The following is a 112,759-nucleotide window of genomic DNA, read 5'->3' as shown; positions in this document are numbered from 1 at the left end:
ACGCAGGCGATAACCGATGCCCTGCGCCTTTCCCGCGGGATGAGTTTCAAGAACGCCATGGCCGGCCTGCCGATGGGTGGCGGCAAAGCCGTAATCCTCGCCGATGAAGCGCGCACGAAAACACCGGAGATGCTGCGCGCCTTCGGGCGGATTATCGATAGCCTCGGCGGACGGTATGTGACGGCCGAAGATGTCGGCATGACGGACGACGATATGGTCGTCATCCGCGGTGAAACCGATCATGTTTCCGGCCTTCCGGTCGAGAGTGGCGCTGCGGGCGGGGATCCCGGTCCCTATACCGCGCTCGGTGTTTTCCTCGGTGTGAGGGCTGCGGCGAAACGTGCGCTTGGGACGGACAGCGTCAAGGATGTTCATATCGCCGTCCAGGGCATTGGCAGCGTTGGCGGCGGGCTTGCAAAACTGCTTGCCGGAGAAGGCGCGCGGCTCACGCTGGCCGATGTGAATGTCGATCGCGCAACCGCGCTTGCCACCGAATATGGCGGCGAGGCCGTGGCAGCCGATCAGATTCTTGCAGTAGAAGCCGATATTGTGAGCCCTTGCGCGCTGGGCGCCATTCTCGACGAAAAGAGCATTGCCGCGCTTCGATGCAAGGCTGTTGCCGGTGGCGCCAACAACCAGCTGGCCACGCCGGCCGACGGCAAGCGTATCCATGACCGCGGTATCCTGTTTGCGCCAGACTATGTCATCAACGCGGGCGGCATCATCAATGTCGGCCTCGAATATCTGGGGCAGGGCGACCAGGAGGAAGTCGAGACGCGGATCGCGAAAATTCCCGAACGCCTTGAGCAGGTTTGGCAGGAAAGCGAAGAAACCGGCGATCCCGCTGCCGATGTGTCCGATCGCATCGCGCGCCGGTTGATCGGCAGAATCTAGACGATAACCGGCCGGACGGGCTGTTTGCTACGTCTGCGTTCCCGGAAAAGAGTGTAGAGTCCGCTGGCGATAATGATCGCGGCGCCGCACCCGGTCATGATCGTGGGGACATCGGACCAGATCAGCCAGCCGAGCCCGACCGCCCAGAGCAGCTGGATATAGTCAAAGGGCGCCACGACCACGACCGGTGCCACTCGCAGCGACGCCGTTAGAAGCAGTTGCGCCGTACCGCCCAGAACCGCGATCGCGAACATGATCGCCCAGCCCAGCCAGTCATGATTGGTTCCATAAAAAGGCACGATGAACCCCGTGACCAGCGCGGCGATCAGGGTGAACCAGAACACCGTGGTCATGGCGCGTTCTGTCTTGCTGATCTGGCGGATTGTTACGATGACGCAGGCGACGCCGAAAGCGGCAACAAGCGCCACTATCAGTCCATTGAGTGGCAAGGTGGCGTTCTGCGGCTGCATCACCACCAGCACACCGACAAAGCCGGCCACGACGGCTCCCCAGCGGTGCCAACCAACAGTTTCCATGAGGAAAACGGCGGAAAGCAGCGTCGCGAACACAGGTGCAGCGAAGCTGATCGTCGTGGCTTCCGCAAGCGGCAGCAGCGTTATGGAATAGTAGCTGCACCCCATGGCGACCAGACCGATCAGCGCGCGCCAGAGGTGGGCGCGAGGCCTTTTGGTCTTGATGATCGAAAACCCGGGGCGTAGCGCGATCCACACAAGGATTGGCGGAAGGGCAAAGGCGAACCGCCAGAAGATCATCTCGATCGTATGCAGGCCGTAGTCCGATCCGATCTTGACCATGGCCGCCATAAGGGAAAAAACCGTGGCCGCCGCTATACGCAACATAATGCCCGTAACGGGGCGTTGTTCAGGCGGGGCAAGCTCGGTCAAGAGTGTCTGGAACCTTGGGCGGCAAAGAAAGGGGACAATAAACGGATGACAGGCCGTCTTATGCTTTTCCCCGGGGAGATGCTACGCTAAGAGGCCGCTTCCATGCATGTTTTTGCCAACCCGACCCGTTTTCTCACCATCGCCCGGCCGCTGACGCCATGGCTGTTCTGGGGTGGGCTTTTGTTGACCGCAGCAGGGATGCTGACCGGTCTCTTCCGGTCGCCTGAAGACTATCTGCAGGGCGATTTGGTGCGGATCATGTATGTCCATGTGCCTACAGCCTGGCTCGGCATGGGGGGCTGGACGGGTATCCTCATCGCGAGTGTGATGCAGCTGGTATGGCGCCATCCGCTGGCTGGCATCGCGGCGCGCGCCATCGCTGCCCCCGGCGCTTTGTTCACCGCGCTTTGTCTGGTGACGGGGTCTATCTGGGGGCGCCCGGCATGGGGCACCTGGTGGATATGGGACGGGCGACTGACCTCGATGCTGGTCCTGCTGTTTCTCTATCTCGGCTTCATGGCGCTGGCCGCAGCAAGCGATGAACGCGCCAGCATTGGCAGGATCGCAGCGGTTTTCGGCGTTGTCGGTGCGGTCAACCTGCCAATCATCCACTATTCTGTCACCTGGTGGAATTCGCTCCACCAGCCGCAAAGCATCACTCTGAGCGGTTCGGCTATCGATAGCGCGATGCTGTGGCCTCTGGGCCTTTCGACGCTTGGTTTCACCCTGCTGTTCGGCGGGATCGTCCTGCTGAGGATGCGCGCTATAATCGCGGACATCCGGATCGAGGCGCGGCTACGCCGGATGGCCCAAGGATAGCATCATGGCGCAATGGCCTTTCATTATCGCAGCCTATGCCTGCACGATTACGGGAACGCTGGTTTTGGCCGGTTGGAGTTATATGCGGATGCGCGCGTCAGAAGCGCGCGTTGCCACGCTGCGAGAGGATAAGGGATCATGAAGGCCAAGCATCAGCGGCTGACCCTCGCGATCATTGCCGTCGTGGCAGTGTTCGGTGCCGGCATTCTTGCCGTTTACGGACTGAGAGACAATGCCGCGCTCTTTCGCACACCGGCGGATATCGCGGCGGAACCGGTTCCCGTTGGGCAGGCTTTTCGCCTTGGTGGAATGGTTGCCGAGGGCTCCATCGAAGAACAGGCTGACGGCATCACCATCCGCTTTATGGTCCAGGATGCGGAGGCGCAGGTCCCCGTTCTCTATGCCGGCATAACGCCAGACCTTTTCGCCGAAAATTCGGGCGTCGTTGCCGAAGGATCTCTGGACACTGACGGCGTGTTCGTGGCCGAGACCATTCTCGCAAAGCATGACGAGAATTACATGCCGCCAGAACTCGCGGACGTCGATATGGGCAGGGATATCAGCCAATGATCGCAGAAACCGGACTGGCAGCCCTATGGCTGGCAGCGGCCCTGTGCGGCCTGCAATTGGTCTTCGGCGTGATGGCGCTGCGATCCGACGATAGCGGCGTGGCAACGGCTATCCGGCCCGTGGCCGTCGTGCAGGGTATCCTGACGGCTTTGGCCTTTGCAATGCTGATCTGGCTTTTCCTGCGTACCGATTTGTCGGTCGAGCTGGTCGCCGCGAACAGCCATTCGGCCAAGCCTTGGCTGTACAAATTTGCTGGAACCTGGGGAAATCACGAGGGGTCGATGCTGCTCTGGGTGGCAATCCTTGCGGCTTCCGGTTCTCTCGTAGCGATTTTCGAGCGGCGGCTGAAAGAGAAGACGCTGATCGCGACGTTGGCGGCGCAGTCGGCGATCGGCCTCGGATTTTATGCTTTTCTGCTGTTCGCTTCGAATCCCTTTGCCCGGCTGTCTCCGGCCGCAACGGAGGGTAGGGGGCTAAATCCTCTGCTTCAGGATCCTGGTTTGGCGTTTCACCCGCCGACACTTTATTTTGGCTATGTCGGAATTTCGATCGCCTTTTCTTTTGCAGTTGGTGCATTGATCACGCGCGATGTTGGGCCGGTATTCGCGCGCGCAATGCGGCCCTGGATACTTGCATCCTGGATATTCCTCACACTGGGTATCGCGGCTGGCAGCTACTGGGCCTACTATGAACTTGGCTGGGGTGGCTGGTGGTTCTGGGACCCGGTGGAAAATGCGTCGCTGATGCCCTGGCTCGCCGCAACAGCGCTGCTTCACTCCGTGACCGTTCTGGCAACGCGCGATGCCTTGCGCGCCTGGACGATCATGCTCGCCGTTGTCGCTTTCTCGATGTCTATGGTCGGCACCTTCCTTGTCCGTTCTGGTGTGCTGACAAGCGTTCACGCCTTTGCCGTCGATCCAAGGCGCGGGACGTTTATCCTTGCACTGTTGATCCTCTATATTGGCGGCGCGCTTGCGCTTTATGCCTTGCGTGTCGGCACTGTTCGCGAAGGATCCCGGTTCGAATTCATGAGCAGGGAAGGCGCGCTGGTCGTTAACAATGTCCTGTTGTCGGCGATTCTCGGCATCGTCCTGATCGGTACACTCTATCCGCTTGGGGTTGAGGCCGTGACGGGTGAGCAGCTGTCGGTTGGACCTCCCTATTTCAACGCAACAGCCGGGCCGCTGGCCCTGTTGCTGGTTGCAGCCATGGCGGTTGGCCCATTGCTGCGCTGGCGACGGGACGAGTGGCGCAACGTTTTGGGACGCATCTCGTTGCCCGCGCTGATTTCATCGCTGGCCCTGTTTGCCCTGGTGATGTTTGCCTCGCCGATTGGCATATTGCCGATGCTTGGCCTTATTCTGGCTGCGGGCGTTGGTGCTGCCAGCCTCGCCCCGCTTTGGAAGCGTAATCTGCGCCGCACGCCGCTCTTCACCTATGGCATGGTGATCGCGCATCTGGGCATTGCCGTCAGTATGGCGGGCATGGCGTTCGAAAGCGCGTTTAGCGAAGAAGTGCTGGTAGCTGTCAGGCCTGGAGACACCCATCAGGTCGGCCCGTATACCGTTACTTTTGACAGTACGAGGCCCGTTGCGGGGCCGAACTGGACAGCCGTGGAAGCCGGGTTGACGGTCCGCCGCGGCGAGGGGGAGCCTTCCAGCCTCGCTCCGCAAGCGCGCATGTTCTCTTCACCGCAGACCGAGACGAGCGAGGCCGCCATCCGAACGGCATGGAATGGGCAGCTTTATACGGTGCTCGGCAATGGTGACGGATCGGGGCGCTGGCAGCTCAGGCTCTGGTGGAAGCCCTTTGTTACACTTATCTGGTTTGGCGGCATTCTTATCGCCTTTGGCGGCTTGCTCTCGCTGGTCGGCCGGGTGCGCCGCGAACGCAAAAGCATGGAACGGGAAAGCTGGGCATGAGCGACAAGCCGGATATGGATGCGCAGACCTTGGCTATGAAGCGATTCGTGCTGTGGGTTCCGCTCGTTATCGCAGCGGTCTTTTTCGGCTTTTTCTCCTATGCGCTGTTCTTTGGAAACACGTCACCTCAACAACGCGCAATCGAGTCCCAGCTTGTCGGCCAGCCGATGCCGGAATTTTCGCTCCAGCCCTCTCTGCCCGGTCGTCCCGGCTTGAGCAGCGCCGATCTGGCAACAGGCGAACCGCGTCTCGTGAACTTCTTCGCCAGCTGGTGTGTGCCCTGCATAGCCGAGGCGCCCCAGCTGATGCAGTTGCGCGAGGCCGGCGTCGCCATTGATGCTATTGCTGTGCGTGACCGGCCCGAGGATGTTTTCGCCTTTCTCCAGCGCTGGGGAGATCCTTATGAACGGATCGGCGCGGACACCCAGAGTGAAGCGCAGCTTGCCCTCGGGTCGTCGGGCGTCCCGGAGACATTCGTTGTCGACGGCGATGGCGTGATCGTTCGCCAGCATATCGGCGATATCCGGCCCGAACATGTGCCGGAGCTGCTCGCCGCACTGGAGGGAGCACGATGATCCGCGGATTGGTGCTACTGTTCCTTGCTGCGTTCCTCACCGGCCCGGTCCATGGGCAATCGCGTATGGCGGAGGCGGAATGGGCCAATCAACAATTGCCCGATCCCGCGGACGAGGCCGAGGCTAAGGCCCTGATGGAATCCCTTCGCTGCCTGGTGTGCCAGGGCCAGTCGATCGCCGACAGCGATGCGGATATGGCTTCCGACATGCGTGCGCTCGTGCGCCGCCGGATTGCCGCTGGGGAAGAACCCGAAGATATTCGCGCATGGCTCGTGGAGCGATATGGTCGCTGGATTACCTATGATCCGCCCATGGACGCCGTGACTTGGCCATTATGGTTGTTGCCGCTTCTGTTTGTTGGATTCGGGGTCTGGCTTGCGCGCGGTCGTTTCCGCAGCCGGAAGAGAGAAAGCTGATGGCCTGGTTCGCGGCGATATTCCTGATCGCGCTCATTCTGTTCTGGCTCTGGCGATTGGCGGAATTTCGTGGTCGCCGGTTGGAATGGCTCGGTGCAGCACTGCTCGTCGGGTTGGCCGGCTATGCCTGGCAAGGCAGCCCTGCGCTGGAGGGACAGCCGACCGAAAGCCGGCGTGATCGTCCGGCCGAAGGCAGCACGGACATCAATGACGAACTGCTCGACAATCGCGATGCGACATCAGAACGCTGGATCATGTTCGCGGAGGCCCGCAATCGCGTTGGCGATCATATGAATGCCGCGCATGCTATCCAGAATGCGATCGATGCAGATCCCGAGAATGCCGACCTCTGGGTCGCGCTTGGCAATGCGCTGTTGCTGCACGGCGAAGGGCAGATGAACCCCGCCGCCCAGCTGGCTTTCGAACGCGCCGCGCAATTGGATCCCGACCATCCCGGGCCGCCTTTCTTCCTTGGCCTTGCGTTGGCGCAGGCCGGACAGTTGGACGATGCGGAGGCGACCTGGACTGCATTGCTCGCCCGCACGCCGGAAGACGCGCCTTATCGCGCGGATCTGGAAAGCCGGCTGTCCAGCGTGATGCGGGCGCAGGGCCGTCCCGTCGAGCTGCCGGGCGCATCCCAATCGGATTCAGATTCGTCCGAAACAGCCCGGGGGGAATAAGGCCCGGCCGGAGACTCCCCCACCGGGCCCGGTTGTTAGTTGAACGGCAAATCGAGCGCTTCGGCCACCGCTTCGTAACGGATTTTTCCATCAGACACATTCAACCCGGCGGCAAGATGGGGATTGTCCGCCATCGCCTTTTCCGGGCCTTTGTTGGCAAGTTGGATGACATAGGGCAAAGTCGCATTATTGAGCGCAAAAGTCGAAGTCCGGGCCACGGCACCGGGCATGTTCGCAACGCAATAATGGATGATGCCTTCTTCCTCATAGACCGGATTGTCATGAGTCGTGGCGCGCGACGTTTCGAAACAGCCACCCTGATCAATGGCGATATCGACGATCACCGAACCGCGCTTCATGGTTTTCAGCATTTCGCGGGTGATCAGTTTAGGTGCGGCACCTCCGGGAACCAGCACCGCGCCCACGACAAGATGCGCATCCTGCACAGCGGCAGCGATTGCGGCTTTCGACGCATAGCCGGTCTTTATGGTCGCGCCGAAATTGGTGGAAAGTTCGGCCAGCCGATCATTGCTGATGTCGTAAATGGTGACATCGGCCCGCAGACCGACTGCCATCTGTGCTGCATTCAGGCCTGCGACACCGCCGCCGATAATGACGACGTTCGCCGGAGCAACGCCGGGAACGCCACCAAGCAATATCCCGCGTCCGCCTTGCTCCTTCTCCAGATAATGGGCGCCAGCCTGGATTGACATGCGGCCAGCAACTTCGCTCATCGGTTTGAGGAGAGGAAGCGATCGATTGGGCGAAGTTACCGTTTCATAGGCAATGCAGGTCGCGCCCGATGCCATCAGACCCTCCGTTTGCGGCTTGTCCGCGGCAAGGTGGAGATAGGTGAACAGGATATGCCGGGCTTCGAGCATCGCGACCTCCTGCGCCTGGGGTTCCTTCACCTTCACGATCATGTCGGCCCCGGCAAACACATCGGCAGCCGTGTCGACTATGGATGCGCCGACGGCCCGATAGTCGTCATCGTCGAAATCGATGCCGCAACCAGCCTGTGTTTCGACGATCACTTCATGGCCTGCCTGGACGACGTCGAAGACAGATGCCGGTGTGAGCCCGACGCGATATTCGTGGTTCTTTATTTCCTTGGGGATTCCGACGCGCATTGACGCCTCCTGAGATTGATGATGGCCGGGCTATAACGACCTGCGCTAAGCTTGTCCTCCATTGCGGACCGTCATTTCTCGTGATAGTCCGCGCGCTTTGCCGCCCCCCAAGCGAAAATGCGGGGTCTGTAGCGGCCTGCACGGCGTTCGCATTACGCGGCATCAGGGAGCCGAACCGTCCAAAATGAGTGACACCAAGCCCGTCCAGTCCCCAGTCGGCCCGCCTTCGCGGGATCAGGCAATCGTCAAGCTCGCCGCCGGTGCTATCGGTATCGTGTTCGGCGATATCGGTACGAGTCCCTTATATGCCTTTCGCGAGGCTTTTGCCGGGCATCATCCGCTCGCCCTGAACACCCTGCATCTCTACGGTGTGCTCAGCCTGATATTCTGGGCGATGATGCTCGTCGTCACGATCAAATATGTATCGATCATCATGCGTGCCGATAACCGCGGAGAAGGGGGAAGTCTTGCGCTGCTCGCGCTGATGGGCGGTCGCAACAGCGGCAAGAAATGGAGCATGGGCATTGTGATGCTGGGCATCATGGCCACCGCGCTCTTTTACGGCGACGCAATGATTACGCCTGCCGTCTCCGTGCTTGGCGCGGTCGAGGGGCTGGCAGTCGTCAATCCGTCGCTACGGGGGTGGATCATCCCCATTGCCGTGTTCATTCTGATTTTCCTGTTCCTGATCCAGCGATCGGGAACAGCCCGGGTTGGCGCCTTTTTCGGCCCGATAATGCTGTTCTATTTCCTGACGATTTCGATCCTCGGAATCATCAGCATTAGCCAGAATCCCGAGATTCTGTGGGCGTTCAGTCCGCATTATGCAGCACAGTTCTTTATGGCGGAGCCCCTCAAGGCATTCCTCGCGCTGGGCGCGGTTGTCCTGGCGGTCACCGGCGCCGAAGCGCTTTATGCCGATATGGGGCATTTCGGGCGCAAGCCCATCGGCCTGTCATGGCTTGTCTTCGTCCTGCCGGCACTGATCCTCAACTATATGGGGCAGGGGGCTCTGGCCCTGCGCGACGGCGAGGCGATTTTCAACAATCCCTTTTTCAACCTTGCGCCGGAATGGTTCCAGCTTCCACTCCTCATCATCGCGACGCTGGCGGCGGTTATCGCCTGTCAGGCTGTCATCACCGGTGCCTTCTCGGTTACCCAGCAGGCGATCCAGCTCGGCTTCATGCCGCGCCTGCGGATCAATCACACCAATGCGCATACGATCGGGCAAATCTACATCCCGCTGGTCAACTGGGCGCTCATGATCATGGTCATCCTGCTGGTCCTGACATTCCAAAACGTCTCCAACCTGACGGCCGCCTATGGCGTCTCGGTCACCGGGGCGATGCTTCTCGATACCTGCCTGCTCAGCGTATTGCTGTTCAGCTTCTGGAGGTGGAACAAGTTCTGGGCCGGACTTCTGGTGGCATTGTTCTTCGTCGTGGACGGCTTGTTCTTCGCGGCCAACCTTACAAAAATTCCCGATGGCGGATGGGTGCCGCTCGCGATCAGCGGCGTTGCCTTCCTCCTGCTAACCAGTTGGGCCAAAGGGCGCTCGCTGATCATTGCGCAAATGCGTGAAACGGCCATGCCCGTTCAGGTGTTCGTCAAATCCGCCGCCGGATCGGCGACCCGCGTTCCCGGAACGGCGGTGTTCATGACGACCTCGCCCGAAGGTGTGCCGCACGCGCTTCTGCACAATCTGAAGCATAACAAGGTGTTGCATGAACGGATCGTCCTGCTCACCGTTTCCATTCTCGACCGGCCGCATGTCAGCCCCGAAGATCGCGTCCATTGCGAAGCGCTGGGATCGGGGTTCTACCGCATTATCCTGCGCTACGGATTCATGCAGGACACCAATGTCCCCGAAGCGCTCGAGAAAATCACGACCTGCGGCCCCGCCTTCAGGATGATCGAGACAAGCTTCTTCCTCGCTCGCCAGACTTTGCTCAGTTCGGACAAGCCGAAAATGGCACCATGGCGTGAAAAGCTCTTCGCCTGGATGTTGCGCAACGCGGAAACGGCAATGCAATTCTTCCGGCTGCCACCAAATCGCGTGGTGGAACTGGGCAGCCAGATAGAGATCTAGGGCTCCGGATTGCGTGCGGCCATCATCCTTGCTGCCGGGCGCTCAAGGCGCTTTGGGATCGCGAACAAGCTGCTTGTCCGCCGCCATGGTAAAACGCTTCTGCAATCAGCCGTACAAATCGCTTTGAGCGCGCCGGTTTGCCGGGTGATTGTGGTGACGAGCGTGGACGATGCCAGATTGCGCGGCGCGGTTCTCACTACAAGCAATAGCCGCGTATCAGTTTTGTTCGCGCGGGACCATCGGGACGGACATCATGCCAGCCTGCTCCATGGCCTCAACGCGCTTCGTCGCAGGGAGCGTGAAGCACTTGTCTTCCTGGGCGACATGCCGGATTTGACACCGGCGACCGCGCGCAGGCTTACGCGGCTTACAGCTGCGGGATACAAGGCAGTCAGGCCGTCTTATCAGGATACCCCCGGCCATCCTGTCCTCATTCGGGATGTCGATTGGGTTTGCAAGAGGCTGGAAACGGGAATGCCGCCATTTGGCCGCGATGAAGTCCTCCATGTCAACGAGGGGCGACATACGGTATTGGATATCGACCGTCCGGGAGACCTCCAGCGGATCGGTTCGCGACGATGACGACAAGCCCGGCGCCCATCATTGTCACGGCTGTGTTCGGGAAAGACGATTTCGCCCATCTTGATGCGTTGCGAAAGCGATATTATCCGGCCGATCGCAATAGGGTTCAGGCTCATCTAACGCTGTTCCACCATCTTCCACCAAGCGTTGGCGACGAGCTGAAATTCCGATTGAATGCAGAGACGCGTGGCGCGAAAGCGCCTCGGGCAAGGTTGAGCAGGGTGATGTCACTGGGGCAGGGCGTGGCCTTGGGTGTTGAAAGTCCAGACCTGATGGAGATTAGGGATCAGCTGGCCGACGCTTTTGCCGGCCTGTTAATGCCGCAAGACAGGCAGCCATGGCGTCCCCATATCACCATCCAGAATAAGGTTGCATCGTCCGAAGCCAAAGCGTTGTTGGAAGCCCTGTCCGTCGATTTCGAACCGCGGCCGTTGAGAATCGCGGGGCTTTCCAGCTGGTATTATCGCGGCGGGCAGTGGGAGCTCCTTGCTAAGTACAGTTTTGTCATGCCTTGATAAAAGATGCGTCAAATGTATGTTCTCTCCCTTACTGAAATAGCCAATGTACGAAAGTTCATAATAACAATTGGGAGGATACAAAATGGGCGCGACAGCAAGTAATCCTGACATCGAACCTTTTACGGATTATGCCACGGGCAAATCATATCTTCGGCTGCATCTCGATGTTGAAATTCCACGCGATAAATTCCGAGATCTGATAGATTTGATGGATTCTGACAACTTTGAGTCGGCTAAAGATTTCGTGACCCGTATTTCGCCGGAATCGTCTGAATATCTTGATCTGTTTTTCGGTAAATCGCTTCTTCGCAAAGGCGACTAGACACACCGGATATCAGTCGATCTGGCCGATGTCATCACAACTGAGATCGAACGCTTCAAGGCCCGCTTCGAGATAGGCTGCAAGCATCGGCATATCCATCAGCTGGTCGGCGACAGAATCGCCTTCCGGATCGGAGGCTTCGGATATCGCTTCGTCCCAGTCGCCCGCGTCGAACGTTCCGTTACCGATCCACGCCAGGGCCAGCAATTCGGCCCGCTGGTCCTCGGCATGATCGTCCAACGCTGCGGCAATCTCTTTTTCCACCGAATCATTCTTTTCGTCGATCAGCACGTTATAATCGTCATCCGTCGATACCGGACCGTCTTCGTCGACTTCATCCGGTTCGTTGGATGGCACCTGCGCATCCCATTCCCGGGCGCGGACGATGATCCGGCAAATCATGTCCAGTGGTGTTTCGAGCTCCATGTACATTCCCTTTCACTGGCGAGCGTGTCCGCTGCAGGCCTGATAGCTTATCCCGGTCTTGCGGAAGAACCAAACCAGTTGACCCTATTCCGCGCCATGCCTATAGGCCCCGAGCGCCCGTTTGCGGCGCTCGCCTAGTAGCATCGGGGCGGAGTAGCTCAGTTGGTTAGAGCAGTGGAATCATAATCCATGTGTCGGGGGTTCAAATCCCTCCTCCGCTACCAAATTTCTCTTTTCCCCATTCAAGCAATGCCTTCTTATTGCGCGGTTGCGCGAGGGGAGGCAGGGCACCTATCTCGTGCCTTCAAACGGAACAGGAAAAGTCATGGCCGAAACCCATCGCACGAAAATGCTCATCCTCGGATCGGGACCTGCCGGGCTCTCAGCTGCCATCTATGCTGCGCGCGCCGGCATGGAGCCGATTGTCGTGCAGGGGATGGAGCCGGGCGGCCAGCTCACCACCACGACCGAAGTCGAAAATTATCCGGGATTCGCCGAACTGATCCAGGGCCCGTGGCTGATGGAACAGATGCAGAAGCAGGCCGAAAATTGCGGCGCGAAGATGATCTGGGACCATATTTCCGAAGTGGACCTCTCCCAGCGCCCGTTCCGCATGAAAGGCGATAGCGGCGATGAATATGTCGGCGATGTGCTGGTCATCGCGACAGGCGCCCAGGCCCGCTGGCTGGGAATCGAAAGCGAAACCGCGCTGCGCGGCAAAGGCCTTTCGGCCTGTGCGACCTGCGACGGCTTTTTCTTCCGCGGCAAGAAAGTCGCGGTGATCGGCGGCGGCAATACGGCGGTCGAAGAGGCGCTATACCTGACCAACCATAGCGACGACGTTACCCTCATTCACCGGCGGGATGAGCTGCGCGCGGAGAAAATCCTGCAGGAACGGCTGTTCGCCCACCCCAACATCACGGTTCTATGGGACAAGACTGTGGACAAGTTTGTGGGTGAAGGGGATCCGGAAGGGCTGGTCGCGATCGACTTGAAGGACACGAAAACCGGAGAAATCACCCAAATCCCGGCGGAAGGCGGCTTTGTCGCCATCGGTCATGATCCGGCTACGGCCCTGTTCAAAGGCCATCTCGAGCTCGACAGCGACAATTATATCAAGGTGGAACCCGGCAGCACGCGTACCAGCGTTCCCGGCGTGTTCGCGTGCGGCGATGTGATGGATAAAATCTACCGCCAGGCGGTCACGGCTGCCGGCACCGGCTGCATGGCTGCGCTCGACGCCGAGAAATTCTTCGCCGAAACCGAATTCGAACAGGGCTAAAGCCCAGCTTCAAAGCGCTTCAGGGCGCGCAGGCAACTGTTCGAATAGCGCTCGAAATCGCCGTCGCGCGCAAAGCTGTGGGCGTCCGTCTCGATCATATCGCAGCTGAACCGGGATTCGCCTGAAAGTGCCGCCAAAGCGCCGTTGCGCCATTCGTCATCAAAACCGATCGCCGTGGCGTCATCCTTTGCCAGGACGATATGCGCAGGCGCGTCGGACGCGCCCAAGGCGGTTGCCACGCGCTGACCCAAACTGCCTTCCACCTTGCGCGGTTTGGCCAGTTTCAGGATGCCGGAAATCGCCTTGCGATAGTTGATCCCGCCGGTGAGCAAGCGCTTCCATCCGGCAAAACTCAGCAGCTGATCGCGATAATGGCTTTTAATCGCTGCGGGCGGCGGCTCGTTCGCCGCCGCTTCCACAACCCAGGGGTTGGCGAGCAGCATGGCATCGATGTCGCACTCCCGATGATGGAGGCATAAAGTTGTGGCGCCGTCGCAAAGCCCGAAGCCAACGATATGGGTCAGGCCGGGAACTTCCTTGCGAAAGGCAGTGACCGCAGCTGACAAATCGGGTGCACTTGCTTCGAATCCGGGATCTTCGCCGGAACTGTCGCCAACGCCGCGGCGGTCGTAGCGCAATACCGGATAGCCGGCCTCGGCCAGGAACGTCGCAAGCTGCGCAAAACCGCGATGCGCGCCAAAACGGGTCTGGCCGCCGCCAGTGACGACGAGCACACCAACCGCGCCATCTGCGGCATCCAGCGCGCCTGCAAGGATATCCCCTTTGCAGTCAAAGGCGAATTGCGTCCGCATCAGACCATCCACTCCGCGATGGCATCGACCAGCGCCTCTGTAAGTTCAGGTGATCCACTGGGTTCGGCCCGGCGCCAGAGAGGTGGGCCCGGCAGTTTGGCGTCGGCTTCGCCATGTTCGGTATCAAGACGGAGGATTTTTGCATTGTCCACGTCCGCAATATCGGCATCACGGACCGCGCGGGCGAGAGTAGAGGTGATCGCATAGCCGCCCAGCATGGACGGTCCGTTGGTAAACACCGCCTTTTGGGCGTCGCTGTCGAAATCGGGATCGTTGAGACTGCGTGAGCGAACCAGATCGCGGATCAAGCGTTTTCCTTCAAAAGGCGAAAAGCGCATCAGCGGAACGGCAACAGCTGCGTCATCGAGCAGGCATCCGCCCCGGATTGCCAATTTGGCTGACGGTTTGCATGAACTGGCGGCGTCAGTAACTGCTTGACGCCATGCGGGCCATTCGGCCTCAACCAGATCGGTTTCGCTCTCCCCGGTACCCGGAAGATCGGGCAGGTGCGAACTTATCCCCTTTGCGGACAAAGCGCGCATCGTATCCGAGATCAGCTTTCGCGTTCTGTTCAGCTCCTCGAACAGGGGCGGAACGATAAGCAGTTGCGGGCCGCTATCCGGGCCAAAACTCATAATCGGTTGAGCAACGCCCAGCGATTCATAGTGCCAAAATCGCGGGGCAGGAACGGTCACTGAAGCGCCTTGGTCCTGGCGAAGGCAAGGAGATTGCCAAAGGTTTCAAGCATTTCGGTTTCGAACTCGTCATCCTCGATCCAGATGCCGAGCCGGTCCTCGATCTCGGTCAGCAAGCCCGCCACCGCCATGGAATCGAGTTCGGGGATCGCGCCGAATAATTCGGTGCTGTCATCAAAATCGGCCACCTGCGCTTCCGCAAGGCCCAAAATATCGACCAGCACTGCCCGCAGCGTCGTCTCGACCATTTCGGCGCTATCAGATGCCATATGTACATTCCCCTGCATTGCGATTGCGCCCGCCTAATGGCTTGTTGAGCGACCGACAAGGCCAGAAAGTTTGTGCCGGAGCAAGGACAGCCAGGCTGCGGGCCGACGCGGGTTATAGAGCTGCAATCGGTAAAGCGGTCTCGGTGCGTCCATCCAGTCCGCTTTATAGGGTTCGCTACCCGTCCCATAATCAATGACCGCGGGAGCATCCCGTTCGATCACATGCCGGAACATGGCCTCGCTCAGGATCGAGCCTGGCGAATAGGATTTGGAGTTTTCCGTATAGGCAAGCTTGTGGATGGTCGCATGGCCGTTTTCGACATGCCAGAGTTGCGCCGCAACGGGTTCTCCCTCTTTGTACGCAACCCCCAGTCTGAGCGTTCCGGCTTCGCCTTCATGCTCGGCAAATTCTCGCATGAAATCCCACGATCCTTCATCCGGCTTCCAGCTTTGGGCATAGATGGCCTTATAGTCTTCCCAGGCCTGCTCATTGAAATTGTTGTGAATCGCTATCTCGAGATTGGCTTTCTTGCCTTTGCGTTTCACCGTGCTGCGCAATTTACCAGGGCGCGCGCTCCAGAAGGTTTCGAAATCCTCGGGCGGGCGCAGCTTCCAATTCTCCGTTGCAACGGTTCGGATCACTTTCCAGCCAGCATCGCCGAACGCCTGTTCCACCGGCCCGGGATCGGCGAGCGGTGCTATCGTGATCGATGCGAACTGCTTCAGTTTCCCGGCAATCGAGGCGAGCAATGCGCTATTATCACCGGTGCGGACTATATCGAAGTCCAGCGTGTACCAGCTTGCCAGCGCTTCGGCGTGGCGCTGGCTCGTCCGGTAAAGGAACAGCCAGGCTGCGTCGTTGCCACATCGAGCGCGGGCAATTAACGGTGTCTTGCCTGCCGCTCCGCAATGCCGTGCGGTCCTCTCAAACCATTCGATTCTGTTATACAGGCTGGGCTGCTGAGCGCGGCCCAGAGCGTTGCCTGCATCACTGGCAACATCGGCGAGGCTATCGAATAGCTTTACGTTAACTGTCATGACGCTATCCCGGTGATCGCCGCGACGCGGCTCGTGACGCCATCATCTACTCGGAAGCCATGACGAAAGCCTTAAATCCCGACCCAAAACCGCTCGATCACCTTACATTATGTGGGGCGGCGGACAGTGTCGCCCTGATAGACAGGCAGGGCGAACTCGATTTTGCCGGGCTGGAAGCGGCTGTAGGCGCGCTTGCGGCTTGGCTTATGGATCAGGGCCTGCATCGGGGCGATCGTGTGGCCAGCTGGCTCAACAAGACCCGTTTAGCCTGTTTGATGCCTCTGGCGACTGCGCGGGCCGGATTGGTTCATGTACCGGTCAATCCGCTGCTCAAACGCGCGCAGGTCGGCCATATCCTCGCCGACAGCGGCGCGAGCCTGCTGATCGCCGGGAAGGCACGTCTTGGATCGCTCGCGGAAGGCGACCTGCCTTCCGGGTGCCCGGCGGTCGACGAGAACCAGGCTTCGCTCGAGGGAAGCGGCTTGCCGCCATCCAATGGCGATCCGGACGATCTTGCCGCCATCCTTTACACGTCCGGGTCGACTGGCAGCCCCAAAGGGGTGATGCTCAGCCATGCCAATATGTGGCTCGGTGCGGTCAGTGTCGCGCATTATCTGGATATCCGGCCGTCGGACCGGACCTTGTGCCTGCTGCCATTCAGCTTTGACTATGGCCAGAATCAGCTGCTTTCCAGCTGGTTTGCGGGCGCATCCGCCATCCCGTTAGACTATCTGTTGGCGCGTGACGTCACAAAGGCGGTCGGGCGTCATGACGTCACAATATTGGCAGGTGTTCCACCCCTCTGGGTGCAATTGACAGAGATCGAATGGCCTGCGGAAATCGCTGGAAATTTGAGGGTTTTGACCAATAGCGGTGGCAAGATGCCGGTACCACTGGTGTCTGCCTTGCGCACGGCTTTTCCCAAAGCGGGCCTGCATTCCATGTACGGGCTTACCGAGGCCTTTCGTTCCACAACGCTCGATCCGGCGCTTATCGATACGATGCCGGAAAGCATTGGCCAGGCGATTCCGTTCGCCGAAATCATGGTCGTGACGCCCGAAGGAACGGATGCCGCGCCTGAACAAGCGGGCGAACTCGTCCATGCAGGCCCCCTTGTAGCCCTTGGATACTGGCAGGATCCCGAAAGAACGGCATTGCGGTTCAAACCGGCGCCGGATTTTTCGCACTATGGCGGTATGGCGGTTTGGTCGGGCGATACGGTGATGCGCGATACGGAAGGATATTTGCGCTTTGTTGGTCGCGATGACGCCATGATAAAGAGCGCCGGCAATCGCATATCGCCCAGCGAGCTGGAAGATGCGGCGATAGGAAGCGGTTTAACCGCAGAAGCATGCGCTTTTGGCGTTCCCGACGATCGGCTCGGACAGGCTATAATGCTGGTAGTCCGCGGTGAGGGCGGGGAGGCGGATCAGGCCTTGAAACGTTTTCTCAAGGCCGAGCTGCCAAACTTCATGCAGCCACGCGAAATTATCTGGCAGAATGAGCTACCACGAAACCCGAACGAAAAACTCGATCGCACTGAAATAGAACGGAAATGGGGACAATGAAACCAATCGGACCGATACCCGCGGCCTTTGCGACCCAGCAAGGGGAACTGATGATCGGCGGCTGTGGCGTTTCCGATCTGGCGGTCAGGACCGGGCAAACCCCGTTCTTCGTTTATGATCTTGATCTCGCAACGGCCCAGGTCGAGCGATTTCGCGCAGCAATGCCGAACGAAATACACTTGCATTATGCTGTAAAAGCAAACCCTCACCCCGCTGTAATTAAACATTTAATGAGCCTGACAGATGGCCTCGATATGGCTTCTGGCGGAGAGTTGGAACGGGTGCGCGATTGCGGTGCGGCCATGGAACATGTCAGCTTTGCCGGGCCAGGCAAGCGCGATCCGGAACTCGAATTGGCGATCTCGCTAGGCGCGACGCTCAACCTTGAGTCGGAGAACGAGGCGGTGCGCGCGCTTGCTATCGCCGAACGGCTTGGCGTCACACCCCGTCTGGCGGTACGCGTAAATCCCGATTTCGAGCTGAAAGGCTCGGGAATGAGCATGGGCGGCGGCGCAAAACCCTTCGGTATCGATCAGGAGCGGGTACCGGCACTCGTCAGAAAACTGATAGCGGCCGGCGCGGACTGGCGCGGTTTTCACATCTATTCGGGATCGCAATCGCTGGATGTCGATGCGATTGCCGAATGTCAGCGTGCCAGCATCGCCCTGGCTGCGGACCTTGCCCATGCTATCGGAGAAACCCCGAAAAGCGTAAATCTGGGCGGCGGATTCGGTATTCCCTATACTGCCAACGATGTGCCGCTCGACGTTGAGAGCGTTGGTAGCCGCCTGTCGCAGGCCTTGTCGGCCAGAGATGCCATTCTCCAAGATACGCAATTCATGATCGAGCTCGGCCGCTGGCTGATCGGTGAGGCAGGCGTGTATGTCGCGAAGATCCTCGATCGCAAGGAAAGCAAGGGCGAACTGTTTTTCGTAACCGACGGTGGAATGCACCATCATCTTGCCGCTTCCGGCAATTTCGGAATGGTCATGAAGCGCAACTATCCTGTCGCCATAGCGTCCCATATGGGTGCCGAAACGGTCGGGAGCGCGACAATTGTAGGCCCGCTGTGCACACCGCTCGACAAGCTTGCGGCCGATATGGCTGTGCCAGAGGCGCAGATTGGCGACTATGTAGCCGTATTCGCATCTGGCGCTTATGGTTTAAGCGCCAGCCCCGTGCACTTTCTGAGCCATCCCATGGCATCGGAAATTGTGGTTAAAGGCGGAAAAATAACCATTTAGCTCAACGCGAATTTAACCCTTTCCAGTGCATGTAGCGCTTGAGAAAGGGCCGGATTTCGTGTGCGTACTGCACGGATGACGTCATCGGCCCTGAAAAAGAAGGGCTCGATGATGCGCATCAATTCCATGAAAACCGCCTTCTGCATGGGCGTTTGTGCTTTCGCACTTGCCGGTTGTGCCGGCGGCTCAGGACAAGAACTGCCGCGGGCGTCCTTTGTCAGCACCAACCAGGGCCCGGGTGAACAATATGTAATCGGACCGCTTGATCAGCTGACGGTTTTTGTCTGGCGCAATCCGGAGCTTGGCGCCGAAGTGCAGGTCCGCCCCGACGGCCGGATCACGACCCCGCTGATCCAGGATATGGTAGCCGTGGGCAAAACGCCTGCGATGCTCGCCGATGATATTTCTGTCATGCTGGCCGAATATATTACCGAGCCGCGCGTATCCGTAATCGTGAACGAATTTTCCGGTACTTATGCCCAGAGGATCCGGGTGATCGGTGCCACCGAAGAACCCGCCTCGATCCCGTATCGCGCCAATATGACTTTGCTGGACGCGATGATCGCGGTCGGCGGTCTTTCAGAGTTCGCCGCAGGCAATCGCGCACGCCTGATCCGCCATGACCGTGGGACGGGCGAGCAGCGCGAATATGGCCTGCGCATTTCCAGCCTCCTGCGGCGCGGTGACACCAGCGCCAATGTCGATCTGCAGCCCGGCGATGTGATCATCATCCCGGAAAGCATGTTCTGATCGCAGATTCAGAAGCGACATATTCCCGAAAGGCAGCGACCACGACATGAACGGCATTTACGAAGAAATCAGGATTGCACTGCATGCGATCTGGCAGCGCCGCTGGCTGGCTCTTGCCGTTGCCTGGGGCGTGGCCGTTCTTGGCTGGCTCGTTATCGCGCTGATTCCCGCGAGCTACACCTCGCAGGCACGAATTTACATCCAGCAGGAAACCGTGCTTTCCAATCAGGTCGGCGTTACCGATCGCGAACAGCGGGCGATGATGGAACGTATCCGTCAGACGCTGGCCTCGACCGGTAATCTCGAACAGGTTGTTCGCGAGACCGATCTGGCACAGCAGGCCACGACCGATGCGCAGGTTCGGTCGCTTGCATCGCAATTGCGCCAAAATATCACGGTGGCCGCGCAGCAGGACCCGAACAATATCGGCCGGCCCAGCAATGTGTTCGAAATCAGTGCAAGCTGGAGCGGGCCCAGCCTGGCCCAGCAGATCAACCAGAAGCTGATCGATGTATTCATCGAGGAAAGCCTGGCGGGTACGCGCCAGGAGGCGACCCAATCGGTCGCATTCCTGGATCGGCAGATCGCGGAACGGGAAACGCGCCTCCAGCAAATTGAAGAACGCCGGGCGAATTTCGAAAATGAATTCAGCGGATCGCTGCCTGGTGTCGGTACGATTTCCCAGCGCATGGACCAGGCCCGTTCCGAGATGCAGAATATCGAGAACGACCTTGCTGCCGCGCAAAGCTCACTCAATATTGTTCAGGCCCAATTGGCCGGAACGCCGGCAACGACCAGCGTGCCCGGAACTTTCGTACCCGGTGGCGGCAATGCGCGCCTCAATGCGCTTCAGTCGCAACTGGCGGATGCGCAGGCCCGGGGCTGGACGGACCAGCATCCCGACGTAGTTGCCCTGCGCTCGCAGATTGCCCGTGCCCGTGCTCAGGGCGGCGGTGGCGGCGGTGGACGCCAGGTCGGTGGTTCAACTTCAGCAAACCCGCTGTATACGTCACTGCGCTCAATGCTCGCAGATCGTCAGGCAACGGTTGCTGCCCTTACGGCGCGCCGCGACCAGCTTCGCGCCGGCCTCGATCAGATCGAGCGCCAGCGCCGGACCAACCCGGGCGCGCTTGCCGAACAGCAGCAGCTTGATCGCGATTATCTGGCCCTGCAAACGCAATATAACCAGCTCGTCGCCGATCGCGAACGCCTGCGTCTGCGCGGTGAAGTCGTAACCGAAACGGACAGCAACACGTTCCGCGTTATCAATCCGCCGAGCATGCCGAGCGCCCCAACGGCTCCGAACCGGCCGTTGTTGCTGATCCTCGTGCTGATGGCGGCCATCGCCGCTGGAATCGGGGCTGCTTTTGCCCAGAGCCAGCTCAAAACGAGCTATCCGACGGCACGGCGTCTCGGAAATGGTACCGGCTTGCCGGTTCTGGGAGCGATCAGCGAGATCATAAGCCCGACCCAAAAGGAAGTTCGCCACCAGAATTTCCGTCGGTTTGCCGCCGGTACAGCGGCCCTGTTTGGGGTGTTTGTCCTGCTGATGGTGGTTGAATTCGTTCAACGCGGCCTGGCGGCCTGAGGGAGCAGAGAGAATGAACAAATATAGCTCTATCGGATCGTCCGGATCGCTCCTCGAACGTGCTGCGGAAAAATTCGACTTTGCTGCGGCCTTGCGCGGTGCGGCAACCGAATTTCCCGAAGCAGAGGCGGTTCCGGCTCCTGATAACTCCCAACCCGTTCGGGATACGGACACACCAAAGGCGCCAATTGTACGGGGCGAAACGGTTGCAGTCGATCGGGTCGCACTCGCCGAGGCTGGCTTCATTTTACCGGATCAGCGTCCGGGACCGCTCGCCGAGGAATTCCGGATTGTAAAACGCCAGCTCCTGCTGCGTGCAGCGGGCGAGGGCGGAACGCCGCTCAAGAATGGCAGGATGATCCTCGTTTGCTCGGCCAATCCCGATGAAGGCAAGACATTCTGCTCGGTCAATCTCGCGCTTTCCATGTCGCGGGAAACCGATCTCGATATCGTTCTTGTAGATAGCGACCTGAACAACCCGGAAATTGCAAAATTGATGGGTATCGGAGACGGCCCGGGGCTGATCGATGCGCTTTCCGATCCGGCAATCGACATCGAGTCCTGCGTGACGCCGACCGATATCCCCAACCTGTCTATCCTTCGTTCCGGCCGACGCACCGATGACGCCACCGAATTGCTTGCGTCACAGCGAACAAGCGCAAAGATTGAGGGGCTGCTCAGCCACAGCCCCACTCGGATCGTTATCTTCGATTCCCCGCCGGCCCTGTCGGCATCGCCGGCATCCGTGCTTGCGATGCTTGCTGGCCAGACGGTGATGGTCGTGAAGGCCGACACCACAAGCGAGGCAGAACTGCGCGAAGCGCTGGGCCTGCTCGACGGCTGCGACGATATTCAGCTGCTTTTGAACGGTGTGACTTTCACGCCGAACGGCAAGCGGTTCAGCACCTACTACGGATATGGGGAATAGAAATGGGTAGTTTCTCAACGCGATACAGGATGATCGCCGCTACCGGGCTAAGCGCCGCCGCGCTTGCCTGTCTGGCGTCTCCCGCTCAGGCGCGCAGCCAGATTTCGCCCTATATCGAGGTTCAGCAAATTCTGGATTTCGATCTTAGCAATAATGACGCACTGGGTGACGACGTCGTTACCTATACCAGCGTCGCCGCCGGCGTTGATGCGTCGATCGCGACGCGGCGGATCGAAGTCGGTGCCAGTTACCGCTATGAACGCCGCATCGACTGGAACGACGATATTGCCGATGATGACGTGCATAGTGGCCTTGTCCGGGCCCGCGCGAACGTTGCTCGCGGCCTCAGTCTGGAAGCTGGCGCTCTCGCGGCCCGTTCGCGGACGGAAATCGGCGGTGCCGGGCTCGGTTCGCTGACCGGAGACAATGACAACAGCACACAGGTCTATTCGGTCTATGCCGGGCCGACCTTTGCAACACGCGCCGGCCCGCTTGAAATCGGCGCCGCCTATCAGCTCGGCTACACCCATGTTGAAGACAATTTCGCGGCCAACAGCGATCCGAACCAGGCTCCGGTCGATTATGTCGATCACTCGACCTATCATCAGGCGACGGCCAGCGTCGGCATGTCGCCCGGCGATATGCTGCCTTTTGGCTGGGTTGCCTCGGGCAGTTATGAGCGTGAGGACGCCAGCCAGCTCGATCAGCGTTACGAGGCCTATTACGGCCGGGTCGACGTCACTATTCCGGTAACGCCGACTCTCGCGCTGCTGGGTGGCGTTGGTTATGAAAATGTCGAAATCAGCCAGCGCGACGTTCTTGTCGATGCAAACGGCAATCCGGTGCTCGACAATAATGGCCGCTTCCAGTCGGATACGAGCGCGCCGCGGCTTCTTGCCTATTCAGTCGAAGAACTGATCTACGATGCGGGTATCCTGTGGCGCCCCAACGCGCGGCTCGAACTCGCAGCGCGTGTCGGCCATCGCTACGACACGACAATCTACAACGGCTATCTGACCTATCAGGCAAGCCAGTCTAGCACTCTCCAGGCCGCAGTATATAACGAAATCAGCAGCTTTGGCCGGGGAACGACCAATACGCTTGCCGGACTACCGACCAGTTTCACGGTTAGCCGCAACGGGTTCGGCCAGTTCAGCGGCTGCGCCTTTGGCGAGGGCAGCAATGCTGGTGGCTGTTTCGACAACGATTTCCAGTCACTCAACGCTTCGAATTTCCGCAGCCGTGGCGGCAGCCTTGTTTGGACCGGGGGCAGGGGCCCCTGGAGCTATGGCGTCGGTGCCGGGTATCAGAACCGCCGCTATCTCGCCCCGACGACGAGCGCCAATTTCTCGCTCGATCGGGTAACCGACGAAGCCTATTCGCTGCAGGCCAATCTCGGCCATCAGATGACGCCGAATTCCAGCCTCGACGGGAACCTGTATGCGACATGGTTCCAGAGCGGCATTCCGGGCGAGGCCGATGTGTTCAGCAGCGGCGGTTCGGCAACCTACAGTATCGCTTTGTATAGCGGGCTCAGTGCGCAGGCTTCGGCCGGGCTCTTCGCCAACGATGTCGATGGCGAGGAAACCGACTGGCTGGGCACTTTGCTCTTCGGTGTTCGCTACGGATTTTAGAGAGAATGCGCGTAAGCGCGTGAAGGAAAGAAACATGTACAGTGAACATTATGGCCTGACGGGCAATCCGTTTCAGCTAACGCCGGATCACCGTTTCTGGTTTGAAAGCGAAACGCACAAAAAGGCGATGGCCTATCTGGGCTATGGCCTGGCCCAGGGTGAAGGCTTTATCGTCATCACCGGCGATATCGGGGCCGGCAAGACGACGCTGGTCGGCCATCTGATGGCAAGTATCGATACGTCGCGCCTCACTGCCGTACAGGTCGTTTCGACCCAAGTGGAAGGAGACGACATGCTGCGGCTCGTTTCGCAGCAGCTTGGCCTTGAGGTTCATGGTTTCCAGAAAGCCGAACTGATCGACCGGGTCGAACGGTTCCTCCACGGCCAGGCGCGCGAGGGCAAGCGGACGCTGCTGATTGTCGACGAAGCCCAAAATCTCTCGGTTTCGGCGCTCGAAGAGCTACGGATGCTTTCCAATTTCCAGTCTGCCGGGCGGGCTCTTTTGCAGATATTCCTGCTTGGTCAGCCAGAATTCAGGGATCGGGTCAAAAAAGCGCCCAATCTCGAACAGCTTCGCCAACGGGTCATCGCGACCCATCATCTCGATGCAATGCAGGCGAATGAGATCGAACCTTATATCGTTCACCGGCTCTCGATCGCCGGTTGGCAGGGAGCCCCGCAATTTGCGGCGGATGCCTATGCGGCGCTCTACGAGGCGACGGATGGCGTTCCACGCCGCCTCAACACGCTCATGGGGCGGGTCATGCTGTTCGGCGCTGTCGAAGATCTCGAGACAATCGATGCGGCAGCCATCAATGCCGTGTTGACCGACCTTGCTGGCGACGAAACCGAAGGTGACGCCATGACGGTCGAATTTGATGAGACCGTGGAACCGGAGACCATCGAAGAGCTGCCCGTGGACGAAGGTGTCGAGGCCGAAGTCACTCAGGACATCGCCGATGCCGACATCTATGCGGCGCTTGCGGCGGCTGAGCTCCAGGAGACACCAGCGCTCGACGAAGAAACCGAAGACCCGATGCCATTTTCCGGGCATGCGGAGCCGGCCGATCCGGCAATCGCCGAGGAAAACGGGCCGGATATCGAGATCGATAGCCGCATTGCCGCCCTCGAAACCCGTCTTGAAGAACAGGAAGCCGCTCTGCGCCGTGTCTTGACCTTGCTGGTTCAATGGGTCGAGGAAGAAGAAACACAGCCCAGCTTTGGCGTCGTTCGCGGCGATGCTGCCTAACCCCAAGTAGGAAGGATATGGCGCGCGATGCTCAATGCGCTTTCAGTCGATATCGAAGACTGGTTTCAGGTCGGCGCGTTTGAGACGGTTATCGCGCGGGATGACTGGGACGGACTCGCACAGCGCGTAGAGCGCAACAGCGATGCCGTGCTGGCTTTGTTTGAACGCGCAGGTGTCAAGGGAACTTTCTTTACGCTGGGCTGGGTAGCGGCGCGCTATCCCGCGCTGATACGCCGTATAGTCGAGGCGGGTCACGAAATCGCCAGTCACGGCTGGGATCACCAGCGGGTGTTCACGATGCAGCCCGAAGAATTTCGCGCCGATTTGAAAAAGGCACGAACTGCAATCGAGGATGCCGCCGGCGGGCGGGTTTCCGGTTACCGGGCGCCCAGCTTTTCGATTGATGCGCGTACGCCCTGGGCGCATGGGGTATTGGCGGAAGAAGGTTATGCCTATTCGTCCAGCGTCGCGCCGGTTGTGCACGATCATTACGGTTGGCCAGAAGCGCCCCGTTTTGCCTTTGCGCCATTGTCAGGTGCGGAGATTATCGAGCTTCCGGTCACAACGGCCCGGCTTGGCGGCCGGACTATAGCTGCCGGCGGTGGCGGGTTTTTCCGGTTGCTCCCCTATCGATTTTCCCATTGGGCCATTGGCCAGGTCAATGGCAGGGAAGGGCGACCAGCGATATTCTATTTTCATCCCTGGGAAATCGACCCCGGGCAGCCTCGCGTCGAACACGCGCCGCTGCGCTCGAAGGTTCGCCATTACAGCCGACTTTCGGCGATGGAAGGCAAGCTTGAAAAGCTGCTGGGTGCTTTTGAATGGGGCCGGGTCGATCAAGTGGCCGCAGAGCAAAAGGCGACGATCCAATGAATGCACCGATGCCGATGAGCAAAATTATTGTCAGGCACGCCGATTTGCGAGATCCGCACGAAAATGCGCGAATTGATGCTTTTGTCCATGATGCAGACGGCGGCACACCCTTTCACCTCCCACGCTGGCTAACCGCGATCGAGCGTGGCTGCGGACAGCGCGCCCATATGCTTCTCGCTGAGCGCGGCGGTGTAATCGCTGGAATTCTGCCATTAACGGAGATGCACTCGCCGATTGTCGGCCGTGCGCTGACGTCGAGCGGTTTTGCCGTTGCCGGTGGCATTCTCAGCGAAACGGCTGCTGCAACCGAAGCGTTGGCCGATGCAGGCTGGGCTCTGGCCGAACGCTTAAGCTGCCCGGAAGTGGAATTGCGGGGCGGATCGCTACCACAAAACTGGCAAGTGCACGAAGGCCTCTACGCCAATTTTTCCAAGGCACTGGAAAAAGATGCTGAGACCCAATTGGAATCCATCAAGCGCAGGCATCGCGCCGAAGTACGCAAAAGCCTGAAAAACGGCCTTTCCTTTGAGACAGGAACTTCCGACCATGACCGCGATCGCCATTATCGCATATATGCGACCAGCGTCCGGAACCTCGGCACGCCGGTATTCCCCAGGGCTTTGTTTGAAGAGGTTCTCGATGGCTTTGGCGACGATGCGGATATTGCCGTGGTAAGCCATGAAGGCGAAGCGATCAGTTCGGTCCTGACCCTCTATTTCAACGGTCGCGCCATGGTCTATTGGGGCGGCGGAACCTTTGCGGCACGTGCGCTGCGGTCCAATGAGTTTCTCTACTATTCAATGATGAACCATGCCCGGGATAGGGGTTGCCACACATTTGATTTTGGCCGCTCCAAAATTGGAACGGGGCCGTATCATTGGAAGAAAAATTGGGGTTTTTCCCCTGAACCGCTGACCTATGCCGGAAGAACGGCGGATGGCGCAGAGGCCAGAGATATGAATCCCAATAGCCCGAAATACCGTTTGCAGGTAGCCCTGTGGCGCAAATTGCCGCTGCCGATCGCCAATCGCCTTGGCCCCTGGATTGCACGGGGCCTGGGATAATGGGCGATATCCTCTTTCTGGCTCACCGGATTCCCTATCCGCCAAATCGCGGTGACAAAATCCGCTCATTCAATATCCTGAAACGGTTGTGCCAACTGGGCACGGTCCATGTCGCGACTTTCGCCGATGATGACGAAGATCTTGGGCATGCAGACATGCTTCGACCGATGCTCGGCTCGGTGCATATCGAGAAGCGGGCCGTGTCCAAACCGGTTGGTGCGGCAAAAGCCATCCTGTCCGGCAAACCGATATCGCTAACCCTGTTCGACAGTGCGGGCATCCGAAAGTTCGTCGCGAATATCACGACGCAGAAACCGATAGATGCCGTTTTCGTATTTTCCGGCCAGATGGCGCAATTTGTGCCCGAAGATCTGACGGGCTCACGGTTCATCATGGACTTTGGCGATGTCGATTCAGCAAAATTCGCCTCCTATGCGCGGTCGAGCTCCTGGCCGATGCGACATGTCCACGCACGTGAGGCGGTCAAACTGGCGGCCTTTGAAAAGGCAGTCGCGCACCGTGCCGACTGTTCCACCTTCGTCACCGAGGCGGAAGCCGCGCTATTCCGGGCCGAAACGGGGCTCGATGCGGAGCGCGTCCGGGCGCTCGAAAACGGGATAGACTGTCGCTTCTTCGATCCTCGCGCCGACTTCGCTCGTATCGAGAAACCGGAAGGATCGCTCGTTATCTTCACCGGGCAGATGGATTACCGCCCGAATATCGAGGCCGTGGTCAGCTTTGCAGACGATGTGCTGCCGGTTGTCCGGCAACAGAATCCCCATGTCAATTTCGCGATTGTCGGCAGAAACCCGACCGGCGAAGTTCAGCGGCTCGCCAGTCGCGAAGGCGTGATCGTGACCGGCGGTGTCGACGATATCCGAAGCTGGCTGGCCGCTGCCGATATTGTCGCGGCGCCGCTGCGCATGGCGCGCGGGATTCAGAACAAGGTACTCGAGGCCATGGCGATGGCCCGGCCCGTCGTCGCCTCCGTCCCTGCCTATGAGGGAATAGACGCAGAACGGGGACGGCATTTGATGGTTGCCGATACCATTGCCGACGAAGCGCATCTGATACTCGAGCTCCTGGCGAACCCGGCAAAGGCCGACATGATGGGCTGCGCCGCTCGCGACCGGATGCTGGAACGCTATGTCTGGGACCAGACGCTGGCGCCGCTCGGCCGGTTGATAGGCCGCGAACCGGTCGAATTGCGGCAAAAAGCCCTGACCGAGGCAAGCTGATGTCAGCCGCCGAAGCGCTTTATCGTCCAGAAACGACCGCTGCGGCCGGACCGTGGCGAAGGCATCTCAGTTTTCTGGCATTCGCGGCTTTGGCGATGCTCCTGATATTTCATCGCGATGTCTTGGACATGGTCTCGATCTGGTGGACCAGTTCGACCTTCAACCACTGCCTGGTGATCCTTCCTATCATTGGCTGGCTGGTCTGGAATCGCAGGAACGAACTGGCGCAGCTTACGCCGTCGGTTTCACCCCTCGGATATTTGATCGTCGCTGGCGGTGCTGTTGGCTGGCTGCTCGGTGAAGCGGCGGGAGTATCGCTTGCCAGGCATTTCGGGGTCGTTCTCATGCTGCAGGGCAGCGTGGTGACGATCCTGGGAATTGCTGTAACGCGCGGTCTTCTTTTCCCGCTGGCCTTTGCCCTGTTCCTGGTGCCGTTTGGTGAGGAATTCGTGCCTTTTCTCCAATCGATAACGGCTGAACTGAGCATGCTGTTGCTGGGATTGTTCGGGTTGCCGGCCCATATCGAGGGCGTCTTCATCACAACGCCATCGGGATATTTCGAGGTTGCGGAGGCCTGTTCCGGTGTGAAGTTTCTTATCGCGATGGTGGCGCTCGGGGCGCTGGCCGCAAATCTGTGTTTCAAAAGTTGGTGGAAACGCGCCGCCTTCCTCGGCATCTGCGTGGCCGTGCCGATCATGGCCAACGGCATACGCGCCTTCGGCACGATCTATATCGCCGACAGGAACGGCATCGAATTTGCCGAAGGGTTCGATCATGTCGTTTATGGCTGGTTTTTCTTCGCTTTCGTCATCATCGCGGTCCTTGCCCTGGGGTGGAAATTCTTCGATCGCGAGATCGACGACCCTGCTTTCGATCCCGGCGCTATCGCCGATAGCGGAGCAGCGGCCAGCCCGGTCCGCCTCGGCGCATTTGCGCTTGCCCTGTTGACGCTGGCCGCCGCGCCGATGCTCTGGCTGTCGACCAGCGCAATTACCGGAAGCGGATCCGTGCCTGCGTCTTTCACGATACCGCGGGTTGAAGGCTGGACCCGGACCGATGCGCAGATGGGCTATCCCTGGCAAGCGACATATGCCGGTGCCGACAGGATCGTCGAAGGCCGATACAGCGACGCCAACGGGCGCGTTGTCGATATCGCGATCGCCTATTTCGCTAACCAGACCGAAGGCCGCGAACTCGTGAGCTTCGGCCAGGGCGGCCTCCCTGTGGACACCGAATGGTCACGGGTGGAAGATACCGATGCGCCGCCGTCCGGCCATGCCTACCGCATTACAGCGCCGGGCCCCGAATTCCGGGAAGTTTTCGAATATATGCGGATCGGAACGCTGACGACGGGCAGCGAGAGCCGTGCGAAAATCGAAACCATGCGGGCCCGCCTTTTGGGCGGCGACCAGAGCGCCATTGGCATCGTTCTGTCAGCAGAGGGCCGGGATGCGCGCGACATCATTGAGTCCTTTCTCGCCGATAGCGGCGGGATCGAAACATTGGTTGACCGCGTGACCGGCTTGGCCGACTGATCCGCCATGTGCGGAATAGCGGGCATCTTTCATCTGGAAACGGCGAAACCGGTCGACCCCGACCGCATACGACTGATGACCGACACACTGGCTCATCGCGGACCAGACGGGTCCGGCGTTTGGACGGCGCAGGGCGTAGGGCTCGGGCACCGGCGGCTGTCGATCATCGATCTAGAGACCGGCGCGCAGCCCATGGCAACGCCCGATGGCAAGCTCGTTACCGTCTTCAACGGCGAAATATACAATTACAGGGCGTTGCGACTGGAATTGCAGGCGCAAGGCCATGTGTTCCAGACCGACAGCGATACAGAGGTTATTCTCCATGGCTGGCGGCAATGGGGGCCGCTCTGCATTGAGCATTTTGACGGCATGTTTGCCTTCGCTCTCTACGATGATGACGCGAAGACGCTCTACCTCGGACGTGATCGTCTGGGCGTGAAGCCTCTTTATTATGCCGAAGTCTCCGACGGGAGCCTGATTTTCGCTTCGGAATTGAAAGGGCTGCTCGCGCATCCGCTGCTGCGCCGACGCCCGAGTGAGCAGGCGGTCGAGGATTTTCTCGCGTTCGGTTATGTTCCGGACGATGCCTGTTTTGTCGCAGGCATCAAAAAACTTCCGGCCGGCCATTATCTGATGACGCGCCGCGGGCTACCGTTGGCCGAGCCGCGCAGTTACTGGGACGTCGCTTTCGCACCCAAACGCCGCAAGGCGGAGGCGGCCGAAGAGGAACTTGCGTCGCTTATGGGCGATGCCGTGCGCAGCCGGATGATTGCCGATGTGCCGCTCGGCGCTTTCCTGTCCGGGGGTGTCGACAGCTCGTCCGTCGTTGCGTTCATGGCGGAAGCCAGTCGCGGCGCCGTGGAAACCTGTTCCATCGGCTTCGACCAGGCCGATCTCGACGAGACGGCCTATGCGGACCAGATCGCCGAACGCTTCGCCACCAACCATCGCAAGCGGATTGTCGCTGCCGATGATTTTGCCTTGATCGATACCCTGGTTAGCGGGTTCGACGAACCTTTCGCCGATGCCAGCGCCTTGCCAACCTACCGGGTATGCGAACTGGCCCGGGAGAAGGTAACAGTGTCCCTGTCGGGAGACGGCGCGGACGAGATTTTCGCCGGCTATCGCCGTCATGTGTTCCATGCCGGAGAAGAACGCGCGCGGACCTTGCTGCCGGCGGCCGTCCGTCAACCGGTATTCGGCACGCTGGGTTCGCTTTATCCCAAACTGGACTGGGCACCGCAATTTCTGCGCGCCAAATCGACTTTTCAGAGCCTTGGGCGGACTGGCGCGGAAGCCTATGCGGATTCCGTTGGCGTAACCGGATCGGCATTGCGGCAATCGCTCTACAGCGACACGATGCGGGCGGCGCTGCAGGGGCACCGCGCAGAGGATCGCTATATCCGTATGATGGAAAGCGCGCCGGCGGAGGATGGCCTTGCGGCGGCTCAATATGCCGATCTGAAGATCTGGCTCCCCGGCGACATCCTGACCAAGGTCGATCGGATGAGCATGGCGGTCAGCCTGGAAGCCCGCGAACCGCTACTGGATCACCGGCTTGTCGAATTTGCCGCGACCTTGCCGCTCAAGCAGCGCGTACGCGGCGGGACAGGAAAATGGCTGATGAAGCAGGCGATGCGCCGCTACCTTCCCGAAGATATTCTCTTTCGCCGCAAGATGGGTTTCGTAACGCCGATCAGTGCCTGGTTTCGCGGGCCGCTCGCCGGGGAAGCGGACCGGCTTGTCAGCAGCACCGCCTTGGCCGAGACCGAGTGGTTCGACAGGCAGGCGATCAAGCGCATTGTCGATGCCCATAAAAGCGGCCGCGAGGAACATGGCCGCCTGATCTGGCAGCTCATGATGCTGGACCGGTCTTTACAGCATGTGTTCGGCGCCGGGCGTTAGCCCGCATAATCCGCACCCACAAAATAGAGTCCGTCGGGCGGCGCATTCAACCCGAGCCGCTGGCGATCAGCCGCTTCCAGTGCATCGCGCAAATCACCTTCCGACCAGCGCCCGATACCCACCAGCGCTAGACAACCCACCATCGACCGGACCTGGTGATGGAGGAAAGAGCGCGCGGCGGCCTGCACGACTATGGCGTCGTCTTCGCGGCTTACGGCGAGCGACCCAAGCGTTTTGAGCGGACTTTCCGACTGGCAATGCGCGGAACGGAAGGTTGTGAAATCATGTTTTCCAACGAGCAGTTGAGCGCCCCTGTGCATCGCCTGCTCGTCCAGCGGCTGCGGGATACGCCAGGCACGGCCAGCTTCCAGGGCGAGCGGGGAGCGCCGATTGACGATCCGGTAGAGATAGCGGCGGCCCAGGCAATCGAAACGCGCATGCCAATCGCTGTCGACCTCTTCACAATCGAGTATCGCGATCGGCTCGCTGCGGAGTTTTGCATTCAGGCCTTCGCCCAGGCGAAACGCGTCGATATCCTTTTCCACATCGACATGGGCCGTCATCGCGAGGGCATGGACGCCGGAATCGGTGCGCCCGGCTCCGTAAACGAGAACCTCTTCCCCTGTTATCCCCTGGCAGGCGTCCTCGATCGCCTGCTGTACGCTGGGGCCATGGGGCTGGCGTTGCCAGCCCATATAGGGCCTGCCGTCATATTCGATGGTCAGGCGAAAGCGGGTCATGCGAGCGATGAGCCTGCCGGGATCGAGAAGCCCCGCAAAAGATCGCTGATCGCCATCGCGCCTTTGCCGGCGCGCTGAGCGAGGGTCGGGCGAATTGCGCCACTTTGGCAGGCGATTGTCAGCTTGCCGTCCAGCACCATTCCGGGTGTACCGACGCCCTCGACGATGTCTGCCGCCAAAATCTTGATCCGTTCGCCCTCATACTCAACGAACGCGCCGGGGATCGGGTTGAAGGCGCGAACAGCCCGTTCAACGGCCTCGGCCGATTGCCCAAAATCGAGTCGCGCTTCGGCCTTCCTGATCTTTTCCGCATAGATCGCCAGCGCATCGTCCTGTGGTTTCGCCTCAAGCGTATCGAGCGCTGACAAAGTTTCGCAGATCAGAGTAGCTCCGATTCGTGCCAGCTCATCCGTCAGATCGCCTGCGGTTTTACCATCGACCGGCGTTGTCGCTTTCGCCAGCATTGGACCTGTATCCAGACCGCGCTCCATCTGCATGATCGTGATGCCGGTGGTGGCGTCCCCGGCCAGTATCGCCCGCTGGACAGGGGCAGCACCGCGCCAGCGCGGAAGGAGCGAACCATGGATGTTGATGCAGCCCATTTCCGGGGCATCGAGAATCGCCTGGTTGAGAATCAGTCCGTAGGCCGCGACCACCGCAACATCTGCATCGAGATCGGAAAATGCCGCTTTCTCCTCGTCCGATTTGAGGCTGGCGGGCGTTCGAACCTCAAGCCCCAAACGTTCGGCTTCCTCATGCACTGCTGAGGCGCGCGGTTTCTTGCCCCGGCCCGCAGGGCGTGGCGGCTGACTGTAAACCGCGACGATATCGTGCCCGAAATCGCTGAGCGCTTTCAGCGCCGGCACCGCAAAATCGGGCGTTCCCATGAAAATGATCCGCATGGCAATGCTTGAACCGCTTGGCAAAGGGGAGTGCAACCCCATAATGAAGTTTCATGGCATCCGTAGAGATCGATCAGTTGACCAATGCGCTGGCCCGGTTGCCCGGGCTGGGGCCGCGTTCCGCCCGCCGCGCCGTGCTTCACCTGCTCAAAAAGCGGGAAGGGACGCTCGTCCCGCTGCTCCGCGCGCTGGAAACCGTGGACGCCAAGCTCGCCACCTGCAGCATCTGCGGCAATGTCGACACCAGCGATCCCTGCGGCGTCTGTACGGACGTGAAGCGCGATGCGCGTTCCTTATGCGTGGTCGAAGAAGTGTCCGACCTCTGGGCGCTGGACCGTTCCCGACTGTTTCCCGGACGCTTTCATGTGCTGGGCGGCAGGCTTTCCGCGCTGGACGGGGTTCGGCCGGAGGATCTGGGCATCGACACGCTGATCGGCAGGGTTGCCGGCGGCGAAGTCGACGAAGTGGTTCTGGCGATGAACGCCACGCTTGAGGGGCAGACGACCGCGCACTATCTGTCCGAACGGCTCGAATCCTTCCCGGTGCGCATTACCCAGCTCGCGCACGGTCTGCCGGTCGGCGGGGAGCTCGACTATCTGGACGAGGGAACGCTGGCTCAGGCGCTGCGCGCAAGGCGGCCGGTAGCTTGACCTCAATCGAGGCAATTCCTACCTAATCGCCATGGCTATTCTTCCCATTGTCGAGGTTCCGGACCCCCGTCTGAAAACCGTTTCCACCCCTGTCGAAGAGGTGACGGACGAAACGCGCACGCTGATCGCCGACATGTTCGATACGATGTACGATGCGCCGGGCATCGGCCTTGCCGCAATCCAGGTGGGCGTGCCGAAGCGTATCCTCGTGATCGACCTGCAGGAGCCGGCGGAGCATGACCATGAACATGGCGAAGATTGCGACCATGAACATGAAGTGATCCGCGATCCGCGCGTCTTCATCAATCCGGAAATTCTCGATCCGTCGGACAGCATGCGCTTGTACGAAGAGGGCTGCCTTTCGGTGCCCGATCAGTTCGCCGATGTCGAACGGCCGGACAGCGTGACCGCGCGCTGGCTCGACGAAAATGGCAAGCAGCATGAAGAGCGGATCGAAGGCATGCTCGCGACCTGTCTCCAGCACGAGATGGATCATCTGGAAGGCATCCTTTTCATCGACCATCTCTCCCGCCTCAAACGCCAGATGGTGCTCAAAAAGCTCGAAAAATCCCGCAAGCTGAAGGCTGCGTAATCCGATCTATCCCCGCAATGGCGGTTAGCATCTTGTATGCGTGACGTGCGGGGCGTAGGTTCCTGCTTCGTTCTCATCGGTAGGAAGCTATGGACCCGGTCCTCATCATTGTCTTTGTTATCTCCGCACTGGTTGTCGGCGCGGTGTTGGGATGGTTCGCGAGCGGACGGACGGTGGCTCCATTGCGCGAAGAAAATGCGCGGTTGCGCAGTGACAGTGAAAATACGGCAAGAGATTTGCGCGCTGCACTGGACGGTGTGCGCGACGAGCGGGACGCTGCCCAGCAAGAGCTTGCCGGCCTCAAGGCGTCAGCCGAGGAACGCGACCGGGCCTTTGAGGTTCGGATGACCGAATTGCGCGAAGCCAAGGAGGCGCTGACGGCACAGTTCAGCGAAGTTGGCGCGAAAATGCTAGGAGAAGCCCAGAAACAGTTTCTCGAGCGGGCCGATGCGCGGTTCAACCAGGCGGGCGAGAAAAGCGAAGAACGGCTGAAACAGCTGCTCAATCCGGTCGGCGAACGGCTCAAGGCATACGAAGACCAAGTCGGCAAGGTCGAGAAGGATCGCACCGAAGCCTATGGCGACCTGAAAGGCATGATGGAGCAGATGCGCGCCGGGCAGGAGAGGGTGCAGACCGAAGCCGCCCGCCTTGTCAATTCTCTGCGCAACGCGCCCAAGGCGCGCGGGCGCTGGGGCGAGCAGCAGCTGCGCAATGTGCTCGAAAGCTGCGGGCTTGCCGAACATACCGATTTCCAGACCGAGGTCAGTATCGACAGCGAAGAAGGGCGGCTGCGGCCCGATGCGATCATCACCGTTCCCGGCGGTCGGTCGCTGGTGATTGACGCCAAGGTGTCGCTCAACGCCTATCAGGACGCCTTCGGGGCCGAGGATGACGGGGAGCGCGAAACGGCGCTGGCGCGGCATAGCCTGTCTATGAAAACCCATATCGATGGCCTGTCACGAAAGGCCTATTGGGATCAGTTTGAGGATGCCCCCGATTATGTGATCATGTTTGTTCCCGGCGAGCATTTCCTCACGGCAGCGCTGGAGCATGATGCCAGCCTCTGGGATCACGCCTTCGAAAAGCGCGTGCTCCTCGCTACGCCAACCAATCTGATCGCCATTGCCCGTACGGTATCGGCGGTATGGCGTCAGGAAGGATTGGCGCGAGAAGCCAAGCAGATCGGACAACTCGGCAAGGATATGTATGACAGACTCGCGGTTGCCGCCGGTCACCTCAAGACCGTGGGCAGCGGCCTCAGCACGGCAGTCAACAATTATAACAAGTTCGTCGGCAGCTTCGATCGCAATGTGATGTCCACCGCGCGCCGCTTTCAGGAACTCAATATCGAGACGGGCAAACGGGAGCTGGAAGATGTGCCGCCGATAGAGGCGCTGCCCCGGCAATCGGCCACCGATGCATCGCCCGCACTGGAAGCCGGCAATGACAGCGAAGAGGCCGCCGAATAGCTGTCAGGGCGTTCCGCCGCATCCCTGAACCGGCGAGAGGCCGGTTTCGGTTATGGTGACCTTCGCGGGATAGGCGGCGCCGCTCATCGTATCGGTGCAGGGCTGATCGAGAATCTCGACGATTATCGAATCGTTTTCATAGCGGCGGCCGCCGTCAAACTCCTCGACCTCGGGCGTACGCGCGGTTACCCGCCGTTCGCCATAGTCGGCATCATACATGATAACATCGTCATAGATGCGGACCAGCCAGCCCGGCTCCTGTCCGACACCCCGGAATATCGGCGTTTCCTCCGCCCCTGCGCTTTCCTCTTCCGCAACGATGCTGGGCGATTCCTGAACCCCGAGGTCGATTTCTTCATCGCATCCCGCAAGCGCGAGGAGCCCGGCCGGGAACAGCGCGGCTAAAACTGGTTTGCGCATCAATATACCTCGTCGTCATAAAGGGGTTCGCCGCCCGCATAGGTGGTCGCACAGGAAGCCAGTGCAAGAAGCAGTGCAAAGCCAAGAAGGCGCATCAGTCGTCTCTCCTGCGTCGTTCCAGATTGAGCCTGATACCATTTTCCGAGCGCAAGGTCAGCCTCGCAACTGGTTGGGGCACATGGCCCTCGACGGGAGAGACCGTCCAGTCGCGCATCATCGTTGCCAATATGATCACCGCTTCCTGCAAGGCGAAGGCCGCCCCAAGGCATACGCGCGGGCCCTTGGAGAAAGGCAGATAGGCTTTTTGCTCGGACGCCTTCGTCTCCGCCCTGCTGAATCGGTCGGGATCGAAAACATCGGGATCGTCCCAATGTTCGGTATGGCGATGTTCGAGGAGGGGCGACACGAAGAGGATGGCGCCCGGCAATATCTGTTTGCCGCGCATTTTCTCGGCCTCAGTGGCGTTGCGCGGGATGAAGGCGACCGGCGGATAGAGGCGCAATGTCTCGCGAAACACATCGCGGGTGAAGGGGAGGCGGCGCATCTTCTCGAACGCCAGCGGCCCATCGGCGAATACCGTATCGGCTTCCGCCTGCATCCGGGCCTGAACGTCGGGACATTGCGCGATCAGGTAAAGGGCCCAGGCCAGTGCGGAGGCGGATGTCTCGTGACCGGCAAGAAACATGATACCGATCTGGTCGACAAGCTCGCGTTCGTTGAAGCGTTTGCCTGTTTCCGGATCTTCCGCGCGGATGAAGCTGGTGAGCATATCGCGTTCGGGAATCTCTTCGCCTCGATCGATTGCGGTGAGCCGTTCACGCACGGGCCGGTGGAGCAGTTCGCGGATGGTTGCCGCGGAACGGCGGGCCCGGATCCGGCCGATCGACAGCCATTGCGGCACGCCGGCAAGCGTCCAGACGCCATGCTGCCAGGCGAGATGCTGGAAACGCTCGAAATTCTCAAAGATGATCTCGGCTTCTTCGCGCGTGAAGGGTCGCGAATAAATGGTGCGGAATATCACGTCGGCCGTCACATGCGTCATTTCGAGATCGATCTGCGTATCGGGGCCGACTGCGCCTTCCGCAAAACGGGCCGCCATGGCGTCGGCCGCTTCGCGCATCAACGGGAAGATCGCCTTGATCCGGGTCCCTTCGAAGGCCGGGTCCATCATCCGGCGCTGTTGCCTCCAGAGATCGCCGTTCGACACGAAGATGCTTTCGCCGAGCAACAGTTCCAGCATAGTCGCCATCAGGTCCGACTTGGGATAGCGGTCGACATCGCCAAGCAGTATCTTCTGCACCAGATCGGGCTGATTGACGAAATACATTGTTCTGCGCGGAAGACGCACTTCGCCAAGCTTCATCGAATAGCTTTTGGCGTAGAGCGGGGCTGTGGAGGAATGAAAGCTTTTGACGAGGCGTGCGACAGGCCCCAGCTTTTTGGGATTGCCCGCGGGCTTGGGAGGGACGAGACCGGTCATCGCACCGCTTTCATGCGCCCGCGCCGCAGCCGTGTGAAGTCCCGCACCGAAGGCCGGTGCGCAAAGCGCTGTGCCAGGGTTTCGGGACCGGCGGTAATCGCGAAAAAGTCGTAATCCGCGGGGCGCGCGGTGGCCATGATGTACTGGAAATGAAGCCGCATCCAGTTGCGCGACTGCCGGTCGAACTCCGCCTTGGGCATGATTTCGTGGAATTTCGCATTGAGCAGTTTGGGATTGCTTCGCTCCGCATTGCGGTCGCCGATCGCGGTATAAGGGTCGACAAGCGCGAAACAGGCGCCGTCCGGCGGCGCGGAAATGTCCAGCCAATCCACCGCATCGCTTTCGGCCACCGCAGCAATCTCATCGCGCATGGCCTGCGCTTCGGGCAACCAGGCGAGCCACATGACCGTCTGACCGAGCGTGAGCAGGGATAGTTTTGGGCCATCCGGGCAAGTCGAGCCCAGCGCTCGCGCGACAACCGCGATCGCAAGCGCCGCGCCATAGCTGTGGCCGACAACAAGGATCTCTTCATATTCCGTGTCGCTGAGCTTGGCAGCCAGATAGGCCCCAAAGGCATCGCGGCGCCGGTCCAGCACATGGGTCCGGCTCTGCTCTTCGCGCTCGTGAAAGCTGAGGATACGCCCCACCCAGGTCAGGTTGAACTTCTGCTCCAGCTGATAGGCACCCCACAAAAGGCCTGCTCCGGCACCCAGGCCCAGGGCAGCGCCGGACCATCGCCAGAACCAGAATCCGATGCCGCCGAATCCGATGCTGATCAATAGCAGGGCGAGAATCAATATTGCGGGCATCGTCGCGGTGACGCCCGCCGGCCAACTCCATTGAAACGTCTTGCCGAAAACACCCGAACGCAAAGCGCGCCAGGACGCGGTCAGGGTAACCCAGGCCAGCCTTGCCGGCTGCTTGACCCAGAACTGACGAACAACATCGTCCCATTCGCAATAGATATATTCGCTTTCAACCTTCTGGTCTGCCTGCTCCTGCCGTACTTTCCAGCGATACAGGTGGTCGCCGAGGCGTTCGCGCCGGCCGACTTCCACTTCATAACCGGACACTTCAGCCTGTTTCGTCGCTTCGGCCCGGTACAGCTGGTGGTAATAGCGGACGCCCCGCGGGTCGAACCCGCTCAGATACAGGACAAGGCGGCGGCGGACCTCGCTCATCGTCGGAACTGGTTGAGTACTTCATAGGCCATCACCGCGGTCGCGACGGCGGCGTTGAGACTGTCCGCCTTGCCACGCATCGGCATTTTGACGAGCAGATCGCAGGCGGTTGCATAGTCAGTCGGAAGCCCGGCCGATTCATTGCCGGTCAGGATGAAGGTGGGGGCTGTATAGTCGGGCTGCTGATAATCTAGATCGGCATCGAGACTGGTGCCGACCAGCATGCCGTCACCCCCGCGAAGCCAGTCGAGGAAATCGGGCCAGCGCGCCGTTGCGATGGTCTGGGTGAAGATTGCGCCCATGGACGCGCGCACCGCCTCGACTGAAAACGGATCCGCGCAGTCGTCGATCAGGATCAACCCGCCCGCGCCGACCGCATCGCCCGTGCGCAGCATCGTGCCTAGATTGCCCGGATCGCGCAGGGCCTGGGCGACAAGCCAGATATCCGCCTGCGACCGGTCGACTTTGGCCAGATCCGTCTCCAGTTCCGGGTAGATTCCCACAATAGCCTGCGGATTGTCTTTGCCCGACAGTTTCGAGAGAATAGCCCGCGTCGTCCGGACTGCTTCGCCGCCCGCGGCTTCGGTCGCCGCAATCAGCGTTCTGGCGCGCGGATGATCTTCGGAATTTTCGGTAAAAAGGATCTCGGCCGGCAGTGTACCGCTTTCCTCGGCCTCACTCAGGATACGCAGTCCCTCTGCCAGGAACAGGCGTTCCATCCGTCGATGCTTCTTGTCGCGCAAGGAACGGGCCCGCTTGATAAGCGGGTTGGAAGAAGCCGTAATTTCGCGGGGCAGGGGTCAATCCTCCCCGAACTTGGACTCGACCAGTTCCGCCAGTTTGCTGACGGCATCTTCGGCGCCGTCGCCGTCCGCGCGAATGGTTATGTCATCGCCCATCGCCGCACCCAGCATCATCAGGTCCAGTATCGAAGATCCGGCGACCCACTGGTCATCCCGTGACACTTTAATCTCAACGCCGAGCTCGCTCACCAGCGTAACGAATTTGCTGCTGGCGCGAGCATGCAGTCCACGTTGATTTGCAATTGTGACGGTGCGTTCCACCCCGCTCAAGCCGCTTGTCCCAGTATTTCCGAGGCCACTGAAATGTACTTTTTGCCCGCATCGCGCGCAGCGGCAACGGCCTCAGTCACGCTCATCGACTGGCGTGCGCTGGCAAGCCGGATCAGCATCGGCAGGTTCATACCTGCGATCACTTCCACTTTTTCCGGGCGCATCAGCGATATAGAAAGGTTGGAAGGCGTCCCGCCGAACAGGTCGGTCAGCACGATCACTCCCTTGCCATTGTCCACTTTCTTGACGGCAGCATCAATCTCCGTACGCCGTTCTTCCATATCGTCATCCGGGCCGATGCAAACCGCCTCGATAAGCTCCTGCGCTCCCACGACATGCTCCATTGCGACAACAAACTCGCGTGCGAGATTGCCATGCGTCACCAGAACCAGTCCGATCATTCACTCACCTGCATTGCCATTTTCACCTGCGGCCACCCGCTCGACAGAATCGAGGGACGGGAAGGCCAAATCGCGGTGCGCGACCGTGGGGGAAAAACCCGCCTTACGCAACCGTTCGCCGACGCGTTCGGCCACATGTACCGACCTGTGCCGCCCGCCCGTGCACCCGAAAGCAATTGTCACATAGGATTTTCCCTCGGCCTGGTAGCGAGGGAGCAATAGTATCGCGAGATCCTCTATGCGGCGCAGAACGTCATCATAGGCAGGATCATCGGCAATATAGGCACCAACTGCAGCATCAAGGCCGGTTTGTGGCCGTAAATCCCGGTTCCAATGGGGATTGCGCAGGAACCGCATATCGAAAACCAGGTCGGCATTTCGTAATATGCCCCGGGCAAAACCGAAAGACGTGACGGTAATTGTCAGCTCGTCCGTCCGTTTCGAGCCGAAACGTGCCCTCAATTCTTTTTGCAGGTCGTTGGTCGAACCGTCCGTCGTATCGATTACATGGACGGCCCAGCGTCGCAGGGGCATCATGACTTCTCGTTCGAGCCCGATACCGCTTGCCGCTGGCCGGTCCAGAGCAAGCGGATGGCGCCTGCGGGTCTCGGAAAAACGCCTCTCCAGCTCCGCACCCCCACAATCAAGGAACAGGGTGTCGATATCGAGTGCTTGGCTTTCCGCCAAAATCTTGATTCGTTCGACTATGGCATTCGCGTCGAACCCGCGGGTCCGGCTATCGATTCCGATGGCAATCGACCTCTCGGCATTCGCCGGATCCAGTGACATCGGTGCCTCGAACAGTTTTTCGAACAGGCTCAGCGGAAGATTGTCGACCGTTTCCCAGCCCATATCCTCAAACGTCCGGAGCGCAGTTGATTTGCCCGCGCCGGACATGCCGGTCACAAGCAATATGCGCCGATGGGCTGGGCCGTTTTCAGACATTGGTGGCCATGGGTAAGCTTATAGTGAAGCGCGCGCCGCTTGCCGAATCGTCACGATTTTGCGCCCGGATTGTTCCGCCATGGCCGTCGACGATAGCCTTGGCGATGGCGAGGCCGAGCCCCGAATGCTTCCCGAAATCCTCACTGGCAGGCCGAATGCTGTGAAAGCGGTGAAATATGGCCTCGTGCTGGTCCTCCGGAATACCAGGGCCTTCGTCCTCTACATTGATATAAACGCGCTCCCCGTCGCCGGTTGCCGCGATCCGGACCGTTCCATTTTCGGGTGAAAAAGAAACGGCATTGTCGAGCAAGTTTGCCAGCGCGCGGGCCAATTGCGAAGCGTCTCCCATTACAACGGCGCTGCCGGTGCGGGGCCTCCCAAACGCAATACGTATCCTGTTGTTCAGATTCCGGGCGTCGCGGGAGGCGACAATCGAACCGACAAGATCGCCGATATCGACCTTCTCGAAACTGGCGCGAGACAATTCCGCGTCGATCCTCGAAGCGGTAGAGATTTCGGTAATCAGGCGATCAAGCCGCCGGACATCGTCCTGCACGACATCGAGCAGCTGCGCCTGATATTCCGGCTCCTTCACTTTGCGAAGCGTGTCCACCGCCGAACTGAGCGAGGCGAGGGGGTTTTTGAGTTCGTGGGCCACATCGGCAGCGAATGCTTCCGTGGCATCGATTCTCTGTCGGAGCGCCTGGCTCATATCCGAGAGCGAGCGAGCCAGAAGGCCAATCTCGTCCCGACGCGAGGGCAGACGCGGGAGGACGACCTCGCGCGCGCGCCCCAGCCTGACGCGGCGGGCCGCAAGTGACAGTCGGCGCAGTGGCAGAACAATCGTTCGCGCCAGAAAGAGCGAGAGCAGAACGGAAACCAGGGACGCGGCAAGAATGATGATCCCCAGTGTCAGGCGCGCGCTGCGGACGTCGCCGCGGATGTCACGCGCATTGGCGGTCACCAGTACGGTTTCACCGGGCCGGTTACGGAGCGGTACGGCAACGGAAACCATCGGCGTGCGGTCCGGTGCCAGAGCCAGTTGGGTGATCGTCTCATTGATGCCCGGCTGCTCGTCGGAAAAATTCCAGGCGGAGAATCGGTCGCTCTCGGGTTCTTCAAAGCTTGGAAGCATATCCGCGTTGACCACAGCCTCAATGCTGCGGTCCATCCAGCGGGCTACGCTGCGCCGCCACGGCTCCGTTGCGGGATCGCGGTTCACATAGGTGGGTGCGGCCAACTCCCAGCTGTCCATCTGCGCGATGCCTTGCGGATCGTATATGCGGATTCGATGGCCGGTCCGGGTGCCGACAGCCGCAACGACGGAATCCAGGTCTTCAGGGCTGGTCTGTTCGATGACATTGGCGATCAGCTCTGCCTGGGTTTCCGTTTGCCTGGTTCTCTCGTCCAGCAATCGGACGCGGTAGTTGTCGAGCCAGAAAAAGCTGCCGGCCAACAAGGCTATGGCGAAGATATTGACCGCCAGAATCCGGTTGGTCAGCGACCAGCGCGCAGACCATTTCAAATCGAGATCTTCGCCTTGGGTCACTTATTCTTCGGCGAAACGATAGCCGACCCCATAGAGCGTTTCGATTGCGTCGAACTCGCCATCGGCCTGCCGGAATTTCCGCCTCAGCCGCTTGATATGGCTATCGATTGTCCGGTCGTCGACATAGACATCGTCAGTATAGGCCGCATCCATAAGCTGATCGCGCGATTTCACGATACCGGGGCGCTGAGCCAGCGATTCCAGGATCATGAACTCCGTCACCGTCAGGGTTACATTTTCGCCGGCCCAACTGACCCGGTGGCGAGCCGGATCCATCTCCAGGCGCCCGCGAACGATGCGCTCGGGTAATGTCTCGTTCGAATGATCGTTGTCATCGCTCTGCACGGCAAGCTCGGTACGCCGGAGGATTGCGCGGATACGGGCTATCAGCAATCGCTGCGAAAAGGGTTTGGAGATATAATCGTCCGCCCCCATCGCAAGGCCGAGTGCCTCATCGAGTTCGTCATCTTTGGAGGTCAGGAAAATGACCGGTATCGCGCTTTTTTCCCGAAGGCGCCGGAGCAACTCCATGCCGTCCATGCTCGGCATCTTGATGTCGAGTACAGCCAGGTCAGGCGGGTTTTCGATCAGCGATTTTAGCGCCGTTTCTCCGTCGGTATAGATGCGCGTTGCAAAGCCTTCAGACTGCAAAGCAATCGAAACCGAAGTCAAAATATTCTTGTCGTCATCGACTAACGCGATCGTTGCAGTCATTCAGCTACCATTTTCCAAGGCCTTCCAGGTCTGAGTAGCGGCCTCCGCACGCTCCGGCAATGGTCGGAACTATCCCGATATTTGAGTCCCGTCCGTTGATTTTTCTCACGCCAACTGCTTAGGCCGTAAGCAAATGACGATGGCGCTTTAGTGGCCGCCGCGTTCTTCCCAGTTTTGATTAGGAGACCAGAATTGTCCTCTCGCATCCCCGCTTTCGATTTGGCCAAACAGGGAATCGATACCGGTGCCGCTAACCTGCACTGGAATATGACAACATCGCCCCTGGTTGAAACATCCGTCCAGCGCGGCGAAGGACGTCTAGCGAAACACGGCCCGCTTGTTGTGGAAACCGGCAAGCATACGGGCCGCTCGGCCAACGACAAATTCATCGTTCGCGACGGCGAAACCGAAGATACGGTTTGGTGGGGCAAGGTGAATGTTCCGATGACGCCGGAGCATTTTGCCGCACTCAAGGAAGATTTCCTCGCTGAAGTGGCGAAGAAGGATACGCTTTTCGTACAGGATCTTTTCGGGGGCTCGCAGCCGGACCACCGGGTGCGCGTTCGTGTTATCAACGAGCTGGCCTGGCACAATCTTTTCATTCGCACTTTGCTGTGCCGACCGGAAGATGAGGAACTGGCCGGTTTCGAGCCCGAATATACGATCATCGACCTTCCGAGCTTCCAGGCGGACCCGGAACGCCATGGAACGCGCTCGGGAACGGTTGTGGCCGTCAATCTCTCTGAAAAGCTGATCCTGATTGGCGGCACGAAATATGCAGGCGAGATGAAAAAATCGGTTTTCGGAATTCTCAACTACAAGCTTCCCGCCGACGGCATCATGCCGATGCATTGCTCGGCCAATATCAGCCCGGAAGGCGACACGGCCATTTTCTTCGGCCTGTCGGGCACCGGCAAGACGACGCTGTCGGCTGACGCAAGCCGAACGCTGATCGGTGATGACGAGCATGGCTGGTCCGACACGGCTGTCTTCAATTTCGAGGGTGGTTGTTACGCTAAGATGATCCGCCTTTCCGAAGAAGCCGAACCGGAAATCTTCGCGACGACCCGGCGCTTCGGCACGGTCCTCGAAAATGTCGTGATGGACGAGGAAAGCCGGGAACTCGATTTCGACGATTCGAGCCTTGCGGAGAACAGTCGCGGCGCATATCCGATCGATTTCATTCCCAACAGCTCGGAAGAAAATCTCGGGCCCGTTCCGAAAAATGTCATCATGCTGACCGCCGATGCATTCGGTGTGCTGCCGCCGATATCGCGGTTGACGCCCGACCAGGCCATGTATCACTTTCTCTCGGGCTACACCGCCAAAGTCGCTGGAACGGAAATTGGCGTGACCGAACCGCAGGCGACCTTTTCAACCTGTTTTGGCGCGCCCTTCATGCCGCGCCATCCCAGCGTTTACGGCAACCTGCTGAAATCGCGAATAGCCAAGGGCGGCGTCAAATGCTGGCTCGTCAACACTGGCTGGACCGGCGGCAAATATGGCGAAGGCAACCGTATGCCGATCAAGGAAACGCGCGCGCTGCTCAATGCGGCGCTCGACGGCAGCCTGAACAATGCTGAGTTCCGCATCGATCCCAACTTCGGCTTCGAAGTACCTGTCTCGGTCGACGGTGTAGACGACGCCATACTCGATCCACGCAGCACTTGGGCAGATCCGGAAGCCTATGACGAGATGGCGGCCAAACTGGTCAGCCTGTTTATCGAGAATTTCACCGAATTCGAACAGCATGTCGATCAGGGCGTGATCGAGGCGGCGCCTACGCCAGCCTGACCCCGTCAACCGAAGAGGGAGAATGACGATGAATATCAATTCGATCCTGCAGGGCCTTGGCGGCGCACCCGATGATGTCGCTAATCTAGCGGAGAGGGTCGGCATCGACCCGGCCATGGCGGAACGCGCGATTGCCGCATTGGGTATGACGCATCAGGAAGAGGGCGACACGGTTGAACTCGCGGCGGAACGCACGGGTCTCGATACGGGTGTGCTGAGCCAGATCGTCAGCCAGATTGGCGGTGAGGGCTCCCTCTCGAACTTTGCGGGCATGCTGGACCGGGACGGCGACGGCAATCCGCTCGACGATATCGCCGATATGGCCAAGGGCCTGTTTAACCGGAGTTAGGCTCCGATTCCGATCCGCCTGGCAAGGCCTCGAGCGGCACTACCGCGAGCTGGTTTCCCTCCGCGCTGACGATCCTCACGCGCGTACCCACGCCGGCATCCGGCCCTGACGCCGCCCAGACGCTGTCACCGACTTTGACGCGGCCCACGCCGCCTTCGATAGGTACGACAACTTCTACTGTCTGTCCGATCATCTGGGCGATCCGGGCGTTGAGAAGCGGGGCGCTGGACAGGATCGGATAGACGTCGAACCAGCGCTTCGCGATATAGACAGACGCGATAGAACTCAGTGCGAAGATGAGCAGTTGGAGCGGCAGGGAGAGAGGCAGGGCGAACCCCAGCAATCCTGTAAATACAGCCGCTGCGCCAAGGAACATGAGATAAGCTCCCGGTGCGATCATTTCTGTTATCAACAGGATAATCCCCAAGGTAATCCACAGCATTTCGCTGCTAATTTCCATGCCGCCGATATTCATCGCCCGACCTCCTGATTCTATTGGCTGCTGCGCGGGGGCCGGCCCGGCACGACCGTTGTGCCGGACTTGCCTTCGCCAAAGGCATCCTTTGTGAGTTCCGCGATGCCGCCCAATGTGCCGATCAGCTGGGTCGCCTCGACCGGGAACAGGATCGTTTTGGCATTGGGCGATTCCGCAAAGGCGGCGACAGTCTTCACATAATCCTGCGCGATGAAATAGTTGATGGCCTGCGAATTGCCCCCGGCGATGGCATCCGAGACCATCTGGGTTGCCTTCGCTTCGGCTTCGGCCTCCCGTTCACGCGCTTCTGCGTCGCGGAATGCTGCTTCGCGGCGGCCCTCTGCCTCAAGGATATTGGCCTGTTTTTCGCCTTCGGATCGCAGGATTTCCGAAGCGCGCGCGCCTTCCGCTTCAAGGATGGTCGCGCGTTTTTCGCGCTCAGCCTTCATCTGTCGCGCCATGGCGTCAACGATATCGATTGGCGGCCGGATATCCTTAACCTCGACACGCGTGATCTTCACGCCCCATGGTGTCGTGGCGCCGTCCACTACCATGAGAAGGCGGGCATTGATCTCATCGCGTTTCGACAATGTCTCGTCGAGGTCCATCGATCCCATCACGGTACGCAGATTGGTCGTCACGAGGTTGAGGATGGCATTGTAGAGATCGGAAACTTCATAAGCGGCTTTGGAAGCATCCAGGACCTGGAAAAAAACAACGCCATCGGTCGAAATCATCGCATTATCCTTGGTGATGATTTCCTGACCAGGAATGTCGAGCACCTGTTCCATCATGTTCACCTTGCGGCCGACGCGATAGAAAAAAGGCATGAAAAAGTTGAAGCCGGGCTTCGCCGTCGTCGTAAACCGGCCGAAATATTCGATAGTGTAATTATATCCCTGACGAACGATCTTGATGCCCATCACAACGAAAATGATCGCCAGCAGCGCCAGAAACATGACGACTCCGAAAAACCCTTCCATCAATCCGCTCCCTCCAAATATCTGTCTGTAAAGGCCATATTGAGCGCAAACGCGCGGGCTGCCAAGGCTTAATGATAAATGCGAAACGCCTTTGACAGATCGATCCGGCAGTTCGTCGAACACGGCCAGTTCGCGGCTTGCTCGACTCAAACCTAAATGCGATGCATCAGTCATGATAGTTCGCGTAATCGCCGCGCTTGCGGCCCTTTTTTCCGTATCGGCGTCTTTCGCCCAATCCCTGCCCGCCGAGGCCGATTTGCGCCGTCATATAGAGATATTGGCGAGCGACGAATTTGAAGGCCGTGAACCGGGAACCGCAGGCGAAGCGCTGGCCGTCAGCTATATCGCGACCCAATTTTCCCAAGCCGGGCTCCTGCCCGGTTTTCGGGGCAACTATTTCCAGCCCGTAGCCCTTGTAAGCCGGGCGGACGACCATGCGACATTCCGCGTTGAGGGCGCCAATGGCAGTCAGCAGTTCAGCGGAGAGATCCTTGCACTGGGCGATCGGGAAGAGGTGGTGCTGAACGACTTGCCTCTCATATTCGTCGGCCATGCGCTGGACGTTCGCAACAGCGACGACGGAACGGGCGATGATCGGCGCTATGACGGACAGGCCGTACTCATGTTCCGCGATCAGCCGGAAGGACGGGAGGACGGACCGACTTTCGATATGCTGATCGCGCATTTCCGGGAGCGCGGCGCCAGTGCGATTATCGGGATCGCCGATCCCGACATTCCCTGGGAAGCCGCGATGATGGGGATGCGGTTTCGGCAGACTTTTCTCGCTTCCCATCCCCTTGCGAACGTCGAGGGTGTCATGTCCTGGCATGCGGCGGCGGCCCTTCTGGATTCTGCCGGACTTTCCCTGCCGGATATGGCCGCAGCCGCCGCAGCGGAGGACTTCGCGCCGGTGTCACTGGGCCTCGGCCTGAATGCGCGGGTGTCGACGGCGTTCGACCGCTATGACGGCATCAATGTTGTTGCGCGGCTGCCTGGCCTGGACGGAAGCGGCGAGACGGTCCTCTTTTCCGCCCATCACGACCATTTCGGCATCTGTCGCCCGGACAGCACCGAAGACCGTATCTGTAACGGCGCGGTCGACAATGCGAGCGGAACGGCCGCCCTGATAGAGACTGCCAGAGCTTTGGCCGCCGGCCCCCGCCCCCCGCGCGACATGCTGTTTGTGACGACCACGGCGGAAGAAGACGGACTGCTCGGCGCGCAGGCCTTCGTGCAGTCCGTGCCGGTGCCGCTCGACAGGATCGTTGCCGCGTTCAACCTCGACACTATTGCTATCGCGCCAGCAGGTGCACCCGTCGGCATAATCGGACGGGGTATGACGCCCCTGGATAGCCTGATCGACCGCGTCGCTGGAGAGCAATCGCGCGCGACCTATCGGGGCCTTGATGTCAACGCGTTCGTGCAGCGGCACGATGGCTGGGCCTTCTACCAATATGGCGTACCAGCGGTCATGGTCGGCGGCTCCTTTACCGATTCAGAACTGCTGACCGGGTTCCTGCGCAGCCGATATCATCGCTATGACGACGACATGACGGGCATCGAACTAGGCGGTGCGCTGGAAGATACCCTGCTTCATATTGCTCTCGGGCGAGCTTTTGGCGATCCTTCACGCTATCCGGGACCTCGGCGCTAGCAACCTGCGCGCTTCCCTCCTATAGACGCGCGACAGCGAATCTGGAGCGAGGTGAACGCCGTCATGAAAATCAACGAAGGACTGACGTTTGACGATGTCCTTTTACGCCCGGCAGAATCCGACATCCTGCCCAGCGCGGCTGATACGCGAACACGCCTGACCCGCGGAATCGACCTCAACATTCCGATCCTCTCCTCTGCCATGGATACTGTGACAGAGGCCGATATGGCGATCGTCATGGCACAGCTTGGCGGAATCGGGGTACTCCACCGCAACCTCTCCGTTGAAGAACAGGCTGGCGCTGTGCGCGCAGTCAAACGCTTCGAATCGGGCATGGTAGTCAATCCGATCACCATGGCCCCGCACCAGACGCTTGCTGATGCTCTCGACCTGATGGCGCGCAACAAGATATCGGGGATTCCCGTTACCGAGAAGAATAGCAAGCTGGTCGGCATTCTCACCCACCGCGATGTCCGTTTTGCCGAAAATCCCGATCAGCCCGTTTCAGAGCTGATGACCCGGGAGAATTTGGCAACGGTGGGGCAGGGCGTAACGACGGAGGAAGCCCGCCGTACGCTGCACCAGCGCCGGATCGAGAAACTGATCGTGGTCGATGAAAATTATCGCTGCGTCGGGCTCATAACGGTGAAGGATATCGAAAAAGCCGTCACCTATCCGCATGCGACGAAGGACGATTCCGCGCGGTTGCGCGTTGCTGGCGCAACAACCGTAGGCGACAAGGGTTTCGAACGCACCGAAGCGCTGATTGACGCCGAGTGCGACCTGATCGTGATCGACACCGCCCATGGCCATAACGCCATGGTCGGCGAAGCTGTCGAGCGGGTGAAAAAGCTCTCCAACTCGGTCCAGGTCGTCGCTGGCAATGTGGCGACGGCGGAAGGTGCGCGATCCCTGATCGGATCGGGTGCGGATGGTGTTAAGATCGGGATAGGACCGGGGTCGATCTGCACCACGCGGGTCGTCGCGGGCGTAGGTGTGCCCCAGCTCACCGCCGTTATGGAGTCGGCTGAAGAGGCATCGAAATCCGGAGTCCCGGTGATTGCCGATGGCGGTCTTCGAACATCAGGCGATGTCGCCAAGGCACTGGCCGCCGGTGCATCCACCGTGATGATAGGTTCGCTGCTTGCGGGGACGACGGAAGCACCGGGCGAGACATTTCTCTATCAGGGGCGCTCGTACAAGAGCTATCGCGGCATGGGCTCGGTTGGCGCCATGGCGCGCGGTTCCGCTGATCGCTATTTCCAGCAGGATGTCACCGAGCAGCTGAAACTGGTGCCGGAAGGCATAGAGGGGCAGGTGCCGTTCAAAGGGCCTGCCAAAGACGTTATCCACCAACTTGTCGGCGGCGTTAAGGCGGCAATGGGCTATACCGGTTCAGCCACCATAGAGGAGCTGCAGATACGCGCTTCGTTCCTTCGGATAACCAATGCCGGCCTTCGCGAAAGCCATGTCCATGATGTGTCGATCACCCGCGAAGCGCCCAACTATCCGACCCGTTAAACGATGAGGCCGGCCGCCCGTCTGCAAGCGGCAATAGAGTTGCTGGACGAGATTATCGAGGCTACGCGTGGCAACGGAGCGGCGGCAGACACGGTCATCAAACGCTATTTCAAGACCCGGCGCTATGCGGGTTCGAAAGACCGGCGCGCGGTTCGCGAACTGGTTTATGCCGCAATTCGCCGATATGGAACCGCCCCGCTTGATGGCCGCGCGGCGATGGTCGGCCTGGCGCAGGATCAACAAGATCTGCAGTCGCTGTTCGATGGCTCCGAACATGGCCCGGCTACACTGGCTGCCAATGAAACTGGCGCAATACCGGGCGGGCTGCCGGAATGGCTGCGGCAGGAGTTTGCGGAAGCCATCGACGAACAGGACATAGAAAGCCTGACCGGGCGTGCGCCTCTGGATATCCGTGTCAATCTCGGCCGCACGTCTCGCGAGGATGTACTGGGTGCCATCGATGGGGCGGAACCAGGTGCGCTGAGCACTTCTTCGATACGGCTGCCACGAGGCTATCCTATCGAACAGCATGAGCTGTGGAGAGACGGTCTTGTCGATATCCAGGATGAAGGCAGCCAGTACATAGTTGATCGGTGTGCAGCCGAACCGGGCATGACGATTGTCGACCTGTGCGCGGGCGCCGGTGGCAAAACGCTCGCCCTGCATGACCGTATCGGCGGTGAGGGCCGCCTGATCGCCTGCGACATTGATCGCAGGCGGCTGTCCAACCTTGCGCCCCGCGCTGCTCGGTCCGGAATGTCGGGTATAGAGGCGCGCTTGCTCAACCCGCGGCAGGAAAGCACCATGCTCGCCGATATCGAGGACGCGGCGGATATCGTGCTCATTGACGCCCCATGCAGCGGAACGGGCACGTGGCGGCGCAATCCGGAGGCCCGGTGGCGGCTCAACCAGTCTGCAATCGCGCGCTATGCAGAATCCCAGGCACGGCTGCTAGATATCGCCGCGCCCCTTATTAAACCGGGCGGATATCTGGTTTATATCGTTTGCTCTCTGCTGGCGCGGGAAGGGGAAGGGCAGATCGCCGATTTTTTGAAAACCCGTTCGGACTTCAGCAAGGTAAAGGCTGCTAATGAGCAAGCCTTGGCGTCCGGCGAGGGCTTCGTTCTCACCCCGGCGCGCCATGGAACCGACGGGTTTTTCTTCGCAAGGCTCCAGCGGTCATGCTAGAAGCCCGCGAAGAAACTGTAACGGAGCTCATTATGCGCCTTTCGCCGCTTGCCATTGCCCTTTCGCTGACCCTCGCCACCGTATCGAGCAGCGTTCATGGACAGCGGGTCGATGACGATATCGATGCCCGGTCGACAGCCCTTGTTGAAGCTGGCCGCGCGGCCCTGGCGGAAGGCGACAATGATCGTGCCGCCGATCTGGTAGAAAGCGCGCTCGCCGTGGACCCCCGCAACCGGGATGGATTTATCGCGCTGGCTGAAATCGCCGAGGAGCGCGAGCTTCCGGGAAAGGCGATCCGTTACTACCGGGAAGCCCTGACGATCGATCCCAACGACCTGGCCGCGCTTGAAGGGCAGGGCAGGGTGCTTGTCAGCCGCGGCGCCATCGAGCGCGCACGGCGTAACCTCGTGCGGATCGAAGCGTTGTGCGAAGGGGATTGCCCGGAAGCGGTATCGCTTGCCGCGGTGATAGAAGCGGCCCCGCCTGCAGCGCAGCTGGCCGCGCGTGATGTTCTTGCCCCCGCTACAGAAGCCGAGGAACCGGTTACCGCGCAGTAGCGCCTATAGCGCGGGCCAGATCGACATATTCGTCGACGGATAGTGTTTCCGCACGCCGCGTTTCATCGATTCCCAGAGTATCAAGACTTTCAAGGGCTCCGGGAAGGTTTTTTAGACTTTGTCGCAACATTTTGCGGCGCTGGCCAAAGGCCGCCTGAGTGAGATTTCCTATCGTTTGGACATCAACGCCATCAGGTGCCTGTTTTGGCGTAACATGCACTATGGCCGACATCACTTTGGGCGGTGGCACAAAGGCCGAGCGGTGCACTTTGAGCGCGATAGCGGCCGCGGACCGCCATTGGGCAAGAACCGATAACCGGCCATAAGCTGGGCTTCCGGGCCGGGCGACGATCCTGCGCGCCACTTCTTCCTGAAACATCAAGGTCAGCGAGCGCCACCAGGGTTGCCATTTTTCTTCGGTCAGCCAGCGCACGAGCAGCGCGGTACCGATATTATAGGGCAAGTTGGCAACGATATGCGTGCCATCGGCAGCGATTTCGGTTTCATCGATTGCCAGAGCATCGCCCGGAACTATCGTCAGCTTACCGGGAAAAAGAGCCGAAAGTTCTTCCAGCGCAGCGATGCAGCGATCGTCGCGTTCCACCGCAACCACGTATGCGCCTGCGCCCAGCAGGGCCCGTGTCAGCCCGCCCGGGCCGGGACCGACTTCATAAACATTTTGCCCGTCCAAATCGCCGGGAATGGCCGCGATCCGGGCCAGCAACTGCCCGTCGAGTAGAAAATTCTGGCCAAGAGCCTTGTTAGCGCGAAGCCCGTGCCGGGCAATAACATCGCGAAGCGGGGGCAAGGAGCTCACGCAGCGATGCTACCTTCATGCAAAATACGTTGTTCAGCGCAGTAAGCGGCAAGGCTGATCGCGGCGATGGTTGCCCCCGGATTGGCAGTATTGCTTCCGGCAATCTCGAAAGCCGTGCCATGATCGGGGGATGTGCGTACGATCGGCAGCCCCAAAGTGAGGTTCACACCCTCGTCGAAATGCAGTGTTTTGAGCGGAATAAGCGCCTGGTCGTGATACAGGCAGAGCGCCACATCATATTTCTCGCGCGCTGCTGGATGAAACATCGTGTCAGCGGCGAATGGCCCTTGCGCGTCTATGCCTTCTTCCCGAAGCTGGGCGATCGCCGGTTCAAGGATATCGATCTCTTCGCGCCCCAGTGCCCCGAATTCGCCAGCATGAGGATTGAGCCCGGCAAATGCCAGGCGCGGACTGGCAATGCCGAAGTTGCGTATCAGGCCGCGCGCTGCCGCCCGCGCCTTGTTGGCGATCATCTCGATCGAAATGATATCCGGCACGTCGCGTAACGGAATATGCGTCGTGATCGGAATAGTGCGCAGGCTGGGCCCGGCAAGCATCATGGCGATATTGTCCCGCGATACGCCACAGCGTTCCGCGACAAATTCAGTCTGTCCGGGATGCGAAAAGCCGATGTCGTAAAGCCTGCTCTTGGAAACAGGGCCGGTGACGACTGCCAGCGCCGCGCCGGATCGCGCGAGGCCAACGGCGAGTTCAAGAGAATCCAGAGCGCAGCGCGCGCCTTCGGGCGTTGGCTGGCCCGGCGTTACTGCTTCGCCGCTTTCGACCGGCAACAACGGCAGGGCGCGGGAAAATACGGATTCGGCTTCGTCAGGCGACTCGATTTTTTCGACCGGCCCGTCCCATATAGCGCGAATAGAGCCGGGATCGCCTACGGCGAAGAATGGATTGAGTCCGTAGTCATACCGCCCAGCCCAGGTCTTTCCCGTTATTTCGGGGCCGATGCCCGCCGGATCTCCCAGAGAAACTGCTATCGGCGCCATCTTGCCTCCGTATCAACGATATTCGATGACAGCATCGCGGCGTAAATCGCGCAAATAGCGGCGCGCACGGCGATCGGCGCGCTCCTGCTCAAGCCGGTTCAAGATTACCTCGGCATCGGGTTCGGCCGAAGCAGGCGGATCGTCCCGACCGCACAGGATCAGCACCCGAACCCCATCGTCAAGCGAACCGAAAGGCGCCGTGGCCTGGCCGACCTGCAGGTTCGAGATGTTCTGCTGCAACACTTCCGGCAGGTCGCCAAGACGAATGCCGTCATTCTGCACAACTTCACCGCCAAATTCGCTGGCAATCGCTGACGATGCGCCGCAACCGCCTCCGGCCTGCGTCGCCGCAGCAAAGGCTTCTATCCGAGGTTCGGCAACCTCACGCGCTGTGCCCGGCTCGAAACTCAGCGTAATCTGGGTGAGGCTCAAAACGGCATCGCGCGGGTTTCCAACCAGAACCTGACGCTGGTCGATCAGCGCAATAATCGAAAAACCGCCGGGAATGGGAATGGGCTGGCTCACGCCGCCGACCGGCATCTGCGTAACCACAGCCGCAAGTTCTGCCGGCAATTGGCCGGGCCGCAACCAGCCAAGGTCACCGCCTACAGCCGCCGTAGATGCCTGCGAAAACTGACGGGCATAGGCCTGGAAAGATCCGCCAGACTGAATTTGCTGCAGGAGCCGCATCGCGCCTTGCCGCATCTCTTCCTGATTGTCGGGCCGGGCAGGCAGGTAAATTTCTGCAACGCGGTATTCGGTCTGGCCGCGCGAGGCTTCGAGGCGGTCGACAATCGCCTGAACCTCGGCATCGCTAACGCCAACAGTCGGATTTACATAGCGGCGCAAAAGCCTGCGCCACGCAAGTTCGCCTTCAATCTGCTTTCGCATGGTTCGCGCGGAACTTCCCTGCGCTTCGAGAAATTCGTCAAAATCCTCCATCGTCGAACCATTGCGTTCGGCTACCTGCGTGAAGGTCTGATTGATCTCGGCTGGCGTAATAACAATATCGTTGGCACGGGCTTCCTGAATTTGCAGCATTTCATCGATCAGGTTGCGGACTATCTGCATCCGCAGTCGTGTCCGTTCTTCCTCGCTGATTCGGGCGTTGGCGTTCGCCGCAAGGAAGAGATTAAGCCGCTGGTCGACATCGGTTCGCGTGATAATCTCACCATTAACGATTGCGGTCGGCGTCCGGATATTGGGATCGCGGTTGCCGAAAACCGTAAATGTCGACGGCAGGCCCAGCTGAGCCGCGGTGTTGGCGATAATATCTTCCTGCGTCTGCTGAGCCGCACCATGCGTGGTCACGAGGGCGGCAAGCCCGGCCACAGCGAATATCTTGAAGGTTCGGCGCATTGTGCACTTCCGATTTTTTTCACGCATTACGTTTAAGAATCCCATTTTTGCAGAGGCACATGGCCAGCATCATTTTGTGCCTAATAGAACGAATGTTCCTGAATGACAGCTTAGCGGCCCAAATTGGTTAAGGCAAAGCGCAGCAGAAATGTGTTCCCGCGTCGCGCATCGCCGGTGTCGTCATAATCTCGCCGCCAGGTGAAGCCGAATTCTAGCCCTTCATCTTCATAGCCGAAACCAAGCCGCGTCCGTACCGGTTCAAAGCCGTCGGCCATGGAAAGCGGATCCTCCCTCTGACTCGTGAGATCGATCACGGCCGATCCGAACACCGACCAATAGTTGCCGACGGCGACGCGGGCGGAGCTGCGCAGTTCCTCTCTGTCCCTGAGGTCTTCCACGTTGAAGGTGATGTCACGGTTGAGCCGCAAATAGCCGATTTGGGCATAGGTAGTGCGGGACCCTACCGTGAAATCTACCTCGTTACGCCGAAGCTCCAAATTGTCCTTGTCGACCCGGAACCTGTGGGTGAGCGCCAAAAAGCGACCGTAGCGAATCTCGGTTCTACCGACGAAGTCGGAGAATCGCGAAGCTAACCCCGTACCGGCCGGAAACAGGGCAGGTTCCCGGCTCAATCGATAGCTTTGCGCAAGGCTGCTCCGCAAAGAAAAGCGCGGCAGATCGAGGGCGTATTCGGCACCATAGGTCATCCGGGCGCCGTCTTCGAACCGGTCATATCCGGGAAATCGGTTGAGCGAGAAAACATTTGCCGTTTCCAGTTCGATCGAGCGTGAATCCTCGTTCGGAACTTCAAGATTTGAAAGTGGCGGCGTGGCAACAAACTGGACGCGCGGCGTGAAACGTTGAACGCCGCCCATAAATTCCCCGACAAAGGGCCATGCGATGTCCGCAGAGATCGCCCCGATACCACGGAATTGCCATCCATCTTCGCCGCGGTAGAAATCTGTTGCCGTGTCGGCGTTTTCGTCCGAATGATAGGCATCGCCCCGCAGTAGTGCTGTCAGTGTTACCTGCTGCCCCAACGACGTTATCCGACTCAAATTCCATTCTGCGCTGGCAAAGGCGCGCTGCGTATCTTGCCCGGCGGTGCGAACGACACCCAATGTATTGGCCTGCAGCTTGATCGTCCCGCCAATCAGGTTTTCGCGCATCCGCATCCGATAGTCGAGAACGGGAATAGCAAGGGGCTGTTGGCCGGAATCGGAAGTCAGGCGAAGATCCTGCACGGCCCATCCGGCCAACGAAAAATAGCTCTCGATCCCGACCCGCTCGACGGCGACGGTCGAGCGCAGCCTGTCGTCGCGGGATATGTCGTAGCGACGTAGAAATGTGTCATCGGTCGTCAATCGCCCCGAACCGCTGACGCTCCAATAGGGGGTGAACTGAAACCGGCCATTCGCCTCGATATATCCGCGAACATCCTTATTTCCGCTCGATGTGAAGCCTAGCACGGGATCCAGGTCGCGCCGTGTTCCGTAAGTTATCATGCCACCGATCTGGAACGCGCCCTCGGCGGCGAGATTTCTGTAGGTCGCGGAAATCGAAGGCAGCACCTCCGTGTAAAAGCGCGGCGTGATGGTCAGGTCCCGATTGGGCGCTATCTGCACATAATAGGGAATTCCCACCTCGAGACCGTTGGTGCGGCTTAACCGCAGATCCGGGACGAGGAAACCGCTTGCCCCTCCGGCAGTGCCGTCGGGGTGCGAAAAAGCGGGCAGCGCCATGACGGTGACGCCGAAAAGTTCGAACCGTGCGTTGCTATACCGAATCCGGTTGGTTGCCGGGTCGTGCACGATCCGCGCAGCTGTTATCCGCCAGCTCGGTTCGCGCGGCTCGCCGTCATATCCGCGAGCCCGATAGGGCGTATATGCCGCATTCTCGAGCGTTGAAACGGTGTCGACCCGCGCGCCTTGGCGCGCAGCGAGCCGCCCGCCATTCTCCAGCACGATAAGCAGATTTTCGACCATGCCGTCGCGCAACGTGTCCGTCAGCGTGGCTGTATCCGCATAGGCCGTCTCTCCCTGCGGCGTACGGATCGCGACATTGCCAGTCGCCTCCACGGCACCGGTTCTGCGATCCCATGACACACGATCAGCGTGCAGCCGCGCACCTTCGCGCACCATCTGGACATCGCCGAACGCGATCACGATATCGCCGGAGCCGTCATATTCGACCATTTGGGCGCTGAAGGCGATCTCATCCGGGTTTAAGGGTGAGGTCAAAGGCGGAATTTCGACGTCCGAAAGCTCCACCGGCGAGATCATATCAGGAATGCCATGGGACGCGTCGCCCTGCGCATTTGCCGGTGCGGCGGTCGCAAGCATCACCATCGGCAGCGCAGTCAGGCGGAGGATAGGGTTACGCGTCACATTTTTCACCGGTTGTAATATTCGGCCTTTCCGCCGCGCCTATCGCACCCTGCGCGCAATGCTGCAATCGCCTTTGCCAGAGCCGGGTCGCTCGTCTATCGAAAGAAAAAATCACCAAACACCGTTCCTAACGGCAGGAGAATAAAAATTTCCATTACCGTCACCTTTACCGCGTCCAGCCCCGAAGACAGTTCCGCCCTTATCCTGCCGCTCGGCAAGAGCCAGTCGATCGACCTCGTCACCAGCGATCTTTCCACCGAAACCGGAGCGGCGCTCAAACGCGCAGCAAAAGCGAGCCGATTCGATGGCGCGTTGGCATCGATCGTCGAAATTTTCGCCGAAACGGACAAGGGCGCACGCCGGATACTCGTCGTTGGCACCGGGAATGGCGATGACGGGGAATCGCTTGAAAAGGCCGGTGGCGCGGCAATGGCCAAACTTCTCACGTCAGGTGAAACCGCACTTACGTTCGATGCACGGTCGCATAGCGCAGACAGTGCGGGATCGCGCATGGCATTTGGAGCCCTGCAACGCAGCTGGCGGCTCGACAGCTATCGCACGAAAGCGCCCGCCAAAACCAAGCCGAGCGTGAAAGAGGTAACCGTTGTCGCGCCTGAAGATGAAGCGGCCGGGTGGGATCGTTATCAGTCCGTCTATGCTGGCATTGCCCTGGCGCGCGAGCTGGTGACGGAACCGCCCAATGTGATCCATCCGGCCGGGTTTGTGGGACGCTGCAAACCACTGGCAGACCTTGGCGTAACTATTGAAACACTCGACAAGGCCCAGATGACCGCGCTCGGCATGGGTGCGCTCCTTGGCGTCGCTCAGGGCTCCGCCCAGGATCCGCATATGCTGATCATGCGGTGGGACGGAACCGACGGCGCTCAGAAAAAACCGGTCGCCTTTGTCGGCAAGGGCGTGACCTTCGACACCGGTGGCATTTCGCTGAAGCCGGGACCGGGCATGGAAGACATGAAATTCGACATGGGCGGCGCAGCGGCCGTGGCCGGAGCGATGCGGGCCCTGGCCGGGCGCAAGGCCAAGGCCCATGTCGTTGGCGTGTGCGGGCTGGTTGAAAATATGCCATCGAGCAATGCCCAGCGGCCTAGCGATATCGTGACCACCATGTCGGGACAGACCGTAGAAGTGCTGAACACCGACGCCGAAGGCAGGCTGGTTCTCTGCGATGCGATGCACTGGGTGCAGGAAGAATATTCGCCGGACGTGATGGTCGACCTTGCAACGCTGACCGGAGCCATGCTGATCGCGCTCGGTTTCGAACAGGCCGGTTGTTTTTCCAATGATGACGGGCTCGCCGATCAGTTGCTCAACGCCGGAACCGCGTCCGGCGACAAGCTTTGGCGCCTGCCGCTTGGCAAGGCCTATGACAAGCTCATCGATTCGCCGATTGCCGACATCAAGAATACCGGCCCGCGCGAAGCCGGATCGATCACCGCCGCCCAGTTCCTGCAGCGGTTCGTCAAGGATGGTGTAAAATGGGCGCATCTGGACATTGCGGGCACGGCCTGGAGGAAAACCACCTCCAATCTCGCTGACAAGGGGGCGACCGGCTATGGTGTGCGTTTGCTCGATCGCTTCATCGCCGACAATTACGAGGGGTAGCGGCAGGCGTGCAGGTCGATTTCTATCAGTTGGCCGGCACGCCGATCGAAGCCGTGGTGCCGCAACTCGCTGCGAAAACACTGGAGAGCGGCGAAAGGCTGTTGATAGTGGCAAGCGATGCGAAGTTGCGCGCTTTGCTGGATGAAGCGCTGTGGACCTATGATCCGGCATCATTCCTGCCCCATGGGCAGTCCGGCGACGAAACGGGGGCAGACCAACCGGCCCTGCTGTCCGCCGAGACCGATTCGGCGAACGCCGCGAAGTTCATCATGCTGGCGGATGGCGAATGGCGGGATGCCGCGCTGAATTTCGACCGGGCTTTCTATCTGTTCGACGCCGACAGGCTGGACGAAGCCAGAAATGCATGGCGAAGCTTGGCGGTTATGGACGCAGTCGAGCCGCGCTACTGGAAACAGGATAATGGTCGCTGGCGCCAGGGACCGTGAAGCAGCCGCCCGTTTCCCACACTAAGCTTGCGCCTTTGACCGCTTCGCACTAAGCGAGCCGGAAATTCCCCAACTTTCATCGGAGCTCAGCCCATCATGGCCGTGACACGCACATTCTCGATTATCAAACCCGACGCCACCCGCCGCAATCTGACCGGCGCGGTCACAAAAATGCTGGAAGAAGCCGACCTTCGCGTCATCGCTTCCAAGCGCATCCAGATGACCAAGGAACAGGCCGAGGGTTTTTATGCCGTTCATGCAGAGCGCCCTTTCTTCAACGATCTCGTCGCTTTCATGACGTCCGGCCCGGTCGTGGTTCAGGTTCTCGAAGGCGAAGATGCCGTGCTCCGCAATCGCAAGATCATGGGCGCGACCAACCCCAAGGAAGCCGATGAAGGTACGATCCGCCGCACTTATGCCGAATCCATTGAGGCAAATAGCGCCCATGGCTCGGACAGCGACGAAAACGCCGCCATCGAAATCGCCTACTTCTTTAATGAAGACGAGATTGTCGGCTAGGCACTCAGCTTAGAAATTCGACGAGAGGCTGGAGCTTTTTCGGCGCGACGAAGCTCCAGCTCTTTCTCAGCCAGCTTGCGATATGATCCCAGTCGACATTGCCGGTATCGAGCCTGATCGCGATCCAGCCTGATGCGCCATAATAGGCCGGCCGGTAGTAGAGACCGGGTTCCGCGCCGATCAACGCCGCCTGTTCGTCGGCACCGCTGGTTTTAACCAGCAGTGCCACGGCCTCCTCGCCATGGTGATGGATCGAAACATAGGCGAAAAATTTGCCGGTTTTCTCCGTCCCGACCCGCCAGCCGGGCGCGCCATGCGACGTTTTGGCATGGGTCTCAGGCAGCGCAAGCGCCAGTTCGCCAACCTTCGCAACCAGCCAGTCCGGGTCGAGTTCCTGTGCAACAAACGTTTCCAGCACTTGCGGATAAAGCTGGTGCTCGGCCAGGCGAACCCGCGCCGCCAGTCGCTCAGCTGTGTCATCGGGGAGGATCGCCACTTCGGTCTGGCCGAGGATCGGACCAGCGTCCAATGCTGCCGTGACCAGATGGACGGTACAGCCCGAAACAGCATCTCCGGCGTCCAGCGCCCGCTGATGGGTGTCGAGCCCCTTATATTTGGGTAGCAGCGAAGGATGGATATTGAGCATCCGGCCTTCCCATTTTCCTACAAATTCCGGCGATAGAATGCGCATATAGCCCGCAAGGACGACATAGTCGGCGCGCGCTTCGGCAATTTTGCCATTGATGATCGCATCGAAAGCGGCGCGTTCCATACCCCTGTGGGTCTGTGCGAATGTCGGGATGCCTTCGGCTTCGGCCAGTTCCAGGCCGCGCGCTTCGGGATCGTTCGACGCGACCAGCACGATTTCATAAGGACAGTCTTCGCGTTTGGCGGCATAGAGCAGCGCGGCCATATTGGTCCCGCGACCGGAGATCAGGACGGCGATACGCGCCCGCCTAGCCATTATGTGTGGCGCTCCAGTCAGCGATTGCCGACCAGTCGCTGGAGTGTCCAGTCACCGTACACCCGCGTTCACCGGACTCGAGATGGCCGATCCGGTGGACGGTTTCGCCCGCATCGCGAAGAGCGGCCGTTACATCGTCCTCTCTGTCTTCCGCAACGATCAACGCCATGCCGATCCCGCAATTGAAGGTGCGCGCCATTTCAACCGGCTCGATATTGCCCTGGGCCTGGAGGAACGCCATCAGCTGCGGCTGCTCCCAGGCGGATGCATCTACATGGGCGTGATGCGTTTTTCCGAGCACGCGCGGGATATTCTCCAGCAAGCCGCCGCCGGTAATGTGCGCCATCGCTTTAATGTTGCCGGACCGGACAAGCGGGAGGAGGGATTTCACATAGATTTTCGTCGGCTCGATCAATGCATCGATGAGGAGGCGATCCTGATCGAAAGGGGCAGGGCGATCCAGCTTCCAGCCTTTGTCTTCCGCGAGCTTGCGGACCAGCGAATAGCCGTTGGAATGGACGCCGGACGAAGCAAGACCCAGAATGATATTGCCCGCGGTGACATCGGCTCCCGTAAGAGCTTCGCCGCGTTCGACTGCGCCGACGCAAAAACCCGCCAGATCATAATCTCCTGCCGCGTACATACCTGGCATTTCGGCAGTCTCGCCACCGATCAGCGCGCAGCCTGCCAGCTTGCAGCCTTCCGCAATTCCCGCGACGACCCGTTCGGCAACACCATTGTCGAGTTTGCCCGTTGCGAAATAATCGAGGAAGAAAAGCGGTTCTGCACCCTGAACGATCAGGTCATTGACGCACATTGCGACAAGATCGATGCCGATTCTGTCATGCCGATCGTGATCGATAGCCAATTTAACCTTGGTGCCGACACCGTCATTCGCGGCAACGAGCAAGGGATCGGAATAGCCGGCTGCCTTAAGGTCGAAAAAGCCTCCAAAGCCGCCAAGATCTGCGTCTGCGCCCGGTCGGGCAGTCGCCCGTGCGAGGGGCGCTATCGCTTTGACAAGGGCGTTACCGGCGGCAATTGAGACCCCCGCCTTTTCATAGCTGTACGGTTCTGTCGAATTGTGCTTGGCGTTCATATTTATAGCGACTAGCCACATCGCTCTTGGATTTCCACGGCCAAGTCGCCAAAAGGCCCACAATGCAGTTAGTAATCCGTAATCTGAAAACGTTTATCGCGCTCGCGCTGCTGGCTGTCGGCGCCGCAGGCGTCGTGCTTGCGCAGCAGGAGCGGCCGCAGAATCCGCGCGACTTCGGATTCGATGCAACGGCCAGTTATGAAGTCACGGGAATTTTTGTCGATGCGTCGGGCGAGGATGCAGAGGATGCCCGGCGCGTCGCCTGGGAACGAGCCCAGCGCGAAGGCTGGAGAATGCTCTATGCCCGGGTCAATGGCGGATCCGCCGCTCGCGCGCCCAATCTCAGCGATTCGTCGCTGAGCGCAGTCGTCACTGGAATCATCGTCGAAGAGGAGCAGATAGGCCCGACCCGCTATGTCGCGCGGCTGGGCGTAATGTTCGATCGGGCCCGGGTCAGCCGTTATCTGGGCGTATCCGGCGTAATCCGGCGTTCTCCGCCCATGCTGATCCTGCCGATCCAATGGATTGGCAGCACACCGATGAGCTTTGAAGACCGCACGCCCTGGGCACGGGCATGGCTGCGTTTTCGTTCCAGCGAGAGCCCGATTGATTATGTTCGGGCGAGTGGAACAGGGCCCACTTCGATGCTGCTAACGGTAGGCCAGACGGGGCGGCCCGGGCGCGGCTGGTGGCGCTTCCTGCTCGATTCCTATGGTGCAGCCGATGTCGTGATCCCGGTGGTGCACCTTCAGTATTCCTATCCGGGTGGCCCGGTCTACGGGCGCTTTGTCGCCTATCATGGGCCGGATCGGCGGAAGATCACTCAATTCTCGCTGCGCGTCCGCAACTCTGCGAGTCTCGATCAACTGCTCGATGAGGGTGCGCGACGAATCGACGCCGCTTATGCGCAGGCGCTTGAAGATGGCCGGTTGCGTCCCGACCCCTCGTTGAATTTCGAGTTCGGTATCGACGAACAGGCACTCGAGGAGGCTTTGGACGAATTGCAGGAAAGCGTGGCCGTTGATCGGCGCCCCGCCGAAGTGTCGGTCAATACCGAGGAGGCAACCTCTACCGGCCGTTACACCATTCGGGTTGTGACGCCTGATGCCAATTCCGTCCGGTCCAGCGAAGCTGCTGTTCGGGGTACGCCGGGCGTTCGCGGAGCAACAACGTCCAGTCTCGCCATTGGCGGCGTGTCCCTGATGGAAGTCAGCTATATCGGCGATCTGGACACCCTTGCATCTGCGCTCGCGGCCCGCGGTTTCCAGGTCCAGCGTGGCACGGGGACGTTGCAGATCAGTCGAGTTGCTCCTCAGGGGTCTGACACGCCAGAAGGCCAATGAGTCAGATTACCCTTCCGCTCGATTGGCCGAACCCCGCCGATGACGGCACATTCATCGTCGACGCGTCCAACAGCGAAGCCGTCAGGCACCTCGAACACTGGTCGCTATGGCCGGTTCGCACCAGCCTCCTTACCGGCCCTCGCAAATCCGGACGCTCCACCCTTGGCCGATTGTTCGTCGGCAAGAGCGGGGGGGATGTCATCGACGACGCGGATCTTTCCGAAGAGGAAGCCCTGTTTCATGCGTGGAATGCGGCGCAAGCCGGCCAGAGGCCTCTGTTGATCATTGCCGACGAACCGCCGCCTCGATGGGAAATCGCGTTGCCCGACTTACGATCGAGGATAGCGGCGACACCGAAAGTGCGCATCGACGAACCGAGCGACCAACTGATCGAGGCGCGGCTGCATCATCATTTCGCAGCGCGGAGCCTGGCCGTTCCGCAAAATGCCGTGAATTATCTGCTCAAACGCATGGACCGCAGCCATTATGCGCTTCATCATCTTATTGAAACGCTCGACCGGCTCGCCTTCGAACGCAGAAGCCGCCTGACGCTTGGCCTGGTTCGCGACGCAATGGCGGAGCGTGGCTTCATCGACCTGTAACATAAGAAGGTCTAAAAGAGCGTCATGGACGAGTATAACCCTGACCATATAACCGAAGACTTTTCGCATGAAGTCGAAGTCGAGCCCGGAACGGAGCACCGCTATTTCAACCGGGAGCTAAGCTGGCTCGGATTCAACGAACGCGTGCTGGAAGAAGCGAGAAACGAAGCCCACCCACTGCTCGAGCGCCTCCGCTTCCTCTCGATTTCGGGCAACAACCTGGACGAATTCTTCATGGTTCGCGTCGCCGGGCTGAAAGGGCAGCAGCTTTTGGGCGTCGAAATGCGATCGGCCGACGGTATGACGCCAAGCCAGCAACTGGCCGCCGTTTCAGAGCGCGCCAACGCGCTGATGGTGGAACAGCAGGAAGTCTGGACGGAATTGCGGACGGCCCTGGCGGACGCCGAAATTTACGTGCTGTCGGACGATGAAATCACCGGAGAAACTGAAACCTGGCTCTCGGAGCATTTTCACAGCCATATCTTCCCGGTGCTGACACCGCAGGCGCTTGATCCGGCGCACCCGTTTCCCTTCATCCCGAACAAGGGCTTCAGTCTCGTGTTCGATCTTGAACGGGAAAGCGATGGCGCGCCGATCCGCGAACTGCTGATGGTCCCGACCACGCTGCCGCGTTTCGTGCGTCTGCCAGGCGAAGTGGCCCGCTTTGTTTCGATGGAAACGATTGTCCGGCGTTTCACCAATATCATGTTCCCCGGATATAGCGTGAAAGGGCGGGGCGCGTTCCGCATTATCCGGGACAGCGATATCGAGGTTGAAGAAGAAGCCGAAGATCTGGTTCGCTATTTCCGCAGCGCGATCAAACGCCGCCGCAGGGGGCGGGTTATCCGGTTGAAGCTTGAGGCGGACATACCCGACGATATGGAAGAGGTGATCCGCCGCGAAATGGGTGGCGATGACGGCCTTGTGGTCGAAAGCAGCGGTTTTCTAGGTGTTTCCGATCTGGAGCAACTGGTGGACGAAGACCGTCCAGATCTGAAATTCCCGCCGTTCAGCCCGCGCTTTCCCGAACGTATCCGCGAACATGGTGGCGATTGCTTCGCCGCGATCAAGACCAAGGATATCGTCGTCCATCACCCTTATGAATCGTTCGATGTCGTCGTCGCCCTGCTGAAACAGGCGGCCGATGATCCCGATGTCGTGGCGATCAAGCAGACTCTTTACCGCGCCGGCAAGCAATCGGCCGTTATCCGCGCCCTTATCGATGCGGCGGAAGCAGGTAAGTCGGTCACTGCCGTTGTCGAGCTCAAGGCGCGGTTTGACGAGGAACAGAATCTGCTCTGGGCGAACGCGCTGGAGCGCGCTGGCGTTCAGGTCGTCTATGGCTTCATCGAATGGAAAACCCACGCTAAAGTGACGATGGTCGTTCGGAAGGAAGAGGATGGCTATCGCAGCTACTGCCACTTCGGAACAGGCAATTATCATCCCGTCACTGCAAAGATATACACCGACCTGAGCTTTTTCACCGCTGACCCGCGGGCAGGCCGCGATGCCGCCCAGCTTTTCAATTACATCACGGGCTATGTTCAGCCCAAAAACCTGGAACTGATTTCCATGTCGCCGCGCGATATGCGCAATGATCTGGTCGCACTGGTCGATGCCGAAATCGCCAATGTGAGAGCCGGCAAGGACGGAGCCATCTGGACGAAGATGAATTCGTTGGTCGATCCTGCGATTATCGAAAAACTCTATGAAGCGAGCAATGCCGGGGTCGAGATCGACATGGTTATTCGCGGGATTTGCTGCCTCAAACCGGGCATTCCGGGAATGTCGGAGAATATCCGCGTACGCTCCGTCATCGGCCGTTTTCTCGAGCATAGCCGCATTGCCTGTTTCGGAAACGGGGCAGCGCTCCCCAACAAGAAAGCCCATGTTCTCATCAGTTCGGCCGACTGGATGCCGCGCAACTTCGATCGCCGCGTCGAATATATGATGCCGATCCAGAATCCGACCGTCCACGCCCAGATCCTCGACCAGGTCATGGTCGCCAATCTGATCGACAATGAGCAGAGCTGGGTTCTCAATCCCGATGGCAGCTATGACAGGGTTAAACCCGAAGGCCGCCCGTTCAACCTGCATCGCTATTTCATGACCAACCCGTCTCTGTCAGGACGTGGAGCCGCGCTGAGCGAGCAGGGATCCATGCCCAAGAAACTGCATGTCAAACGGCGTGGATAAGCAGCTTTCCCGGCCCCGGCGAAGGGGCTAGGAGTTTGAGTCGATGGCTGTGCTTTCACTTTTCCGCTCGGAAGAGGATGCCCCCGATCCGCAGGACGGGCGCACGGCCGTTATCGATATCGGTTCCAATTCTGTGCGCCTTGTCGTTTTCGACGGACATGGCAGGCTTCCAGCGTTTCTCTTCAATGAAAAGGTGATGGTCGGGCTAGGCGGGCGCCGCGATGAAGATGGCGCGCTGCACGAAGATGCGATTGCCGATGCCGTTGAAATTCTGTGCCGCTTTCGCTCCCTGTGCAGCGCGATGGACGTAACCGATCTTCGCACCGTCGCGACCGCCGCAGTGCGCGAAGCGCGCAACGGGGCAGAGCTGATCGCCCAACTGCAAGAGATCGGCCTCCCTGTCCGCCTTCTGTCGGGCGAGGACGAAGCCAAACTTGCTGCGATGGGCGTTCTTTCCGCCATCCCAGAAGCCGAAGGCCTGGTCGGCGACCTGGGGGGCGGCAGCCTGGAACTGGCGCGGATAGCGGATGGGCAGGTCAAGGAATGCGTATCGTTTCCGCTTGGCGTGCTGCGAATTGCCGAATTGCGCAAGTCGGGAAAGAAGGGCGCTGTAAAAAGGGCCATCGCGAAAGCCCTGAAATCTGCAGACTGGATCCGGCAATGCGAAGGCCAGCCTTTCTATCTTGTGGGTGGGTCCTGGCGCGCCCTTGCGCGGGTCGATATGCACCGCACCAAGTTTCCGCTGCCGATCGTCCATCATTATGTGATGAAGCCGGACCGTCCCGCAGCTTTGGTCCGGCTGCTCGCTCGCATCGACATGTCGAAACTGTCGGTCGTTCCGTCAATCGCCTCGCAGCGTATTCCAAACCTGCCGGACGGCGCGGCAATCCTGTCTCAGCTGGTGAAACAGGCCAATCTCGGTGATCTGGTGGTATCTGCCTACGGGCTGAGGGAAGGGTTGCTTTACGAACGCCTGGACACGGAAACCCGCAAGCTTGATCCCTTGATCGCCGCGACACGGGAAGAGGGTGAACGACAAGGCCGGTTTCCCGAGCATGGCGATTTGCTCAACCGCTGGATCGCGCCGCTATTTGCAGAAGAGTCTAAGACGGACAAACGGATCCGGCTCGCTGCCTGCCTGCTGGCCGATACCGGTTGGCGGGCTCATCCCGAATTTCGCGCCGAACGCGGTCTCGAAATGGCGCTGCATGGAAATTGGGTCGGTATCGAAAGCAACGGCCGCGGCAAGATGGCTCAGGCGCTGTTCACCAATTTCGGCGGCGGCGTTGGCGTGGTCGACGAGCTGGTCAACCTGTGCAGCGAGGAAGAGCTCAGACAGGCATCCCGATGGGGCCTGGCCATGCGTTTTGGACAGCGTTTGAGCGGCGGGGTGGCTGGACCGCTCGAACTGAGCAAGGTTGCGGTCGAAGACGATAAACTCATCCTCTCGCTCGATAAGGGCGATGCCGAACTTTACAGCCAGCCGGTTGCGAAACGGCACAGGCAACTTGCCGATGCCTTTGCCAAAGATGCCGAGATGCGGCTGCTGTGAGCGATCCTAGCCGCAGCGAATAGCGGTAACGACCCTGTTGGCATCGAATTCGATATTGAGCCGTGTAGTGCGATAGTCCATGGTTACAGCGCTGTTTTCCGGTATCCAGCGAAGCTCCCGCGCACCCGTCAATTGTACGGCGCTGGCTGCAAGGCTTTGCGTAGCGGTTTCACCCACAAGGTGCTGGGCGGCAGTCGCATCGCACGCGCCAGCTTCAGCCATTGGGGGTTCGCCTGGCGATGTCGCGCACCCTGTAACGGCAACAGCAAAGCCAATGGTGCCTATGAGAAAGTATCTATTCATCGCTGTCCTCCGTTACGGTAACTTCGGTATGGGTGACTTTCAGCCTGCCATCCCGAACGGCAAAGGCAACGCGCCCTTCGACAAGATTCAGCGCATCCTGGCCAAATTCTTCGAAACGCCAGCCCGCCAATATACCCAGTTCTTCCCGTTCGCCTGCAGCCAATCTCTCAAGCTCGTCAGCTTTGGCAACCAGGCGAGACGCCACACCGATTTCTCGTGCGCGTATTTTGAGCAGAAGCTTGAGCAGATCGGCGACAAGCGCGCCTTCTTTGCCAAGTCCCGGCTTGCGACTCTTGCGCGCAGGCAGTTCATTCTCGGGCAACGCTTCCGCCTCGTCGATCACATCCATGAGGCGCGCTCCGATATCGTTTCCAGCCCAGCTTGAGGGAAGCCCGCGAATTTTTCCGAGGGATTGCTGGTTTTTTGGAGGATGGGAAGCGATATCGGCCAGGGTTTCATCGCGCAGCAAACGGCCGCGCGGCAGGTTCTTGTCCTGCGCTTCGCGCTCCCGCCAGGCCGCAATCGCTTTCAGACGCCCCAGGACATCCGCTTTTCGGCTCTGGATGCGAATACGTTTCCAGGAGAGTTCCGGAACATTTTCGTAGTTCGCCGGATCGGCCAGCCGTTCCATCTCGGCATTGATCCATGCACCGCGGCCGGTATCGCGGAGGCGCTCGAGCATTTTCGGGAACAGTTCCGCCAGATGGGTGACGTCTCCAACTGCATAGTCGAGCTGGCGCTTATCGAGCGGACGCCGGGCCCAGTCGGTAAACCGTGCGCCCTTGTCCAGCGAATGACCGAGCAGGGCGTCGACAAGATTGGAATAGCCGATTTGCTCTCCCAGCCCGAGCGCCATCGCAGCGATCTGGGTATCGAAAATCGGGTGCGGTGTCTTACCCGTCATATTGTAGACGATTTCGACATCCTGACCGCCGGCATGAAAGACTTTCAGCACATCTTCATTATCGACCAGGAGGTCGAGCAGGGGCGACATGTCGATGCCGTCTGCTTTGGGATCGACAGCGGCGGCTTCCTCGGTGTTACCGATCTGGATCAGGCACAGGTCGGGCCAATAAGTGCTTTCTCGCATGAATTCGGTATCGACGGCGACGAAACTCGATTGCGCAAGGCGTGCGCACAGATCGGCAAGCGCCGCGCTATCTTCGATCAGCGGATGAATTCTCATGCGGAAACCATAGGCTCACCGGCGAACCACGCCACAGGGAAGAACTGCAATCTTGTGGAAAGCTGCGTGTTTTTGCCTATCCTGCGGGATTTTGAATTGTGTCACATTGATCCGACTCGCGGGCCAGCTCCGTTGCGAAAGCCATGAAATCGTCGGCATTCCGCCCCCGCTCACGGATCACTCGATCTATCCCGTCGATATCGGCCATGACTTCGTCTCGTGTTTTTCCGATTTGTGGATCCCTTGCGATCTGCTCGGCCTGCTGAGCGAAAGCACGGGCCTCCGTCATATTCTGTTCCGCATTGCCGCGCGCTTGGGCGGCCTGCTCCGGATTACTGTCTTCATCGGTAGAGGCAATAACGTTGAAAACATTGGCGACATTCACCGCGGTAGCCGCGCATCCCACAGCAGCATCATACTGAGATTGCACAGAAGGCGTATCTTCAGCAGCTTGTGCGGCTTCCCGACCGGCCTCGATCTGCGCGACCTCTTCTTCCGCCGTCGGATCGTCGGAACAGCCGACAAGCAGGAGCGCCCCGATCGCACAAGCGGATAAACCAAGCATCTTCATGATATTCTCCTGAAAGTTGCCAAAAACGCGACCGAGACTGCCAATTCTCGCCGTGCATCGTGGCGGAGTCAAATGTCACGGCGGTATTTCGCCGCTTGCCCGTCCAAACCAATCCGCTATGGAGCCGCGCATGACCATGCACATATATCGCACCCATAATTGTTCCGAACTCCGCAGCCATCATGTCGGCGAGGAAGTCCGCCTTTCCGGCTGGGTCCACCGCAAGCGGGATCATGGCGATCTCGTTTTCGTCGATTTGCGCGACAATTTCGGAATTACCCAGATCGTCACGGAAGTTGACGGCCCCGCCTTCGCTACGCTGGAAAAGCTGCGCACCGAATCCGTGATCACCGTGACCGGCAAGGTCGTGGCGCGGTCCACCGATCTGATAAATACGAAGCTCGACACCGGCGAGATCGAAATCCGGGCAACTTCTGTCGACGTGCAGTCGGCGTCGGAAGAACTGCCGATGCCGGTTGCCGGTGAAGCCGACTATCCCGAGGATATCCGCCTCAAATATCGCTATCTCGATCTGCGACGTGAGAGCATGCACAAGAATATCCTGCTACGATCAGAGGTCATCGCCTCGATCCGCAAGCGCATGATCGAACAGAATTTCACCGAGTTTCAAACCCCCATTCTGACCGCCTCTTCTCCTGAGGGGGCCCGCGACTATCTGGTGCCCAGCCGCGTGCATCCGGGCAAATTCTACGCGCTGCCGCAGGCGCCCCAGATGTTCAAACAGCTGATCATGGTTGCCGGTTTCGACCGCTATTTCCAGATTGCACCCTGTTTCCGGGACGAGGATGCCCGCGCAGACCGGTCGCCCGGTGAATTCTACCAGCTCGATTTCGAAATGAGTTTCGTCACCCAGGAAGACGTTTTCCAGGCCATCGAGCCCGTGCTGTGCGGCGTGTTCCAGGAATTTGCCGACTGGGACGGGAAGGGCCGCGAGGTCGATCCCAATTTCGTGCGCATTCCCTATGCCGATGCCATGCTCAAATATGGTTCGGACAAGCCCGATCTGCGCAACCCGATCGAAATTGTCGACGTTTCCGATCACTTCAAGGATTCCGGCTTCGGGCTGTTTGCCAATATCGTGGGCTCCGGCGGCGTGGTGCGCGCCATTCCGGCACCCAAAACGGGCGATCGCGGCCGACGCTGGTTCGATGGGATGAATGACTGGGCGCGGGGCGAAGGCTTTGCCGGCCTCGGCTATATCAACCGCAAGGAAGGCGCGCCTTCCGGCCCGATCGCCAAGAACCATGGCGAGGAGGGGACGGCGAAGCTGCTTGAAGAACTCGGCCTTGGCGAAGAGGACAGCGTGTTCTTTGCGGCCGGCAAGGAAGGGGAGGCCGTCCGCCTTGCAGGCGGTGCACGGACCCGGCTTGGCGAAGAGCTGGGCCTGATCGACGAAAACGCCTTCAAATTCTGCTGGATCGTCGATTTCCCGATGTACGAATATGACGAAGAGCAGAAGAAGATCGATTTCAGCCATAACCCTTTCTCTATGCCGCAGGGCGAGATGGAAGCGCTGGAAACTATGGACCCGCTCGACATTCTTGCCTGGCAGTATGATATTGTCTGCAATGGCGTAGAGCTCTCTTCCGGCGCCATCAGGAACCACCGGCCTGACATCATGTACAAGGCGTTCGAAATCGCCGGCTATAGCAAGGCCGATGTCGACGAGAATTTCTCTGGCATGATCAACGCCTTCAAATTCGGCGCGCCGCCGCATGGTGGCTCAGCTCCGGGCATTGATCGTATCGTGATGCTGCTCGCGGGCGAGCCCAATATCCGCGAAGTCGTGCTCTTCCCGATGAATCAGCGTGCCGAGGATCTCATGATGAGCGCGCCGAGCGAAGTGAGCATGAAGCAGCTTCGCGAGCTGAACCTGCGCGTGGTAGAGCCTCCAAAAGAGGGATGAGGGAGCCTTCCGAGAACTATTTCGGAGAAGGCGAATCCCGGCTCTGCTATTTCGAATGGGGAGAGCCGGACGGGCAGGTAATCCTGTTGCTTCACGCAACCGGTTTCCATGCGCGATGCTGGGACAGGGTCGTCGACGCCATACCCGCCGAATTCCGGGTTATCGCCGTCGATCATCTCGGCCATGGACGAAGCGCCAAGCCTGACTCTCTTGGCGACTGGAGCAAAACTGCCGCACCCCTGGTCGAACTTGTGGAAGGTCTCGATCTCGAAAAAGTCATCGGTGTCGGGCATTCTATGGGCGGGCATTGTCTGCTCCAGATGGCGGCGGAGATCGGCGACCGCTTCGAGCGGCTTGTCCTGATCGACCCGGTTATCATGGATCCTGCCTATTATCGCAATTCGGACGGCTCCGGACCTATCGATCCGGCCGAGCATCCGGTGGCACGGCGGCGTGCAAACTGGGATTCTCCGGAACAGATGGCCGACCGCCTCAGAGGGCATCCCTCCTATGCAATCTGGCATCCCGACATCCTGATGGACTATTGCCGCCACGGATTGTTGCCCATGCCCGATGGGAAAGGGCTCGAACTGGCCTGTCCGCCCGCGCTGGAGGCATCGGTATATCTCGGCTCGCTGCGTTCAGACCCGTATCCGATGGTGTCGGGCATCGGAGTACCGGTAACGATTCTCCGAGCTCCCTCGGGATCGCGGGAGGGCGCGCTGGATTTCACGCTGTCTCCGACCTGGCCGGGGCTGGTCGATGCTCTCCCCAATGCCCGTGAAGAATATATCCCGGATCTCACCCATTTCATGCCGATGCAGGATCCCGGCCGTATCGCGAAACATATCCTGGACCAGGACATAGTCTCCTAACAGGATAGAGGGTTAACCGACTGGATGTGCGGACTGCCGCAGCTTAGAGTTGCTGCATGACGATAAATCTCTCTGACTTCGAAGATGGCGCAAAGCTCGACGGCGATTATGACGAAGCGCTTGTCGACCTGCAGGAGCGGCTCGGGCGCATTCAGGCGGCGTATATCGCCAACGCCAAACGCGCGGTGATAGCGATCGAAGGCTGGGATGCATCCGGAAAGGGCGGAACGATCCGCAGGATGACAAGCCGCTGGGATCCGCGGTACTTCGAGGTCTGGCCCATTGGTGCACCGACCGCCGAGGCAAAAGCCCGCCATTTCCTATGGCGCTTCTGGAACAAACTACCCGGCAATCGCGAAATCAACATATTCGACCGCACCTGGTATGGCCGCGTGCTTGTCGAGCGGGTCGAGGGCTATTGTTCCGAAACCGACTGGCGGCGCGGATATGACGAAATCAACGAATTCGAGGCGCAGCAGCGAGACAGCGGCACCCCGATCATCAAACTCTTCATGCATGTCACCCAGGAGGAACAGGACGAGCGCTTCCGTAAGCGCCTCGACAATCCGTGGAAGCAGTGGAAACTGACCACCGACGATTTCCGCAATCGCGAACGACGCGGGGACTATCTGGAGGCGATCAACGACATGTTTGCCCGGACCGACACGCGCTGGGCCCCCTGGCAAGTCATCGATGGCAATAACAAGCGCGCCGCACGCATTGCCGCTCTAGCCTATGTTGCCGATCAACTTGAAAGCCAGGTGTCGATGGAGGCCCCTAAACCCGACCAGGAAATTGTCGATCTGGCGGCGTCCCATTTGGGGACAGCATCGGACGACTGACCCGTCCCAATTGCGATATTCGGTCGAAATATGCGATGTTCGCCCAAACGGGAGTCGAACATGTCGAGCGCAAAATATGCAATTGCTGCACTGATCGGGACGGGGATACTTGCCTCAGGCTGCGCCCATCAAGGCTATGGCCACGGGGGATATAACCGCGGAGCCGATTATCACGGTTCCTACGGACGCGATTATCGCGACGGCAACGGCTATCGTGGCAATCATGGATATGCAGATCGCTACGCGAGCAATTTTACCGGCCCCGGTGCGGACAAACTAGACCCCTGGCTTGCGGAAACCCGCGAAGGCCAGCAATTCGTACGAGACAATTATGAAATCGGCCGTTCAGGCGAGATCAGCAATGGGGTCGCCGCGAGCGTCAACCAGTTCTTCCGGCGCTGGGCCGACACTAATCGCGATTATCAGCTGACCGATGCCGAGATCAGGACTGCGCTCGTCCATACGCGCAACCGCTATCGCTATGGCAGCTAACGAGCTGCCGTCTCGGGATAGCTGATCCCGACAATGTCATAGTCCTTTGGCCCGACCGGCAGGCGAACCGTGCGACAATCGCCGACAACCGCTTACTTCAACGCATTCGCCATCGGCGATTTCCAGCTTATCCTGCCCGATGAGGCATCCGCCTCATCCTCGCCTACAAGCGTGACTATCCGCTCGCTATCGTCTTCGTCGACCAGCGTTACCGTGGCACCAAAATAGACGCGGTTCCGGTCTTTCTGACTGGCAGGATCGACAATTTTCGCGGCCTTCATCCTGCGCGAGAGAAATGTAAGCCGCCGATCAATCTCACGCAGCTTTTTCCGGCCGTAGATGTAATCGCCATTTTCACTGCGATCGCCATTGCCCGCCGCCCAGCTTATGACCTCGACCAGCGCCGGGCGTTCCTTGGCGAACAGAGTCTCATACTCGGCCTTGAGAGCATCGTAACCGGCCGGTGTAATGTAATTGACTTTGCCGGCCATTATCCCGGTGTGGCTTTTCCGAGATAGCGGGAAAGCGGGGCGTTATTGGGCGGCATATAGGCGCGGTCCGGATGAAGAAGGTCGTACATCACCGCATTCTCCATCACGCGCTGGATGTAATTTTTGGTTTCATAGATCGGGATTTCCTCGATCCAGCGGACAATATCGACACCCGGCGTCCGCGGGTCGCCATTGGCCCTGATCCAGCGATTCACATTGCCTGGCCCCGCATTGTAGGATCCCGCAGAAAGTGCGTGATTGTTCCATCGGTTGTAGAGCGACTCATAATAGGCCGTAGCCAGCGATATGCTGTATTGGGGATCGGCGGTGAGCGCCGATCGGTTGTAGGAGCGGCCAATCCAACGCGACACTTCCCGCGCCGTTGCCGGCATGAACTGCATCAGGCCGCGCGCGCCGGCATGGCTCACCGCTCGGGTATCGAACTGACTTTCCTGGCGGGCAATCGCGTGAACCAGTGTGAAATAGCGCCGCGAACTGGAAGGCATGGGAACTGTCGGATAGCCATAAGCAGTTGCATCAAAACCGTTCACACGCGCGCTGCGATGGGTCATCACCGCGAGATCCTGACGCCCGATTTGTGATGACAGCATGGCCGTCAGACGGTGATCTTCGTCGCTGCGCGCCTGTGATGAAAGGGCACGCAGAAAGGTCGATTGCGTATCCCAGGCGCCCAGCTCGCCCAAAAGGCGCGTTGCCTGCACAATTTCGCGAGCCATAAAGCTGCGCTGGCTGGCCTGGTCGGGAGCGGATTGAGCGACCTGTGGAATGCTAAGCCTCCGCCCGAGCCTTTCGGTCGCCAGCTGCCCGTAGAAATAGTCGTAGAACACAGCAGCTTCTTCGTAAAAGCGATTGGCTTCATCCCTGCGCCCCGCGGCTTCCGCAGCGCGCCCGGCCCAGTAGAATCCCTTGGAGCGCGTTTGCGGCGTCCGGGCGGCACGGCCATAGCGCTCAAACATGCCTATGGCATCGGCCGGCCGGTTTTGATGCCAGAGTGCCGTCGTCCCGGCGAGCCATGTCAGGCTGGTATAATCATCACGCACGCCAAGCGCTTCGCCGGACACATCTGTTCCCGGTTCGAACGCATCATCCACTTTACTGGCAATCGAAAAAGCGGTTGACCACTGGCGGTCATTGGCAGCGGCGCGGGCATTGGTGAGCAGGACTTCGAACCATTCTTCCGCGTCTGTGGGACGAAATCGCAGGGCGGGGCGATTGGCGAGCAATCTGCGGGCTTCGACCGAGCGGCCATTGTTGCGAAGCCACATTGCCCGTTCCGCGACATAGCCGGGATCGCCCAGGGCAGACTGGCCCGCTTCCGCGCCGGCACCGGTTGCCAGGCGCAATCGTGCCGAATGGGCATCGCGGCGCGAGCTGGAGGTCAGCGACAATACGCGGGCGGCGGCGGATGTATCGTCCTGCCAGAGCAGGTAATCGAAACGCGCATCATGATCTTCAGGCCGCAGCGCCCCGGCAAAGCGCGTGAGAATCACTGCTTCGTCGGACGTTGCGGACAGCCGGTTAAACGCGCCGAGCCGCCAAGCCTGGCGGGCAAAGCGACTGGCTTCGTCATTACGGCCCATGGCTGCCAGCGCTTCGGCATAGCGCAATGCGCCCGATGCAGTGACCGGCTCGAACCGTTCGAAATACGCAATCAGCGAACGCGGCGATGTCCCGGTTGCCGGAATTTGCTGTTCGGCAACGCGCTGCATTCGCGCTTCGCCAGGCCAGCCGGGATGTGAAACGAGAAAACTCGCATAGTCGTTGAAGGGCAGGGCGTCGCTCTGTTGCAGGCGGTTCCACTGCAACACGGCTTCGCCAAGCGGATTGGCTCGCGGTACGGACCCTACGGATCCTGCGCCGGAAACGCCCAGTCGGCTTGCATACCAGGCGCGCTGTTCGGAGTTCAGCGATTGGGCGGAAGCGGCGACCGATCCGATCAAAGCGGTAGCGCCAAGCGCAAGGAAGGTAGCTGTGTGTTTTATCATGCTGGACATAGTGCTCGCACAATCCTTATCTGGCGGTGAACAGGCCCCGTTGATTTGACGTTGATATGCAGCGCAAACACGCTGAGGTGAAGGAGAAATATATGTTCAGCGGGTCGATTCCGGCTCTGGTGACGCCCTTTCGCGACGGATCGTTCGATGAAGCTGCATATCGGAGCTTTATCGATTGGCAAATCGAGGAAGGCAGCAGTGCTCTCGTGCCATGCGGGACGACGGGCGAAGCGGCGACTCAGTCGTTCGAGGAACATTTCGAGGTTGTCGGGGTTTGTGTGGACCAGGCTGCCGGACGGGTGCCGGTGATTGCGGGCTGCGGCTCCAACGACACGCAATCGGCTATCAAGAACCTAAAAACAGCAAAGGAAATGGGTGCCACTGCAGGCCTTGTCGTGCCGCCTTATTACAACAAGCCCAGTCAGGAAGGGATTTACCGTCATTTCGAAGCAATGATCGGCGAATGTGATCTACCCATTGTATTGTACAATGTTCCCTCCCGGACGGCCTCTGACATTTCGGTCGAGACGATGCAGCGCCTGCGCAAATTTCCGTCCGTCATAGGGATCAAGGATGCAACCGCCGATATGGACCGCGTGAGTGCCCAGCGAGCGGCCTGCGGCGAGGATTTCTGCCAGCTTTCGGGTAATGACTATCTCACTTTGGGCTATCTGGCGATGGGCGGTACGGGGTGCATTTCCGTGACGGCCAATGTGGCGCCCCGGCTTTGCGCTGAATTTCAGGCCGCATGGGCGAGGGGCGATACCGCTGAAGCCCTTGCGATCAACGATCGGCTTTATCCCCTGCACGGAGCGATGTTTGCAGACGCATCGCCGGGCCCGGCAAAATATGCGCTGACCAAGGTGTTCCCTGGATTTCCCGGAGAAATCCGCCTGCCGATGACATGGCCCTGCGAAGCGGCCCAGGCACAAGTTGATTCAGCCTTGAGTCATGCGTCGTTGCTCAGGGACTGATCGATGGCTCGCCCGCACCCCGTAGAATTCGACAAGGTGAAGACAGTCGCCGAGAACCGGCGTGCGCGCTACGACTTTTCAATAGATGAAAAATTCGAAGCCGGGATCGCATTGACCGGAACCGAGGTGAAATCCCTGCGGTTCGGCGAAGGGGCGATCGCGGAAAGCTATGCCGAAGCGCAAGATGGCGAAGTCTGGCTGATCAACGCCAATATTCCCGAATTCAGCCACGGAAACAGGTATAACCACGAAGCCAAGCGCCCACGCAAACTGCTTCTGAACGCCCGCGAAATCAACAAGATACGCGGTGCAGTGGAGCGCAAGGGCATGACACTTGTGCCGCTTTCCATCTATTTCAATTCACGCGGCAAGGCGAAGGTCGAACTGGCGCTCGCCAAGGGCAAGAAACAACATGACAAGCGCGCCACCGAGAAGGCGCGGGACTGGAAAAGGGAACAGGGCCGCCTGATGCGCGAACGTGGCTAGATCGAAGCGCGAATCCGGGCCTTTTATGCGCTGGGTCCGCCGGCATTCGCCAAGCCGCGAGGAACTGGCCCAAAACCGATTTATAAAGCCCTTTGCCGGGCGGGTGATGCACAGCTATCTGTGGCGGTTCAACCGGCGATCAGTGCCCCGCGGCGCGGCGCTGGGAATGATCGTCGGCATCTTCGTCATGATCCCGGGGCTCCAGATTATCGTTTCGGCGCTGCTGGCTTTGCCTTTTCGCGCGAACATTCCGGTCGCCGCGGCAGCGACTTTCACAAGCAATCCCATCACCACGCCGTTCATCCTGGGCGGGGCACTGATCGCAGGAAACCAGATATTCCGGCTCGACGCGGATGCCAGCCATGCCCTGATGCTGTATGAGCAGAAGGCCGGGCCGTCGGAATGGCTGGCATGGCTGGCCACGGATGCGGCCCCGGCGCTTCTTGGCGGCCTGCTTGTCATCGCTATCGTATCGGCTGTGATCGCCTATCTGGCCGCCGACTGGTTCTGGCGATACAGGGTCGGCCGCAGATGGCGGCGGCGCAATCTGAACAATGAAGAAGGGCGGTTAAACTGATGGCAACCGTCGCTCCGGAAAACCGGGACAGACATCCCAAGGCGAGCCAGTTTGCCGACCGCTCCCTGATCGGACTGGTTGTTCTTGCCGGCATAGGTTCGGCGGTGTTGATGATGTTCCTTCTGGAAAGCCCGCTATTCGCCGCGGGTTTCATGGCGCTGTTCCTGTCCGCATTCGGCGTCGCCATGGTCGCCACCCGGCGACGGCCCTTGGCGGCGGAGGCGACAGCGGGCCCCGATCGGGCGCTGATCAGGGCTGCTATCGAAGGCGCGGGAATGCCAGTGGTCGTGACCGACAGACAGGGAATATTGGTTGCCGCAAACAGCGGTTTTGAGAGGGATTTCAGAGGCCCGCCCACGCCACCGGCGTTGCCTTTTGCCGATGACGGAGTCGAACGGCTGACTCATGCTGGCCGCACGGCCTGGCGCGACGGACGGGGCAACGCTCCCGCCCTCAGGACACCGCATGGCAGCTATGACGCGATCGTCGAACGCGGCGGCGAAAAAGGCGATTTCCTGATCTGGCGATTTGCACCGGCAATCGAAACCGATCTGATCGCCGAAGCGCGCCGCCTGATTGAAAGCTCCGCCGGCACAGCGCTCGGCATGGCTGGCGTGATGGCCGCGCTCGTCGACGGCAAGGGAGCGCTATTGGCGGCGAACCAGGTTTTCCGGAGGCGCGCACTGGGATCGACGCAGGAACGGCTGCGTGGCCGCGAATTCACTGATATTCTAGAGACCGGCGAAGACCAGCTGTTGCGGCTCGCCCGGGAAGGAGACGGCGGCGCGCCGTTGAGGCTCGTGCAAGTGCCACTGTCGAGCGGATCGCAAGGTAACGCTCCCCTGTTGTTTTTCCTGCTCGATGAGGTTCCGGGCTCGGGCGCGCCTGCCGAACGCGAAAATATCCACGCCCTTCTGGGCATGTTGCCTCTCGGCCTTGCTCTTGCCGAGCGTGATGGCCGCTTCCTCTACATGAACGAGGCATTCCGCCGTGCCGCGGGCCTGGACGACGAATCACGCCCCGTTTACCCGGGTGATCTGGTGGTCGATGAAGACAAGACGGCCGTCGCCAATGCCGTCCGGCGTTTCTCGAACAGCACGTCGATATCGGCCGATATCGCCTTGCGCCTGAAAAGCCAGCCAGACGAAACTGTTGCAATGACGGTCGCCAGTGCTTCCGGGCTCGGGGACGCCGCCGTCTTGCTGAGCCTCAAGGACAATAGCGAGGATGAAAAGCTGAAGCGCCAGGTCGCGCAGGCAACCAAGATGCAAGCGGTCGGTCAGCTTGCGGGCGGCGTGGCTCATGACTTCAACAATATCCTGACAGCCATTATCGGCCATTGCGATCTCATGTTGCTGCGCCACACGCCCGGCGACAGCGACTATGACGATATTCAGCAGGTCAAATCCAATTCCAACCGTGCAGCGGGTTTGACGCGGCAGTTGCTAGCCTTTTCCCGGCAGCAGACATTGCGGCCCCAGATCCTGCAACTGCCCGATGTCGTCTCGGAAGTGTCGAATCTTCTCAAGCGATTGCTGGGTGAAACGGTCACACTGGAAATCCATCATGGCCGCAACCTCGGCCCCATCCGCGCCGACCCCGGTCAGCTTGAGCAGGTGATCGTCAATCTTGCCGTGAATGCGCGGGATGCAATCCAGTCGTCCGAAAAAGACGACGGACGCGGCACCCTGACTCTGGAAACTTTCTCTGTGTCCGGTGCCGAAGTGGATTTGATGGGGCATGAAATCATGCCCTCGACCGAATATACCGCGTTCCGGTTGACGGACACCGGCACCGGCATCGAACCGGATTCGCTGACCAAGATCTTCGAACCCTTCTACACGACCAAGGAAGTCGGGAAGGGGACAGGCCTCGGGCTTTCCACCGTTTATGGCATCGTCAAACAGTCCGGCGGATATATTTTCGCGGATTCCGAAGTGGGAAAGGGAACCACGTTCACCATTTACCTGCCCGTTCATCGCGGCGATGTCGACGAGAAGGCGGAGTTGGCCAGCGGCCAGATGGCGAGCCGAGAGAAACCCGAGGCGCCGCTTCAGCCTTCACCACCGCCGCCTGCCGCCGAACCCTGGGGTAGCGGAACAATCCTGGTCGTCGAGGACGAGGACATGGTCAGGACGGTCGCCGAACGCGCACTGACCCGTCAGGGATACAGCGTCGTCACCGCCGAGGATGGCGAGATAGCGCTGGACATCGTGGCAGAATGCAAGGATTTCGATCTGATCCTGTCCGATGTCGTCATGCCGGGGATGGATGGCCCGGCCATGGCCCGCGAATTGCGCGAAACCCTGCCTCATATCCCGATCCTCTTCATGTCCGGTTATGCTGAGGAACAATTGCGCAAGTCGATCAATATCGAGCAAGTGCATTTCCTTCCCAAACCCTTTTCGGTGCAGCAGCTCGCCGAGGCGGTGGGCGCTATCCTTAACAAGGCGAAATAGTGCGGAATGCTGACAGGCGATCTTCAACCAATCTTTATCCCGCCATCATAAGTCGATAAGCAGACGAAATGGCCCGGGCACGAATTTTGATCGTCGAAGACGAAGCGCTCATATCGATGATGCTTGAAGATTTTATCGAAACTCTCGATTACGAAATTGCCGATATCGTAGAATCGCTGGAATCCGGCCTGTCGGCAGTCGAGGAAGGCGGGTTCGACGTAGCTGTTCTGGATGTCAATCTGCGCGACCGGAAAGCCAGCTGGCCGATCGCCGACGCCTTGGACGATCAGGGAATTCCCTTTTTCTTCACCAGCGGTGCCGATCTCGAAAAACCGCCGGAGCGCCACCAGAGCCGTGTTCTGCTCGCCAAACCCTTTACCCTGCATGGCATTGACGATGCCCTGAAGAAGATACTGGCCGGCTGACTCAATGTTCCCCCCTTGTTCTTTTGGAACAAACCATATACAAAGAACTCAGCGTTGAACGATCGACGCAGAGCTTCTAGGAGGGAAAAAGGCAATGGCAGCCCATCTCAAAGTCATCGATTCCGACGGAAAAAAGAACAATATGGACAGAGAAAAGGCGCTGGACGCCGCACTTGCGCAGATTGACCGGGCCTTTGGCAAAGGGTCCGCCATGAAATTGGGGTCGCGCGAAGCGATCGAGATCGACGCCGTTTCCACGGGATCGCTCGGCCTCGACATCGCACTCGGTATTGGCGGTCTTCCCCGCGGCAGGATCATCGAAATTTACGGCCCGGAAAGCTCGGGCAAGACAACCCTGGCGCTGCACACGATTGCAGAAGCCCAGAAGGCCGGCGGAACCGCGGCCTTTATCGACGCCGAACATGCGCTTGACCCCGGTTACGCGAAAAAACTCGGCGTCGATATTGACGAGCTGATCGTTTCTCAGCCCGATACGGGCGAACAGGCGCTTGAAATCGCCGATACGCTGGTGCGCTCCAATGCCATCGACATTCTTGTCGTCGACTCGGTCGCCGCTCTGGTGCCGCGTGCCGAGATCGAGGGCGAAATGGGCGATAGCCATGTCGGGCTCCAGGCCCGTCTCATGAGCCAGGCGCTCCGCAAGCTGACCGGTTCGATCAACCGTTCGAAGTGCATGGTCGTTTTCATCAACCAGATCCGCATGAAGATCGGTGTGATGTACGGCAGCCCCGAAACGACATCGGGCGGCAATGCCCTGAAATTCTACGCCAGTGTCCGGCTCGACATTCGCCGGATCGGGCAAATCAAGGATCGTGACGAGATTGTCGGCAACACGACGCGGGTGAAGGTCGTCAAAAACAAGGTCGCGCCACCGTTCAAGCAGGTCGAGTTCGACATCATGTACGGCAAGGGCATCTCGAAAATGGGCGAGATACTCGATCTTGGTGTCAAGGCTGGAATTGTCGAGAAATCGGGCTCCTGGTTCTCCTATGATTCGACACGCATCGGCCAGGGCCGGGAGAATTCGAAGAGCTTCCTCCTCGAAAACCCGGAAATCAGCCAGCAACTTGAAAATGCCATTCGCGGCAAGGAAGAGGCCGTTGCCGAGGAAATGATGACCGGCCCGGATGGTGACGAGGCGACCGACGAATAGGCGCGCGCCTTCAATCCTGGATCGAACTCTCGTTGCGAGAAATAGTGAAAGGCTTGTCCCTCGCGGGGCGGGCCTTTTGCTTTTGACCGCCCGATTGCCTAGCCACGCATCCACCGCGATTGAAAAGGGGCCATCGCAGCATGACTATAATCGTCCATCACCTTGAGAATTCCCGCTCGCAGAGAATTTTATGGCTGCTTGAGGAACTTGAGCTCGAATATGAGGTCGTTCGCTATGCACGCGATGCCAAGACGATGCTCGCACCGCCTACGCTCAAGCGCATCCATCCGCTCGGCAAATCGCCGGTCATTTCCGTCGATGACAGGGTTGTGATCGAAACCGGCGCAATTGTTGAGTATCTTGTCGCGACAGCCGGAGAGATTCTTGGCGCCCCTGCGCATATCGAAGAATCGCTGCGCTATCGGCAATTCCTCCATTACGCCGAAGGATCGATGATGCCGCCGCTGCTGACGATCCTGGTCATCAATCGTCTCGGTATTCTTGGCCGACCTGCGCGCAAGCCCATCCTCGCCATGTTCGAGAGCCATCTGCGCTGGCTCGAAAGCGAGTTGCAGGATCGCAACTGGTTTGCCGGGAACAGCTTTACAGCCGCCGATGTCATGATGAGCTTTCCACTCGAGGCCGCCCGGCAACGTGCCGGACTGGACGAACGCTATCCGAACCTGCTGACATGGCTCGACAGTATCCACGAACGGCCTGCCTACCAAAGGGCGCTTCAGCGTGGCGGCGACTATGCCTATGCATAGCCGTTAGCCGCACAAAGGCTGCTTGCCCGGACCGTTCCGCTTGCTTACATGCCGCGCATGACTTCAACCAACGATATCCGCCGTTCTTTCCTCGATTTTTTCGAAGGGGAGGGACATGCTCCAGTGCCGTCGTCGCCGCTGGTTCCGCATAACGATCCCACCCTCATGTTCGTCAATGCAGGCATGGTGCCGTTCAAGAATGTGTTCACCGGCCTCGAGACGCGGGACTATTCCACGGCGACCAGCTCGCAGAAATGCGTCCGGGCGGGCGGCAAGCATAACGATCTCGACAATGTCGGTTATACCGCGCGTCACCACACTTTTTTCGAGATGCTCGGCAATTTCTCGTTCGGCGACTATTTCAAGGAGCGCGCGATCGAACTTGCCTGGCAGTTGATCACGAGGGAATGGGGCATCAATCCTGACCGCCTGACGGCAACCGTTTATCATGACGACGATCAGGCTTTCGATCTCTGGCGGAAGATTTCCGGCCTCCCGGAAAACCGGATCATCCGCATCCCGACGGCCGACAATTTCTGGTCGATGGGAGATACGGGCCCATGCGGACCGTGCAGTGAGATTTTCTACGACCATGGCGATCATATTCCGGGCGGACCCCCGGGATCTCCGGACGAGGATGGCGATCGCTTCGTTGAAATCTGGAATCTGGTTTTCATGCAGTTCGACCAGCGTGATGGCGAGAAAACCGAGCTGCCGCGCCCTTCGATTGATACGGGTATGGGGCTGGAGCGGATCGCCGCCGTCCTGCAGGGGACGCATGACAATTATGAAATCGATCTGTTCAAGGCCCTGATCGCCGAAAGCGCAGAGCTTACCGGCACCGCTCCCGACGGCGAAGCGGCGGCCTCGCACCGCGTGATATCGGACCATCTCCGCAGCGCCAGTTTCCTGATTGCCGACGGCGTTCTGCCGGCCAATGAAGGGCGCGGCTATGTGCTCAGACGGATCATGCGGCGGGCCATGCGCCACGCCCATATATTGGGTGCGAAAGACCCTTTGATGCACCGGCTGGTGCCGGAACTGGTCGCCGAAATGGGCGGAGCGTTTCCGGAGCTCGTGCGCGCCCAGCCACTGGTCGAAGAAACGCTGCATCATGAGGAAATCCGTTTTCGTCGTACATTGTCCAACGGCCTCAAACTGCTCGACGGCGCAGTATCGGGCATGACGGAAGGCGAAACGCTGGCCGGCGAAACGGCCTTCAAGCTCTATGACACCTATGGCTTTCCCTATGATCTTACCGAAGATGCGCTGCGCGCCCGCGGCCTCGGCATAGACCGGGAGGGATTCGACGTGGCCATGGCCGAGCAGAAAGCCGCCGCACGCGCAGCCTGGAAAGGGTCGGGGGATGCTGCGTCGGAAACGGTCTGGTTCGATATTGCCGAGCAACATGGTGGCACGGAATTTGTGGGCTATTCTACGGACGAAGCCGACGGGCAGGTCGTTGCCATTGTGAAAGACGGCGCGCGGGTCGAGCGTGCCAGCAAGGGAGACGACGTATTGCTCGTCACCAACCAGACGCCTTTCTACGCCGAAAGCGGTGGCCAGGCAGGCGATACCGGCACCCTTTGCGATGCGGCTGGTCTGTCGGCGACCGTCACCGACACATCGAAACCGCTGGGCCGACTGCACGCCCATCATTTGACCATCGAGGCCGGCGAGATCGTCATCGGGCAGGTGGTTACGCTCGCCATCGATGCAGAGCGGCGCGCCCGGCTGCGTGCCAACCACAGCGCTACACATCTGATGCACGCCGCCCTGCGCAATCGCCTGGGTGACCATGTCACGCAAAAGGGCAGCCTTGTCGCGGAAGACCGGCTGCGTTTCGATTTTTCGCATCCCAAGGCGCTGGAGCCAGAGGAAATCGCGGCCATCGACGCCGATGTAAATGCCCAGATCCGCGGCAATGCCAATGTCGTCACACGGCTCATGACACCGGACGAGGCTGTAGAAGCCGGCGCGCTCGCGCTGTTCGGCGAAAAATATGGCGACGAGGTTCGCGTCCTCTCCATGGGACTCAATGGACCAGCGGACTATTCCGTTGAACTTTGCGGCGGAACCCATGTCTCCGCGCTGGGCGATATCGGCCTGTTCGCCATCATTTCGGAAAGCGCGGTTTCCGCGGGCGTCCGCAGGATCGAAGCGCTGACGGGCGAGGCCGCCCGGCTTTGGTATAGGGATCGGGAAGCCAAGCTGCTCAGTGCCGCCGAAACGCTGAAAACCAGCGCCGACGAGCTCCCCGTCCGGGTTGCGGCCCTGCTCGACGAGCGCAAGCGTCTTGAAAAAGAACTGGGCGAAGCGAAGAAAACGCTGGCGATGGGCGGTGGGGGCGCGAATGGCGCCAAGGCCGAAACCATCGGCAATGTGAAATTCCAGGGACAGGTTGTCGAAGGCCTCGACCCCAAATCCCTGCGCGGTCTGATTGACGAGGCGAAAGCCGGCATGGGATCCGGTATCGCCGCAATCGTCGCCGTCAATGAGGGCAGGGCGAGCGTTGCCGTCGGCATGACCGATGATCTTACGTCCGATCATGATGCGGTTACTTTGGTTCGCGCTGCGGTCGAGGCGCTGGGCGGCAAGGGCGGCGGCGGGCGGCCCGATATGGCGCAGGGCGGCGGGCCGGATGGCGCCCAGGCCGAAGCGGCGCTTGAGGCAATCAGGGACGCGCTGGCGGCGGCCTGATACTGATCAGGATTTGCGCAATTTCTCGCGCGGCAATTCGGGAAGACGGTCGAGTTCGCCAAGCTGCATGATCGCCTCTCGCAGGTCCGCGCGCTTTTCATGGACAGAAGCGATGACCGGCCCCATCGGGACGCCGATATCGACAAGCACTGCTTCGGACAGTTGGAGGGAGGACTCCACCGTTTCCGGCACGGCGTCCGTGGCGCCGGCCCGGTATAGCGCGGCAGCATGCTCGGGATCGCGGGCTCGCGCGACGATAGTGAGATCCGGGTGCGCTTCCCGAACACGCGCGGTAAGCTGCACGACGCTGACCGGATCGTCCATGGTCAGGATCAGCGCGCTAACCCGCTCAAGGTCCAGGTTTTCCAAGAGTTGTGGGCGCGAAACGTCACCAAATATGGTGGGAAAACCGTCGCGCCGCCCCCGGGCGACCGTGTCGATATTTGAGTCGACAGCAACAAACGCCTGATCATGCTCAAGCAGCATCTCTGCGATCAACCGCCCAACCCGGCCGAAACCCACAATGATGGCGCGCTCGTCCGCTTCTCCATTCTCGCCAGACAAATCGACATGGGTTTCACGCATTTCAACCCTGCGCGCCGCGATGCGGCCAGCGCGCGCCAACAGGGGAGTGATGGTCAGGCCGATCGCCGTAACGGTTTGCCAGAAAGCGGCGGTTGAAGGCTGGATCAACGCTGCCTGGAGAGCTGCGGTAAGAACGATCAACGTGGTTTCAGACGGCGAGGACATCAGCAAGCCGGCCTCCGCCGACGTCGCACGCCGGGCGCCGGCAAAGCGGAGCAGCAGGCTGATCACTACCGTCTTCACGAGCACTACGCCGACAACAGCCAGCAACAGCGAGGTCCAGTTATCCATCACCACCGGAAGATCGAGGCTCATGCCTACGGTAATCAGGAAAACGCCAAGCGCGAGACCTTTGAACGGTTCCGTAATCACTTCGACTTCACGGTGATATTCGGTTTCGGCGATCACCAGACCGGCAACCAGCGCGCCAACGATGGGCGACAGGCCGACGGCGCTGGTCGACAGGCTGGCCAGGATAATCACCAGCAGACAGGCCGCCAGGAAAACTTCTGGGCTTTTCGTACGCGCGGCCTGAGCAAAGAGGCGGGGCAGAATCAATCGGCCGCCAACGAGCAGTCCGGCCACGGTGACCAAACTTAGAAGCAGGGTCCATCCCAGCGCCGAAAGCCCGGCATCCTGCGCCATCGGTCCCATCGCGCCGATGAAGAAGATTATCGGGACGATCGCCACATCCTGGAACAGCAGGATACCGAGCGCCGCTTTGCCGACGGGTGTTTTCGTGCCCGACATAGGCAAGACTAAAGCGGTCGAGGAAAGTGCGAGAGCCAGCCCCATGCCCAGCGCCCCGATCGGGCTCTGGCCGAGCGCCAGCAATGCGCCACCGATCAGCAGTCCACAGCCGATCAGCTCAGCCGCGCCGACACCAAATACCATGCCGCGCATTGCCCAGAGGCGCTTGAAGGAGAGCTCCAAACCGATGGAAAACAGGAGCAAAACAATCCCGAATTCGGCAAAGGGCTCTATCGCCTCGCGATCGGAAATGGTGACATGGACAAGCCAGGGAACGCGCTCGGTGAGCGCGCCAAGCCCCGAAGGTCCGACCAGCACACCAACCAGAATGAACCCGATCACCGGGGTGATCCGGAAGCGGGCAAACAGCGGTATGACGATGCCCGCGGCGCCGAGAATGACGAGCGCATCGCTCAGTGCCGACGATTCGATCCCATGGTTCATGCTTCGCTTCTAGGGACAAAGCGCGTAAATGGCAGGGGTGAATAGCAATATTCGGACCCAAATCTGTATTGCCGGTGGCGGCCCGGCGGGGTTGATGGCCGGCTTGCTCTTCGCGCGGGCGGGCGTCGAGACGCTTGTACTGGAGAAGCATGCAGATTTTTTTCGCGATTTTCGCGGCGATACCATCCACCCGTCAACGCTCGAACTGTTCGACCAGTTGGGATGGCTCGACGAACTCCTTGAACTGCCTCATGTCAGGGTGGAGCAACTCAAAGCCCGGATCGGCGGGGAATTCGTACAGATCGCCGATTTCCGTCACCTGTCGGTTCCAGCCCCCTTCATCGCAATGATGCCGCAATGGGACCTGCTCGATTTCATTGCCCGCAAGGCTCGAACCTATCCCTGCTTTCGGCTCGAGATGAACCGGGAGGTTTCCTGCACAATGAAAGATACGGGAGGGCGGGTATCCGGCGTGGAGCTCGTAGACGGCGGCACGGTCGGCGCCAGCCTTGTGATAGCCGCCGACGGCCGTGGCTCAGCCCTGCGTACGGAGAACGGGCTCCCGCTTGAGACACTTGGCGCGCCGATGGACGTGTTCTGGTTTCGCGTGGAGAGAGAGCCCGGCGATTCAGGCGAAACGTTCGGCGTGTTCGAACGCGGCCATATCTTCATCCTCATCGATCGCGGCGATTACTGGCAATGCGCCTATGCTCTCGAAAAGGGCGGCGGCGATACGATCAAGGCGCGCCCACTCGACAAATTCAAGACCGAGCTGACCGCTTACCTGCCCAGATTGGAACATGGCCTTGCCGCTATCCGGAGTTGGGACGACATCAAGTTGCTGTCGGTATCGCTGGATCGGCTGACCCGGTGGCATCGGCCCGGCCTGCTTGCCATTGGCGATGCCGCCCACGCGATGTCACCAATTGGCGGTGTCGGGATCAATCTTGCCGTCCAGGACGCCGTGGCGGCCGCGAATATCCTTGCATGTCCCATCGCCCGCGGCGAGGCTGTGGACCCCTTGCTTGCTTCCGTTCAGAAGCGTCGCTGGGCACCAACCGCCCGTGTTCAGTGGCTCCAGAAGATTGCGCAAAATGCTCTGATAGCGCCGACATTGTCAGGCCAGAGCGATATCGGCAAACCGCCGCTGGCCCTGCGAATAGTCAATCGCATCCCGCTTTTGCAGCGTATTCCGGCACATATTGTCGGCCTGGGCTTCAGGCGGGAAAAAATTGAAACGCCGGACGTATTTACCGGTTAACCGGCCCTACCATTCATCCATCGCGGCTTCGAGATTGACCCGAATCGCCTCGAAAAACTGTTCGCTGGTCATCCATGCCTGGTCCGGGCCGATAAGGATGGCGAGATCCTTCGTCATCTGTCCCTGCTCAACCGTTTCGATGCAAACGCGCTCCAGCGTTTCGGCGAAGCGCGTTACTTCCGGCGTTTCGTCGAATTTGCCGCGATAGATCAGGCCGCGTGTCCAGGCGAAAATCGATGCGATCGGGTTCGTCGATGTCGCCTTGCCCTGTTCATGCATCCGATAGTGCCGTGTGACCGTTCCGTGCGCGGCTTCCGCCTCGACCGTCTTGCCGTCCGGCGTCATCAGTACCGAGGTCATCAGGCCCAGCGAACCGAAGCCCTGGGCAACGGTATCCGATTGCACATCGCCGTCGTAATTCTTGCAGGCCCATACGAACTTGCCCGACCATTTGAGCGCCGAGGCGACCATGTCATCGATCAGTCGGTGCTGATATTCAATGCCCGCCTCGTCGAACTGCGCCTTGAATTCCTGCTGGAATACCTCTTCGAACAGATCTTTGAAGCGGCCATCATATTTTTTCATGATGGTGTTCTTGGTCGAGAGATAAACCGGCCATTTGCGCTGCAGCCCGTAATTCATGCTGGCGCGCGCGAAATCGCGAATGCTGTCGTCGAGATTATACATCGCCATCGCAACGCCGGGTGAAGGGAAGTTGAAGACTTCTTCGTCCATCACTGTACCGTCGTCGCCCTCGAACACGAGGCGCAATTTGCCGGGGCCCGGGACCAGCATATCGGTTGCGCGATACTGATCGCCAAAGGCATGGCGCCCGATAACGATCGGATCCGTCCAGCCCGGCACGAGCCGCGGGACATTGTCGATCACAATCGGTTCGCGGAAAACAACGCCGCCCAGAATGTTCCGAATCGTGCCGTTCGGCGATTTCCACATCCGCTTGAGATCGAATTCTTCAACCCGGTCTTCGTCGGGCGTGATGGTCGCGCATTTTACGCCGACCCCATGTTCCTTGATCGCGTTGGCCGCATCGACAGTGATCCGGTCATCGGTCTCGTCGCGTTTCTGGATCGAAAGATCGTAATAATGCAGGTCAATATCGAGATAGGGTTTGATCAGCCGTTCGCGGATCCATTCCCAGATAATCCGCGTCATCTCATCGCCGTCGATTTCGATGACCGGATTCTTGACCTTTATCTTCGTTGCCATGCGTAGTTTCGCTTTCCAGATGGGGAGTTTTTGAGAATTTGGGCTGGTCTAGGGCGCAAAGCCCGCGCAATCAACCGGTGAGGGCGCGTAAAAATGCAGCGATTGTCACCCCGGATGGCCAACTGTATCAAGCGCGCATGACAGAGCTTCAAAAGCCTCCGGGGGATGACCGCAATGTGCGCTGGCAGTGGCCGGCCATTCACCCCGAGGCCTATAAATATCTCGCGATATCTTCGGCGGCGGCCATTTTATTCCTCTGGCTTGGCTGGGATATCATTGCCTGGCCCATTATCGGCCTGACGATCTGGATCGCCGCTTTTTTTCGCGATCCGGCGCGTGTCACGCCCACCGATGACGATTTGATCATTGCACCGGCAGATGGGCTGGTGACGCTGATCCGCGATGTACCTCCACCGGTCGAGATGGCCGGGCCGGACGGGCTGGGCGACGAACTGATGTGCCGCGTATCGATTTTCATGAGTGTCTTCGATGTCCATATCAACCGCGCGCCGATGGGCGGAACGATCCGGGAAGTCATCTATATCTCCGGCAAGTTCGTAAATGCCGATCTGGACAAGGCGAGCGAGGACAATGAGCGCCAGCATATCCTGCTCGAAACGCGGAGCGGGACGCGCATCGGCTTTACCCAGATCGCGGGACTGGTCGCCCGGCGAATCGTGCCGTTCGTGAAACCGGGCGATATGGTTGTCGCCGGCCAGCGCATCGGTCTCATCCGGTTCGGCAGCAGGGTCGACGTTTATCTGCCTGCCGGCACGGCTCCCAGCGTAGCGCTCGGACAGAAAACGGTCGCAGGCGAGACGATTATCGCGAAAATCGGCGATGACACACGCGCATTCGGCGTATCGCAGTGAAACCGAGCCGGCTGACCCATCCGATGCGCGGTCTGCCGTTGCGGGCGATCATCCCGAACGCGATCACGGTCCTTGCCCTGTGCATGGGGCTGAGCAGCGTTCGCTACGCGCTCGATCAAAAGTGGGAAACCGCGCTAACCTTTATCGTGATCGCCGGTGTGCTCGACGGCTTCGACGGGCGCGTGGCGCGCCTGCTGAATGGCCAGACGCGTTTCGGGGCCGAACTTGATTCGCTGTCCGACGTCATCGCCTTCGGTGTCGCCCCGGCCATGGTCGTCTATCTCTGGTCGCTCGAATCCATGCCGCGCTATGGCTGGATTTTTGCACTCGCTTATGCTGCCTGTTGCGCGTTGCGGCTGGCCCGCTTCAATGCGAGCATCGATGTCGACGACCAGCCCCATAAATCGGCCGGTTTCCTCACCGGCATTCCGTCCCCGACGGCGGCGGGCCTGCTCATGTTGCCGCTGTTTCTGACGTTCGTGACCGAGCAGCCGCTGTTTCGCGAATTCTATGTTGTGGCGCCATGGAGCGCTCTGATTGCTTTCCTGATGGTCTCGGATGTCGCAACGTTCAGCTGGTCTTCGATCCGGCTGCGCCGGGGCCTGCGTTTCAGCGCCCTGGTCGGGATTGCCGCCCTGATCGTCCTGCTGGTAAATATTCCCTGGGTCACATTCGCAACGCTGGCGGTTGCCTATATTGCCAGCATTCCGGTCAGCATCGCCAGCTATGCGAAGGTCAGGCGGCGGCGCGCACTGGCGGAAGAACCGCACGGACAGGGCGAGAACTGATCCGCGCGGCGGCACGAGGCCGCCTCGTCCCCGTGACGATAATCGGCGCGGGGGAGGGAGTTCCCCGCAACGCCGCCGCGATCGCCGCCCAGTTCTGATGCAATGTCAGCACGATGACCGCCAGCGGCGCGATAAGCGCCAGGGTGAAAAACAACGCAGCCAGCAGCTGAAACATGGGAAATTCCTTTTTCTCTCATCGAAGCGAAAGGCCAGATCGCCAGTCGGTCTATCTCAATTCAATAATGTTCCTCTTGTGTTCCGCTTACTATGTTCCTCTATTGTTCCGGTCAAGTCCGGGCTTGCATTTTTTTCGCCGACCGCCTATCTGCGCGCCATTCCACATGGAAGGCGCACATACCGGTGTCGGAGCCGCGGCTCTGATTCTTGCTTTCCAGAGGTATAACCGGAAGGAGAAAGACTATGGCGGACATTTCCGTCTCAATGCAGCAATTGCTCGAGGTCGGGGCGCATTTCGGCCACCAGACCCATCGTTGGAACCCGAAGATGAAGCCGTATATTTTCGGCGATCGCAACGGCGTTCATATCATCGATCTCTCGCAGACCGTTCCACTGTTCCAGCGGGCGCTCGACTTTGTCGGCCAGTCGGTCGCGAGCGGCGGTAAGATCCTGTTCGTCGGCACCAAGCGCCAAGCACAGCAACCGATTGCCGATGCAGCGCGCTCATGCGGCCAGCATTTCGTCAACCATCGCTGGCTCGGCGGCATGCTGACCAACTGGAAGACGATTTCCAACTCGATCAAACGCTTCAAGAATCTCGAAGAGCAGCTTGGCGGAGACGGTTCCGGCTTCACCAAGAAGGAAGTTCTTCAACTGACGCGTGAACGCGACAAGCTGGAACTCTCGCTTGGCGGCATCCGCGATATGGGCGGCCTGCCGGACGTTATGTTCATCATCGACGCCAACAAGGAAGAACTCGCCATCAAGGAAGCCAATGTTCTCGGCATTCCCGTCGTCGCCATTCTGGACTCGAATGTGAGCCCGGACGGCATCGCTTTCCCGGTTCCGGCGAATGACGACGCAGCGCGCGCCATTCGCCTTTACTGCGAAGCGATCGCCTCGGCCGCCGGCGCAGGATCGCAGGCCGCTGCTGCGGCTTCGGGCGAAGATATCGGCGCGGCTGTCGAGCCTCCCGTGGAGCCGGCCGTCACCGCCGCTCAGGCGTAACTGACGCCAGCCGGAACATCGCGCGCCCGGTCCGCAGCCCGGCGCCGCGATATATGACAATTGCAAAGGATAAGGACGGACAGATGGCCGAATTTTCAGCCAAGGACGTAAAAGAACTGCGCGAGCGCACCGGCGCCGGCATGATGGATTCCAAAAAAGCGCTGCAGGAAAATAATGGCGACATGGAAGCCGCGATTGACTGGCTCCGTACCAAGGGGCTCGCCGCCGCCGCCAAAAAGGCCGGCCGCACGGCCGCAGAAGGACTGGTCGGCGTTGCTGTATCCGGCACGAGCGGTGCAGCCGTAGAGGTCAATTCGGAAACCGATTTCGTTGCCAAGAACGATCAGTTCCAGGATTTCGTCGCCGAAGTGACCAAAATCGCGCTCGGAACGGATGCCGATCTTGAAGCACTCAAAGCGTCCGAATATCCGGGCGGTGGAACGGTCGAAGAGAAACTTACAGCGAACATTTCGACGATCGGCGAAAATCAGAGCCTGCGCCGCGTTGCCAAAACGAGCGTCGAAAAAGGCGTTGTCGTTTCCTACGTTCACAACGCAGCGAAACCGGGCATGGGCAAGATCGGCGTGCTCGTCGCGCTGGAAAGCGATGCAGGTGCCGATGTGCTCGAACCGCTTGGCAAACAGCTCGCCATGCATATCGCCGCCGCTTCGCCGCTGGCGCTGACGGGGGAAGGCCTGGATGCCGACACGATCGAGCGCGAACGCGCGATCGCGACGGAAAAGGCTGCCGAGTCCGGCAAGCCCGCCAATATCGTCGAGAAGATGGTCGAAGGCTCGATCGCAAAATACCGCAAGGAAAATGCGCTGATGAGCCAGATTTTCGTCATGGATAACAAGTCGAAAATCGAAGATGTCGTTGCCCGGGCGGGCAAGGATGCGGGAACCGAAATTCTTCTGAAGGATTTCATCCGCTTCCAGCTTGGCGAAGGCATCGAGAAAAAAGAAGAGAATTTTGCCGAGGAAGTGGCCGCTGCGGTCGGCGCATAGCGCAGTTTGCTAATCCACATCCGGGCAATCCAATGCTTGGCAGCGGCGTGCACCCCCACTAGGGTGCGCGCCGCTTACACATTATCCTTTTGAAAGATAAATCCGGCGATGCCCCGCCCGCATTATAACCGCATCCTCCTCAAACTCTCCGGCGAAGCTCTGATGGGCGACGGCCAGTTTGGTATTGACCCGCAGACGACAGCACGGCTCGCCAGGGAAGTTGCTGCAGCCAAAGAAGCCGGTCATGAGCTGTGCCTCGTTGTTGGCGGCGGCAATATTTTTCGTGGGCTCGCAGCCGCAGCGAAGGGCTTTGACCGCACCAGCGCCGACTATATGGGCATGCTTGCGACGGTAATGAACGCGCTCGCGGTGCAAAACGCGCTAGAGCAGATCGGCCAGGATACTCGCGTACTATCAGCCATTCCGATGGACACTGTGTGCGAACCCTATATTCGCCGCCGCGCCGTACGTCATATGGAGCGTGGCCGGATTGTGATTTTCGCAGCGGGCACGGGCAATCCCTATTTCACAACCGACACAGCTGCCGCGCTGCGCGCTGCCGAGATGGGCTGCGATGCACTGTTCAAGGGCACCAGTGTTGATGGTGTCTATGATGCCGATCCGAACAAGGTCGCGGGCGCGACCCGCTATGAAACCCTCAGCTATAACCGCGTCCTATCAGACAATCTGAAAGTCATGGATGCTTCTGCCGTGGCTCTGTGCCGCGACAATGCAATTCCGATCATCGTATTCAACATCCGGGAGCAGGGCAATCTGGCCACAGTGCTTGCGGGAAGCGGAACCGCGACGACCGTCAAACAAGAAGGAGAGGCCTGATGGCGCAATATGACAAGGGTGATCTTGAACGCCGGATGAGTGGCGCTCTGGAATCACTGCGTGGTGATTTGGGTGGGTTGCGGACCGGCCGCGCATCGGCATCTTTGCTCGATCCCGTGCAGGTTGAAGTTTATGGCAGTAACATGCCGCTGAACCAGGTTGGTACGGTTAGCGTTCCCGAACCTCGCATGCTGACGGTGCAGGTGTGGGATGGATCAAATGTCCAACCGGTCGAAAAGGCAATCCGGGGCGCTGGTTTAGGCCTCAATCCGCAAGTTGATGGCACAACGATCCGCCTTCCTATCCCTGACCTGACCGAGGAACGCCGCAAAGAGCTGGCGAAACTGGCCGGACAATATGCCGAAAAAGCCAAGATTGCGGTTCGCAATGTACGCCGCGATGGCATGGATGCGCTCAAGGCCGATGAGAACAAGAAAGAGATCGGAGAAGACGAGAAGAAGCGCCATGAAGGCGACGTCCAGAAATTGACCGACGAAAAGATCGCTGAGATCGATGCTATCGCCAGCGAGAAAGAATCGGAAATTCTCGAACTGTGACTGCCAAACCGGCTCGATCCGTGGATGACGCGGCGGCTGGCACAGGCAGCGGCGGGGATATACCTCGCCATGTCGCTATCATCATGGACGGCAATGGACGCTGGGCCCAGCGCCGGGGCTTGCCCCGGATAGCCGGGCACCGCAAAGGCATTGAAGCTGCACGCGCAGTTGTCAAAACGGCCGGCGCACTAGGCATTGAAGTGCTCACGCTTTACGCATTCTCATCAGAAAATTGGAGCCGTCCAGCTTCCGAGATCGCCGATCTCATGAATCTGCTGCGCCGCTTCATTCGAAAAGAGCTCGAGGCGCTGGCGGGAGAGGGCATTCGTATCCGTGTCATCGGCAACTATCAGGCTTTCGAAAACGATGTCGTTGAACTGATCGATAGCGCGATTGCGCGAACCGCCAATAACCGCAAGGCCACGCTGGTCGTAGCACTTAATTATGGCTCACAATCCGAAATCACTGATGCGACACGTCAGATCGCTGCAGATGTGCAGAGCGGGGCACTGGCTGTTGGCGATATCACCAACGAAGCGATTGATGCGCGACTGAGCACCCACGATCTGCCACCTCTTGATCTCCTGATCCGCACGTCCGGCGAAAAACGCCTTTCCAATTTCCTGCTCTGGCAGGCAGCCTATGCCGAACTGCTCTTCACCGACACGCTCTGGCCGGATTTCGGCGAAGACTCGTTGAGACAAGCCATTGAAGAGTTCACCCAGCGTGACCGGCGCTACGGTGGTCTATGACGAGCGGAACAGCCCCGGGCGGGTATAGCAATCTCTGGAAACGGGCGATTACCGGTATCGTCCTCGTTGCCGTCGCGCTTGGCACCCTTTTCGCGGGGCAGTGGCCTTTTTGGCTGCTTGTGGAGTTCCTTGCTATCGCAATGATGTTCGAATGGTCTCGGCTTATGCAAGCCTCAATGTGGAAGATGCTATTCGCCATCTGCCTCATGACTTCGGTCACCGGCGCACTAATGCCATTTCCCTTCACGAGTTTTCCGATTGCGATTGTAGCATTGTTGTTTGGAACGGCGTTTTGTTCCGCAATTACCGTGTCACTTCGTCTCGGTTTCGGATTTTTCTACATAGGGCTCGCATCGCTCGCGATAATCTTTCTAAGGGAACAGGGTGGACTGATACTCACGCTTTGGATGCTCGCCACAGTCTGGGCGACAGATATCGGCGCCTATTTTTCCGGCAAGACGATCGGCGGGCCAAAACTGGCCCCCAAATTCAGCCCTAACAAGACCTGGGCGGGGCTTGTCGGCGGGATAATCTGCGCGGCTCTCGTCAGCCTGATATTCGCCTTCCAGACAACACTTCCCTTGCTGATCGTTCCGCTCGCTGCACTCTTTGCTATTGTCGCGCAGATGGGCGACCTTTTCGAAAGCTGGCTGAAACGGCGTGCGAATGTGAAAGACAGCTCCAATCTGTTTCCCGGCCATGGCGGGGCGCTCGACCGGCTGGACGGGCTTCTCCCGGTCGCGATTGGGGCCGCAGCGCTCAACTGGGCAGGGCTGCTCTGATGGCAGCGGCAAAACGCATCACCATTCTCGGCGCGACGGGATCCGTGGGACAATCCACGCTCGACCTGATCAACCGGGATCGCGACGACTATGAGGTCATCGCCCTGACCGCCAATGAAGATGTGGGCGGGCTGGCAAGGATTGCGCGTGAAAGCGGCGCGAAATTGGCTGTCATAGGAAACCCGTCCCTTGCTAGTGAACTGGCGGAGGCGCTTGCCGGAAGCGGCATTGAAACCGCCGCCGGTGCCGATGCGATTTGCGATGCGGCGGCGATGGATACCGATCTCGTCATGGCGGCCATTGTCGGGGCCGCAGGCATCCCCTCGGCCATGGCAGCGATCGAGGCGGGCAATACTATCGGCCTCGCCAACAAGGAATCGCTCGTGTCCGCCGGTTCGCTAATGCTTGAAGCGGCCCGCAAGCGCGGCGTCACGATCCTGCCTGTGGATTCGGAGCACAATGCGATCTTCCAGTGTTTCGATCATGATCGGCCCGAGGGAATTTCCAGCATCATCCTGACCGCATCCGGTGGGCCGTTCAGGCAATGGTCGCGCGAGGAAATGCGCAACGTTACGCCCGAACGCGCCGTCCAACATCCCAATTGGTCGATGGGCGCCAAGATATCGATCGATTCAGCGACGCTGATGAACAAGGGGCTGGAACTGATCGAGGCCCGGTACCTGTTCGATCTGCCGCCCGACGATTGCCGGATCATCGTGCATCCCCAGTCCGTCATCCACTCGCTCGTCGAATATCGGGACGGGTCAGTGCTCGCCCAGCTCGGTGCGCCGGACATGCGCGTGCCGATTGCGCATGTCCTTGCCTGGCCGCAGCGCATGGACACGCCCTGCGAACGGCTCGACCTGGCCCAGGTCGCCCGGCTGGATTTTGAAGAGCCCGATACCGAACGTTTTCCCGCCCTGAAACTTGCGCGGTCGGCAATGGAGGCGGGCGGGGCCCGTCCGGCGATCCTGAACGCCGCGAATGAAGAGGCCGTTGCTGCATTTCTGGGTGGCCGGATCGGATTTCTCGATATCGCAGCGATTGTCGCGGACGTGCTGGGCAGCTATGCGCCGGACGCGCCGATATGTCTTGACGATGTTTTTGCTATCGACAAGGCGGCACGTATCAAGGCCCAGGAGCAGATGGACAGCTACGCCGCATGATAGAAAGCCCGGGAATTCTCTACTCCATAGGCGCGTTCCTGCTCGTCATTGGGCCGCTCGTCTTCGTCCATGAGATGGGTCATTATCTTGTCGCCCGCTGGTTCGGCACCAAGGTCGAGAAATTTTCGATCGGCTTCGGCCGCGAAATTGCCGGCTGGACTGACAAGCGCGGGACCCGGTGGAAGATCGGCTGGATGCCGCTGGGCGGCTATGTGCAATTTGCCGGAGATCTCAACGCTGCCAGCCAGCCCGATCCCAATGCCGGCGACGCATCCGCTGAGGAACGCGCCGCGCTTTTCCAGTTCAAGCCAGTGGGCCAGCGCTTTCTGATCATCCTTGCCGGTCCGATGATTAATTTTCTTTTTGCAATCATCCTCTTCATGGGAATTTTCGCCACGTATGGGCAGGCGCAGAACGCGCCCGTCGTCTCCGCAATCATGGAGGGTTCCGTCGCCGATCAGGCCGGGTTTGAACTTGGCGATGAGATCAGCGCCGTCGACGGCCGCGCCATTGATCGTTTCGATGAGCTTGCCGATATCGTCAGGCTTCGTCCCGGCCAGCAAATGCAGTTTGATATCCTGCGCGACGGCCGGGAGCTCTCGATCACTGCGGTAACCGCCGATGTAACCGTAGAAGACCGGTTCGGGAATGAAGCGCGGATCGGGCGATTGGGCGTTCAATCCGCTGTTCTGGAAATGGAGACGCTTGGCGCGTTGCAGCTTCCCGGAGCCGCATTGACTCAAACACTCTCTAGTCTGGAAATGATAACGGTCGGCCTTGGCCAGATTATATCCGGTCGGCGCTCGATCGAGGAACTTGGCGGCCCTCTCCGGATCGCTCAATTCTCCGGCCAAACAGCAAGTCTTGGCCTTTATGCCTTTTTATTCTTCATGGCGGCCATCTCGATTAATCTGGGATTCATCAACCTGTTGCCAATCCCTATGCTCGACGGGGGTCACCTGGTGTTCTATGCGGCCGAAGCTATCCGCAGGAGACCGATTAAGCCAGAGGCACAAGAATGGGCTTTTCGTATGGGACTTGCCGTCTTGCTCAGTTTCATGTTGATGGTGACTGTTATAGATCTCGGTTCATTCGGTCTTTGGGAGCGATTGAGCGGGTTGATCAGCTGACTTCGATAAGGCAGGGCGGGATTCTCCTGCCGGTATAAAATAATAAGGGCGGTTTGCGTGCATCTGAGTAACCGAAGAATATCAAAGCGAGCGCGGCTTTCTGGGCTGATGTTGGGCACGATGCTGAGCGGGTTGGCCTTGCCAGCCCATGCCCAGACAGATTCCCAGACCCCTTTGGCGCAGTTCAATGCTGAAGCCGAACCGGTGGCCGCGGAAAACACCCTTCCTGAAGGACAAGTCATTCGCGCGGTCCTGGTCGAGGGCTCCCAGCGTATCGAGCCGGATACCGTCCGTTCATACGTCCAGCTGCAACCCGGCGCGACCTATACCCGTGAAATGCTCGACGAAGCTTTGCGCGATCTTTTCCAGACCGAATTGTTTGCCGATGTCGAAATTCGCGACAATGAAGGCGAACTGACGATCGTCGTGCAGGAAAACCCGGTCATCAACCGGATACTGCTCGAGGGAAATCGCCGGCTCGACGATGATGACATTCGCGGCGAGATCCGCCTGGCGCCGCGCCAGATTTTCACCCGGTCTCGGGCGCGTGCCGATGTCGCACGGATCATCGAACTGTATCGCCGCCGGGGGCGCTTCGCCGCGTCAATCGAACCGCAAATGGTTGAGCTTGACCAGAACCGCGTCGATATTGTTTTTGAGATCAGCGAAGGACCCCGCTCACGCGTTCAGCAGATCAATGTCATCGGGAATGACGTCTATTCCGACAGCGATCTGCGATCCGAAATGGCCACGAAGCAATCGCGCTTCTTTCGCTTCTTTTCGTCCAGCGATACTTTCGATCCCGACCGCCTTGCTTTCGATCAGCAACGACTTCGTCAGTTCTATCTGACCGAAGGCTATGCCGATTTCCGTGTGATATCGGCGGTTGCAGAGCTAACTCCAGATCGCAGCGACTTCATCATCACCTATGTGGTGGAAGAGGGCGAACGGTACCAGTTCGGAGAGCTTGAGCTCGACAGCGATTTGCGCGACTTCAGCTCCGAACAATTCACCAGTTTCATCCCGATGCAAACAGGCGACTGGTATAACGCGCAACAGATCGAAGACACTATCGACCGGCTGAACGAAACAGCCGGCCTGCTCGGCTATGCGTTTGCCGAAGCCCGGCCCGAGTTCAATATCGATCGGGAAGACCGGACAATGTCCGTCCGTTTCCGGATCGAGGAAACGCCGCGCGTTTATGTCGAACGCATCGACATCAACGGCAACACGTTGACGCGGGACAAAGTGATCCGGCGGGAGTTCCGCTTGCAGGAAGGCGATGCCTTTAATAGCTTCCTGGTCCGCAGATCTCAGGCCCGTATCCAGTCGCTGGGCTTCTTCCAGGAAAGTCTCGAAATTGCGCAGTCGCCGGGTTCGGCGCCCGATCGCATCGTCCTGACCGCCAATGTCGAAGAGAATGCGACAGGCGAATTGCAGGTTTCAGCCGGCTTCTCCAGCCTCGAACGCTTCATTCTCAACTTCTCCGTGCGCCAACGCAACTTCCTCGGCAAAGGCCAGGAGCTGCGGGCAGGGGTCAACTATTCGAGCTACTCCAATTCGATCGAGCTTGGGTTTACAGAACCGTATCTGTTCGACCGCAATATCGCGGTTGGCGTCGACTTGTTCCGCAGGGACTTCGATTCCTTCAACTTTATCGGCAACGACCGCAATACGACCTATCAGCAGGTAAGCACGGGTTTTCAGGTACGTGCAGGTGTGCCGCTGACCGAATATTGGACGCTTGCACTGCGCTATGGGCTTAGTCAGGAAGACATCACGCTCGATGAGAATACATTTTTCCTCAATGGGCAATGTAGCCCGCTGCTGGCAGGGCGTTTCCTCTGCGACACCACAGGAAAGAGGCTGATTTCGAGCATTGGTTACTCGCTGGTGTACAATAATCTCGACAACAATATCCGGCCGTCCAGCGGGCGTCGCCTGATTCTGAGCCAGGATTTTGCCGGCCTCTTCGGCGATGTTCGCTATCTGCGGACACGCGCGGATTTCGACCAGTATTTCAATATCGGCTCCGGTTTCATCTTCGGACTTAGTGCCGAAGCTGGGTATATCCATTCCTTTGAAAATCGTGGTGGCGCGGGCATCGACGACGTCCGCCTGACGGACCGCTTCTTCCTCGGCGAACCGCAAATTCGCGGTTTCGACATTCGCGGTGTGGGGCCCCGGGTTCAACGTTTCTCCTATAGCCCGGGCACCAACGATTTGATTACGGACCCCCGGTTCGTGACAGACGATGCCATTGGCGGTCGCGCTTATTATCTTGGGCGCGCGGAGCTTGAAATCCCTCTGGGTTCCGGGGCACGCGAGCTCGGCTTCCGACCGTCGATTTTCGTCGATGCTGGCGCTGTCTTCGGGGTCACCAACCCGACATTGCAGACTTTCCCGTGCCTCGATGCAAATGGCAACGAGGTGGGGCAGACGCCTTGTACGGGAGGAACTACTCCTGGTCCGATCGTAACCCGCCTGCTTGATTCCAACGGAGCGCCGTTGTTTATCGACAATACGTCTGGAGTATTGACCACCGATGCAACGACGGGCGGCAACCCGAACACAGAAGCAAATCGCTCGATTGCACCGTTTCTCGAGCGCTTCGTTGGCGATTCTCCATCGCCTCGTGTTACAATTGGCGCAGGTGTATCCTGGAACTCGCCATTTGGGCCGTTCCGTATCGATCTCGCCTATGCCCTTCTCCAGGAAGAAGGCGACGAGGACAAAATCTTCTCATTCAACATAGGAACACAATTCTGATGTTTTCAAAAACCAAAACTCTCTTCGCAGGACTTTTCCTCGCGCTTCCGATGGTGGCTGCAAGCCCGGCTTATGCGCAGGCGCGTGGTGTGGGCGTTGTCAGCGTAGACGGCGCTATTCAGGCCACGACCGCCTATCAGACGGCTGGCGCGCAGGTTCAGTCCACCTATGCAGCGCAGATTGCCCAGGCCCAGGCCCGCGCAACCGCTCTGGAAGCCGAATTGCTCCCGCTGCAACAGGCCGCCCAGGCTGCCCAGTCCGCTCCCGGCGCAACACAGGAAAGCGCTGGCCCGGCTATTCAGGCCTTTACGACCCGGCAGCAGGCCGCTCAGCAGGAACTCGCGACGATCCGCCGTCCTGTCATTCTCGCTACCCAATATGTTCGTGAGCAGATTGGCGTACATTTCAACGACGCGCTAACGGCCGCTATGGCAGCCACAAATGTCGACTTGGTACTCGAACCGAACGCGGTGGCAACGATTGCACAGAACTCGACAGCCAATATCACGGCCGCTGTGACAACTCAGCTCAACACACGCGTACCCAGCGTCCAGGCCATCCCGCCTGCTGGCTGGACGCCCGGCGACACGCTGCGCGCAGCTCAGGCTGCTGCACAGCCCGCAACGAGCCAGCCTGAAGGCCGGTGAGCGAGTCAGAATCGCAGGAAAAGGCCGCCATCGGCCCGCTTGACATCAAGCGGGTGATGGCGGCCATTCCGCATCGCTATCCTTTCCTGCTGGTAGACCGGGTCGCAAAAATCGTTCCCGGGGAGTCGATTTCGGCGATCAAAGCCGTTTCGATGAACGAGGAGTTTTTCCAGGGCCATTTTCCAGGGCGTCCCATCATGCCCGGCGTGCTGATCATCGAAGCGCTCGCACAGGCCGCGGCAATCATGGCGGTAGAGGAACTCGACCTCCTGGAAAGCGGAAAGCTCGTCTATTTCATGGCGATCGACGGCGCCAAGTTCCGGGCTCCGGTTGAGCCTGGCTGTTTGCTGACCCTCAACGTGGAATATGCGAAGAAACGCTTTCCGGTCTGCAAGTTCAGCGGCAAAGCCCTGGTTGAAGACAAGCTTGTCGCAGAAGTCGAATTTACCGCGATGATAGCGGATCCGCCCGAGGACTGAGTTTCCGCTCAGGCCCTGACCCAGCGGCCGCCGCTGCGGCTAACGCCGAATATTTCGGCTATAACCGCTTCAGACAGTGCTTGCGATGGCGTGCTGTCGGCAACGATCTCGCCCTTGTCGATAACGATAACCCGGTCGCCATGCTGCCGGGCCAGATCAAGGTCATGGATAGACAGGATAACGGCCGTGCCCCTGTCGGCCTCGCTGCGAAGCCGGGCCAATATGGTAAGTTGCCATTTCGGATCGAGATTGGCGATAGGCTCGTCGAGTAACAGGACGCTGGATCGCGATACCAGGGCCCGAGCAATCATCACGCGTGACCGTTCACCCGTCGAGAGATGATCGAGACGGCGGCCAGCCAATTCCCCAGCCTCCAGAGAATCCAGAACTTCCTCTATGTGACCAGGCTGTGACTGGTCTGGCAAACCCAATGCTATGAAGTCGCGCACAGATAACGGCCAGCGCACATCGCGCGAAGCCCCAAGAAAAGCCACATGCCGCACGCGCCGAACCGGCGCCAACGCATGAATATCATCGCCATCAACCAAGACCTTGCCACAACTTTCGGGAAGACCCGCAAGCGCATGCAACAGGCTGGTCTTGCCGGCACCATTTGGGCCGACAAGCATGGTCACGCTGCCGGCAGAAAAGGTCAGGTCGCACGGCGTCAACCTGCCCGATATGCTCAGTGCATGGGCCGTTAGCCGACTGGTCATGGCCGTGCACTCCAGCGCATTCGCGCAACCAGCGACAGAAAAAAGGGCGCGCCGAGTATCGCAGTCAGAACGCCGATGGGTAGAGACCTGTCCGGAGGAGCGAAACGGACCGCAATATCGGCGGATAACAAGAGTATCGCCCCGATCAAGGCGGCGGGCAGAATAGCGCGCCCCGGATGGCCTCCGGTCAGCTTGCGCGCCAACACCGGTCCGACGAGACCGATAAACCCAACTGCTCCGCATACGGATACTGCCGCTCCGACACCGATGGCCGTCGCGGCAATGATGTTGCGGCGCATTGCGCCGATATCGTGCCCCATGGCCTCGGCAACATCCTCGCCCAGCACCAGTCTGTCGAGAGCGGGTGCACATCGTGTAAGATAGAAGAGCACGGCAAGAGCGGGGATCCCCGCGAATGCAAGTTGCGTCAGGCTGCGATCGACGAGCGAGCCCATCAGCCAGTCATATGCGTCGTAAAAGGCGAAAGGAGAGGGGGCGAGGGCCAGAGCGAGCGCGGTTCCCGCCCCGGTGATCGTGCTTATCGCGATGCCGGCCAGCAACAGGGTGGCCGTTTCCGCACGCGGCCCGGCGAGAAGCAACAACAACGCCAGGGCAATCCCGGCCCCTGACACCCCACCGATTGCAATGCCGAGCGGACTGGCAAAACCGATCAGATAGGCCATGGTGACGGCACCCAACGCAGCACCGCCCGTGGCGCCGGTAATGTCCGGAGAGGCCAGCGGATTGGCGAAAAGCGCCTGGATAGCCGCACCGCTCGCGCCGAGGATGGCTCCGTAGACAAGGGCCAGCAATGCCCGTGGCAGGCGCAGCTCGCTGATGACGATTAGGCCGAGATCCGGATCGGTTTCGAATAACGCGGGAAGGGATTGCAGCGGGATGGCGATCGAAATGCCTGTGAGAATCAGCACCGAAAGGCCGATCGTGATATAAAGCGCTTTGATCATTGTCCGAATGCCCTGCGCAACCGCATGATTTCGGGCAATAGCGACAATCCGGAGCAGGTCCAGCGACGGCCATCGGTAGAAACAATCCGGGTTTGCACAGATCGTTCCAGAAAGCGAAAACCGGGCCAGAATTGCCCGCGCGAAGCCTGTTCTTCCCGATAGTCGCTGCGGACTACAGCTGTCGGCGGGTCGACCAGCATCTGTTCTGCCGTTACCCGGCCGCCCTGATTGTCTGGAACAGCAACGCCTGCCAGCGAGAGCCACTGGGCATCAAGACTGGCCGAGGCAACGCTTAGACCGCCATCGCTGAGAAACATCGCTTCGGTCGACGTCGCCGGGCGGGTCGCTTCAAGATGCCGCAGTGCCGAGATAAAGCCGCGCGCGCGTTCTTCCCGACCCAGCGCGGTGGCAACCTGCAGGGTTGCGGATTCAATATCTTCGAGGGTTTGCGGGTAGGGCAGGATCACGATTTCCGACCCAATCCGCGCCGCGAGCCGTCCCTGGTCGCGGGCGATTCCGCCCATTGTGATAATGAGATCGGGCCGCATCCCCGCAACCGATGCAATGCTCCCATCATTGGCCCTGTACCGCCGCGCGGTTCTCCAGAAGGGGAATTCATGCCGGTCTTGCGAAAGATGGGTAACCGAAAAGACCTGTTCCGGCGCTGCGAGAAGGAGAACAAGCTCATCCGTGCACATGTTCAGGGATACGACCCGCTCCGGCACAGCCGAAGCCGAGGACGCAAGGTAGGCTGCGCCCAGTGCCGTCATAGCAGCCTTCACGCACGGCAATATGCGATTCCGCGTCTTCACGGTAAACTTCGGCAATCTGGCAACTGTCGCGCCCTCCCTTCATGATCGGCATCGTCACGAAGGAAGCAACACGCTTCCCGTGCTTGCGGCTGATCCCGGCCGGACACGGACGACACAAAGGCAGGTCTCCTGACTTGCAGCTCTCATGCTCCGATCCCCGCCTTCCCGGACATGCGTCCAGTGGCCGAAGGGGAGGGGCTTGCCGCTTACAGTTGCGGGTACAGCGCCGGATTCACACCGACTTCCCTTTTCACCGCTCCCAAGAGAGCAGCACCTTTGCACAGGCCTGCGGCTACGCCCGGCTGCAAGCCCTTGTCAAGCGGCAGCACAATGGCTAAACGCGCGCCTTCGCTTGAACCGGCTGGTCGGTAACCAGCCTCATGGAAAGCCCGAAACAATGAAAACTGATATCCACCCCGATTACCACATGATCACCGTCAAGATGACCGATGGAACCGAATTTCAGACGCGGTCAACTTATGGCAAAGAGGGCGACACGCTCAGCCTCGATGTGGATCCGAAATCGCATCCTGCCTGGACCGGCGGCACGCGCAATCTCATCGACACCGGCGGACGGATTGATCGCTTCAACAAGCGTTTCGGCGGGCTTACGCTCAAGAAAGACTAAGCGCTTCGCGCTTTTTCCAGCATCGGTGATGACAGCCTCCCTATTCGGACCGAAAAGGGCAATAGCGGCGTTCGCCATTCATAGGAGAGAGACATGGAAAACTGGGATACCGACGAAGAGGGCAACCTCAAAGTGCATGTTTTCCGCGGCTATGAGTCGGCGACGGCGCCCGGGCATGTCCTGCTGAGGATGCTCTATTTCAGCGAAAAATCGACCCTTCCCGAAAATACGCCCGAAGGTTTCCAGGTTACCCTCACACCGGACATGGCCCGGAAATTCGCCGCAGACTTGCTGGCGAATGCCGATCAGGCGGAAAAGAGCTAGACTGCACTGCGGATAATTGGCGGACAGGGTGGGATTCGAACCCACGGTGAGCTTGCACCCACGCTGGTTTTCAAGACCAGTGCCTTAAACCACTCGGCCACCTGTCCGCTTCGCTAGCGCGCTTATCCTGCAAACGCCCTTATGTGCAACCCGTGCGACGAAATGCCGTTCCCTTGACCTTCCCTCTATGGCAGGAAGGTGGGGAAAGGGGACTAAATGCGCCATCTCACAAAATATTTGACGCTGATCACCGCCATCATCGGAATTGGCGCCGCGAATCCCGCGCTTGCACAGACCAACGCGGGCTTTGCCGCCTATATGCAACAGCTTCGCGCAGAAGCGATTGCCGAGGGCGTGAGACCGGAAACGCTGGATCGGGTTATCCCGACACTTAGTTATAATCCGCGCGTGATCGCCCTGGATCGCAACCAACCGGGAGGTAGCTTCAATTCCCCGATTCCGCCGTTCGCGCCCTATCAGGCGCGGCACGTCAATCAGACCCGGATCAATGGCGGCCGAGCCACCTATCGGCGAGTCCGCTCCCAGCTCTTCGATATCGAACGCCGCACCGGGGTTCCGGGCAAGATTGCCATCGCCATTTATGGCCATGAAACCGGCTATGGCCGGATCACAGGCGATTTCGATCTCCCGCGTTCTCTGGCGACGCTTGCCTATGAGGGTCGCCGGCGGCAGCTATTCGCCGGTGAATTTATCGCAGCGATGAAGATGATCGATCGCGGTGTACCGCGGGACCGTTTGCAGGGCAGCTGGGCCGGTGCCTTTGGCTATCCCCAATTCCTGCCAAGCGTGTATCTGCGTCTGGCGATTGATGGAGACGGAGACGGGCGGGCCGAGATCTGGCGCAGCGAGGCGGACGCATTGGCGTCCATCGGCAATTATCTGCACAATGCCGGCTGGCGCGCGGGAGAGCCATGGGGCGTGGCCGTAAACGTACCATCCTCACTCAATCGCAGCGCCATTGCCAACCGCACCACGCCGACCCGCTGTCCGCGCGTCTTCGAACGCCACAGCCGCTGGCTGTCGATGGCCGAATGGCGCGAACTGGGCATCCGGACGCGAACAGGAACATGGCCTGACGACCAGATCATGGCGACACTGCTCGAGCCTGACGGCCCAGGGAACACGGCCTATCTTCTCACCAACAATTATCGCGTGATCCTCGACTATAACTGCTCGAATTTCTATGCATTGTCCGTGGGGTTATTGGCTGATGAAGTTGTTAGATAAGACAAAAATATGGATCGCCGGGATTTCTTTTGCCGTAGTTGCGGGCTGTAGCAGCGGCGGAGAATTGCCGCCGGCATCGGCAGGCAGCCAGGGACCCGGCTACGGTGCCGGGGTCTCCGATACGCCGGTTCTGGTCGGCCAACCCTATACGATCAACGGCCGGACCTACACGCCTTCCGATCCTTCGCATTATGACGAGGTCGGGCTGGCTTCTTTCTATGGCAACGAACTTGCCGGGCGCCCGACGGCCAATGGCGAACTTTTCCGGCCTTCCGGTATCAGTGCCGCGCACCGGACATTGCCGCTGCCCTCCTATGTCGAGGTAACGGCGCTGGAAACCGGCCGGACTATTCTGGTGCGCATCAATGACCGCGGTCCTTTTGCCGGCGACCGGATTATCGATCTTTCGATCGGGGCAGCGCGCCAGCTTGGCATCGTCGAACAGGGAGTCTCGCCGGTACGCGTGCGACGTGTCCAACCAATAGATAGCGACCGGGCGCGGTTGCGTTCCGGGCAACCCGCTCAACCGCGGCTTCAGACCTCACCGCAGCTGCTCACTGCGCTGCGGGCGCAATTCGAGCGCGGCGGCGGCGTTATTCCGCCGGCAACGCCATCGCCCGATGCGCCAGATACGACGGGACGCGCAGGTGTAGACTGGCAGGTTGAAAATGAGCCCCAGACTGCAGATCCGGCTCTGCGCTCGGCTCCCACGGCTACGGGCAGCTACTATGTGCAACTCGGTGCGTTTTCCAATGCCACCAACGCCCAGCGTATGGCCAGTCGCGCGCAAAGGCTGGGATCGGTCCGTGTCATTTCGGCGGGCAATATCCGCCGCGTACGCCTTGGGCCTTATTCCAGCCAGGCCGAGGCAAGCCGGGCGCAATCTCGCGCTCGTGCAGCGGGTTTTGGCGATGCACGCATATTCCGGGATAGCGGGCGCTAGCAGAACTGAGAAAGAGGGTTATGAAAAAGGCGACTGTTCTTCTTGCATTGACGGCGGGAGCCCTGGTGGCTCCCGGACATGCGGAACGCCCGCGTTATGATGGCGATGTGCCGATCGCCTATATGGTGGATATGAGTTCCGGCGCGATACTGTTTGCGCGCGATGGAAATCGCAGAATTCCGCCCGCTTCCATGGCCAAAATGATGACCGCCCATGTCGCGTTTGACCTGCTGCAGGAAGGCACGATCACGCTCGATCAGGAATGCACGGTTCGCCCCGAAACCTGGCGGCAATGGCACGGCCCGGAAGCAGGTTCGACGATGTTTCTCTCGCCCGGCGAACAGGTCAGCATCGAGAATCTTCTCTACGGCGTCGTGACGGTATCGGGCAACGACGCCAGCGTCGTTCTGGCGGAGTGCATATCCGGCACCGAATCCGCCTTTACGGCCTTGATGAACAGGAAGGCCGAGGAACTTGGCCTTGAGAACAGTCATTTCGGCAACAGCAATGGCTGGCCGGACGAAGGCCGCACCTATGTGACCGCCCGGGACCTTGCGCGCCTCGCGATATCGACAATCCAGCATTATCCTGAATATTACAGCCAGTTTTACGGCCGCCGGGAATTCACCTGGGGCGAGACTATGGGCGGCCAGCCCATCACCCAGCCCAATCGCAACCCGCTGATGGGCAATGTCGATGGCGCGGACGGCCTGAAAACCGGTCATACACAGGAAGCCGGCTATGGTTTCACCGGATCTGCCGTCCAGGACGGGCGGCGTATCGTGATGGTCCTGGCGGGCCTCGATTCCTACAGCCAGCGCATCGAGCAATCGACGCGCTTCATGGAATGGGGCTTCAACGCCTGGCAATCGCTGCAGCTGTTGACGAGCGGCGCGCGGGTCGGCTCTGCGCGCGTACAGGGCGGCAGTTCCGGCGAAGTCGGCCTTGTGGCGCCGCGCAATCTGGCGATGACCGTTCCGGCAGGTCTGGCTTCGGAACGGCAGGTGAGGATCGTATATCAGGGCCCCGTCCGGGCTCCGATAGCCGAAGGCCAGCATATTGCCGATCTGGTCATCGAAACGCCTGACATGCCTGACCAGCGCCTGCCGCTGGTAGCCGAAACGGCCGTAGGAGAACGCGGTTTCTTCGGACGCGTATGGGCCGGTCTGAAATCTCTGATCGGCCTCGGATAAGGGGCCGGTGCGCGGGAAATTCATAACGCTTGAGGGCGGCGAGGGGGCTGGGAAATCGACGCAAGCCGGCCTGTTGACGTCATGGCTTCACGATCGCGGCATCGATGCCATTCAAACACGCGAACCCGGTGGAACTCCGGGTGCCGATGCGGTCCGGGCGCTACTCCTTGACGGCAATATCCCATTCACGGCCACGGCCGAGGCCCATCTGTTCGCCGCAGCCCGCGCAGACCATGTGGAGTCGCTTATCCGGCCAGCGCTTGCGGCCGGGAAATGGATCATTTGCGATCGCTTCATCGATTCGACGCTCGCCTATCAGGGCGCTGCGGGAAAGCTCGGCGTCGATATCGTCCGCACGATCAACGAAACCGCGATCGGCGACACCATGCCCGATCTGACCATATTGCTCCGCACCAATGTGGATACGGGAGCCCGGCGCGCACGGGTGCGCGATGGCGACGAAACCGATCGCTTCAGCATGAGGGACGCCGAATTCCACACCATGGTGGCGCGCGCCTTTGACAGCTTTGCACAGGAAGACCCCGGCCGCTTTGCCGTTATCGACGCCGAACAGAGTATCGAGGCGGTTGCCAGGGCCATACGATCGGCTGTCGAGGCACAGCTGCCATGACCCTGTTCGGGCAGGACAAGCCTATCCGGGCCTTTAGAGACGCTCTGGACAGCGGGAAATTGCATCACGCCTGGCTGTTGGCCGGCCCGCGCGGCGTCGGCAAGGCGTTGTTCGCCGATCTGGCCGCCCGTCGCGTGCTCGCCCAGGCTGCCCAGCCTGAAGGACTGGGAGAGGGGCTGACCGTCCCGGAAACGCATGCCACGGCGCATTTGATCGATGCCGGGAGTCACCCCGACCTGCGCCGCCTTTCACGCCTTCCAAGGGACCGGAAACCGGATGAGCTGGCGCGCAACATCTCGGTCGACCAGATTCGCGGTATCCAGTCCCTGTTCGCGACGACGCCCTCCATGTCCGACTGGCGGGCCGTGGTTATCGATGCAATCGACGATCTGGAACGGCCGGCGGCTAATGCCCTGCTCAAAAACCTGGAAGAACCGCCCGCCAAATGTGTCTTCCTTCTCGTCTGCCATAGTCCGGGACGCATTCTTCCCACAATTCGTTCGCGTTGTAGAATGATAAGATTTTCAAGGCTTTCCGATGACGCCATGACGGCAGCTATTGCTCAGGCTGCGCCGGACCTCGACCCGGAAGAACGTGCAGCGCTGGTGCGCATCGGCAATGGCGCCCCAGGCCAGGCCCTGCACTATGCCGGCCTCGACATAGCCGCACTGGATGCAACGATAAGCGCGCTAATTGCCAAGGGCGACAGGGACAGCTCCGTCCGCGCAACACTCGCACAGAGCCTAGCGCTGAAAAAGGCGCAACCGCGCTACGAGGCGTTTCTCGAACGGGCCCCGGCGGCTATTGCAGCCCATGCCCGCAATCTGAGCGGAAAGCCTCTCGAGACGGCTCTTTCGGCCTGGGAAAATGCCCGTTCTCTGGCGGGAGGCGCACAAAGATTGTCGCTTGATCCGCAAACGACCGTTTTCGCGCTTGCCGGACTGCTCGCTTCGCTGCATGAGCCTCGGCATGACGCCTGACTCCAAGCCATTCTATATCACCACCGCGATCAGCTACCCCAATGGTCGGCCGCATATCGGCCATGCCTATGAAGCCGTTGCGACCGACGCGATTGCGCGCTTTTACCGGCTTTTGGGGCGGGATGTCCGTTTTCAGACGGGGGTCGACGAACATGGCCTGAAAATGGTCAAGACCGCGCGTGAACGAAATATGGCCGTTGGTGAGTTTGCCAATGAAATGACCCAATATTTCATTGATATGTGTGCTGCTCTTAATATCGAATATGATCGATTTGTACGGACTACCGAAGAGGCCAATCACCGCGCTGTACAGGAAATCTGGAAACGGATGGAAGCCAGGGGCGATCTGTATCTCGATCGTTATGAAGGCTGGTACTCGGTTCGTGACGAAGCCTATTATGACGAAAAGGAGCTGATCGACGGGGAAGGGGATGAAAAACTCTCACCCCAGGGCACCGCGGTCGAATGGACCGTGGAAGAAAGCTGGTTCTTCAAACTCTCAAATTATCAGGATAAGCTGTTAGAATTATACGAAAATCATCCTGAATTCCTGAAGCCGGACAGCCGCCGCAACGAGATTGCCAATTTCGTCGAAGGCGGGCTTCGAGACCTGAGCGTTTCGCGCACCAGCTTCGATTGGGGCGTCAAGGTACCCGGCCATGACGATCATGTCATGTATGTCTGGCTCGATGCACTGACCAACTATCTGACAGGGCTCGATTTTCCGGACGAGGAGGGGCTTTACGCCCGTT

The 112,759-nt window shown here is 59.6% G+C and carries 111 protein-coding genes, 2 tRNA genes, 1 pseudogene and 1 riboswitch (2 of these 115 cut by a window edge); of the genes and pseudogenes, 76 read left to right on the top strand and 38 right to left on the bottom strand.

Annotated features, from left to right (window positions below; all coding sequences use genetic code 11):
* A protein-coding gene (locus DFR46_RS03435) for a Glu/Leu/Phe/Val family dehydrogenase (RefSeq protein WP_116235178.1) crosses the window boundary here: on the top strand, positions 1 to 894 show its 3' portion. The gene continues 156 nt to the left of window position 1, outside the view; 894 of the gene's 1,050 nt are visible here — the last part of the coding sequence; the start codon falls outside the window, past its left edge; its stop codon occupies positions 892 to 894.
* Here DFR46_RS03435 and DFR46_RS03430 read toward each other — a convergent pair.
* Positions 891 to 1,799: a DMT family transporter gene (locus DFR46_RS03430; RefSeq protein ID WP_147297606.1), complete on the bottom strand. Its 909-nt coding sequence runs from the start codon at positions 1,797 to 1,799 to the stop codon at positions 891 to 893. The genes DFR46_RS03435 and DFR46_RS03430 overlap by 4 nt on opposite strands.
* 102 nt (positions 1,800 to 1,901) lie before the next feature.
* Here DFR46_RS03430 and ccmC point away from each other — a divergent pair, with 102 nt between their 5' ends.
* The 7 genes from ccmC to DFR46_RS03400 are packed head-to-tail and all read left to right on the top strand — an operon-like array spanning position 1,902 to position 6,781.
* Positions 1,902 to 2,618 (top strand): heme ABC transporter permease CcmC, encoded by a 717-nt coding sequence (gene ccmC / locus DFR46_RS03425; RefSeq protein ID WP_116235176.1) that lies wholly within the window; start codon positions 1,902 to 1,904, stop codon positions 2,616 to 2,618.
* Between the two features lie 4 nt (positions 2,619 to 2,622).
* Positions 2,623 to 2,760 (top strand): hypothetical protein, encoded by a 138-nt coding sequence (locus DFR46_RS14755; protein ID WP_162843382.1) that lies wholly within the window; start codon positions 2,623 to 2,625, stop codon positions 2,758 to 2,760.
* Positions 2,757 to 3,188, top strand: coding sequence for a cytochrome c maturation protein CcmE (gene ccmE / locus DFR46_RS03420; protein WP_116235175.1), 432 nt, complete (start codon positions 2,757 to 2,759; stop codon positions 3,186 to 3,188). Before DFR46_RS14755 ends, ccmE begins: the two co-directional genes overlap by 4 nt.
* Complete coding sequence (locus DFR46_RS03415; RefSeq protein WP_116235174.1) at positions 3,185 to 5,110, top strand: heme lyase CcmF/NrfE family subunit; 1,926 nt, start codon at positions 3,185 to 3,187, stop codon at positions 5,108 to 5,110. Before ccmE ends, DFR46_RS03415 begins: the two co-directional genes overlap by 4 nt.
* A 35-nt stretch (positions 5,111 to 5,145) precedes the next feature.
* Positions 5,146 to 5,685, top strand: a complete 540-nt coding sequence (locus tag DFR46_RS03410) for a redoxin family protein (RefSeq protein ID WP_116237130.1) — start codon at positions 5,146 to 5,148, stop codon at positions 5,683 to 5,685.
* Positions 5,682 to 6,101: a cytochrome c-type biogenesis protein gene (locus DFR46_RS03405; RefSeq protein WP_211306367.1), complete on the top strand. Its 420-nt coding sequence runs from the start codon at positions 5,682 to 5,684 to the stop codon at positions 6,099 to 6,101. The genes DFR46_RS03410 and DFR46_RS03405 overlap by 4 nt, the downstream gene beginning before the upstream one ends.
* Positions 6,101 to 6,781 (top strand): tetratricopeptide repeat protein, encoded by a 681-nt coding sequence (locus DFR46_RS03400; protein WP_116235172.1) that lies wholly within the window; start codon positions 6,101 to 6,103, stop codon positions 6,779 to 6,781. Before DFR46_RS03405 ends, DFR46_RS03400 begins: the two co-directional genes overlap by 1 nt.
* A 35-nt stretch (positions 6,782 to 6,816) precedes the next feature.
* Here the strand turns inward: DFR46_RS03400 and ald are convergent, their stop codons facing one another.
* Positions 6,817 to 7,911 carry an alanine dehydrogenase gene (gene ald, locus DFR46_RS03395; protein WP_116235171.1) on the bottom strand — a complete coding sequence of 365 codons (1,095 nt, stop codon included), beginning with the start codon at positions 7,909 to 7,911 and terminating at the stop codon, positions 6,817 to 6,819.
* Between the two features lie 184 nt (positions 7,912 to 8,095).
* On the opposite strand from ald, the gene DFR46_RS03390 reads away from it, so the two are divergent.
* From DFR46_RS03390 to DFR46_RS03375, 4 genes are all read left to right on the top strand, one after another.
* Complete coding sequence (locus DFR46_RS03390; protein WP_116235170.1) at positions 8,096 to 10,000, top strand: potassium transporter Kup; 1,905 nt, start codon at positions 8,096 to 8,098, stop codon at positions 9,998 to 10,000.
* A gap of 9 nt (positions 10,001 to 10,009) precedes the next feature.
* Positions 10,010 to 10,582 carry a nucleotidyltransferase family protein gene (locus DFR46_RS03385; protein WP_116235169.1) on the top strand — a complete coding sequence of 191 codons (573 nt, stop codon included), beginning with the start codon at positions 10,010 to 10,012 and terminating at the stop codon, positions 10,580 to 10,582.
* The gene (locus DFR46_RS03380; RefSeq protein WP_116235168.1) at positions 10,579 to 11,097 is read left to right on the top strand and encodes a 2'-5' RNA ligase family protein; all 519 of its coding nucleotides are present in this window, start codon (positions 10,579 to 10,581) and stop codon (positions 11,095 to 11,097) included. The genes DFR46_RS03385 and DFR46_RS03380 overlap by 4 nt, the downstream gene beginning before the upstream one ends.
* An 85-nt stretch (positions 11,098 to 11,182) precedes the next feature.
* Positions 11,183 to 11,422 (top strand): hypothetical protein, encoded by a 240-nt coding sequence (locus DFR46_RS03375; protein WP_116235167.1) that lies wholly within the window; start codon positions 11,183 to 11,185, stop codon positions 11,420 to 11,422.
* Positions 11,423 to 11,434: 12 nt separating this feature from the next.
* Here the strand turns inward: DFR46_RS03375 and DFR46_RS03370 are convergent, their stop codons facing one another.
* Positions 11,435 to 11,848: a DUF3775 domain-containing protein gene (locus tag DFR46_RS03370; RefSeq protein WP_116235166.1), complete on the bottom strand. Its 414-nt coding sequence runs from the start codon at positions 11,846 to 11,848 to the stop codon at positions 11,435 to 11,437.
* A gap of 147 nt (positions 11,849 to 11,995) precedes the next feature.
* Here DFR46_RS03370 and DFR46_RS03365 point away from each other — a divergent pair.
* Positions 11,996 to 12,072, top strand: a tRNA-Met gene (locus tag DFR46_RS03365).
* A gap of 101 nt (positions 12,073 to 12,173) precedes the next feature.
* Positions 12,174 to 13,130: a thioredoxin-disulfide reductase gene (gene trxB / locus DFR46_RS03360; protein ID WP_245953647.1), complete on the top strand. Its 957-nt coding sequence runs from the start codon at positions 12,174 to 12,176 to the stop codon at positions 13,128 to 13,130.
* Here the strand turns inward: trxB and DFR46_RS03355 are convergent.
* Genes DFR46_RS03355 through DFR46_RS03340 form a run of 4 tightly spaced genes read right to left on the bottom strand, consistent with a single transcriptional unit; the run spans position 13,127 to position 15,944 of the window.
* On the bottom strand, positions 13,127 to 13,942 hold the full coding sequence (locus DFR46_RS03355; RefSeq protein WP_116235165.1) for a hydrolase 1, exosortase A system-associated: 816 nt from the start codon (positions 13,940 to 13,942) through the stop codon (positions 13,127 to 13,129). The two genes, trxB and DFR46_RS03355, sit on opposite strands and share 4 nt — an antisense overlap.
* Positions 13,942 to 14,637, bottom strand: coding sequence for an alpha/beta hydrolase family protein (locus DFR46_RS03350; protein ID WP_116235164.1), 696 nt, complete (start codon positions 14,635 to 14,637; stop codon positions 13,942 to 13,944). The genes DFR46_RS03355 and DFR46_RS03350 overlap by 1 nt, the downstream gene beginning before the upstream one ends.
* Positions 14,634 to 14,906: an acyl carrier protein gene (locus DFR46_RS03345; protein WP_162843381.1), complete on the bottom strand. Its 273-nt coding sequence runs from the start codon at positions 14,904 to 14,906 to the stop codon at positions 14,634 to 14,636. Before DFR46_RS03345 ends, DFR46_RS03350 begins: the two co-directional genes overlap by 4 nt.
* A gap of 33 nt (positions 14,907 to 14,939) precedes the next feature.
* Positions 14,940 to 15,944, bottom strand: a complete 1,005-nt coding sequence (locus tag DFR46_RS03340; protein WP_116235163.1) for a GNAT family N-acetyltransferase — start codon at positions 15,942 to 15,944, stop codon at positions 14,940 to 14,942.
* 59 nt (positions 15,945 to 16,003) lie between these two features.
* Here DFR46_RS03340 and DFR46_RS03335 point away from each other — a divergent pair, with 59 nt between their 5' ends.
* From DFR46_RS03335 to DFR46_RS03280, 12 genes are all read left to right on the top strand, one after another.
* Positions 16,004 to 17,512, top strand: a complete 1,509-nt coding sequence (locus tag DFR46_RS03335; RefSeq protein WP_116235162.1) for an acyl-CoA ligase (AMP-forming), exosortase A system-associated — start codon at positions 16,004 to 16,006, stop codon at positions 17,510 to 17,512.
* Entirely contained in the window at positions 17,509 to 18,756 is a 1,248-nt protein-coding gene (locus tag DFR46_RS03330) for a pyridoxal-dependent decarboxylase, exosortase A system-associated (RefSeq protein ID WP_116235161.1), read from the top strand. Before DFR46_RS03335 ends, DFR46_RS03330 begins: the two co-directional genes overlap by 4 nt.
* A gap of 108 nt (positions 18,757 to 18,864) precedes the next feature.
* Positions 18,865 to 19,506, top strand: a complete 642-nt coding sequence (locus DFR46_RS03325; RefSeq protein WP_425453091.1) for an XrtA/PEP-CTERM system exopolysaccharide export protein — start codon at positions 18,865 to 18,867, stop codon at positions 19,504 to 19,506.
* Positions 19,507 to 19,552: 46 nt separating this feature from the next.
* Positions 19,553 to 21,094 carry an XrtA system polysaccharide chain length determinant gene (locus DFR46_RS03320; RefSeq protein ID WP_116235160.1) on the top strand — a complete coding sequence of 514 codons (1,542 nt, stop codon included), beginning with the start codon at positions 19,553 to 19,555 and terminating at the stop codon, positions 21,092 to 21,094.
* Positions 21,095 to 21,107: 13 nt separating this feature from the next.
* Entirely contained in the window at positions 21,108 to 22,022 is a 915-nt protein-coding gene (locus tag DFR46_RS03315; RefSeq protein ID WP_116235159.1) for a P-loop NTPase, read from the top strand.
* A gap of 2 nt (positions 22,023 to 22,024) precedes the next feature.
* Complete coding sequence (locus DFR46_RS03310; protein ID WP_147297605.1) at positions 22,025 to 23,656, top strand: porin family protein; 1,632 nt, start codon at positions 22,025 to 22,027, stop codon at positions 23,654 to 23,656.
* Positions 23,657 to 23,690: 34 nt separating this feature from the next.
* Positions 23,691 to 24,905: an XrtA/PEP-CTERM system-associated ATPase gene (locus tag DFR46_RS03305; protein WP_116235157.1), complete on the top strand. Its 1,215-nt coding sequence runs from the start codon at positions 23,691 to 23,693 to the stop codon at positions 24,903 to 24,905.
* Between the two features lie 27 nt (positions 24,906 to 24,932).
* Complete coding sequence (locus DFR46_RS03300) at positions 24,933 to 25,778, top strand: XrtA system polysaccharide deacetylase (protein ID WP_116235156.1); 846 nt, start codon at positions 24,933 to 24,935, stop codon at positions 25,776 to 25,778.
* Complete coding sequence (locus tag DFR46_RS03295; RefSeq protein WP_116235155.1) at positions 25,775 to 26,842, top strand: FemAB family XrtA/PEP-CTERM system-associated protein; 1,068 nt, start codon at positions 25,775 to 25,777, stop codon at positions 26,840 to 26,842. Before DFR46_RS03300 ends, DFR46_RS03295 begins: the two co-directional genes overlap by 4 nt.
* Entirely contained in the window at positions 26,839 to 28,080 is a 1,242-nt protein-coding gene (locus tag DFR46_RS03290; RefSeq protein ID WP_116237126.1) for a TIGR03087 family PEP-CTERM/XrtA system glycosyltransferase, read from the top strand. The genes DFR46_RS03295 and DFR46_RS03290 overlap by 4 nt, the downstream gene beginning before the upstream one ends.
* Complete coding sequence (xrtA, locus tag DFR46_RS03285; RefSeq protein ID WP_116235154.1) at positions 28,080 to 29,615, top strand: exosortase A; 1,536 nt, start codon at positions 28,080 to 28,082, stop codon at positions 29,613 to 29,615. Before DFR46_RS03290 ends, xrtA begins: the two co-directional genes overlap by 1 nt.
* Before the next feature lie 6 nt (positions 29,616 to 29,621).
* Positions 29,622 to 31,520, top strand: coding sequence for an XrtA/PEP-CTERM system amidotransferase (locus tag DFR46_RS03280; RefSeq protein WP_116235153.1), 1,899 nt, complete (start codon positions 29,622 to 29,624; stop codon positions 31,518 to 31,520).
* Here the strand turns inward: DFR46_RS03280 and truA are convergent.
* Both truA and fmt read right to left on the bottom strand, forming a co-directional pair.
* Complete coding sequence (truA, locus tag DFR46_RS03275) at positions 31,517 to 32,260, bottom strand: tRNA pseudouridine(38-40) synthase TruA (RefSeq protein WP_116235152.1); 744 nt, start codon at positions 32,258 to 32,260, stop codon at positions 31,517 to 31,519. The genes DFR46_RS03280 and truA overlap by 4 nt on opposite strands.
* Complete coding sequence (gene fmt / locus DFR46_RS03270) at positions 32,257 to 33,162, bottom strand: methionyl-tRNA formyltransferase (protein WP_116235151.1); 906 nt, start codon at positions 33,160 to 33,162, stop codon at positions 32,257 to 32,259. The genes truA and fmt overlap by 4 nt, the downstream gene beginning before the upstream one ends.
* 53 nt (positions 33,163 to 33,215) lie before the next feature.
* Here fmt and recR point away from each other — a divergent pair, with 53 nt between their 5' ends.
* The 3 genes from recR (at position 33,216) to DFR46_RS03255 (ending at position 35,873) form a co-directional block, all read left to right on the top strand.
* Positions 33,216 to 33,812 carry a recombination mediator RecR gene (gene recR / locus DFR46_RS03265; RefSeq protein ID WP_116235150.1) on the top strand — a complete coding sequence of 199 codons (597 nt, stop codon included), beginning with the start codon at positions 33,216 to 33,218 and terminating at the stop codon, positions 33,810 to 33,812.
* 31 nt (positions 33,813 to 33,843) lie between these two features.
* Positions 33,844 to 34,404, top strand: a complete 561-nt coding sequence (gene def, locus DFR46_RS03260) for a peptide deformylase (RefSeq protein WP_116235149.1) — start codon at positions 33,844 to 33,846, stop codon at positions 34,402 to 34,404.
* A gap of 89 nt (positions 34,405 to 34,493) precedes the next feature.
* Complete coding sequence (locus DFR46_RS03255) at positions 34,494 to 35,873, top strand: DNA recombination protein RmuC (RefSeq protein ID WP_116235148.1); 1,380 nt, start codon at positions 34,494 to 34,496, stop codon at positions 35,871 to 35,873.
* A 3-nt stretch (positions 35,874 to 35,876) separates the two neighbouring features.
* On the opposite strand, the gene DFR46_RS03250 is transcribed toward DFR46_RS03255, so the two are convergent.
* The 9 genes from DFR46_RS03250 to DFR46_RS03210 form a co-directional block, all read right to left on the bottom strand.
* A complete protein-coding gene (locus tag DFR46_RS03250; protein WP_116235147.1) occupies positions 35,877 to 36,293 on the bottom strand; it encodes a hypothetical protein in 417 nt (138 codons plus the stop codon).
* Between the two features lie 94 nt (positions 36,294 to 36,387).
* Positions 36,388 to 37,773, bottom strand: a complete 1,386-nt coding sequence (locus DFR46_RS03245; protein WP_116235146.1) for a cytochrome P450 — start codon at positions 37,771 to 37,773, stop codon at positions 36,388 to 36,390.
* Complete coding sequence (locus DFR46_RS03240) at positions 37,770 to 38,954, bottom strand: hypothetical protein (protein WP_116235145.1); 1,185 nt, start codon at positions 38,952 to 38,954, stop codon at positions 37,770 to 37,772. Before DFR46_RS03240 ends, DFR46_RS03245 begins: the two co-directional genes overlap by 4 nt.
* Positions 38,951 to 39,751, bottom strand: a complete 801-nt coding sequence (locus DFR46_RS03235; protein ID WP_116235144.1) for a TrmH family RNA methyltransferase — start codon at positions 39,749 to 39,751, stop codon at positions 38,951 to 38,953. The genes DFR46_RS03240 and DFR46_RS03235 overlap by 4 nt, the downstream gene beginning before the upstream one ends.
* A gap of 3 nt (positions 39,752 to 39,754) precedes the next feature.
* Positions 39,755 to 40,027, bottom strand: a complete 273-nt coding sequence (locus DFR46_RS03230; RefSeq protein ID WP_116235143.1) for an HPr family phosphocarrier protein — start codon at positions 40,025 to 40,027, stop codon at positions 39,755 to 39,757.
* The gene (locus DFR46_RS03225; protein WP_116235142.1) at positions 40,024 to 40,428 is read right to left on the bottom strand and encodes a PTS sugar transporter subunit IIA; all 405 of its coding nucleotides are present in this window, start codon (positions 40,426 to 40,428) and stop codon (positions 40,024 to 40,026) included. The genes DFR46_RS03230 and DFR46_RS03225 overlap by 4 nt, the downstream gene beginning before the upstream one ends.
* Positions 40,429 to 41,373 carry an RNase adapter RapZ gene (gene rapZ, locus DFR46_RS03220; RefSeq protein ID WP_116235141.1) on the bottom strand — a complete coding sequence of 315 codons (945 nt, stop codon included), beginning with the start codon at positions 41,371 to 41,373 and terminating at the stop codon, positions 40,429 to 40,431.
* Positions 41,366 to 42,922, bottom strand: a complete 1,557-nt coding sequence (locus DFR46_RS03215) for a sensor histidine kinase (RefSeq protein WP_116235140.1) — start codon at positions 42,920 to 42,922, stop codon at positions 41,366 to 41,368. The genes rapZ and DFR46_RS03215 overlap by 8 nt, the downstream gene beginning before the upstream one ends.
* A complete protein-coding gene (locus DFR46_RS03210; RefSeq protein ID WP_116235139.1) occupies positions 42,923 to 43,636 on the bottom strand; it encodes a response regulator transcription factor in 714 nt (237 codons plus the stop codon).
* A gap of 192 nt (positions 43,637 to 43,828) precedes the next feature.
* On the opposite strand from DFR46_RS03210, the gene DFR46_RS03205 reads away from it, so the two are divergent.
* Positions 43,829 to 45,430 carry a phosphoenolpyruvate carboxykinase gene (locus tag DFR46_RS03205; RefSeq protein WP_116235138.1) on the top strand — a complete coding sequence of 534 codons (1,602 nt, stop codon included), beginning with the start codon at positions 43,829 to 43,831 and terminating at the stop codon, positions 45,428 to 45,430.
* 28 nt (positions 45,431 to 45,458) lie between these two features.
* The gene (locus DFR46_RS03200) at positions 45,459 to 45,779 is read left to right on the top strand and encodes a hypothetical protein (protein ID WP_116235137.1); all 321 of its coding nucleotides are present in this window, start codon (positions 45,459 to 45,461) and stop codon (positions 45,777 to 45,779) included.
* Here DFR46_RS03200 and DFR46_RS03195 read toward each other — a convergent pair.
* Together DFR46_RS03195 and DFR46_RS03190 are read right to left on the bottom strand one after the other, a co-directional pair.
* Positions 45,766 to 46,254: an NfeD family protein gene (locus tag DFR46_RS03195; RefSeq protein WP_245953645.1), complete on the bottom strand. Its 489-nt coding sequence runs from the start codon at positions 46,252 to 46,254 to the stop codon at positions 45,766 to 45,768. The two genes, DFR46_RS03200 and DFR46_RS03195, sit on opposite strands and share 14 nt — an antisense overlap.
* A gap of 17 nt (positions 46,255 to 46,271) precedes the next feature.
* Positions 46,272 to 47,213: an SPFH domain-containing protein gene (locus DFR46_RS03190; protein WP_116237124.1), complete on the bottom strand. Its 942-nt coding sequence runs from the start codon at positions 47,211 to 47,213 to the stop codon at positions 46,272 to 46,274.
* A 196-nt stretch (positions 47,214 to 47,409) separates the two neighbouring features.
* Between DFR46_RS03190 and DFR46_RS03185 the strand changes: the two genes are divergently transcribed.
* The 4 genes from DFR46_RS03185 to DFR46_RS03170 all read left to right on the top strand — a co-directional run bounded on the left by DFR46_RS03185 (position 47,410) and on the right by DFR46_RS03170 (position 52,157).
* On the top strand, positions 47,410 to 48,891 hold the full coding sequence (locus DFR46_RS03185) for a M28 family peptidase (protein WP_116235136.1): 1,482 nt from the start codon (positions 47,410 to 47,412) through the stop codon (positions 48,889 to 48,891).
* Positions 48,892 to 48,954: 63 nt separating this feature from the next.
* Entirely contained in the window at positions 48,955 to 50,412 is a 1,458-nt protein-coding gene (guaB, locus tag DFR46_RS03180) for an IMP dehydrogenase (protein ID WP_116235135.1), read from the top strand.
* Between the two features lie 3 nt (positions 50,413 to 50,415).
* Positions 50,416 to 51,600 (top strand): RsmB/NOP family class I SAM-dependent RNA methyltransferase, encoded by a 1,185-nt coding sequence (locus DFR46_RS03175; protein WP_116235134.1) that lies wholly within the window; start codon positions 50,416 to 50,418, stop codon positions 51,598 to 51,600.
* Positions 51,601 to 51,632: 32 nt separating this feature from the next.
* On the top strand, positions 51,633 to 52,157 hold the full coding sequence (locus DFR46_RS03170; RefSeq protein WP_116237123.1) for a tetratricopeptide repeat protein: 525 nt from the start codon (positions 51,633 to 51,635) through the stop codon (positions 52,155 to 52,157).
* Here the strand turns inward: DFR46_RS03170 and rsmA are convergent.
* From rsmA to DFR46_RS03150, 4 genes are all read right to left on the bottom strand, one after another.
* Complete coding sequence (rsmA, locus tag DFR46_RS03165; protein WP_116235133.1) at positions 52,144 to 52,974, bottom strand: 16S rRNA (adenine(1518)-N(6)/adenine(1519)-N(6))-dimethyltransferase RsmA; 831 nt, start codon at positions 52,972 to 52,974, stop codon at positions 52,144 to 52,146. The genes DFR46_RS03170 and rsmA overlap by 14 nt on opposite strands.
* Positions 52,971 to 53,975, bottom strand: a complete 1,005-nt coding sequence (gene pdxA, locus DFR46_RS03160) for a 4-hydroxythreonine-4-phosphate dehydrogenase PdxA (protein ID WP_116235132.1) — start codon at positions 53,973 to 53,975, stop codon at positions 52,971 to 52,973. The genes rsmA and pdxA overlap by 4 nt, the downstream gene beginning before the upstream one ends.
* Before the next feature lie 12 nt (positions 53,976 to 53,987).
* Complete coding sequence (locus tag DFR46_RS03155; protein WP_245953643.1) at positions 53,988 to 55,334, bottom strand: peptidylprolyl isomerase; 1,347 nt, start codon at positions 55,332 to 55,334, stop codon at positions 53,988 to 53,990.
* Between the two features lie 110 nt (positions 55,335 to 55,444).
* Complete coding sequence (locus DFR46_RS03150) at positions 55,445 to 57,682, bottom strand: LPS-assembly protein LptD (protein WP_116237122.1); 2,238 nt, start codon at positions 57,680 to 57,682, stop codon at positions 55,445 to 55,447.
* A gap of 192 nt (positions 57,683 to 57,874) precedes the next feature.
* Between DFR46_RS03150 and DFR46_RS03145 the strand changes: the two genes are divergently transcribed.
* The 3 genes from DFR46_RS03145 (at position 57,875) to ndk (ending at position 60,309) form a co-directional block, all read left to right on the top strand.
* Positions 57,875 to 59,344 carry a leucyl aminopeptidase gene (locus DFR46_RS03145; protein ID WP_116235130.1) on the top strand — a complete coding sequence of 490 codons (1,470 nt, stop codon included), beginning with the start codon at positions 57,875 to 57,877 and terminating at the stop codon, positions 59,342 to 59,344.
* A gap of 8 nt (positions 59,345 to 59,352) precedes the next feature.
* Positions 59,353 to 59,790 (top strand): DNA polymerase III subunit chi, encoded by a 438-nt coding sequence (locus tag DFR46_RS03140; protein ID WP_116235129.1) that lies wholly within the window; start codon positions 59,353 to 59,355, stop codon positions 59,788 to 59,790.
* 96 nt (positions 59,791 to 59,886) lie between these two features.
* On the top strand, positions 59,887 to 60,309 hold the full coding sequence (ndk, locus tag DFR46_RS03135; RefSeq protein WP_116235128.1) for a nucleoside-diphosphate kinase: 423 nt from the start codon (positions 59,887 to 59,889) through the stop codon (positions 60,307 to 60,309).
* Between the two features lie 4 nt (positions 60,310 to 60,313).
* Here ndk and purN read toward each other — a convergent pair whose 3' ends face one another.
* Together purN and purM are read right to left on the bottom strand one after the other, a co-directional pair.
* A complete protein-coding gene (purN, locus tag DFR46_RS03130) occupies positions 60,314 to 61,273 on the bottom strand; it encodes a phosphoribosylglycinamide formyltransferase (protein WP_116235127.1) in 960 nt (319 codons plus the stop codon).
* On the bottom strand, positions 61,266 to 62,372 hold the full coding sequence (gene purM, locus DFR46_RS03125) for a phosphoribosylformylglycinamidine cyclo-ligase (RefSeq protein ID WP_116235126.1): 1,107 nt from the start codon (positions 62,370 to 62,372) through the stop codon (positions 61,266 to 61,268). Before purM ends, purN begins: the two co-directional genes overlap by 8 nt.
* A 62-nt stretch (positions 62,373 to 62,434) precedes the next feature.
* Here purM and DFR46_RS03120 point away from each other — a divergent pair, with 62 nt between their 5' ends.
* The 4 genes from DFR46_RS03120 to DFR46_RS03105 are packed head-to-tail and all read left to right on the top strand — an operon-like array spanning position 62,435 to position 68,065.
* Positions 62,435 to 63,715: a heavy-metal-associated domain-containing protein gene (locus tag DFR46_RS03120; protein ID WP_116235125.1), complete on the top strand. Its 1,281-nt coding sequence runs from the start codon at positions 62,435 to 62,437 to the stop codon at positions 63,713 to 63,715.
* Positions 63,712 to 64,317, top strand: coding sequence for an HdaA/DnaA family protein (locus DFR46_RS03115; protein WP_116235124.1), 606 nt, complete (start codon positions 63,712 to 63,714; stop codon positions 64,315 to 64,317). The genes DFR46_RS03120 and DFR46_RS03115 overlap by 4 nt, the downstream gene beginning before the upstream one ends.
* Before the next feature lie 24 nt (positions 64,318 to 64,341).
* Entirely contained in the window at positions 64,342 to 66,513 is a 2,172-nt protein-coding gene (locus DFR46_RS03110; protein WP_116235123.1) for an RNA degradosome polyphosphate kinase, read from the top strand.
* Between the two features lie 43 nt (positions 66,514 to 66,556).
* Complete coding sequence (locus DFR46_RS03105) at positions 66,557 to 68,065, top strand: Ppx/GppA family phosphatase (protein ID WP_116235122.1); 1,509 nt, start codon at positions 66,557 to 66,559, stop codon at positions 68,063 to 68,065.
* Positions 68,066 to 68,071: 6 nt separating this feature from the next.
* Here the strand turns inward: DFR46_RS03105 and DFR46_RS03100 are convergent, their stop codons facing one another.
* The 3 genes from DFR46_RS03100 to DFR46_RS03090 form a co-directional block, all read right to left on the bottom strand.
* Positions 68,072 to 68,287 (bottom strand): I78 family peptidase inhibitor, encoded by a 216-nt coding sequence (locus tag DFR46_RS03100; RefSeq protein WP_245953638.1) that lies wholly within the window; start codon positions 68,285 to 68,287, stop codon positions 68,072 to 68,074.
* Positions 68,288 to 68,360: 73 nt separating this feature from the next.
* Complete coding sequence (rnd, locus tag DFR46_RS03095) at positions 68,361 to 69,554, bottom strand: ribonuclease D (RefSeq protein WP_116235120.1); 1,194 nt, start codon at positions 69,552 to 69,554, stop codon at positions 68,361 to 68,363.
* 76 nt (positions 69,555 to 69,630) lie between these two features.
* Positions 69,631 to 70,125, bottom strand: a complete 495-nt coding sequence (locus DFR46_RS03090) for a hypothetical protein (protein ID WP_116235119.1) — start codon at positions 70,123 to 70,125, stop codon at positions 69,631 to 69,633.
* A gap of 136 nt (positions 70,126 to 70,261) precedes the next feature.
* Here DFR46_RS03090 and aspS point away from each other — a divergent pair, with 136 nt between their 5' ends.
* From aspS to DFR46_RS03070, 4 genes are read left to right on the top strand one after another with little or no spacing between them, the layout of a single operon-like run.
* Positions 70,262 to 72,052: an aspartate--tRNA ligase gene (aspS, locus tag DFR46_RS03085; RefSeq protein WP_116237121.1), complete on the top strand. Its 1,791-nt coding sequence runs from the start codon at positions 70,262 to 70,264 to the stop codon at positions 72,050 to 72,052.
* On the top strand, positions 72,049 to 72,927 hold the full coding sequence (locus tag DFR46_RS03080; protein ID WP_116235118.1) for an alpha/beta fold hydrolase: 879 nt from the start codon (positions 72,049 to 72,051) through the stop codon (positions 72,925 to 72,927). The genes aspS and DFR46_RS03080 overlap by 4 nt, the downstream gene beginning before the upstream one ends.
* Positions 72,928 to 72,983: 56 nt before the next feature.
* On the top strand, positions 72,984 to 73,769 hold the full coding sequence (locus DFR46_RS03075; RefSeq protein ID WP_116235117.1) for a polyphosphate kinase 2 family protein: 786 nt from the start codon (positions 72,984 to 72,986) through the stop codon (positions 73,767 to 73,769).
* Positions 73,770 to 73,829: 60 nt separating this feature from the next.
* Positions 73,830 to 74,261, top strand: coding sequence for a hypothetical protein (locus DFR46_RS03070; RefSeq protein ID WP_116235116.1), 432 nt, complete (start codon positions 73,830 to 73,832; stop codon positions 74,259 to 74,261).
* Here DFR46_RS03070 and greB read toward each other — a convergent pair.
* Together greB and DFR46_RS03060 are read right to left on the bottom strand one after the other, a co-directional pair.
* Positions 74,258 to 74,752, bottom strand: a pseudogene (gene greB, locus DFR46_RS03065) (transcription elongation factor GreB). The gene DFR46_RS03070 and the pseudogene greB sit on opposite strands and share 4 nt — an antisense overlap.
* On the bottom strand, positions 74,752 to 76,767 hold the full coding sequence (locus tag DFR46_RS03060) for a lytic transglycosylase domain-containing protein (protein ID WP_116235115.1): 2,016 nt from the start codon (positions 76,765 to 76,767) through the stop codon (positions 74,752 to 74,754). The pseudogene greB and the gene DFR46_RS03060 overlap by 1 nt, the downstream one beginning before the upstream one ends.
* Before the next feature lie 92 nt (positions 76,768 to 76,859).
* On the opposite strand from DFR46_RS03060, the gene dapA reads away from it, so the two are divergent.
* The 8 genes from dapA to alaS all read left to right on the top strand — a co-directional run bounded on the left by dapA (position 76,860) and on the right by alaS (position 86,329).
* Entirely contained in the window at positions 76,860 to 77,741 is an 882-nt protein-coding gene (gene dapA, locus DFR46_RS03055) for a 4-hydroxy-tetrahydrodipicolinate synthase (protein ID WP_116237120.1), read from the top strand.
* A 3-nt stretch (positions 77,742 to 77,744) separates the two neighbouring features.
* A complete protein-coding gene (gene smpB, locus DFR46_RS03050; RefSeq protein WP_116235114.1) occupies positions 77,745 to 78,227 on the top strand; it encodes an SsrA-binding protein SmpB in 483 nt (160 codons plus the stop codon).
* Positions 78,220 to 78,804 carry a DUF2062 domain-containing protein gene (locus DFR46_RS03045; RefSeq protein WP_245953636.1) on the top strand — a complete coding sequence of 195 codons (585 nt, stop codon included), beginning with the start codon at positions 78,220 to 78,222 and terminating at the stop codon, positions 78,802 to 78,804. Before smpB ends, DFR46_RS03045 begins: the two co-directional genes overlap by 8 nt.
* The gene (locus DFR46_RS03040; RefSeq protein WP_116235112.1) at positions 78,804 to 81,263 is read left to right on the top strand and encodes a hybrid sensor histidine kinase/response regulator; all 2,460 of its coding nucleotides are present in this window, start codon (positions 78,804 to 78,806) and stop codon (positions 81,261 to 81,263) included. Before DFR46_RS03045 ends, DFR46_RS03040 begins: the two co-directional genes overlap by 1 nt.
* 68 nt (positions 81,264 to 81,331) lie before the next feature.
* Positions 81,332 to 81,688: a response regulator gene (locus DFR46_RS03035; RefSeq protein WP_116235111.1), complete on the top strand. Its 357-nt coding sequence runs from the start codon at positions 81,332 to 81,334 to the stop codon at positions 81,686 to 81,688.
* Between the two features lie 94 nt (positions 81,689 to 81,782).
* Positions 81,783 to 82,862 carry a recombinase RecA gene (gene recA / locus DFR46_RS03030; RefSeq protein ID WP_116235110.1) on the top strand — a complete coding sequence of 360 codons (1,080 nt, stop codon included), beginning with the start codon at positions 81,783 to 81,785 and terminating at the stop codon, positions 82,860 to 82,862.
* A 140-nt stretch (positions 82,863 to 83,002) separates the two neighbouring features.
* Positions 83,003 to 83,629: a glutathione S-transferase gene (locus DFR46_RS03025; protein ID WP_116235109.1), complete on the top strand. Its 627-nt coding sequence runs from the start codon at positions 83,003 to 83,005 to the stop codon at positions 83,627 to 83,629.
* A gap of 57 nt (positions 83,630 to 83,686) precedes the next feature.
* On the top strand, positions 83,687 to 86,329 hold the full coding sequence (gene alaS, locus DFR46_RS03020; protein ID WP_116237119.1) for an alanine--tRNA ligase: 2,643 nt from the start codon (positions 83,687 to 83,689) through the stop codon (positions 86,327 to 86,329).
* A 6-nt stretch (positions 86,330 to 86,335) separates the two neighbouring features.
* Here the strand turns inward: alaS and DFR46_RS03015 are convergent, their stop codons facing one another.
* Positions 86,336 to 88,108, bottom strand: a complete 1,773-nt coding sequence (locus DFR46_RS03015; RefSeq protein WP_116235108.1) for a cation:proton antiporter domain-containing protein — start codon at positions 88,106 to 88,108, stop codon at positions 86,336 to 86,338.
* 28 nt (positions 88,109 to 88,136) lie between these two features.
* Here DFR46_RS03015 and DFR46_RS03010 point away from each other — a divergent pair, with 28 nt between their 5' ends.
* Positions 88,137 to 89,369 (top strand): FAD-dependent oxidoreductase, encoded by a 1,233-nt coding sequence (locus DFR46_RS03010; RefSeq protein WP_211306365.1) that lies wholly within the window; start codon positions 88,137 to 88,139, stop codon positions 89,367 to 89,369.
* A gap of 6 nt (positions 89,370 to 89,375) precedes the next feature.
* On the opposite strand, the gene DFR46_RS03005 is transcribed toward DFR46_RS03010, so the two are convergent.
* Positions 89,376 to 90,596, bottom strand: a complete 1,221-nt coding sequence (locus DFR46_RS03005; RefSeq protein ID WP_116235107.1) for an NADP-dependent isocitrate dehydrogenase — start codon at positions 90,594 to 90,596, stop codon at positions 89,376 to 89,378.
* 137 nt (positions 90,597 to 90,733) lie between these two features.
* Between DFR46_RS03005 and DFR46_RS03000 the strand changes: the two genes are divergently transcribed.
* Both DFR46_RS03000 and pssA read left to right on the top strand, forming a co-directional pair.
* Positions 90,734 to 91,468, top strand: coding sequence for a phosphatidylserine decarboxylase (locus tag DFR46_RS03000; protein ID WP_116237116.1), 735 nt, complete (start codon positions 90,734 to 90,736; stop codon positions 91,466 to 91,468).
* 23 nt (positions 91,469 to 91,491) lie between these two features.
* The gene (gene pssA / locus DFR46_RS02995) at positions 91,492 to 92,256 is read left to right on the top strand and encodes a CDP-diacylglycerol--serine O-phosphatidyltransferase (RefSeq protein ID WP_116237117.1); all 765 of its coding nucleotides are present in this window, start codon (positions 91,492 to 91,494) and stop codon (positions 92,254 to 92,256) included.
* On the opposite strand, the gene DFR46_RS02990 is transcribed toward pssA, so the two are convergent.
* Positions 92,204 to 92,431, bottom strand: coding sequence for a hypothetical protein (locus DFR46_RS02990; RefSeq protein ID WP_116235106.1), 228 nt, complete (start codon positions 92,429 to 92,431; stop codon positions 92,204 to 92,206). The two genes, pssA and DFR46_RS02990, sit on opposite strands and share 53 nt — an antisense overlap.
* 245 nt (positions 92,432 to 92,676) lie before the next feature.
* On the opposite strand from DFR46_RS02990, the gene rpsB reads away from it, so the two are divergent.
* The 11 genes from rpsB to fabZ all read left to right on the top strand — a co-directional run bounded on the left by rpsB (position 92,677) and on the right by fabZ (position 103,567).
* Positions 92,677 to 93,441 carry a 30S ribosomal protein S2 gene (gene rpsB / locus DFR46_RS02985; RefSeq protein WP_116235105.1) on the top strand — a complete coding sequence of 255 codons (765 nt, stop codon included), beginning with the start codon at positions 92,677 to 92,679 and terminating at the stop codon, positions 93,439 to 93,441.
* A gap of 83 nt (positions 93,442 to 93,524) precedes the next feature.
* Entirely contained in the window at positions 93,525 to 94,448 is a 924-nt protein-coding gene (gene tsf, locus DFR46_RS02980) for a translation elongation factor Ts (protein WP_116237115.1), read from the top strand.
* A gap of 108 nt (positions 94,449 to 94,556) precedes the next feature.
* Positions 94,557 to 95,285 carry a UMP kinase gene (gene pyrH, locus DFR46_RS02975; protein WP_116235104.1) on the top strand — a complete coding sequence of 243 codons (729 nt, stop codon included), beginning with the start codon at positions 94,557 to 94,559 and terminating at the stop codon, positions 95,283 to 95,285.
* Complete coding sequence (frr, locus tag DFR46_RS02970) at positions 95,285 to 95,842, top strand: ribosome recycling factor (RefSeq protein ID WP_116235103.1); 558 nt, start codon at positions 95,285 to 95,287, stop codon at positions 95,840 to 95,842. Before pyrH ends, frr begins: the two co-directional genes overlap by 1 nt.
* 20 nt (positions 95,843 to 95,862) lie before the next feature.
* Complete coding sequence (locus tag DFR46_RS02965) at positions 95,863 to 96,594, top strand: isoprenyl transferase (RefSeq protein ID WP_281270037.1); 732 nt, start codon at positions 95,863 to 95,865, stop codon at positions 96,592 to 96,594.
* Positions 96,591 to 97,376 carry a phosphatidate cytidylyltransferase gene (locus DFR46_RS02960; protein WP_116235102.1) on the top strand — a complete coding sequence of 262 codons (786 nt, stop codon included), beginning with the start codon at positions 96,591 to 96,593 and terminating at the stop codon, positions 97,374 to 97,376. The genes DFR46_RS02965 and DFR46_RS02960 overlap by 4 nt, the downstream gene beginning before the upstream one ends.
* On the top strand, positions 97,376 to 98,542 hold the full coding sequence (locus DFR46_RS02955; RefSeq protein WP_116235101.1) for a 1-deoxy-D-xylulose-5-phosphate reductoisomerase: 1,167 nt from the start codon (positions 97,376 to 97,378) through the stop codon (positions 98,540 to 98,542). The genes DFR46_RS02960 and DFR46_RS02955 overlap by 1 nt, the downstream gene beginning before the upstream one ends.
* Entirely contained in the window at positions 98,539 to 99,672 is a 1,134-nt protein-coding gene (gene rseP / locus DFR46_RS02950) for an RIP metalloprotease RseP (protein WP_116235100.1), read from the top strand. The genes DFR46_RS02955 and rseP overlap by 4 nt, the downstream gene beginning before the upstream one ends.
* A gap of 108 nt (positions 99,673 to 99,780) precedes the next feature.
* Positions 99,781 to 102,441, top strand: coding sequence for an outer membrane protein assembly factor BamA (gene bamA, locus DFR46_RS02945; protein WP_116235099.1), 2,661 nt, complete (start codon positions 99,781 to 99,783; stop codon positions 102,439 to 102,441).
* Complete coding sequence (locus DFR46_RS02940) at positions 102,441 to 103,088, top strand: OmpH/Skp family outer membrane protein (protein ID WP_116235098.1); 648 nt, start codon at positions 102,441 to 102,443, stop codon at positions 103,086 to 103,088. The genes bamA and DFR46_RS02940 overlap by 1 nt, the downstream gene beginning before the upstream one ends.
* Entirely contained in the window at positions 103,085 to 103,567 is a 483-nt protein-coding gene (gene fabZ, locus DFR46_RS02935) for a 3-hydroxyacyl-ACP dehydratase FabZ (protein ID WP_116235097.1), read from the top strand. Before DFR46_RS02940 ends, fabZ begins: the two co-directional genes overlap by 4 nt.
* 8 nt (positions 103,568 to 103,575) lie before the next feature.
* On the opposite strand, the gene DFR46_RS02930 is transcribed toward fabZ, so the two are convergent.
* From DFR46_RS02930 to DFR46_RS02920, 3 genes are read right to left on the bottom strand one after another with little or no spacing between them, the layout of a single operon-like run.
* A complete protein-coding gene (locus DFR46_RS02930; protein WP_116235096.1) occupies positions 103,576 to 104,283 on the bottom strand; it encodes an ABC transporter ATP-binding protein in 708 nt (235 codons plus the stop codon).
* Positions 104,280 to 105,248 carry a FecCD family ABC transporter permease gene (locus tag DFR46_RS02925; protein ID WP_116235095.1) on the bottom strand — a complete coding sequence of 323 codons (969 nt, stop codon included), beginning with the start codon at positions 105,246 to 105,248 and terminating at the stop codon, positions 104,280 to 104,282. Before DFR46_RS02925 ends, DFR46_RS02930 begins: the two co-directional genes overlap by 4 nt.
* Positions 105,245 to 106,018: an ABC transporter substrate-binding protein gene (locus DFR46_RS02920; RefSeq protein ID WP_116235094.1), complete on the bottom strand. Its 774-nt coding sequence runs from the start codon at positions 106,016 to 106,018 to the stop codon at positions 105,245 to 105,247. The genes DFR46_RS02925 and DFR46_RS02920 overlap by 4 nt, the downstream gene beginning before the upstream one ends.
* Before the next feature lie 144 nt (positions 106,019 to 106,162).
* Positions 106,163 to 106,353: riboswitch (cobalamin riboswitch) on the bottom strand.
* Between the two features lie 104 nt (positions 106,354 to 106,457).
* Between DFR46_RS02920 and rpmE the strand changes: the two genes are divergently transcribed.
* Both rpmE and DFR46_RS02910 read left to right on the top strand, forming a co-directional pair.
* Positions 106,458 to 106,688, top strand: a complete 231-nt coding sequence (gene rpmE, locus DFR46_RS02915; protein ID WP_116235093.1) for a 50S ribosomal protein L31 — start codon at positions 106,458 to 106,460, stop codon at positions 106,686 to 106,688.
* Between the two features lie 93 nt (positions 106,689 to 106,781).
* Positions 106,782 to 107,012, top strand: coding sequence for a hypothetical protein (locus tag DFR46_RS02910; protein WP_116235092.1), 231 nt, complete (start codon positions 106,782 to 106,784; stop codon positions 107,010 to 107,012).
* 17 nt (positions 107,013 to 107,029) lie between these two features.
* Here the strand turns inward: DFR46_RS02910 and DFR46_RS02905 are convergent.
* Positions 107,030 to 107,119: transfer RNA gene (locus DFR46_RS02905), tRNA-Ser, on the bottom strand.
* 109 nt (positions 107,120 to 107,228) lie between these two features.
* Here DFR46_RS02905 and DFR46_RS02900 point away from each other — a divergent pair.
* The 6 genes in view from DFR46_RS02900 to metG are tightly spaced (at most 20 nt apart) and all read left to right on the top strand, a layout consistent with a single transcriptional unit that may run on beyond the window.
* Positions 107,229 to 108,260, top strand: a complete 1,032-nt coding sequence (locus DFR46_RS02900) for a lytic murein transglycosylase (protein WP_116235091.1) — start codon at positions 107,229 to 107,231, stop codon at positions 108,258 to 108,260.
* Positions 108,244 to 109,203: a septal ring lytic transglycosylase RlpA family protein gene (locus DFR46_RS02895; RefSeq protein ID WP_116235090.1), complete on the top strand. Its 960-nt coding sequence runs from the start codon at positions 108,244 to 108,246 to the stop codon at positions 109,201 to 109,203. The genes DFR46_RS02900 and DFR46_RS02895 overlap by 17 nt, the downstream gene beginning before the upstream one ends.
* Positions 109,204 to 109,223: 20 nt before the next feature.
* Positions 109,224 to 110,396 (top strand): D-alanyl-D-alanine carboxypeptidase family protein, encoded by a 1,173-nt coding sequence (locus tag DFR46_RS02890; protein ID WP_116235089.1) that lies wholly within the window; start codon positions 109,224 to 109,226, stop codon positions 110,394 to 110,396.
* 7 nt (positions 110,397 to 110,403) lie between these two features.
* Positions 110,404 to 111,027 carry a dTMP kinase gene (gene tmk / locus DFR46_RS02885; protein WP_116235088.1) on the top strand — a complete coding sequence of 208 codons (624 nt, stop codon included), beginning with the start codon at positions 110,404 to 110,406 and terminating at the stop codon, positions 111,025 to 111,027.
* Positions 111,024 to 112,007, top strand: coding sequence for an AAA family ATPase (locus DFR46_RS02880; RefSeq protein WP_116235087.1), 984 nt, complete (start codon positions 111,024 to 111,026; stop codon positions 112,005 to 112,007). Before tmk ends, DFR46_RS02880 begins: the two co-directional genes overlap by 4 nt.
* Positions 111,997 to 112,759 carry the start of a methionine--tRNA ligase gene (gene metG, locus DFR46_RS02875; RefSeq protein WP_116237113.1) on the top strand. The gene runs 803 nt beyond the window's last position, so only the first 763 of its 1,566 coding nucleotides appear in the window; the start codon lies at positions 111,997 to 111,999; its stop codon lies off the right edge, out of view. The genes DFR46_RS02880 and metG overlap by 11 nt, the downstream gene beginning before the upstream one ends.

Origin of the sequence: Parasphingopyxis lamellibrachiae, assembly GCF_003385775.1 — a bacterium.
GTDB classification, from domain to species: domain Bacteria; phylum Pseudomonadota; class Alphaproteobacteria; order Sphingomonadales; family Sphingomonadaceae; genus Parasphingopyxis; species Parasphingopyxis lamellibrachiae.
The sequence above is the reverse complement of the archived record's forward strand: the minus strand, read 5'-3'. Positions and strand labels throughout refer to the sequence as shown.

Bases quoted from the DNA above. Each gene is read 5' to 3' on its own strand.
- recA (WP_116235110.1), top strand. From the start codon at position 81,783: ATGGCAGCCCATCTCAAAGTCATCGATTCCGACGGAAAAAAGAACAAT.
- DFR46_RS02930 (WP_116235096.1), bottom strand. From the start codon at position 104,283: ATGACCAGTCGGCTAACGGCCCATGCACTGAGCATATCGGGCAGGTTG.
- DFR46_RS03075 (WP_116235117.1), top strand. From the start codon at position 72,984: ATGACGATAAATCTCTCTGACTTCGAAGATGGCGCAAAGCTCGACGGC.
- DFR46_RS03000 (WP_116237116.1), top strand. From the start codon at position 90,734: ATGACAGAGCTTCAAAAGCCTCCGGGGGATGACCGCAATGTGCGCTGG.
- DFR46_RS02925 (WP_116235095.1), bottom strand. From the start codon at position 105,248: ATGATCAAAGCGCTTTATATCACGATCGGCCTTTCGGTGCTGATTCTC.
- pssA (WP_116237117.1), top strand. From the start codon at position 91,492: ATGCGCGGTCTGCCGTTGCGGGCGATCATCCCGAACGCGATCACGGTC.
- DFR46_RS02880 (WP_116235087.1), top strand. From the start codon at position 111,024: ATGACCCTGTTCGGGCAGGACAAGCCTATCCGGGCCTTTAGAGACGCT.
- DFR46_RS03040 (WP_116235112.1), top strand. From the start codon at position 78,804: ATGGCAACCGTCGCTCCGGAAAACCGGGACAGACATCCCAAGGCGAGC.
- ccmC (WP_116235176.1), top strand. From the start codon at position 1,902: ATGCATGTTTTTGCCAACCCGACCCGTTTTCTCACCATCGCCCGGCCG.
- DFR46_RS02960 (WP_116235102.1), top strand. From the start codon at position 96,591: ATGACGAGCGGAACAGCCCCGGGCGGGTATAGCAATCTCTGGAAACGG.
- DFR46_RS02895 (WP_116235090.1), top strand. From the start codon at position 108,244: ATGAAGTTGTTAGATAAGACAAAAATATGGATCGCCGGGATTTCTTTT.
- DFR46_RS03150 (WP_116237122.1), bottom strand. From the start codon at position 57,682: ATGGTGATGCTTGCGACCGCCGCACCGGCAAATGCGCAGGGCGACGCG.
- DFR46_RS03280 (WP_116235153.1), top strand. From the start codon at position 29,622: ATGTGCGGAATAGCGGGCATCTTTCATCTGGAAACGGCGAAACCGGTC.
- ndk (WP_116235128.1), top strand. From the start codon at position 59,887: ATGGCCGTGACACGCACATTCTCGATTATCAAACCCGACGCCACCCGC.
- guaB (WP_116235135.1), top strand. From the start codon at position 48,955: ATGAAAATCAACGAAGGACTGACGTTTGACGATGTCCTTTTACGCCCG.
- DFR46_RS03060 (WP_116235115.1), bottom strand. From the start codon at position 76,767: ATGTCCAGCATGATAAAACACACAGCTACCTTCCTTGCGCTTGGCGCT.
- DFR46_RS03035 (WP_116235111.1), top strand. From the start codon at position 81,332: ATGGCCCGGGCACGAATTTTGATCGTCGAAGACGAAGCGCTCATATCG.
- DFR46_RS03120 (WP_116235125.1), top strand. From the start codon at position 62,435: ATGCAGTTAGTAATCCGTAATCTGAAAACGTTTATCGCGCTCGCGCTG.
- DFR46_RS02990 (WP_116235106.1), bottom strand. From the start codon at position 92,431: ATGTTTCAGCTGCTGGCTGCGTTGTTTTTCACCCTGGCGCTTATCGCG.
- DFR46_RS03400 (WP_116235172.1), top strand. From the start codon at position 6,101: ATGGCCTGGTTCGCGGCGATATTCCTGATCGCGCTCATTCTGTTCTGG.
- pdxA (WP_116235132.1), bottom strand. From the start codon at position 53,975: ATGGCGCCGATAGCAGTTTCTCTGGGAGATCCGGCGGGCATCGGCCCC.
- DFR46_RS03320 (WP_116235160.1), top strand. From the start codon at position 19,553: ATGAACGGCATTTACGAAGAAATCAGGATTGCACTGCATGCGATCTGG.
- DFR46_RS03340 (WP_116235163.1), bottom strand. From the start codon at position 15,944: ATGACAGTTAACGTAAAGCTATTCGATAGCCTCGCCGATGTTGCCAGT.
- trxB (WP_245953647.1), top strand. From the start codon at position 12,174: ATGGCCGAAACCCATCGCACGAAAATGCTCATCCTCGGATCGGGACCT.
- pyrH (WP_116235104.1), top strand. From the start codon at position 94,557: ATGCCCCGCCCGCATTATAACCGCATCCTCCTCAAACTCTCCGGCGAA.
- DFR46_RS03200 (WP_116235137.1), top strand. From the start codon at position 45,459: ATGAATATCAATTCGATCCTGCAGGGCCTTGGCGGCGCACCCGATGAT.
- DFR46_RS03100 (WP_245953638.1), bottom strand. From the start codon at position 68,287: ATGGCTGAAGCTGGCGCGTGCGATGCGACTGCCGCCCAGCACCTTGTG.
- DFR46_RS03195 (WP_245953645.1), bottom strand. From the start codon at position 46,254: ATGAATATCGGCGGCATGGAAATTAGCAGCGAAATGCTGTGGATTACC.
- DFR46_RS02920 (WP_116235094.1), bottom strand. From the start codon at position 106,018: ATGACGGCACTGGGCGCAGCCTACCTTGCGTCCTCGGCTTCGGCTGTG.
- ccmE (WP_116235175.1), top strand. From the start codon at position 2,757: ATGAAGGCCAAGCATCAGCGGCTGACCCTCGCGATCATTGCCGTCGTG.
- DFR46_RS03005 (WP_116235107.1), bottom strand. From the start codon at position 90,596: ATGGCAACGAAGATAAAGGTCAAGAATCCGGTCATCGAAATCGACGGC.
- rseP (WP_116235100.1), top strand. From the start codon at position 98,539: ATGATAGAAAGCCCGGGAATTCTCTACTCCATAGGCGCGTTCCTGCTC.
- DFR46_RS03250 (WP_116235147.1), bottom strand. From the start codon at position 36,293: ATGCGCAAACCAGTTTTAGCCGCGCTGTTCCCGGCCGGGCTCCTCGCG.
- DFR46_RS03410 (WP_116237130.1), top strand. From the start codon at position 5,146: ATGAAGCGATTCGTGCTGTGGGTTCCGCTCGTTATCGCAGCGGTCTTT.
- rpsB (WP_116235105.1), top strand. From the start codon at position 92,677: ATGGCGGACATTTCCGTCTCAATGCAGCAATTGCTCGAGGTCGGGGCG.
- bamA (WP_116235099.1), top strand. From the start codon at position 99,781: ATGTTGGGCACGATGCTGAGCGGGTTGGCCTTGCCAGCCCATGCCCAG.
- DFR46_RS02900 (WP_116235091.1), top strand. From the start codon at position 107,229: ATGCGCCATCTCACAAAATATTTGACGCTGATCACCGCCATCATCGGA.
- DFR46_RS03190 (WP_116237124.1), bottom strand. From the start codon at position 47,213: ATGTTTCTGGCGCTGCTGGCGATCATTTTCGTTGTGATGGGCATCAAG.
- smpB (WP_116235114.1), top strand. From the start codon at position 77,745: ATGGCTCGCCCGCACCCCGTAGAATTCGACAAGGTGAAGACAGTCGCC.
- truA (WP_116235152.1), bottom strand. From the start codon at position 32,260: ATGACCCGCTTTCGCCTGACCATCGAATATGACGGCAGGCCCTATATG.
- rapZ (WP_116235141.1), bottom strand. From the start codon at position 41,373: ATGTCTGAAAACGGCCCAGCCCATCGGCGCATATTGCTTGTGACCGGC.
- DFR46_RS02955 (WP_116235101.1), top strand. From the start codon at position 97,376: ATGGCAGCGGCAAAACGCATCACCATTCTCGGCGCGACGGGATCCGTG.
- DFR46_RS03080 (WP_116235118.1), top strand. From the start codon at position 72,049: ATGAGGGAGCCTTCCGAGAACTATTTCGGAGAAGGCGAATCCCGGCTC.
- DFR46_RS03380 (WP_116235168.1), top strand. From the start codon at position 10,579: ATGACGACAAGCCCGGCGCCCATCATTGTCACGGCTGTGTTCGGGAAA.
- DFR46_RS03330 (WP_116235161.1), top strand. From the start codon at position 17,509: ATGAAACCAATCGGACCGATACCCGCGGCCTTTGCGACCCAGCAAGGG.
- rnd (WP_116235120.1), bottom strand. From the start codon at position 69,554: ATGAGAATTCATCCGCTGATCGAAGATAGCGCGGCGCTTGCCGATCTG.
- DFR46_RS03185 (WP_116235136.1), top strand. From the start codon at position 47,410: ATGATAGTTCGCGTAATCGCCGCGCTTGCGGCCCTTTTTTCCGTATCG.
- DFR46_RS03315 (WP_116235159.1), top strand. From the start codon at position 21,108: ATGAACAAATATAGCTCTATCGGATCGTCCGGATCGCTCCTCGAACGT.
- DFR46_RS03335 (WP_116235162.1), top strand. From the start codon at position 16,004: ATGACGAAAGCCTTAAATCCCGACCCAAAACCGCTCGATCACCTTACA.
- def (WP_116235149.1), top strand. From the start codon at position 33,844: ATGGCTATTCTTCCCATTGTCGAGGTTCCGGACCCCCGTCTGAAAACC.
- purM (WP_116235126.1), bottom strand. From the start codon at position 62,372: ATGAACGCCAAGCACAATTCGACAGAACCGTACAGCTATGAAAAGGCG.
- aspS (WP_116237121.1), top strand. From the start codon at position 70,262: ATGCACATATATCGCACCCATAATTGTTCCGAACTCCGCAGCCATCAT.
- DFR46_RS03240 (WP_116235145.1), bottom strand. From the start codon at position 38,954: ATGAGCGAGGTCCGCCGCCGCCTTGTCCTGTATCTGAGCGGGTTCGAC.
- DFR46_RS03345 (WP_162843381.1), bottom strand. From the start codon at position 14,906: ATGGCATCTGATAGCGCCGAAATGGTCGAGACGACGCTGCGGGCAGTG.
- DFR46_RS03370 (WP_116235166.1), bottom strand. From the start codon at position 11,848: ATGGAGCTCGAAACACCACTGGACATGATTTGCCGGATCATCGTCCGC.
- fmt (WP_116235151.1), bottom strand. From the start codon at position 33,162: ATGCGGATCATTTTCATGGGAACGCCCGATTTTGCGGTGCCGGCGCTG.
- DFR46_RS03105 (WP_116235122.1), top strand. From the start codon at position 66,557: ATGGCTGTGCTTTCACTTTTCCGCTCGGAAGAGGATGCCCCCGATCCG.
- DFR46_RS03390 (WP_116235170.1), top strand. From the start codon at position 8,096: ATGAGTGACACCAAGCCCGTCCAGTCCCCAGTCGGCCCGCCTTCGCGG.
- DFR46_RS03115 (WP_116235124.1), top strand. From the start codon at position 63,712: ATGAGTCAGATTACCCTTCCGCTCGATTGGCCGAACCCCGCCGATGAC.
- DFR46_RS03300 (WP_116235156.1), top strand. From the start codon at position 24,933: ATGCTCAATGCGCTTTCAGTCGATATCGAAGACTGGTTTCAGGTCGGC.
- DFR46_RS03010 (WP_211306365.1), top strand. From the start codon at position 88,137: ATGGCAGGGGTGAATAGCAATATTCGGACCCAAATCTGTATTGCCGGT.
- DFR46_RS03155 (WP_245953643.1), bottom strand. From the start codon at position 55,334: ATGCGCCGAACCTTCAAGATATTCGCTGTGGCCGGGCTTGCCGCCCTC.
- DFR46_RS03255 (WP_116235148.1), top strand. From the start codon at position 34,494: ATGGACCCGGTCCTCATCATTGTCTTTGTTATCTCCGCACTGGTTGTC.
- DFR46_RS03015 (WP_116235108.1), bottom strand. From the start codon at position 88,108: ATGAACCATGGGATCGAATCGTCGGCACTGAGCGATGCGCTCGTCATT.
- purN (WP_116235127.1), bottom strand. From the start codon at position 61,273: ATGGCTAGGCGGGCGCGTATCGCCGTCCTGATCTCCGGTCGCGGGACC.
- recR (WP_116235150.1), top strand. From the start codon at position 33,216: ATGGCATCCGTAGAGATCGATCAGTTGACCAATGCGCTGGCCCGGTTG.
- DFR46_RS03405 (WP_211306367.1), top strand. From the start codon at position 5,682: ATGATCCGCGGATTGGTGCTACTGTTCCTTGCTGCGTTCCTCACCGGC.
- DFR46_RS03305 (WP_116235157.1), top strand. From the start codon at position 23,691: ATGTACAGTGAACATTATGGCCTGACGGGCAATCCGTTTCAGCTAACG.
- DFR46_RS03415 (WP_116235174.1), top strand. From the start codon at position 3,185: ATGATCGCAGAAACCGGACTGGCAGCCCTATGGCTGGCAGCGGCCCTG.
- DFR46_RS03310 (WP_147297605.1), top strand. From the start codon at position 22,025: ATGGGTAGTTTCTCAACGCGATACAGGATGATCGCCGCTACCGGGCTA.
- rpmE (WP_116235093.1), top strand. From the start codon at position 106,458: ATGAAAACTGATATCCACCCCGATTACCACATGATCACCGTCAAGATG.
- DFR46_RS03210 (WP_116235139.1), bottom strand. From the start codon at position 43,636: ATGACTGCAACGATCGCGTTAGTCGATGACGACAAGAATATTTTGACT.
- DFR46_RS03170 (WP_116237123.1), top strand. From the start codon at position 51,633: ATGCGCCTTTCGCCGCTTGCCATTGCCCTTTCGCTGACCCTCGCCACC.
- ald (WP_116235171.1), bottom strand. From the start codon at position 7,911: ATGCGCGTCGGAATCCCCAAGGAAATAAAGAACCACGAATATCGCGTC.
- DFR46_RS03245 (WP_116235146.1), bottom strand. From the start codon at position 37,773: ATGACCGGTCTCGTCCCTCCCAAGCCCGCGGGCAATCCCAAAAAGCTG.
- DFR46_RS02910 (WP_116235092.1), top strand. From the start codon at position 106,782: ATGGAAAACTGGGATACCGACGAAGAGGGCAACCTCAAAGTGCATGTT.
- DFR46_RS03375 (WP_116235167.1), top strand. From the start codon at position 11,183: ATGGGCGCGACAGCAAGTAATCCTGACATCGAACCTTTTACGGATTAT.
- tsf (WP_116237115.1), top strand. From the start codon at position 93,525: ATGGCCGAATTTTCAGCCAAGGACGTAAAAGAACTGCGCGAGCGCACC.
- DFR46_RS14755 (WP_162843382.1), top strand. From the start codon at position 2,623: ATGGCGCAATGGCCTTTCATTATCGCAGCCTATGCCTGCACGATTACG.
- DFR46_RS03090 (WP_116235119.1), bottom strand. From the start codon at position 70,125: ATGAAGATGCTTGGTTTATCCGCTTGTGCGATCGGGGCGCTCCTGCTT.
- DFR46_RS03025 (WP_116235109.1), top strand. From the start codon at position 83,003: ATGACTATAATCGTCCATCACCTTGAGAATTCCCGCTCGCAGAGAATT.
- DFR46_RS03355 (WP_116235165.1), bottom strand. From the start codon at position 13,942: ATGCGGACGCAATTCGCCTTTGACTGCAAAGGGGATATCCTTGCAGGC.
- frr (WP_116235103.1), top strand. From the start codon at position 95,285: ATGGCGCAATATGACAAGGGTGATCTTGAACGCCGGATGAGTGGCGCT.
- alaS (WP_116237119.1), top strand. From the start codon at position 83,687: ATGACTTCAACCAACGATATCCGCCGTTCTTTCCTCGATTTTTTCGAA.
- DFR46_RS02940 (WP_116235098.1), top strand. From the start codon at position 102,441: ATGTTTTCAAAAACCAAAACTCTCTTCGCAGGACTTTTCCTCGCGCTT.
- DFR46_RS03110 (WP_116235123.1), top strand. From the start codon at position 64,342: ATGGACGAGTATAACCCTGACCATATAACCGAAGACTTTTCGCATGAA.
- DFR46_RS03295 (WP_116235155.1), top strand. From the start codon at position 25,775: ATGAATGCACCGATGCCGATGAGCAAAATTATTGTCAGGCACGCCGAT.
- xrtA (WP_116235154.1), top strand. From the start codon at position 28,080: ATGTCAGCCGCCGAAGCGCTTTATCGTCCAGAAACGACCGCTGCGGCC.
- DFR46_RS03225 (WP_116235142.1), bottom strand. From the start codon at position 40,428: ATGATCGGACTGGTTCTGGTGACGCATGGCAATCTCGCACGCGAGTTT.
- dapA (WP_116237120.1), top strand. From the start codon at position 76,860: ATGTTCAGCGGGTCGATTCCGGCTCTGGTGACGCCCTTTCGCGACGGA.
- DFR46_RS02890 (WP_116235089.1), top strand. From the start codon at position 109,224: ATGAAAAAGGCGACTGTTCTTCTTGCATTGACGGCGGGAGCCCTGGTG.
- DFR46_RS03175 (WP_116235134.1), top strand. From the start codon at position 50,416: ATGAGGCCGGCCGCCCGTCTGCAAGCGGCAATAGAGTTGCTGGACGAG.
- DFR46_RS03325 (WP_425453091.1), top strand. From the start codon at position 18,865: ATGATGCGCATCAATTCCATGAAAACCGCCTTCTGCATGGGCGTTTGT.
- DFR46_RS03070 (WP_116235116.1), top strand. From the start codon at position 73,830: ATGTCGAGCGCAAAATATGCAATTGCTGCACTGATCGGGACGGGGATA.